The sequence below is a fragment of the Methylotuvimicrobium sp. KM1 genome (assembly GCF_044788715.1).
Lineage (GTDB): Bacteria > Pseudomonadota > Gammaproteobacteria > Methylococcales > Methylomonadaceae > Methylotuvimicrobium.
In genome coordinates, this window is record NZ_CP173170.1 from 288,358 (window position 1) to 402,977 (window position 114,620).

The following is a 114,620-nucleotide window of genomic DNA, read 5'->3' on the forward strand; positions in this document are numbered from 1 at the left end:
TCGGGGTCAGATGTAATTGAATTGGTACGCTTTTGATATTCTTAATTGTGAATTAATTTGTATCTGACTCCGATTAATTTATTAATGTTTTCTAATTTTAATAGTAAAAAGACCTAGTAGTCCTGAGACTAGCAGGATTAATGCGCTTGGAATTGGTACAGCACTTACAGAACCACTGACATTAGATTGTAAATCACCAAAATGAGTCCAGCTGCCTTGACTTGCGCCCACTCGCATTCGATCAATTGAACTATTTATAACTAAATCATAAAGCTCAGTTGTGGAGCCTGGTGATGTGAATGGGTTGGTGCCGATATTAAATTGAATGCTGAAGATATCAGCTGTAATACCATTAATTGTTGGACCACTGCCTGTAAAGTCTAAAAGAAACCAACCTGCAGAGTGAGTAGTACTTATAGAGGCATTATTGGCATTAAATACTTGTGCGCCAAAAGTACTATCTACCCAACTAAATGTTCCTGTTACATTAGTAAAATTAGATGCCTCTATTGTGCCTGAGCCTATATCAAAGCTAACATTTGATGTCACACTTGTTCCAATGGGTAATAAGCTTGTTGTTAAAGGAAGTCCGCTTGACATGTCGGCAGAAGCGCTTAGAAAAACTAAGGCTGCTTGAGAATTAGTCGTTATCAATAAAGCAAATATCCAAAATATCCTAATAGATAATTTCAATTTCATCTCCATTTTGTGTTTTAATTTCTTATGACTCTGAAGCAATCGAGTATCACCAAATGACGGAACGACATACTTTGTTCGATGACAACGAAGTCAACATAATCGGGGTCACGGGGTCAGATACAATTTAATCGAGGTTAGGCCTTGCATATGATTTAGGTGTTTTTGTTCTTGAACATAAAAGGCTGTGCCTTTCCGATTTTGTATCAAACATTTTTCACCGGCCATATTAAAGCTATTCATCATTCGTAGCTAAAAAGATGACTCGATTATTAAACAAGACAAAAAACCGGAACGCCTTGTCTTCGGATAGCCGAGTAGGTTGGGTTAGGCGGCAGCCATAACCCAACCTATATGACTTCGATCGTGAAAATAATCAAGCACCTATTACACGACGACGACCAACGCTGATCAAGCCGATCAACGCCGAACCTAACAACCAAACTGCGGCCGGTACGGGCACCGCTGTCACATTAGCAAAAGAATTAGCGGAGAAAAGAATGGTGTCGCCATCGTTCACCAGAAAAGCTAATCCAAGCGTTTTGCTTTTGCTTTCCTGATCAGCAAAACCAAACGACTCTAACTCTAAGAAAGAACTTGTGGTCATGGTTTCCAGACCATTTTGAGAAAAGATATCGGCCCAGAAGTTTACCCCCGCAAAGGCGTAATCGCCCGATTGACCGTCTATGACCGCGCTGATGTCATAGTCTGCTGTGAATAATAATAATCCGGAACCGTTAATTTCAATAGTCGCGTGTCGATCAACAGAAGCCAAGCCATAGCCATATGAAGTTTGAGTGGAAGCCAGCATTTGTGATTCGTCTGCCTGTGCATTCGACCCTCCTAGCGAGACACTGATAGGGCTTGACCAATCATTTTCAAAATCATATTGCCAATTATGGAGGGCATCAACCTCTACATCTACCTCTGTGTATTTTTCCGACAAGCGATAATCTGGTATACCTGGGCCCAGATCGATCGCGGTAATTTTAAAGGTACTCCAATCTAAGTATGCCGACGCGGCCGATGCGCTCAAAGCCACGCCTGTATTAAAAAATAATGCTAATCCGCCGACTGCGGACAAAACTGATTTTTGTAAACAAATAGTCATTGTAATACTCCAAAAATTAAACAAAAAATTAAAGATAGGGTTTTCCTTTTATTTATAACAATATCAAGTAGCCCAGAAACTTCAGCCGAGTAGGTCGGGTTAGGCGGCAGCCGTAACCCGACCTGCGTGACTATGATTCATAGCCTCATTGATAGTTATTTTTCAGCTCCATGTCTGGGTCGGTTTATCGCCCGAAACCGGAGCCTTTAACGATATCGACGCGGATTTGCTGGCCGGTGATGCCGAAATCGTCGTCATTGATCAGAATCAATTCTTTTTGGTTGGTCAATCCCAGTCCTTCCAGCTTCTCGGCGAATTGCGGTTCGGCGCCGTCAAGCGAAGAAGCAATGAAGCGGAGTTTTTTCCGGACCGGTTTAATGCCTATCGACGACAAATCCGGATATTGTTCAAGCGTTGGAATGGTCAGAGGATCGTCCCATTCGGAACCCGCGATATTGGTCGCGCCTTTCAGATCGATCTCGTACAACGCGGTCGCTTGGTCGGTACGTTCGATCACCAAAAGACGCTCTTTATCGAGCCACATCATTTCACTGATACGCAGATCGCGTACCCGATTGGCATCGGTCACACCGACATTTTGCAAGATACTGACCGGATCAAGCTGATAGACCCACTCGCCGACGACCTCGATCTTCGAACCTTTAGGATGTGCCTTCAGGCGAGCTTTGTAGAGACGAATGTTCGGCGTATCACGCACAGTTGTATTCGGGTTGTCGAGAGGACTTTGCACGATGAAATATAGAAACCTGAAATCCGGCGAAACCGCCATCGATTCGATGCCTCGATTGATGCGGCGTTTGGCCAACAACTCCGGCAACGAGCCTTCGATTGGGTAGCCGGCAGGTAAGCCTTCAACCGGATGTGTGTACTCGTTCTCGGTACCGGCCGGCACGAAACGTTTCAGAATGCGTCCGTCCGAGGCGACTTCAACAAGTCCAGTGGCGTTTTCTTCGCCGATGAAAAACCGACCGCCGAAATGAGGCAAGCGAACCACGCCTTCGGCATCGATCGCGCTTGCATCTTGATCGAGCACGTTACCGGCGCCGTCGCGCGGTATTTCGGTCGTGCCGGTGATTTGCGGGTTCAGCAAACCGCTGATCGGCGTGCCGTCAATATTGAGTAATGGAATGACTTTAAGTACTTTCAACAAACCGCTTTTTTCCATGCGCAGTTGATAGATACTGGGGGCGTAATCCGGACGTGGGTAGATACGCCCGACGCCGGCAGCGACTCCCCGCTCCGGATCGGCTGGACACGCGACTTCGGCAGTCAATCCTAAAACCGATGGTGCAGCGCCGCAAGTAAAATTTGGGCCCCGGTCGCCAACCGTCCAAATGATGTTGGGTGCATCGCCCGGTCCACGATAACTGCCGCTGCCGGCGCCGCCGAATAATGAAAGTGTGTTGCCCCCCGCCGGATGGGTGTACACCCCCAAATCGAGCGCCGGATCGTCGATCGCGGGCTCGAAAGAGGCCTTAATTTCAAGGGCCGATGCGCTGGCCACCTGAACCAGGAGGCCCGCACCGATTAATGATTGAATCATTTTTTTCATTTTATCCTCAATGGTTATGGTTGATTTGATCGGGCTGACGCTGAAAATCATGGAAACGGAGCGTCAGCGAAGTGATGATTTTTAGTCCCCGATAGCCGTAGCGCCGGGTGTTTTGCCGGAGTCTGCGCGAGTAGCGCAGGTGGAGGCAAAATACAAGGCATCGCGACACGGCGTAAAGCCATTTGTGGGAGTGCTACGGAGCCGCCGAAGGCAATAATCGCCAAGCAATTTTTCGCTGCTGAAATCGGACGGATCCCATTTCAGCTTTCGCGAAAAATCTTGGCGCGCTTGCTGCAGTCAAACTCGATCGCTCTATACAGTCAGTCGGATTTATTTCCTATTACTGAAGCGGGTTTATTTTTCTTATGTAAGAGCGAAAGTTTTTATACCAAAGGCGATAATCCGCCTGTGTTACGCAGCCATCGTTGTCGTAATCGGCTTCGCGGTTGAAGCGTGGCCTACCCTCGCATTGACCCATGACACGCCGGAAAGCGACAAAGTCTCTATGATCGACCGAACCATTATTGTCTAAATCGCCCGGCACTAAGATCTCCAGAACAATCGGGTCATGATCGGACGAACGGAACACATCCGGGTTATAGAATCGTTCGATCTGGTCTGCCGATTTGAATTCGACGTTGTAATCCAACGCGCGCGGCTCATCGGCGTTGATATGCCAAATCTGCGTATCTTTCACTTGTTCGAGTAAGGCGGAGTTCGCCAGCGCATGATCGAGATAACCGGATTCGCCCCTGAAAACATAACTGTAGGCTTTGCCTCGACCGATAAAGTGAGCCAACAAATCGGTAAACCCGGCGCTGTCGAGCGTAGCGATCGGATCCTCTTTTGCATAAGCGTTCAAATCACCGATGATGAGTTGATTCGCTGAGCCGCTACCGGTCGGGTCGGTTTTCAACCAGTCGGCCAGCGCTTCAGCAGCCTCTGTACGGGTTAAATTGCAATTGCCTTGACCGTCTCCGATGTCCGGGTCAGCGATATCGTTGCAATCAGAACCTTTCGATTTGAGATGATTAACCGAAACCGTCACGACTTTATTGGATGCTTTATCCAAAAAGGACTGCGCCAAAACCGGTCGGTTTTTACCGTCGTTGAAGCGCGGATCGATCGATGAATCCAAGATCGCCGCTGCGTTGACGGGCGTTGTCTTGGCCGGTTTATAAAGGATGCCGTTCGCGATTGCATCGTTGCCAATACGGTTGACGCCCGGATCGACATACGCATAGGTGCCAGCGCCGGCCTTTTGGTTTAATGCATCGACCAAGTCGGATATCGCACTTTCCGGGCCGAAACCATCGTTTTCTAATTCCATCAGACCGATGATGTCGGAATTGAGCCCTTCGATTGCCGCGACGATTTTGTCCGTTTGACGATTGAACTCAAGCATCGAACTGGCACCGCGTGAGGTGGGGAAACCGCCACCGAAGCCGTCGCCGTTAAAATAATTGAGCACGTTGAAGCTGGCGACTTTCAGCGAGCCGAATCCGGACATTTCAGGTGGAGTTTCAGATCTTGGATTGCTTTTTTCGAAGACGGGCAACTCGATCGGCTGCAGACGGAATGCGCCGAAATCGTAGGCCAATACACCCATCGCATCGGTTACGGTATCGCCGCTACGCAGCGTATTATCGGCACTCAAGCCGTCGGGTCCCGGATGTATCAGCGGATCGGGGTTTTGCCGGTTGCTACCGTCGTCGATGATTAACCGGTTCAATCCGTTTTGTTCGGCGTAACTGCTCGCCGCTTCGCCGGGCTTGGCTACTTGGGTCGGAATCATTAGGCGACCGCCTGACGAGACGACGGCTTCGCCGAAACGGCCTAAATTAAAGTTTTCGGTGACGGTCAATGTTTGCGGCAAATTAACGAGCATACCTTCACGCCATTCCGGATCGTTGGTTTCAGGATCAAACGGTAAGGTCAATTCGGTCAAAGCGGGCAACGGCGAACCGGTTGCACAAACGTCGACCGATGCGAGATTGACCAGGCGAGTCATATTAAATTGTTCCGAAACGGAGCCGACCAGATGAACGGTATCGCCGGTATTGACCGGAACAGTGGAGGCAACGAACAATCCTTCCGATGTTCTGATATCGTCATCATGATCTTCCTCTTGTACGAAAAAGCCGTTTAATCCACCGGTACCTTGAAACGAACCGGTTACAACCGCTTCGACATGTTGCACGGTGCCGGTCAGTGGACTAGCATCACCCGAACCTTGAATCGAACTGATTAGCGTAGCCGGTCGGCCGCATTGCGAAACCGGCGGCGGAGGCGGTTCAACCGTGCCGAATATTTGACCGTTATTGACGGCACCGAACGTTTCCTGCGCGGCATCGTTCCAGACAAAGTCTCCGTAAAACGTGCCGCTGCCGGTCAGTTGCAACGAAGTTCCCACTAGTGTCGAGCTGCCTTGCGCAACGCCGATATCGATGCTGGTCATGCCCGCCGCCGGTCCGTTACCGGCCAAGAGAACGCCCTCGTAGCTGAGAAATTGGATGACGGTATCGTTAGCGTCCACCAATGCGAATCCGTCATTGGTGCCGTTTTGCAGGCCGTTGACAGGATAGTTGATTAACACATATCCGAAACCGTTCCCCGAATCGGGTATCGTCCCGGTCAATGTTTCGTTCGCGGCTGGGGAAGTATAAACAACCCCGTTGCTCGGATTGTTACCGTTGTAACGCGCGATGCGCCAGCCGGTCAGATTGGTCCCGGCTGGTCCTGCGATTTCAATCGCTTCGCCGACATCGGTGCCGACATTGTCGTAATGAATTTCGTTGATGAAAACAGGCGTAACAGCCTGTGCGGCAAACACCGGAGCGGCGGACGCCAAAGCGGCGATGGCCGTCTTGAACGGCGTAAACGTTTTAAAGAACGGCATGCAAGAACTCCCCGAAAAAGTGGTTATGCGCACATAGCGCTTTTTATCATCGTTCGGCTTCGTTAGATTAGCCTGCAGCGGCTATTCGTAGGTTGGTGAGATTAAAATCTATCGATGCAGAATCAAGCAAAGCTTGCTCTCGAATCGTTATAAAATGATGACGGTTCGAAGGCATTTTGATGAAAAGTAATACGCAATAGATACGAGCCTTAGAAGCTTCCCGAAGGTTTTCGAAAGATGTGCGGGGATTGCACGGTTCTGAAGAAGCGGGTTATGAACACGAGAAAAAATGTACATCCCTGTACATAGGATTCCTACAGTGAGGAGAGAGTGGTTTGTTTGCTTATGGTGCGATAACCGACTGCGTTGAAAATTCGGAAGGCGCCGGAACTTTAACCGGCTCACCGCTTAGCGTTTGTTGTAAGTAGTCGATCAAGCCTTGCGCGTAATTAATGAAGGTATCGGTTACCCGGCCTTCATCACTGGCTTTTCTGAAAGTTGCGTATCCATCGCCGCCACCCGCCAGGAAGCTGTTCGTGACGACGACATAAGTCGCATTCAGATCGATTGGCAGCCAGACGCCGTCTTTTTTGATTTCGATATTGCTGAAGCGCTGGCCTCTCGGCTGAGTCAAGTCGACATCCCAGCGAATCGCCGAACCATAGGGGTAAGCGCCGTCGGAGCCATTATTATCCAAGATATTACCCAACCCCTCTTCCAAGCTGTCGACAACTTCTTGTCCGGTCAGGTCGAGTTCGACCAGCGTGTTCGAGAACGGCAGCACGGGATAAGCATCGCCGATCGTAATATTGCCCGGTGCTAATTGAATGCGAACCCCGCCGGCATTTTGCAAAGCAATATCGGCTCTGAAGGCTCTGGCGCGGAAGGCATCGGTAACGATTTGCTGAATGAAGCCGCCATTGATGGAAAGTTGCGCGCCGGAATCAGCCACCGCATCCGCCGGTACTCCTTGTCCGCACTCCGGGCTGCCGCTGCGAGGACGATTCGGCATACGACGCGCGCAGAGCCATTCGCCGGCCGCGCCGATGACATCCTTGCTAAACTCGGTAACCTGTCCGGCATAACTATCCAGAATCGCTTGCGCTTGTGGGTCCGGATCTACGATGTTTAGTTGTGGAGCCGCATCGATGATCGAGCGAATTTCGGTTGCTTCAGGTTCTGCAATCACGGTCCTGTTTACACCCGACCCTCGCGTGAAGGTATCTCCTAGCAGTAGATATGGCACGCCGCCGCAGCTGGCCAATTTACCGTCCTCAAAAGTGACGTTTAATTCGCCGACAACCCACGAATATTGCCAAGCCTGAGCGATACAAACCGGTTCTCCGTCTTTGTTCAGGGTCGAAGTCGGATAAGGACCGGACGAAGCCAGGCCAAAAGCACTAAGGTCTCCGAGTAAAGCATGCGAATCTCCGCCGATAATCGCATCGACACCCGAAATCTGATTAGCCAGATTAATATCGTTTTGATAACCGTAGTGAGTTACCAGCACGATATTCTCGATGCCTTTAGCTTTCAGTTCATCGACATAGTATTGAGCTGTTTCGACTTCATCAAGAAAGACCGTCGACTCGAAGGGTTGCGAGGAAACTTGGGTTTTTTGGGCGATATCGATACCGATAAAGCCAACTTGCTGACCATCGAACTCCTTGATCACGTAGGGTTCGATATAGTCGTTTCGAGCATTCGCCGCCAATGGTGTACCGAGGGCCGGAACAACATTTGCCGCAACCGTAGCCGTATCGCAGTTGGGGTCCGAATTCAACCAATCGAGAAATTGCGCCAAAGCGGCATCGCCGTCATCAAACTCATGATTGCCGAGTGCGAAAATATCGAAACAAGCCGTGTTTATTAAATCGGCATCAGCCTGACCTTTGAACAATGTGTAATATAACGTACCGGTGATGGCATCGCCGGCATGAACTTTCACGATATTGTCGAGTTGATTTTCGAGCGCTTTGATTTTTGCCGTCACTCGGGGGAAGCCGCCGAACGATATATCGAATGCGCCGCCAGATGTCCCCAGATTCAAACGTCCTGCATCAGGCTGTAAGTGCGAATGATGATCGTTGATGTGTAAAATATTAATGGTTAGCGGTCCGTCGTTGTCAAGCAGCGTTCCCTTTGCAATGCCTTTAACGACTTTCGCGCCCGGAGCAGAGGCGATTCTTAACTTGAACGATTTATCAGGCTCGGCTACATCATTGTCGAAAATCGGTATGTTGATAGTCGCCGATTTAGCTCCAGCAGGAATCGTGACTCTTTGAGCGCCAGGGCGAAAGTCACGGGCGGGTTTTGCGGTGCCGGGTAACGGCACGGCATTTATCTTTATGCTTTTGCTCGTCGGGCGGTTAAGTTGAATGGAAAATGAAATGACGCCTTGGTTCTCATAAGCTGATGCGTTATTAAGGGTCAATTTAGGTTGCGAGTTGTTATTGGCCCATGCGCCATGCGCGGATAATAGGCCAACTAAAACTAGCAAAAGTTGGGATTGAGGTTTGATTCGGAACATTAAAATCCTCCAAATGAAGAATGAATCGATTAGAGAGAACAGCAATTAGGATTTATCGGTCGAAAACTTGCCCGTATGCATTATTTGGAAAACTTATATAGACGCATTAACGCCAGGACTAGCATTAAGCGGTTTTGATTCAAGGGATCGGTGGTTATGCCGAATAGGATGAATGGACGATGTGCTCTGAAATCGAGCCGAAAAACCATTAGAGAATCGGCGAAATTTCGTTCAACAGCTGTTATTGCCGAAACTGCAACGGTTTTAATGTTCATGATACTTTCCTCGAGAATGCATGTAAGGCGTCCGAAATGCTATAAGGCTCATATGACAAAATCATGAATCAATGGTCATGAAATGCACGTTGCTATGTATAAGGATGGGGCTTTTTAGATGGGTAAAAATAAAACATGAAAAACAGTATAAACGGTTTATACTGTTAATGAACCTGTCTTAAGGAGGCATCATGAATACAACCAAGCCAAAATCAAAAAATTCGACAATAGAATCAATTGAAACCGAAACCGCACTTCCGGATAAAAAGGTCGCCGCCAAAAAAGCGCCTAAAAAACAGTCTACGACTAAAATAGTCGAGCCGGAAATTAACGTTAAAAAAGCTGAAAGCGAAGCTCAAAAGCCGCTTAAAAAGAAAAAAGCCGCCAAGGCCAAGGTGATCCGTGACAGTTTTTCGTTTCCTGAAGAGGATTATCAGAAAATTTCGGCTTTGAAGAAAACCTGCCTATCGGCCGGTGTTCATGTCAAAAAAAGTGAAATTCTTCGCGCCGGACTACATTTACTAACGAAATTGGACATTGAAAGTCTTAAACAGGCTTTGGAACAAATCGAAAAAGTTAAAACCGGGCGGCCAAGCGCTGCTGAATCTTAGCCGATAAAGTTAGTTAATTATTGAGTATAGAGGGAGTAATGGGTTTTAACTCAATTGTCTTTTTATCATGCTAGTGTGTTGGGATGCTGAATAAAGAACTATACCGTTGGCTGCCATGACCGGAGTTAAATTCCCTGAACTCGACCAATTAGAACGCATTATTGATCAGCTAGGCGCAAGGGCACAGGTCGACGTAGTTACGCAAATTCAATATTACGATATTGAGTTTCCTATCTATTGCATCAGTGTTGGAACGACAGAATTGGATGCACCGGTGCTTGGTTTTTTTGGCGGTGTGCATGGACTCGAGAAGATCGGTTCCGAAGTGATTTTATCTTACTTGCAAACCGTCGCACAGTTGTTGGATTGGGACAGAGAATTTTTAAATCGTCTTGAGCGAATGCGATTGGTATTCGTGCCTATCGTGAATCCGGTCGGAGTTTATCTCGGTACTCGAAGCAATGGCAACGGCGTCGATTTAATGCGCAACTCACCCGCCGAGGGCTCTGGCAAACGCCGATTATATAGCGGGCATCGAATCTCGGCCCGACTGCCTTGGTATCGAGGTAATAAAGTGGCAATGGAGCTGGAAGCGCAAGCTTTGTGTAGCGTCGTCGAGCGCCACCTTTTTAACTCGCACTTATCGATTGCGCTGGATTTGCACTCGGGGTTCGGTGTTCGGGATCGCTTGTGGTTTCCCTATGCGTCAAAAAAAACACCTTTTACTTTTATTGCAGAAACTTTGTCTTTGAAGGAACGCTACGATCGTTGCTATCCTCATCATATTTACACAATTGAGCCGACTTGCAAGGAATACGTGATTAATGGCGATTTGTGGGACTATTTATTCGATGAGTTCGTTGAACAGTTTGGTTCCGATCGGTTGTTTCTTCCGTTTACGTTGGAGATGGGGTCATGGATTTGGTTGCGCAAAAACCCGATGCATCTCTTTCTAAAACACGGCTTATTTCATCCGATCTTACCGCATCGACAGCAAAGAATTTTACGGCGGCACTTCATGTTGTTCGACTTTCTTCAACGGAGCCTATTGTATTCGGAGCAGTGGACAAAGCTCGATCAACAACAAAGACAGCTAAATATAAACAAAGCTTTGAGGCTTTGGTATGAATGAAGCGCTCGGAAAACATTGGATTCTGCTTAGGGGCTTGGCTAGGGAGTCCTCGCATTGGGGCGATTTCGTGCCGCTATTGCAAGATGCATTTCCGGCATCCCGGATCAGCTTGATCGATTTGCCGGGCACGGGTTGTTATCATCGAAAAGTCAGTCCATGCTCGATACGAGCGATAGCGGAAAGTGTGCGACATGACGCGCTTGCGAAAGGTTTGCTGGAAACGCCTGTCTCAATTCTAGGACTTTCGCTCGGAGCGATGGTTGCCTGGGAATGGTTGATTCGTCATCCTGACGACATTGCCGGTGAGGTTTTGATGAATACCAGCTTTGCCGATCTAAGTCCCTTTTATATGCGCTTGCGTCGGCAAAGTTATCGCGATTTTGCTGAATTGGCGATGACGCGCGATATTTTTCGGCGAGAATCCCGCATTGTTCGTTTGGTTAGTAATCGAAAAAATCGTTATGAAGCGATCATCGATGAATGGGCGCGGATACAAAAAGCGCGACCGATTTCCACTAAAAATGCTTTACGACAAATTGTCGCGGCAGCGACTTATAAGCCGAGCAACAGCAATCCTCAGCGTCCGATTTTGTTATTGAACGGGCAGGGTGATCGTCTAGTATCGCCCGCATGTTCTGAGGCTATTCATAAAAAATGGCGTATTGAACTGCGTGCCCATTCCTGGGCCGGCCATGATTTGACCCTCGATGACGGCGACTGGGTGGCGACGCAAATACAGGATTGGGTTGCGCAATTAATAAAGAAACGATGAAAAAGGGGTATAAAGCGTTACCCGAATTCAACTGGCCCTTACAAATACTGATTTAACAAAATGGTCATGGAAAGGACATTATTTTGAAACCCAATGCGTATAGAGTCGTTTTGCCGGAATTAATAGGCATCCCAAATGACTAAGAGGAGAGACTCAATGCGCATCATTTTAAACACAATAGCGGTGACCGCCCTACTGTCCTTATCGTTATCCTCATCGGTATTAGCCGATTCGAAAGACAAAAATCAATCATTCAACGCTAGGGGGGCGAGTGCTGCTAAGCATCATAAGATCAATACCCTGCCCATAAAACATGGAAAAAACAAAAAATTCAACGTCCAACTTGGACCGCGCCCTTATTTCTTAATCGAGGACATGGACGATGGAAAACTGAAAACCGCTTTGCAACAATGTTCAGAAGGTCCGTTTTATAAAACTGATTTCTCGATCGGTCACCGGGGGCGCGGCACTGCAATTTCCCGAGCATACCAAAGAATCCTATGAAGCGGCTGCCAGAATGGGAGCCGGTATTTTAGAATGCGACGTAACCTTTACTAAGGACAAGGAATTGGTCTGCCGCCATTCGCAATGCGATCTGCATACGACAACCAACATTCTTGCGACCGAACTCGCCGGCAATTGTTCAGTCCCACCCGACTACACCAGCGACAAACCGTTCGCTAACGTTAAGTGCTGCACCAGCGACATTACGCTCGCTGAATTCAAAACTCTCAAAGGAAAGATGGATGCCGAAAACCCGGATGCAAAAACGCTTAACGAATATCTGAATTCGACTCCTAATTGGCGCACCGACCTGTATTCCGCCAATGGAACGGTGTTGAGCCACGCCGAAAGTATCGAGCTGTTCAAAGCGCTGGGCGTCAAAATGACACCGGAATTGAAATCTCCGAGTGTGGAAATGCCCTTCAACGGATTCTCACAGCAAGACTACGCGCAAAAAATGATAGACGAATACAAAGCCGCGGGAGTTAAAGCAAAGGATGTCTATGCTCAGTCTTTTAATCTAGACGATGTGCTGTACTGGATCGACAATGAGTCGAAATTCGGTAGAAAGGCGGTTTTTCTGGAAAACCTGAATTCTGAGGCCGATTTATCGGGTGCGATCTCCCGGTTGCCGCTTTTGGTCCACGAGGGCGTCAACATTGTAGCACCGCCGCTTTGGGCGTTGGTCACTTTGAATGCTAAAAATCAAATCGTACCTTCTGATTATGCAATAAAAATCAAAGAAGCGGGCCTTGACATCATTACTTGGACTCTGGAACGATCAGGCTTGCTGAAAAACGGAGGCGGCTTTTACTATCAATCCGTTGCCGATGGTGTCGGCAAGGATGGCGACACGATGGTGATGCTGGACGTTTTAGCCAAACAAGTTGGGATTATCGGAATTTTTACCGATTGGCCCGCGACCGTCACTTATTATGCAAACTGCATGAAATTGAAATAACTGAAAAGAAGCCCGCTCCGGGAACAGCCCGAAACTTAGACTTGCTATTACAAGGTGCTGCCGATAATCGACGGATCGTCGGCAGCTTAAAATTAAATTTCTGCGGCTTACGACTGAATTGATATGAGGCAAACATAAGGAGACGCTACGGATAAGAATCTTAATAGAGCCTAGCCGAGTTGTTTCCGATCATCACTGTACCGGAAAAGCCGTCGATTATTTTAATTTTTCGACTAAGCATACATCTTGATTTTAACAAGGTAATTTTTATGAAACGTAACCGTTTTCACACTTTTTTCCACAGACAGAATTCGCCTTCGAAAAAGATAAGTCCTTGCTCAGAAACTTAGTTTAGTTACTCAATCTTTAAGGGAGAAGATAGATGTAAGATATTGATATATTTATATGTATGAACTTTGTGCATTTTTTATACAATTTGAATCAATATCAATAGTGATGCGGTATAAAGTGTTAATCAAACAAGAGGTCCACAAATTTATCCACAGAAACTGTGAATAACTTCGCATTTTTTCTTTTGTTAAATTCCACAAATTACGAACTCCGAAATTTTACTGTGAAAGTCACGCGGCAACCCATCTTGTTACTAACGACAAGGCGCAGCTGACTTTCATTTGCCGGGGTGATGGCAAGACCTTCAAGAGCGTTACTGTGAAAGTTCGAATTCCTTATCTAATTTTTCGATATGCAAAAATCTACTGTAAAAATGCCGGTTCCGAATAGGGTGCGGTTGCTCGACCTGCAGGAGTCGGTGGCAGGGAGCCGCCGTCAAACCCTGTATGATTAATTTAAATGAATTTTAGCCAGTTCCCGACGCCGTCTACCCTTTATTTCCCTTGCCAGGTGTTGAGCAAAATAGCATTGCCATAAAAACAAAAATCTAACCGCGCAAAGTATAGCTATTGACGGCTTTCTTTAAACATAAACATCAATGCCACCCTCGGCTGCGGACGTCGACTCGATCAATTTTACTACGGCTTCGCCTTCCGCTTCTTGTTGATCTTTAATTTTATTGAGTACCGCGACATTGGCATCAAGTGCGGTTTGCTGCACGGACATTCGGGTGGCTAGGTTGGCTATGCTCGAAACGGAATCTACCATGACATGACCCTCGTTTTAATTAATGGCAAATAGGGTATCGGCAAGAGCGCTCGATAGTTGAGAGGGTGTTTCCGGTTTTACGAGAACAGGAATGAATTTTACGGTTCTCATGTATTTCTTAAAAAACCGGAATAGGGTAGCGCCGCATTTTCTATCGCAAGGAGCGTTAAAAGAGGCCCCTATAGAGCGGCGCTGAAAAGGGAGAAAAACGTTGGATTGTTATCCGATATAACGATACTGCTCAGTTAAATAGTAAATAGCTATTTTTTCTGGAAATAATAAATGTCGCCATATTTACCTTTGAGCGTCATGCTTTTTTCATCTTTTTCGAGTAGCGAAAAAATATCGAAGCGATCGGAGCGACCCAACAAGGCAATTTTCAGTTTGCCGTCCTCTATTACGTATTTTACCGGCAATTGGTCATAATATGAGCCCTCTCGAGGGATATTCGTAATAGTGACTTTTCCGTTATTAAAAGCCCAAGTGTCTTCACGTTTTAGCTTTTCTTTGGCATCTATTGATTTTTTAGTATATTCCAGTTTCCACTTGCCTTGAACGTCTTGAATCGATTCGAAGGCGGCTTCAGCCCAAGCATGGCCTGTAATAACCATTAAACCTAATAAAGCTGCAAATTTTATAATTCTCATAGTTTTACCCTTGTGTTATATAAGCGACTTCATTGTACGCGTGCTGAAGTAAAGTATCTCGAAATTTTTTGCAAGTTCGTTGTTTTCGATTAAGTGTGCCATATAGCTTTCGCAGTTCAAATTTGGGGATTAAGGAACGAGCATGAAAATAACTTCGACGAATGCTGAAAGGGGTTCGGTGGCTCGATTGACAGGCGTCGGCGGCAGGGATAGCCGCCGTCGAGCCTACATGGATGTATTCACGGCGTCCTGTCAAGCGAGTCGCCGAACCTCCACAATGCCTAAAACTTGTAGAAGTAAATTTGTGCATATTCCTAACATATTGAGGCGGCGGGGCACGCCTCGCCACGCCATCCCCTGCTATCAGAAAGCAACAGCCTTATAGACTGGTCCGGCTAGTAACTGAACCCGCTAAAACTCATAGCTCCAAGAAGTAATTTTTCACGAAATCCTTATACGCTACTATTTTTAATTAATTTAACTACAATCAATTCCATGTGCGTCCTTCTTTTTCAAGTAAGAAGCCGCGGAGTAGATACCGATACAAAACGACATATTTTGGGCTATCCATGCACGGCTATGAAATTGTAAATATCTGGCTTATCGGCGGCATTATTCTCATGCTGCTGGAAATTTTGTTGCCCGGCGGCATAGTATTTTTTCTAGGACTCGGCGCCGTGCTGGTTTCCGCTTTGCTTTATGCCGGTTTGATAGAAGGCTGGTTACAAGCTTTTACCGTTTGGTTTATCGGCTCCCTAGCGTTGGTCTTCGGATTGCGTGGGGTCGCCCAAAAATTCGTTCCCGCACAAGTCGATCAGGGCAAGACCGATGAAGACCTGGACGCCTACGATGCGCTTGCTAAAGTTTGCGAACCTATACCCGCAGGCGGAGAGGGGCGCATTGCGTTTCGAGGCAGCACTTGGAAAGCAAGAAGCTATCGAAATGACCAAAATTTGGACGTTGGGGCCGAGGTGCGCATCATTTTTCGCGAAAACCTGGTGTGGGTGGTTGATGCCATCGAAAACAATAAAATTACGCACGAAACCGACTCGAATAATAACTCAATAAAATAGGAGTACGTTATGCTTACTACCCTTACGATATTCGTCATATTGGCCGGTATCATTTTTTGGAAGCTGTTGATTATCGTTCCGATGCGTCAATCTTGTGTCTTGGAGCGATTAGGCAATTTTCGATGCGTTCTGGACCCCGGTTATCATGTTGTCGTGCCCTTTTTGGACAAAGTGGCTTATCGCCATGAGATTCGCGAGCAAGTGTTCGATATTCCGGCACAAAGCTGCATCACCCGAGACAATATACAGGTTGCGGTCGACGGTATCGTCTATTTGAAAGTGATGGATGCCAAGCGGGCCAGTTACGGAATCGGCGATTATCAAATGGCCAGCGTCAATTTGGCGCAAACGACGATGCGTTCCGAAATCGGTAAGCTGACGCTTGGCGATACTTTTTATGAGCGCGATAAATTGAATGAAGCGATCGTGCGGGAAATCGACAAAGCCTCGGACCCTTGGGGAATCAAGGTCATGCGTTACGAAATCAAAAATATATCGCCTTCCGCGCAAGTGGTGCATACCTTGGAAAAGCAAATGGAGGCCGAACGCGAAAAGCGCGCGGAAATTACCTTGGCCATGGCGGAAAAAGAGTCGAAAATTTTAATATCGGAAGGCCATCGTCAGGAGGCGATTAATTTTTCCGAAGGTCAGAAACAAAAACGCATCAACGAGGCGTTAGGGCGCGCGAGTGAAATTGGCATACTGGCCGAAGCCTCCGCCGAGGGTTTGCAGAAAGTCGCCGCGGCCATCAAGAAGCCGGGCGGCGATATGGCGGTAAAAATGCGTTTGGTCGAGGATTTTATCGATCGAACAGGCGAGGTCATGAAAGGGGCCAATGTGTCGGTGTTGCCTACCGATCTTGCTCACATCAAAGGTCTGCTGTCGGCGCTTAATCAAAACCTGCCCATCGCTAAAATGGGAGCAAACAAATGAATAACGAAGTCAGTCCAATCGATTTGTTCAATTTTGCCGTATGGGGCATCATTTTTCTTGTCATTATTACTCAGCTGTTTCGTTCCATACGCATCGTTTCCACGCGCACCGCGTTGATCGTCGAGCGTTTAGGCAAGTATAAGGCTACATTGGGCCCCGGTTTTCATGTGCTGATCCCGTTTATCGATGTCGTGACCGCAATACAGGACTTGCGCGAAGAAACCATTGATGTCCCGCCGCAAGAATGTTTTTCTAAGGACGAGGTACAAGTCGAAGTCGACGGCGTCATTTATATGTCGGTTTCCGATCCTATTAAAGCGACTTATGGCGTGACTGATTATCGATTTGCCGCGATGCAGTTGGCGCAGACCACGACCCGTTCGGTGATCGGTACGTTGGAGTTGGACAAAACTTTCGAAGAGCGCGACATGATCAGTCAAGCGGTGGTGGATACGCTCAATGCCGCGGGTGAAACCTGGGGCGTGCATGTGCATCGTTACGAAATCAAGAATATCAAGCCGCCGAGCACGGTTCAGAGCGCGATGGAAAAACAAGTGACCGCCGAGCGGGAAAAGCGCGCCATTCTGGCCAGAGCCGAAGGCGACAAGCAAAGCCGGATTAACACTTCCGAGGGTACGATGCGCGAACTGATCAATTTGTCGGAAGGTGAACGCCAACGCTTGGTCAATGAGGCCGAAGGTAGGGCGTCCGAAATTTTGGCCTTGGCGACCGCGACGGCCGAATCCATCGAGAAAATCGGTAATGCAGTCGTCCAGCCGGGCGGCGAGGAAGCCATCAAACTCAATTTATCGGAAAAGTTTATCGATAATATCGCGCATTTGGCCGATGCCGAGACTTCGGTGATCTTCCCGGCCGATTTGACTAATTTGAACCAGTTGTTGGAAGCGCTCGATTTACATATTGAGCGTAAGGCAAGTGCATGATCCTAAAAAGAGCAGTTGGTATGTGTTGTAGACCGTTCGTGCTGAGCCAAGTCGAAGCATGAAGGGTCTACAACACTTTCTCCGGCTTGGTGAAGCCTCAAACTACCCCTCACCCTTCGACAGGGCTCTCCTGAGCGCAGCCGGAGAAGGGTGAGGGCGAACGGTAGTTTGAGGCACTCAACGGCTCTTTTTTTTCGGATGACGGGTTTGACTTCTTAGATGAACTTATTATTTCGTATACTCCTCTCAATCAAGTCGTTGCCAATGCTTGTCGGCGCTTGCCTGTTATTATCGCTGATTTTCGGTATAGGCGGCTTGGCGCACGGAAAAACACCGAATGATTCAGCGGCTCCCGTATACCTGGTAAACATAGATGCCGTAATCAATCCGGGCACGTCCGCCCTGCTTGAGCATGCAATCGAAACAGCAGAAGTCCATTCCGCAGCTGCGTTGATCTTACGAATCAATACCCCTGGAGGATTACTGAGCAGTACGCGAGACATGGTTCGTGCAATTTCGGAGTCTAAGGTGCCAGTCATTGGTTATGTGGGCCCTGCCGGCGCCAGTGCGACATCGGCCGGTGCATTTATTTTGCTGTCTACGCACCTTGCGGTGATGAATTCCGGTACGAATGTCGGTGCCGCATCACCGGTTGCGGGCGATGGCGGCGAGATACAAGGTACCATGGCAAAGAAAATCATGAGCGACACCCGGGCTTTCATGCGGGGTATCGCCAAGCATCACAATCGCAATGCGGATATTGCCGAACGTTTCGTTTCAGAAGCCGAAAGCCTATCCGCCGACGAAGCCTTGGAAGCCAATGTGGTCGATCTGGTGGTGTCGGGATTTTCTGATCTGATAAAAGGCGTTGACGGACGAGAAATTCAATTTCAGGGTCAATTGCTTATACTGGCTCTCTCGGATAAAGAAATTCGCCAGATTACCCCGCGGTTTATCGATCATATTTTGAGTTTAGTCGCGCATCCGCAGATAGCGCACATGCTAATTTCTGTGGGGCTACTCGCGATTTTTATCGAAATGCTCGCTCCGGGCCTAACCCTTCCCGGTATCCTCGGCACGATCGCGCTGGTTTTGGGCTTGGTCGGCATGCAAGCCTTACCCGTTAACCTTGGTTTTCTATTGCTGTTATTGTTCGGTATTGCGTTGATGATCGCCGAATATTTCGTTGCCGGCTTCGGCGTACTGGGTATCGGCGGAGCGATCGCCTTCGTGCTGGGTAGTTTGAATCTATTCGACGGCCCCATCCCGGCCGATCAGAGCAACACGATATTATCGGTGAGTATTGCAGTGAGTGCCGCAATGCTGCTCGCTACGTTGCTTATCACCGGCAGCTTTATTTTTGGTTCGCGCAATAAAAGCTTGAAAGGCAAAATCGGGGAAGCAATGGTCGATTTCGATAGCAATGGCTATGTGCTGATCGATCAACAACGATTCTCTGCCGATACGCTCGAACCGCTACGTCACGGCGATCGGATCGAGGTTGTTAAAATTGATCGGAACGACCGCTTACTGGTTAAAAAATCACGGCAAAATTTGCCTGGCACGACAGACAAATCGGTCGATGAAGCCAAGCAGACGGTCGCTGAGTCCCGTAGCATGATTCGGCGAATCGAACAGGCCGGCAATCGAATTCATAATCAAGAATTCAACAGTAGGATAGAGCGTATCTGTAGGGTTGCCGATAGTATTTTGAGCGAAATCGAAGCCGATCCGCGAGATATTCGCAAAGCTCGAAAATTTCTTAATGTTTATCTCGATGGAGCGATGCAAGTCACCGAAGGCTATGCGAAAACGCACAGTCATATCCAATCCGGTCAATTGACACAGAATTTTCGTAATGTACTCGAAACGATTGAAGCAACATTTCTGGAACAGCAACAAAAATTGTTTGAAGATGACCTATTCGATCTTGATGTCAAAATAGAAGTATTAACCGCGCAACTTAAACGGGAAGGTATTCGTTGATGCCGGAGCCTATCGTTCCCACAGAGCATTCGGCCCCTTGTGGGAACGACAATTTCCGATAGACTGAATAGTTACAATTTCGACAGCATTCATTACCCACTGGTTTTCTTTGTAACGTTCATGAAGGCTTGGCCATCGCCCCGGCAAATGAAAGTTCTCTGGTGGCGGAGGGTGCGGTCACTCGGTCGACAGGACGCCGTGAACCCAGCACCTAAATTACCTAAGATAGTCAACCATAGCCAATGAGCTATGGAATTTAGGTGCTGGGTGAATACGTCCATGTAGGCTCGACGGCGGCTGTCCTTGCCGCCGACGCCTGCCGATCGAGCAACCGCACCCTCTCCGGAACCGGCATTGTGTTGAATATAAAAAAATTAGATAAAGAGTCCGAATCTACGAACTTTCACAGTAACGATCATGAAGAAGCTGCCATCGCCCCGGCAAATGAAAGTGCGAGGGATGACTGGGTACGGTCACTCGCCCGACAGGACGCCGTGAACCCAGCACCTAAATTACCTAAGATAGTCAACCATAGCCAATGAGCTATGGAATTTAGGTGCTGGGTGAATACGTCCATGTAGGCTCGACGGCGGCTTTCCCTGCCGCCGACGCCTGCCGGTCGAGCAACCGCACCCGCTTCGGTTCGCGTACTTTCACAGTAACAGAATTCGTAAAAAGATTTTTATCATTAGTTCCTCTCATCGCCATCCAAGATAAAGTATCTTGGTCCTCTTCATCCCAAGATTGATGGGATAATTGAACGACAACAGGTTTCGGTTTATTCTGAAACCAGTAAGAGACCTTGTCGCACCATGTCAAGTATAATAATTCCACTGGTACCGCAATGGACGCTCGGCTGGTTATACCTATCGTACTTCAAATTACGACATTAACGTATGGACCTGCCATAGAGCCGACACGGATATCATTGTCTTTTGACTATGATGACAACCCTATTCGAACCTTAAAAAAAAGCACGTAGGAGCAGGCGCACGATGACTGTTGAACTTATGATTAACTTTGCGGTGCAGTTTCTTGGAACCGTGGCGGTACTATTCCTGGCCTATCGTTCCTTCCAAAAACGTCGGATTCAATTAGGTGCAGAACCGACGCTTCCGCAATATTTTATCCGCAGAACCACCTATTGGTTAGGCGTTGTGTCGTACTGCACGCTCATGGCAGCTCTTTATTTATTACTGACTTTGCAGTGGTTGCCCTTGGAGCCGTTGATAACGCTTATCGTTAAAAACCTTCGTTCTCGGGAATTGTTGGATCTTCTGAACGGCTTGGACGGAACCACGATCGTACCGTTGATTACCGCCGGGCTATTTTTATTTTTTATCGCTTGGGAAAGTAAAATTAACCCCTTGCTAATTTTGAGAGACAACATACATGATGCTTTTGCCATCCCAACTAAAGCGGTAGAGGTCTATAACGCTCTGATTGCCTCAAGATTATCGGCGGTTGACGATAAACTGAAAGAGCAAATTGCCAGTCGACTGTTGGTGTCGAGTATCGACCCCGGCGACTTCGACATGTCCAGTGCCACGGTCGAATATAAATGGGCTCATAATTGCCTGCTATTTGATCGTATACAATATTATGCGAATCAGTCGTCTTTTCGTCGATTGTTCAACGAACCATCTCTGAAATGGGGGGAAATTTGTATTTCCTATAATGCCATGTCGGAAAAAGTGGCGGTTTGGAAGGAAGCGGAGCCGCATTACACCAAGACGGTCAAGTTAATCAAGGAACTGGATCAACTCACCGGTTTGTTGTGCCGCATGCTCGCCTCTTTGATCGTGTTCGGTAGCGCCAGCGAGAACGATATTTGGGCAACCGTGAAACAACTCGGCGGGAATGTTCACGAAGCCCGATTGAAACACACCTATAAGTATATTTTGATTTTCATGGCGGCCTCCGCTATCGGAGTCATATTGGGTCGAGAAATTTCGGTTTCGTTACACAATGCTTTCCTGTTTCCGAATAAGCCTTTGGCCCACTTTAGCTATACGACGCTTCGGTGGCTCGCCTATGTCATGCCGATGTATGTTCTTCCGTTAGCGCTGGTTTTTGTTTCACGTACGCTTGCCTTCAGGCGCCAGCGGGAGCAATACGATCGCTATTACGGATTTTACATGACGATGATGATCATGGGTTTTATTGTCAGTACCACGGTATCGACACTCGTACTCGAGTTAACCTTCTATCGCCGAGAATATTTCAACTTTTTGGAAAGCTTTTTAGATCATATGCGTTGGGGAATCCTGCCTGCGCTGATATGCGGTTTTGTGGCCTATCGAATGGACACGCCAGTGACTGAATCGGAAACGCTAGGTAAATGCCTGGTAAACGCGACATTGCGATTTCTTGGGTGGGGAGCTGTCGCCGTTATTATCATGCTTTATGCGACCGACGACTTAATCATACAAGAGTCGAATCTGCGGTTTACTTTAGTCGGTACGGCTTTCTTCGTGGTTGGTCTGTTAGGAGCCACTGCCCGTTTTAAAACAGCGCGTGCTGACGATTAGGCGGCTTGCGAGAGTGAAATACGAGACTGGCACAAGATTTTTGTTCATGTGCTAGGTTCTCTGCGCCCTCACATTGCACTAGGCGAGAGGTAAACACCTCGGCGCCTCCATACGCTAATGCCGAAATTTGAAGAGCGATAGGTACAGGGCATGATTTACAACAGAGTACGTTCCACAGAATAAGGAATAAAACGATGACCGAGACTGTGATCAAAAAGTCGATCTATCAAAGAGAAGAGCCGGAGGGCTTTCTAGAGACGCTCGGCGTTCGGTATTATCGGTTTTTGGCTAAAAAAGCCGGCACTTCCGAATTGCATAATGTCAGTATCGATGACTTACAGCCCGATGCAACGCTGCAGGCATTGTCGACTAATATCACGGCATTCGCGGCTGTGATCGCCTTTGCCATAGGCGCTCTGACCACATTCGTGACCATATGGATAGAATGGACATTTCAAGCGTCAATGACAACGGCAGCCTATTATTTGCTGTATGGTTCAGTGCTGATCGTGATGTTGACGGTCGAAATGACAGTCCTGTTTTGGTTAGGGCTTAAAATTGTCTACAGCCTTGCCTGCTTAACCGGGCATAACCAAGCTACCAAAGACTTTTGTCTGCCGGGCGATGATGCCGTGCCCAATATTTTAGCGCGCGCGGCACTGGAAGTCCCTGATCCGATCATTCGTTATTTAGGTATCGATCCGCTAAAGCATTTATCCAAATCCAAATTATTTCTAGTTACGCTTTTATATAAAGCGAAAGTCATCCTCAGTAGTCTGGGGGTGAAATTTTTACTGGTCCGCTTTTTTGGAAAAGGCGATATACGCTTGACCTTTAGTTGGGTAGCTATTCCGATAACCGGTCTATGGGATGCCTTTACATTGTATAAAGTGGCAAGAGAGGCGAGATTGCGCTTATTCGGGAATAAACTGGCCGAACACATTGCGATGAATGTCATCACCGATGACGTCATCGCACAATTGAGCCTTAAAGCGCGCGAAGGTTCGGTCAGGGCGGTAGCCGTCATGATGGTATTGGCGCAACATTACCATCCGAATATGTTGGTATTACTGCATAGGCTCTGTTCCACCTTCGAAATCGATGAGACAAAAGAATACGATAACTGGGAAGATTTTTTAGCACTCTTGGATGAAGTCGCCGAACACGAGCGCTATTTTTTGCTTGATTTGCTGTGCGTGTCCGCCGCTTTCGACGGACATTTATCGCGATTGGAGCGATACCATTTGCCGGAGGCATTTAAAGAATTGACCGAAGAATACATGCAGCGTGCGGAAAAATTAAAAAATATGTTGCTTAACGGGCAGTTACATGCGGCTAAAGACTTATGCGAACTGGATTTTAATGCCGGATAATGCCGGGATTTGAAGTGTAATAGGAATAAAGCCAAGATCTCAGGTGTTCATTTCTCGGGCGGCATCCAACAGTTCTTCAATAAAATGCCGGCTGTAGGCGGGTAAATAATTCTGCCGCAAGTAGGCAATCTTGGTCATCGAGCTGGGTATGAGCTCGGACAAGTTGCGGACTACCAAATCAGTATCGGCTATCGGGTCGTATGCCATACTGGCGATCAGGCCGACACCCAATCTCAAGCGCACGTAAGTTTTGATGATATCGGTATCGGCTGCCGCGAGCACCACATCCATTTGCAATTCCCGGTCGTTAAAGGCCTTCTCGATATTGGAACGTCCGGTAAAGCCGAGCGAGTAGGTGAGAATCGGAAACGATGCCAAGCGTTCCAGCGTCAAATCCCCGCTAGCCAGCGGATGTTCCTTCGGGATGACAACGGCATGGTGCCATTCGTAACAGGGCTTGATGATCAAGGTTTCATCTTCCGCGACCTTTTCGGTACAAATGGCCAGATCGGCTTGGTCCTTATGCAGAAAGTCGATCAGGAGGTCGGGGGAGGACTGCACGATATAAACCTTGACGCCGGGATATTTAGCGCGGAAGCGTTGTATCGGCTTCGGCAAAAAATATTTGGCCTGGGTATGCGTCGTCGCGACATGCAAAATTCCACTGTCGCCATTGCGGTACTCCGAGGCGAGCGATTGGATATTTTTTTTGGCTTGTTGAATGGTTAATGCCTGCGCTAATACCTCTTGTCCCAGTTCGGTCAGACCGGTCAGTTTTTTGCCGTTTCTTGTCAATAAAGGCGAGCCCAGTTCCTCCTCGAATAAATGTAATTGCCGGCTCACCGCCGATTGCACGATATGCATGCTGTCGGCGGCCTTGGAGAGGTTGAAACCGTTTTCATGCAGGGTGCGAAGTAATTCAATCTGGTTGAGATTCATGAGGTGATGGCCTGAAGCGTTTTTAATATCTAATTTTTAGAATTATAAATCGAATTATATCGTTTTAATAATCAACCTTATTAGCAAGATGCTTCCGCTTGCCGAAGCCAAGTGTCCGAGCAGGGGCCAGTCGTAGTCGAAAAAACTAAAATATGCTGTTAACCAAGCTCCAGCTTGGGTAATCTGTTCAGGAAGCTCTAGCTTCCCGAATATCAAGGAAGATTGAATAAGCGAGTCGGGGTTGATTGCGGTTGTTCCGGTCTCTAGAAGCTAGAGCTTCTGGGGTGTATTTCCCAAGCTGGAGCTTGGGAAATAGCTGGATGCGGGTTGGCTGTTTTTAGCTTGATGCGTATACGATCGTACCCACTCATAAGAGTCTTTCCATTTTTGCCCACCGTTTTCGGAAACCACCGGCCAAATCGTTGAACGCGCCATCCATCCATATATTCGTTCAATTAAACCAATGCGCATGCTTAATATGCAGTGACACCCGGTCACCTTTGTTCAAAGCCAGTTCCCGAAATTGTTCGTTCGGCATTTCCGCAAAGATCGTCGTTGCCTTGCCGTTTACTCCGTCCTTGCTCAATTCCAGACGGATGATAGCTCCCAGGTGTTGCCAATCTTTTAGATAAACAGGGGCATTGGCGGGATCTTGCGGTTTTTCGACTTGGATGTTGTGTGGACGCACATGGGCGATGATACCTTTGGGATCGTCGATACTGATTCCGGCGCCGGCAAGCCAAGCGCTGTCGCCCTGTTCCAGCTGAAAGACATTGGTATGGCCGATGAAACGCGACACGAAATCGTTGTTCGGACTGTCGTAAATTTCGCTGGGTGAGCCTTTTTGCTCGATCTTGCCGTGATTGAGCACGACGATCTGGCTGGCGACTTCCATGGCTTCTTCCTGGTCGTGAGTCACGAAAATGCTGGTAACATTGAGTTCATGATGCAAATGCCGCAGCCACAGCCGTAAATCCTTCCGAACGCTGGCATCGAGCGCGCCGAACGGTTCATCCAGCAACAACACGGACGGTTCGACCGCCAAGGCGCGGGCCAATGCGATGCGTTGGCGTTGGCCACCGGACAGTTGATCAGGGAAACGATCGGCTAGCCAGTCCAATTGCACCAAATTGAGCAAAGCATGTACTTTTTCCTGGATTTGGGCTTCGTTAGGACGTTCCTTTTTCGGTTTGACCCTGAGACCGAAGGCAATGTTGTCAAATACCGTCATGTGCCGGAACAGCGCGTAATGTTGAAAAACAAAGCCGATTTGCCGGTTTTTGACCGGCTGGTCGGTGACATCGCTGCCGTTTAATAAAACCTGGCCTCGGTCCGCCTGTTCCAGCCCGGCGATGATGCGCAGCAAGGTGGTCTTGCCGCAGCCGGACGGTCCCAGCAAGGCGACCAGTTCGCCTTCTGGAATTTCCAGGTTGATGTTGTCCAGGGCGGCAAAATTGCCGAAGCGTTTGCTGATATTGTTTAAAGTAATGCTCATCGTGATGCTCTCGTTCAAATTTGTCTTATTTATGCTGAGGTGGATAGTATGAAATCCAACATTTAGCCTGTATGAGGCGTAGCGGAATATGGAAATGACGCGGCTTCGAACTTCCCGGATTGCGCTGCGCTCCATCCGGGCTACGCTGCAGCCATGTTATGCAGCTTTTCTATCCTGCTTTTGCCGCCATTCCAAATAGGTTTTCACAATCAATGTGACGACTGCCAAGCCGGCCAGCAGCGAGGCGCTGGCGAACGAGCCGACGAAATCGTATTCGTTGTAGGTGATTTCGACATGCAACGGCAGGGTATTGGTCAGTCCTCGAATATGGCCGGAAACGACCGACACCGCGCCGAACTCGCCCATCGCCCGGGCATTACAGAGCAGTACGCCGTACAGCAGTCCCCATTTGATATTGGGCAAGGTGACCTTGAAAAAAGTCTGCCAGCCGCTGGCACCAAGCGATAAAGCGGCCTCTTCCTCTTCGTGCCCCATTTCCTGCATCAATGGAATCAACTCGCGGGCGACGAACGGAAAGGTCACAAATAAGGTTGCCAGAATGATGCCGGGCACCGCGAAGATGATCTTGATGTCGTAGTCGGCTAACCATGGACCCAGCCAGCCCTGTGCACCGAATACCAATACATAAATCAAACCGGCGATGACCGGCGATACGGAGAACGGAAGGTCGATTAAGGTAATCAATAAACTTTTGCCGCGAAAGTCGAAACGGGCAATGGACCAGGCCGCGCAAATGCCGAAAAAAGTGGTCAGCGGCACAGTCACGGCGGCGGTCAATAGCGTCAGTCGTATTGCCGCCAGCGTGTCGGGATGAACCAGACTGTCGCTATAGGCCGACCAGCCTTTGCTGAAGGCTTCGATCAGCACGGTCGCCAGCGGCAGAATCAAAAACATTCCGATAAACGCTAAAGTCAAGCCGACCAGGCCAAAACGAACCCAATTCGGATCGTTAAGCGCGATTGTTTTAGGTTGGTATGCATGAGTTGTAGTCACTGTATTCATTTGAGCGTCTCTCACAGTTGGCCGCTGCGGCGGCGCACCCACCATTGCAGCGCGTTGACCAGTAATAACAATACAAAGGAAATGACCAGCATCGTCAGTCCGATCGCGGTCGCGCCGGCATAGTCGTATTGCTCCAGCTTCGTGATGATCAGCAGCGGTACGATTTCGGACACATAGGGCATGTTACCGGCGATGAAAATGACTGAGCCGTATTCGCCGACCCCGCGCGCGAAGGCCAGCGCGAAACCGGTCAGCGTCGCCGGCAGGATGTTGGGCAGTATGATTCGGATAAACGTTTGCAGACGATTGGCACCGAGGCTCGCGGCCGCTTCCTCCATCGCCATGTCGAATTCCTGCAACACCGGTTCGACTGTACGCACGACAAACGGTAGCCCGATAAAAATCAGCGCGAATACGATACCAAGGGGCTTATAGGCGATTTGCACGCCCAGCGTGTCCATGACGATACGGCCGATCCAGCCATTGGGTTCGTAGATCGCCGCCAGCACGATGCCGGCAACGGCGGTGGGTAGCGCGAACGGCAGATCGATCAATGCGTCGAACAAGCGTTTGCCGGGAAACGGATAGCGCACCAAGGTCCAGGCGATGATGAAGCCGAACAGCGCGGCGATACCGGCCGCTATCAGCGCCGAGTCGAAACTGACCCGAAACGAAGCCTGGACTCGGGTATTGGTCAGTATGTCCCAGTATTGATCCAGGCTGAGTTGCATGCTTTTGAACACCAGCGCGCTTAACGGAATCAGCACGATCAACGCAAGATAAAACAGTGTAAACCCGAGTGTGGGACGAAAACCCGGCATAATATGACTTTGTGGCATTTCGGTAGCCTTTAATAAATTGCAAAAAACAGCGGTGTGATATCTCTCATCCGTTTTTTATGACGATAAAGCTGTCGTTTCCTGGTCTCCACGGTCCTCCGTGGGAATCCATACTTTGGCTGCCGAGGCAAGATCGGTATGCATTCCCACATTGGAGCGTGGGAACGATATGGGATATTACGGCGCATAAATCTGATCGAAGGTGCCGCCGTCATCGAAGTGCTCGGCCTGCGCCTTGTGCCAACCACCGAAGACCTCATCCACGGAAAGCCGTTCCACTTGCGGAAAGCGCTCCAAATCTTTCGGATCGGCATGCTCCGATTGGAACGGACGGTAATAATATTTCGCCGCCAGCTTTTGCCCGACCGGTGAATACAGGTATTCCAGATAAGCCGTGGCCAGGTCGGTAGTGCCGTGTTTTTCGGCGACTTTATCGAGCACCGTGACCGGCGTTTCCGCCAGAATACTGGTCGGCGGCACGACAATGTCGAATTGATCGGGCCCTAATTGATTGACCGCCAGGAAGGCTTCGTTTTCCCAGGCTAGTAACACGTCGCCGATGCCGCGCTGAACGAAAGTGGTGGTCGAGCCGCGCGCTCCAGAATCTAAAATCGGCACGTTTTTATAAAGCTTTTTGACGAAATCCTTGGCAGCCTCCGGGCTGCCGTATTTTTTCTCGGCGAAGGCCCAAGCGGCCAGATAGTTGTAACGGGCGCCGCCGGAGGTTTTCGGGTTCGGCGTTATGACCGCCACGCCGTCCGTGATCAGATCGTCCCAATCCTTGATGCCTTTCGGGTTACCCTTGCGCACCAGAAACACGATGGTCGAGGTGTAAGGCGCGCTGTTGTTCGGCAAACGCTTTTGCCAGTCTTTGTCGAGCTTTCCGGATAGTCTGGCAATCTGGTCGATGTCGTAGGACAAGGCCAGGGTTAAGACATCGCCTTCCAGTCCGTCGATGACCGCGCGTGCCTGTTTACCGGCGCCGCCGTGTGATTGTTGTATCGTGACGGTTTCGCCGGTTTTGGCCTTCCAATCGGCGATAAATGCTTTGTTAAACGCCTGATACAGCTCCCGGGTCGGGTCGTAGGAAATATTCAAAAGTGATCGGTCAGCCTGGGCCGCGCTACCGACCAAAAGACTGAATGCCAATAATCCTGTTTTTAAAGCTGTTTTTTTATTCATTGTTATTTACCTTGCCTGTTATTGAAAAATATCCAATGCATTGAAACTCAGTTCGACATAGACGAAATCCGAGTCATCCGAACTATTGCCATTGGCCGCTTCTTGTCGGTTACGTGTGAAGTCTCCGAAGGTGAAATGGGTGTAACCGACATTGGCAGCCAAATAAGGCGTCAAGTTATAGCGTGCTCGGATGTCAAGCCCGTGTCCTAAAAAATCACCGCTGTTGCCGGTTTGGTCTCGGTTATTGGCGCCGCCTAGTAGGTTTCTGAATCGGTCGGTGTTGCTGTCCAACCAGAATGCGCTGTAGCCCCCGTCGATTTTCAACCCCTTGATCGGTTCGAATTCGATTTTAACTTTCGGCGCAATCAGGTTTTCCGGCACCATGTAATCATCGGACGACCAAGGACGGGCAAATCCGAAGAAGCGTTCGAAACGGTTATTCTTGTTGTCGTTAGGGTCTTTGTCGCCACTGACATGACCGTAAAATGCGCTAATCCGAGGTTTCCATGGATGCTGCTTGAAGGTATAACCGAGTTCGGCTGTGACCATATAGGCGTCGTGTTGTTGTCCGCCGTCACGACCGAATTGATACATGCCGCTCAAGTCGTAATTGACCCCCGTATCGCCCACCCAACCGTACAGGCGAAGTCCCGTTCCGTGAATGTCTCGTTTACGGTTGCCATTACTTGGGTCAGCGTCTTGTCTGAGCGCCATGTAATAGGGCTCGATCGTGACAATGTCGGACCACTGGCGCCAGTGGCCGATCGCCGCCGAAAACCACTGATCCTGGTTCGGCTTGTCGAAATCTGTCATCAGTCGGGTCAACGGCTGCAAAGCCAGTAAATCGAGCGCCCAATCATTGGCGTCTTGTCCTAGGCTGGCACGAAAGCCTTGAAAGTTATTGGTGGTATTGCGCCAGCGGTTAAGGCCGATCAAACGCCGATCCAGAAATTCAAATGCCATGCGCCCCGCCCGGAGATAAGCGGGTCTGGCGTTGCCGCGGTCGTCGTAACCCAGTGCGTCCTTGAAATGCAATTCCGCATAACCCTGGATCAGTTCAAATTCGTTAACTTCCCGATTGGAACGAGGAAAGTCGCTGTTATAAACACGCGCATCCTCGAATTCGACAACGGCGCGCAACGGATCGAGAATATTCTTGATGCCGAGATAGGCGCGGGTTCGCAACAGAAGAGGTTCGTCTAGGCCGCCGCTGGTCGGACGCCGCAAATCGTCGTCGCGGCGCTCGTAACGCATCCGGTAGTCCAGGCCGGCATCCAGCCAAGTGATATCCTCCGTACCTTTTATTCCGATTTTGCTCAAATTGCGGACATAGCCGGGCGGGTCGGTCTCTCGCTTGGTACCGTAACTACCCGGTTCAACATAATAGCTGGTTGCGTGTTCATCTGATTTGGCCGCAGTCGCATAGTGAGCTGGATGGATTAATAATCCACCGGCCACTAGCCACCCAGCGGTTTTTATATAAATTGACATAGTTCGTTTCCCCCTAAAAAATACAGTCACTTCCGGTATTCCGGTCAGTCAACCGCTAAATTTATATATCTATCGCCGATGGTTCGGTGGATTTAATGTTTGTTCTGTACGGCCTTGACTCGAAATTTCTCGTGCCGGTCGATTTGCACGATGCGTCCGTCGTGTATCACAATCTCAATCGAGCCGAAACGAATCGCATGCAAAATTGATACTATGTGTGCGGCGATTTCCTGGTGGTTATCCAGTTTCGATAAATCAACATCTAATGGGTTGTTCATACAATTTCCGTTCTTCACTTAAACTTTGTGTTTATGTTGTGAATTGGTGTTGTGCGAATGTTAATGAAATAGCGGAGACAAATAAAACGATATAATTAGATTTGTATATCTAATTATTAGATATTGAGGATGTGGAAACAATAGCCGTTATTAGGCGTGTTGATATTAGGTTAATGAAAGCGAAGGCGAGACAGTTGGAAAAGAGCCATCAATAAATGGAGTTAAAAAACTCTAGCGTTTTAACACCTGCTACTTTCGCGAAAGCTTATTTGAGCATCCATCTAGGCTGTCGAAAAAAGCCATTTTAGCTAATCTTTGCATTCCCGCTTTTTAATCTCAAAATATCTTGGAATTTGTTGGTGATCATAGGTTATAAAACGCTAGGTGTAGGGTGCGCATCGCGCACCTGGGTCGGGCGCCTATCGTCGGGTTCGTTGCCGTGGAACGGTGCGCGATGCGCACCCTACGGCACTATCCCTCGCACTTTCACGCTCTTTCCCAAGCTCCAGCTTGGGAAAAACACCTCGGAAGCTCCCCCTTCGACAAGGCTCTCCTGAGCGCAGCCGAAGGGCTCAGGGCAAGAACTTCCTGAGACTGACATAACCTCCGCTCACTCTCAATCAACCCCGACTCGCTCGCTCGTTCAATCTTTCTTGATTGTCGGGAAGCTAGAGCTTCCTGAACAGGTTACCCAAGCTGGAGCTTGGGTAACAGCATATTTTAGTTTTTGCGACTAAGACTGGCCCTTGCTCGGACACTTGGCTTCGGCAAGCTGAAGCATCTTGCTAATCAGGAAGCTATTTGAACCAGGAGCAAGGGGCGAAGGCAGGCGTTAAACGAATGTTATGAAAATGTTTTAGCGACACACTGCTACCGGACAAAAGAATGCGATTTAAAGCCGAAAATGTGGACGTGTGAAGTACTGCACCTCTATGCTCCTCGGAGAATATGCGGAATGACTGTTTTATCGATAGCCGTCGCCCGTACCCAATAAAGCCGCGATGATGTTTTTCTGGATTTCGGACGAGCCGGAGAATAGCTGGCTGGCGAGGGCGTCCTGGATTAGTTCGAGTTGTTGACCGCCTTCGAGCAAGCCGTAGGCGCCGAAAATATGCGCCGCGTCCAGGCTCGATTGCAGAAAGGCTTCGGCGGCGAAGAGCTTGGTCTGCGCGCTGGCCAGCGTGATGCGTTGCTTTTGATCTTTCAGGCGCGCGCATTCGTTCACCCAAAGCCGGATCGTGTCCAGCCGGGTTTTCATCTCGGCGATTGTATGGCTGATCGCCTGATTTTTGCCAAGATGCGCGCCGTTGACTCTGCGTTCGCGGCTAAACCGAATCACGCTTTCCAATTGCCGCTCCATCACGCCGCAGATGCCGGCGAAAATAAAGGCCCGCTCCAATTCCAACGCTTGCTGAATCATCATGTTGCCGGCGCCGGTCTTACCCAGTTGCCGGTCGAGAGGAATCCGGCAATCGTTAAGAAGCACATCGCCCATCGTGGCGTTTTTGCAGCCGGAGACTTGAGGCGTATCGAGAAAATCGGCGCCGGGGTCGTCGGCATGCACGATGAAGGCGGACAATTGAGTGCCAATACGGGCATAGACGACCAGAAAATCGGCGATCGGCGTATTGGTAATATAGCGTTTATGCCCGTTTAGTATAAATTCGGCGCCGGTTTGTTCTGCGGTCGTTGTCAACGCATTAAGATCGGAGCCGGCTTGCGGTTCGGTAATCGCATGGCCGCCGATACGGCTGCCGTCGAGCAGGTGCTTTAGATAAGCCGCCTGCTGTTCGGCATTTCCGTAGTTCAGCATCGGGAAAACGGCGCCCCACAGATGAGCGTTGATCGATAACAATAAGCCGGGGTCCTGGGAGGCTTTGCCGAGTTGTTCATGGGCCTGTACCAGGTCGGCAAAATGGTTGCCTTGACCGCCGTGGCTTTGCGGCACCGCATGTTTCAATAGGCCAATATCGGCGCAATGATGAAAACGTGCCCGTGCGGCTTGGTTTCCGCCGGCGGCAGGTAGATTGCCGATATCCATTCAGTATCGCTCCAGTTGGCGTTGTAAGATTTGATAATCGGTCTTGCCATTGTCTAGCAGAGGCAAAGTATCCATCACACTAAATCGGCACGGCTGCATGTAGGCCGGTAGCGCTTGTTTGACTGTTTTGACGATCGCATTCAATTGGCCGCCGGGACGCAAAACCAGAGCAGCGGCGGGGCGTTGTCCGCTGGCGCTGTCCTCGATGCCGACCACCGCGCAGTGAGCGACTTCCGGGCACTGCATGAGCAGCGCTTCGATTTCTGCCGGCTCTACCCGGTAGCCCGAACATTTGAGCATGCGGTCGAGACGACCGTGATAGCAATATTCGCCTCGTTCGTTCAGCGAGACTTTATCGCCGGTCCGGTAATAGCTGTCATCCGATAGCGCATCGATTAATCGGCCTTGCTGCCAGTAGCCCGACAGATTGTTGGCGCTTTTTACCAGCAATTCGCAGGTTTCTGTGTCGATCTTTAATTCCGAGCCGCAAGCAGGATGGCCGATCGGTATCGGTTGTTCGTTGGCGAGGCGTTTGCGATCGACCGGCCAATAACAACAGACATTGGTTTCGGTCGGGCCGTAGAGATTGTAAAAATCGGTATCGGGCAGCAATTCGCAGAGCCTTTTCAATTGAGGCGTCGGAAATACTTCGCCTGCGAACAGTATCGCATTTAGATCCGGCAACGGATGGTCGGTTAATCCACCTTTAAGCGCGATGAAACCGAGCAATGACGGTACCGTGTAAAACACGGTGATGCGCTGTTCACGCAGCCAGTCCGTCAGCCGGCTGGGCGACAAGGTCAGGCCGGCTGGTGCGAAATACACGCAGGCGCCGGCGCTCAGACTGCTGAATAGGTCGAATACGGATAAGTCGAAATGAAACGGCGCCAGCGATGCGATGCGGTCGTCGGCATTGAGCTTGAACGTGTTTGCCGCCCAATCGGCGAAATTATGCATCGCGCGATGGCTTAAGGCGACGCCTTTAGGTGTGCCGGTCGAACCCGACGTATACAGAATCGCCGCCAAGGCTTCGGGATCGATTACCGACTGCGGCTTTATAGGCGTGGCGATATCGGGCAGTTGCTCGATATCGAGCCAAAGCGTCGGCGTGTCTAGCCAATCGGGACAGCTTCCTTTTCCGATAATGCCGTGGACGCCGGCATCGTTGACGATGAAACGCAATCGTGAAGCCGGATTTTTGATGTCCAGCGGGATATAACAGGCACCGCAATGCAGAACCGACAAGATCGCGATGACCGCATCGATACCGCGGTCCAATGCCAGCGCGACGCGAGCGCCGGGCTCGATCCGCGCGGCGAGATGGGCGGCAAGGCGTTCAGTGGACTCCATGACTTCGCGGTAATTGAGTCGACGTTCGGCTTCAGTCAGCGCCGGGCGATCCGGTGTGTTTCGGCATTGCCGATCAAACGCTGTCAGTAATGGCATGATCGAGAATTAGGATTTCGTAATAAATAACGTCCTGGAACTATGAGCTTTGTTGAGGGTACGGTAACTCGCTTGGCAGGACGCCGTGTCCTTGCTTGACGGCGGCGACTGATTGCCAAGGATGGCGTGAATGCAGATTTTGCATTACGCCATGGATGGCGTGTATTAGGGCAATGCAGGAGCAATTGCCGAGGAGCAAAAATCTGCCCTGCCGCCGACACCTGCCAATCGAGCAACCGAATCCTCCCTAAAATAAGGAAGTTATTTACGACCAAATCCTTAAAACGATTCAATCCGTCTCTCCCAGAAGTTCCGCCAGCATCAATCGATGCAATTCATCGATGGTTTCGGCATTGCCTATCGGTTCGACATAGTTATAGCTCAAGGTCAAACGGTTACGGAAAATACAGTTCAGAAAAGCCAGCGATGGCGGCGACGTGACCTGGCAGGCATGAAATACGCCGGTGATTTCGGCGCCGGGGAAACTGTCCGCAGGAAGGTCCAGACGGCCGATATCGGAAAACCAAAACGAACTGCGCTCTTGGCCCGAACCGTAAGACAGTCTCAACGTCTTGCCGTATTCGGCCAGCGACAGCCAACTGCCGGCCCACATCAGGGGTAGAAAGGCATAGTCTTCTTGTTGACGAATCACCTGAGTGTTTTGTTGTTTCAAATGTTCAAACAGTTTTTGCCGGTCCTTGACGACTCCTCGAGGTGCCTGTGCGAACAGTGCGCTGAGATGATTGCCGGTTACCGGCGATAAGGCGCGCTGTTTGCGCAAATTGAATGCATAAGGCACGCAATAAGCCTCGCCCGGGCTGTCGGGGCGCCATTTGTCGAGGGCGCGCATCAGACAGCCGATGTAATAAAGGCTGGTGCCGGTCAAGCCGACCTGTTGTCTAGCCAGTTTGACGATCCGTTCTGTTTGTTCCTCGCTGAGTCTTCGAATCGCAAACTCGAGGCGTTGCGGAGGCTGTTCGTGGCGCAACGGCTGAATACTGCTCAGTCTATCCAGCCTGTCGATATAGCGTTTGCCTTTCAGCAGGAGCGAAATTTTTTGCCACCAGCGGTATTTTCGTAATTGTTCGAACACCAGCGGACCGGTTTCGGGGTGGCCGAATCGTTGGCGTTGTTCGGGACCGGCGGTACACAGATATTTGATGATCAGATCCGCGCCGCGCGCATCGCAAAAAGGATGCAGCCAGCGCATCACAAAAACGGTTTCGGACGGCCCGGTCAAGAGATGAAACTCGAGCGGCGCGATGCTCTCCCGAGGCTGTCTCTCGTTCATGATTCGGTCGACAGTAGCGCGCCGGAATTCCGCTTCATTTGCGCCGGCCGGGCAATGATGACGAAAAAACAAGTCGGGTGGATCGGATCGCTTGCACCAATAGAAACGCTTGCCGATTTGCCTCAGGCTGGCACGGGCTACCGGAAAACGTCGGCCAAATTCGTCGATCCGTTGTCGCAATGCGTCGATGTCCGGAATATTGGCGAGTTCCAGTCCGTAACACGCCAAACTGCCGGCTAAGCCGTCGCGGCGGATTTCTTCATCCATCGCCAACGTGAAACTGTCGGCCGGATTCAGCCTTTCCAAAATAGCGGACTTATCGACGCTCATGCGTTTTTATGCCTTAAGATCCAGCGTTCCAATGCATTAAAGGATTGCACATTGTCCGGTTCGATTTCGGTATCGGGTAGGGTCACACCGAATTCGTTTTCGATGTACATAATCAAGCGCATGATGCCCATGCTGTCCAGGCCCGCTTCGAGCAAATCGTCGTCGTCGCCGAATTGATTCGGCTCGGCGACGAAAACGAGCTCTTGAAAGATAAAGTCGCGCAGTTTCTTTTTCATGACTCAGGTAAGGAATATGCACAAAATAACTTCTCGAAACAGGAGGTTTTGCGGAGGTTCGGTGACTCGCCAGACAGGACGCCGTGAACCCAGCACCTAAATTATCCAAAAGACTTAATCATGGCCATTAGGCTATGGAATTTAGGTGCTGGGTGAATACGTCCATGTAGGCTTGACGGCGGCTATCCTTGCCGCCGACACCTGTCAATCGAGCCACCGAACCTCCTTCCAACATTTGAAGAAGTTATTCCATGTTCGTTTATAAGGTATAATCTGTCGGTTAAATGATAGCCGATTAGGGCAGGCATAGTCACGGAAAAGGGCGATAACCTTTAGGATTGGGCGCTGAACATCACGCGGGCGAGTGATTGATACACCGTGGGAGCGATCCCTAGATCGCCCCTCACCTAACGTTAGGTGAGGGGCGGCCGAGAATACCAGGTCACAATAAATGGGATCAAGGCCGCATTGATCAAGCAGCCCGGATTGCGCTGCGCTCCATCCGGGAAGCTCGGAGCCACGCTATTCCTGTATTACGCTATGCTGCATACGGGCTACATTCTTTAATAGCAACTTAATAGGTTAGCAATGGCAATACAGGCGGGTCCGCATGAGAGCTGAAAAAGGCAATATCGTTATTATCGGAGCGGGCCCTGCGGGCAGTATTGCCGCGGCATTGCTCAATAACAAAGGATACCGGGTCGTGATCTTGGAGCGGGAGGCTTTTCCGCGCTTCAGCATCGGCGAAAGCCTGCTGCCGCAATGCATGGAATTCATCGAACAGGCCGGCATGCTCGATGCCGTGCGTAATGCCGGTTTTCAATTGAAGGACGGCGCGGCGTTTTTATTTCAAGACAAGCACTGCGAGTTCTGGTTCGCCGACAAATTCACATCCGGTTTCGATTCGACCTATCAAGTGCAACGCGACCGCTTCGATGCGTTGCTAGCTGCGGAGGCGCAAAGTATGGGCGTGGGCATACGCTGGCGTCAGGAAGTCGTCGAGGCCGACTTCAGCGGCGAGCAAGCGGTGTTGACGGTCAAGGATAGGGACAGCGATGAGCGCTACCGCATGACCGCCGATTTCGTGCTCGATGCCAGCGGTTTCGGACGGGTGTTGCCGCGTTTGTTGGATTTGGAAAAGCCGTCCGGGTTTCCGGTGCGGCAAGCGGTGTTCACGCATATCGAAGACAGGATCGACGATCCGCGCTACGATCGCAACAAAATCCGCATCATCGTGCATCCCGAATTAACCGATGTCTGGTATTGGCTGATTCCGTTCAGCAACGGGCGCTGTAGTCTCGGCGTGGTCGGCGAAGCGAAGCTACTGAATGTTTCTGACCGCCAGCCGCAAACCGTACTGCGCCGATTCATCGATGAAGAGCCGGGCTTGTCGGCGCTGTTGCATCATGCGGTGTTCGATACGCCGGTCAACAGCATCGGCGGTTATAGCACCAACGTCAAAAGCCTTTACGGCAAAGGCTACGCGCTATTGGGCAATGCCGGCGAGTTTCTCGATCCGGTTTTTTCCTCGGGCGTCACGATCGCAATGAAATCGGCAAGTCTTGCCGCCGAGGTATTGGACCGGCAGCTCGGCGGCATGGCGGTCGATTGGCAGCAGGAATTTGCCGAACCCTTGCAAAAAGGCGTCGATACCTTCCGCACCTTCGTCAGCTCATGGTATGACGGCGGCTTGCAGGATGTGGTGCTTTATCAACAGCAACAGCCCAATATCAAAGCAATGATTTGTTCGATTCTGGCCGGCTATGTTTGGGATGAAAACAATCCGTATGTCAAAAATTCAGGCCCCCGGTTGAAGACCCTAGTCGAATTGTGCCGCGAGCCTTGAGAAAATGACCTTATATCTCAATGATCTCGGTATCCTATCGGCGGCCGGTAGCAATGGTTCCGAAATGTTGTCGAGACTGCTGGCGGGAGACCGTTCCGGCTTGATCAAGACCGATGAATACTCGCCGGGTAAGCCGTTTTATGTCGGTGAGATTCGTGCCGAACTGCCCGAAATCGAAAAACGATACAGCGTTTACGATTGCAAAAACAATCGCTTGTTACTCGCCGCCTTGAGCCAAATTCAGGTGGGCGTCGACCGCATCAAACGGAAATACCGCGCGGATCGAATCGGCGTAGTGATCGGCACCAGCACTTCCGGTGTCAGAAATACCGAGCTGGCGATTGCCGCAGTTGCCGGCGGTCTCGAAAAACCGTTCGGATTTCATTACAAGCAACAGCAATTGGCTGGCGGAGCCGATTTTTTGGCGCACCGGCTCGATTTGAAAGGACCAGCCTATTCGGTATCGACGGCTTGTTCTTCCAGCGGCCGGGCTTTCGCTTCGGCTCGAAGATTGATCGAGTTGGATATTTGCGATGCCGTCATCGTCGGCGGCGCGGATAGTCTGTGTCGCTTCACCGTGAACGGTTTCGCGGCCTTGGAGTCGGTATCGGCGGGCTTGTGCAAGCCTTTCGGCAAGCACCGGGACGGCATCAATTTATCGGAAGCCGCAGCCTTGTTCGTCTTGAGTCGGGATGAAGGCCCCGTCAGGCTCGCAGGAATCGGTGCCAGCAGCGACGCCTATCATTTTTCCGCGCCCGACCCCGGCGGCGAGGCCGTGGTCAAAGCGATGCAAACGGCATTGAACGAGGCTGGGATGACGCCTAAGCAAATAGACTATATTAATCTGCATGGCACGGCCACGCCGTTGAACGATGCGATGGAAAGCGCGGCGGTCGCCGAAGTGTTCGGCCGATTGGTCGCGGCTAGCTCGACCAAAGGCATGACCGGGCACGCCTTAGGCGCGGCCGGCGCACTCGAGCTGGGCCTGTGTTGGCTGTTGCTGAATAGCGATGATGGAGGGGGGGCGATGCCGCCGAATAGCAGTGACGACGAATTCGATGAAACCTTGCCGGCATTAAATCTGGTCAAGTCCGGCCAAAGGCTGGGCAGGCGGATCGAACATTGCCAAAGCAATTCCTTCGCCTTCGGCGGTAATAACATTTCGATCGTCGCGTCGCGCGTATGATCGCGTATTCCATAGACCAATTATTGCCGCATGCCGGCAAGATGATGTTGTTGGATTGTGTGCTAACCTACGATGACGAGTCGATGACCGCGCAAGTAACCGTGCGAGGCGACGGTCTGTTCGGCGATGATACTGGCGTTCCGGCTTGGTTGGGTATCGAATACATGGCGCAAACGGTTGCTGCGCATGGCGGCTTGATGTGCCGTCTGGCAGGAAAACCGCTCAATCCCGGATTTTTATTGGGTACGCGGCGTTATTATAGCAATGTGAGCCGGTTTGCCGCCGGAACGGTACTGGTCGTTACGGTCAAACGCCTTATACAGGATCAAGGCTTGGGCGTGTTCGATTGCCGAGTGACCGGCGACGGTGTGGAAATTTCGGCTAAACTGAGTGTTTATCAACCCGATACGGCAATCAATCGGGTCATTTACGAAATAAAGAAACAGCATGAATGAAACAGTTTTAGTGACGGGCTCAAGCCGAGGAATCGGCAAGGCAATCGCTTTGTATCTGGCGCGTAAGGGTTACGATGTGGTCGTTCATTGCCGCAGCCGCCGAAGCGAGGTCGAGCAAGTCGCGCAGGAAATCGAGGCAATCGGCCGCGCAGCCCGTATTTTGCAATTCGATCTGGCCGATCGTAAACAATGCGCCGAGGCTATCGAGCAAGATATCGACGAACACGGTGCTTATTACGGCGTGGTCTGCAATGCTGGCGTAACCTGCGACAACGCCTTTCCAGCCTTGACCGGCGAGGAGTGGGACAGTGTCGTGCATACCAATTTAGACGGTTTTTATAATGTCTTGAACCCGCTGATCATGCCGATGATTCGACGGCGCAAGCCCGGCCGCATCGTGACATTGTCGTCGGTTTCGGGCCTGATCGGCAATCGCGGTCAAGTCAATTATAGCGCCGCGAAGGCCGGAATCATAGGCGCGACTAAGGCGTTGGCATTGGAACTGGCCAAACGCAATATCACGGTCAATTGCGTCGCGCCGGGCTTGATCGATACCGAAATGCTCGACGAGTTGCCGCTCGACGAAATCAAAAAAATGATTCCGATGCGCCGGGTCGGCTCGGCCGATGAAGTCGCGGCCACGGTCGGTTTTTTATTGTCCGAGGAAGCCGCGTATATCACCCGGCAGGTGATTTCGGTTAACGGAGGGCTATGCTGATGAAACGCGTCGTGGTAACCGGCATGGCCGCGATCACGCCGATCGGCAACGATTGGTCGACGGTCGCCGATAATCTGAAAGCGCAAAAGACCGGCATTCGTCGGATGGACGACTGGGATAAATACAAGGGCTTGAACACCCGTCTCGGCGGCCCGGTCGATTTCGCGCGGCCCGCGCATTATTCGCGCAAACAAGTGCGGGGCATGGGCCGTGTCGCGATGCTGGCAACCTATGCCACCGAACTGGCCTTGCAGGATGCCGGATTAATGGATGACCCGGTTTTAAAAAGCGGTCGCACCGGCGTTTCTTACGGCAGTTCGTCCGGTAGTTTCGACGGCTTGATCGACTTTACCAAGATGCTGCTGAATTTCGACAAGGGCGGCTTGAACGCGACATCCTATATCCGAATGATGGGACATACTTGCCCGGTCAATATTAGTCTGCATTTCGGCGTCAACGGCCGCATCATTCCGACCTCGAGCGCCTGCACATCGAGTAGTCAGGGTATCGGTTATGCCTACGAAGCGATCAAACATGGCCAGCAGACCGTGATGATCGCCGGCGGCAGCGACGAATTGTCCGCCTCGCAAGCGGCGGTATTCGATACCTTGTTCGCGACCAGTCTGCGTAACGACGAACCGGATAAATCGCCACGTCCGTTCGACCGGGACCGCGACGGCCTGGTCATCGGCGAAGGCGGCGGCACCTTCATTCTAGAAGAGCGCGAGCATGCCTTAAGCCGAGGTGCGACGATCCATGCCGAGATCGTCGGTTTCGGCACTAACTGCGACGGTTTGCATGTCACGCAACCGGACAGCGCCAGCATGCAGGTCGCGATGCAATTGGCGCTTCAAGATTCGGGCCTGGATACCTCGGCAATCGGCTATGTCAGCGCGCACGGCACCGCGACCGAGCTGGGCGACATCGCCGAAAGTCATGCTACGGCGGCCGTGTTGGGTAACAAGATTCCGATCAGCTCGATGAAAAGTTATACCGGCCATACGCTCGGCGCTTGCGGCTCGATCGAAGCCTGGGCGGCGGTCCGGATGATGAACGAAGGCTGGTTCCATCCGACTGCAAATTTGGACGCTATAGACCCTAAATGCGCGGAGCTCGATTATATTCAAGGGGCTGTGCGTAGGCTCGAATGCGACTATTTGATGAGCAACAATTTCGCCTTCGGCGGCATCAATACCTCATTGATTTTCAAGCGGGTTTGAGTGGTCGTATATGGCGAAAATCATTACCGTGACCGTCAATACGGCGACCGATTTATTGCTCGAGGTCGAAAGTTTTGTGCCGGGCGAAACGCTGTCGGCCGAACGCGCCGAGGAATTCACCTGCGGCAAAGGCATTAATGTCGCGAAGGCCGTCGAGTCGCTGGGTCATGCGGTTTTATGTTTGGGCTTTGCGGGAGCACGCTCGATCGATGCGTTTCATGCCTTGCAAACCGAGCGGCTCACAACCGATTTGACCGTAGTTTCCGGCAAGACGCGCACCAACATTACCCTGCATGATTCGGCGAGCGGCCGGGAAACTCATATACGTACCGCAGGGTTTCGCGTGACGCAAGACGATTGCCGCCGCTTGCGCGAAACCGTCGAGTCTCATGCCGAGCCCGGCGCTATCGTGATCATTTCCGGCAGTTTGCCGCCTGGCGCGCCGGACGATTTCTATCGAAATCTCATCGAAGTCTGCCGTGAACACGGGATGATGTCCTTTTTGGATGCCAGCGGCCCCGGCTTGAGTCGCGGCATCGAAGCCAAGCCTGATGCAATCAAGCCGAATCAACAAGAACTCGAAGCCTTGCTCGGCAAGTCCTTGCCGGACGAACGCAGTATCGCCGAGGCCGCAAGAGAACTGGTCGGTCAAGGCATTCATCGGGTTTATGTTTCGCGAGGCGAGCACGGCTGCATAGTCGTCAGTGAGAATATGGCGGTATCGGCCTATCTGAATACAGCGCCGGAACAAATCGTCAGTCGTGTCGGCTGCGGCGATGCGTTGGTAGCCGGTTTGGCGGTCGCGGCGAGACAAGGTCTGGGTGAGGAGGCCGCATTGAAACTGGGCGTGGCTTGCGGTACGGCTAATTTATTCTCTAAGGAGCCGGGACGGTTCGATAGCGGATTGTTAGCAGGCATCGGCGACCGTGTGATGTTAAAGCCTATTCATTAACGAATTCGATCGATTTCAATAGGACTTGTTTGACGCTTGTAAGACAGATTGATATATTCCGAGATAATCAATTGATGGTGAGGCGTCACGATGACGGCTATATTGAACGCATACAATCCGGAAACTCAAGACGAATTCGATTTTTGGCGCAGAATCGGCATGCCGGCGCGGGGCGCTAAGCTTCATGACGCCCTGCATAAAGGCTTGTCGTTTAGCGTGTACGGCAAACTTGCCGAGCTCGCCGGCCTCGAGAAGAAAGAGCTGGCTAAATATGCGCTGATTGCACCCGCGACGCTGCAACGGCGCGCGAAGGCCGGGCGTTTTAACCAACAAGAGAGCGACCGTCTTTATCGTTTGGCCGAATTGCTCAAGGCGGCCGTCGATTTGTTCGAAGGCGACATCAATGCGTCGCGCGACTGGCTGAACAAGCCCGCGCTAGGTTTGGGCGGGCGGCGGCCGATCGACATGTTGGCCACGACCGCCGAAACCGAGGCGGTCTTGGATTTAATCGGCCGACTCGAACATGGAGTGGTGATTTGAGCGGCATTAAAGCCTATCGAATCGTCAAGCAAAAATGGGTGGATAGCGCTTTCGACGGTGAGTGTGCGAAACGTTACGGCGGACGCTGGAATAGCCGAGGCAAGGCCTGCGTCTATTTGGCAGGCTCTGAATCGCTCGCGATATTGGAAATACTGGTTCATCTCGACAAACAGCAATTTTTGACGCATTACGCGCTGTTCGAACTGCAATTGCCGAAACAGGACGTCGCCTATCTCGACGCCGAAAAATTGCCGCCCTGTTGGCGCGACGAACCGGCGCCTCCGGAAACCGCGTCAATCGGCGATGCGTGGTTGTCCGAAGGCTCCGGCTTGGCCTTGTTGGTGCCGAGCGTTATCGTGCCCCGCGAATGGAATTTTATCGTCAATCCCAAGCACTCGACATTCTCCGGGATTGTCAAACGAGCGCGCCGCCTCGATTTCGAACCCGACAAGCGTCTTTTTCCAATCTGATCCTTCAAAAAGCGCTCATTCGGACAGCGTGTAGCCCGGATGGAGCTTGCGGCTCGGATTATTTCGAAATCCACTACGTTACATCCAGGCTACTCGCTAATGTGATAGTTATGTTTACCAGAGAATTGACATGAACAACAAAAACCGATTTTTATCGCCCGAAGATGCCGAGATCATAAAAAATCAGGCGTTCAGCGATACCCTACCCGGCACCCTGTTGAAGGATTTTCAGGAGCTGTTGGATTTCATTGGGAGCGATGGCATCGAAGTGACCAAGACGACCCAGCATATCGGCATGAAATACTTGTTTGAACTCAATGAACGGATGACGCGGCCTGTCGAAACCGAATTGAAACGGCCTCAACAAAAGGCGTTTCCCGTCATCCATGGATTGTATTTATTGTTGCGCGTGTCCGGTTTGGGACGCTTGGTCGAACAAAAGAGTAAAACTCTAATCGTGCTCGATCAGGACATATTGACTTCTTGGCGGAGCCTCAATGCCGCGGAACGCTATTTTTCATTGTTGTTTTTTTGGGTTTCACGCGGCGAGGAAGAATTACTCGGCGAACGTTCAGTAATCTATGGTTCGAGTTTTTTGAATGCCCTTTATATTTATCGGGCAGCGAGCCAAGGAGGCCACTTCTCTCTTGTGACTGAATCTCGTTATTACGGAGCCTATAATATTGCATTGCTGGCTTTGTTCGGTTTTATTGAGGCCGTGCCGAAAAAATCGAATAAGAGTGTCGATACGGAAAACATGCAAGTTGGTTTCTCCGCGTTTGGCAAAGTAATGCTCACTTATCTTGGCGATGCTGTCTCTCGCTTCATGAATGAAACTGGAGATTATTTATCGGATGAATTGTACGATTTTTGCGCCAAGGATTTGAAACCGCTTGTTCCGGATTGGCAAAACCGCTTGCTGATAAAGGAGCGAGAGGTCTTGACGGAAGGCTATTCGGTGATCGCCGTCAAGGTGCGTGATGCGCTGCGAAAACTGGCTGTCCCTCACGATACGTTTCTCGACAATTTGGCGTCGAGTATTCTGGACGCGTTCAATTTCGATGACGATCATTTGTACGAGTTCGTTTATAAAAACGAACTGGGGATAAACGAGGCGGTCATGCATCCTTTCGGCGATGACGGCGATTTTTGGGCCGATGATATGACTCTCGGAGAAATGCCGATACACGAAGGCATGACCTTTGTTTTTCATTACGACTTCGGTGACGATTGGCGGTTTCAGTGTCAGGTCGAATCGATTGTCAAGGAAGAAGGAAAATATACGGAACCGAAAGTCATCGAGAAAAAGGGTAGAGCGCCGAAGCAGTATTACTATTAAAAAATTTGGCTTAATCAGTCCGTTGCTCCAGCCAAAGCTTTATAGTTGCCGAGATACAAGTATCCCGTGCCATGGAAGGCTAATTATTTTTCCTGCAATAGAGCCTAGGTTTCGGTAATCGTTGCCTTTTCTGCATCGTCGATCTGTTTCTGATCGAATTGCTCGACTCGATTCCTGCCGTTTTGTTTTGCTAGATATAATGCCTTGTCGGCAAAACCGAGCAAACGGGCCGAGTTTAGCGTATCTTTTGGAATGACCGTGGCAACTCCCAGGCTCAATGTCACATAATGAGACACGGGCGAATTCGGGTGTCTTAATCGTCTTTTTTCGACGGCGACTCTCAGCTTCTCAGCCAACGATAGGCTTTGCTCTGCATTACAAACCGTAACCACACAAAACTCTTCACCGCCGTAACGGCAAACGAAATCGTCCGAGCGTTTGGAAAACATTTTAAGGACTTTGGCTAATTCGATCAGGCATTGGTCGCCTGCAGGATGCCCTTCGGCATCGTTATAATTCTTGAAATAATCGATATCGAGCATGATTATCGATAAGGGATATTGATGACGCAATGCACGTTGCCATTCTTTTTGCACATACTGGTCGTAATAGCGTCGGTTCGGCAAACCGGTCAACGAATCGATATAAGCCAGGTGTAATTTGGATTTTGCTCGAATAAGCTGCTTTCTGGTGCGTCTCTCGGTGTAGTGAAAAACGATCAACAACATCACGCCAAGTGAAGCAATTACGGCATGCAGCAGATAGATATGCCTTAACTGGTTTTCGACATAAGGGATGATCTTGGCCTTGGGAATGCTGACGCTGATGCCGCCCCGGATGTCGCCGATTTGATAATTCCGATGACAGCGCAAACAAGAATCGGTAATTTTCAGCGGTTCCATGTAGCGGTAAAACGGCTCGTCATGCAAGGTTGCGATATCCATAACAACGGATTCGCCTTCTTCAAATGCCAATAGCGCATTCGTTTCCCAGTCGTCCGCCTTGTTGTCCGGGCGTTTCGGATGAAGGCTGGTTATATGGAATTGAATGCCGGATTTATCGTGTTCCAGTTCAGCCAATTGACGCGTCATATAAGCTGGGTTGATCAGCGTTAGCTGACGCCCGTCGAGAGTAACGATATCGCGTTCGGGAATATCCAGGTAAGGATTGGATGGGGTTTCTTCGGTAACCGTTACGTAGACGCCACCATGTTGCGCATTCCAATGCCGCATCGTGACGATGTGTTGAAAAAACAGCCTGCCTTGCGAGAAAGCGATTTTTTTGGCCGTTTCTTGAGCGTTGTAGACTTGAAGCAAGAGTGAAATGCTGTTTAGTCCTAGCCACAACAACACAAAAAAAATAAAAAACCTCGTTTTCATGCAAAACCAACATCAACAACTATGGCGGAATATGATAACCGAGCAGACAGATTTCGGTTGAAAAAATAGAGAGTGGAGTTATTGATTTAAACCCCGGGTTGATGCTGCAATAGGGCTTGCAGGGTTAATGCATTGAATGGCGCGGCGCACTCGGCATCATTATTGAAATAGACGTGCACGGTTCGGCCTTGTTGCAAATATTCGGCAATCGTTATTGCCCATTGCGTCAACTCGCCATGACTATAGTTGGAGACATAGGTTCTGGTATGGCCATGCAAACGGATGTAGACGTGATTACCGGCCGCATGTTTCCATAGCGGCCAGGATGCCGAATCTGAAAGGCAAGAAGCGATACCGGAAGCGGTTAAAATATCAGCGGTCTCGCTGTCGAACCAGGATTCGTGTCTGAATTCGATGACATGAGCGACTTCCGTCCATTGTTTCAATGCCTCGATGAAACCGTTCAAGCGGCTGATGTCTTTTTTTAACGATTGAGGCAATTGCCAAAGCACGGCTGCTAGTTTTTCGGCCAGGGGCAAGGTGTGTTGTTTTTCTATCAATACCGAATTTTCAGGGTCTTTGAGTTTTTTGTTATGCGTCAGGTAACGATTCGCTTTCAGTGCGAATTTGAAAGTGTCCGGTGTTTCGGTATGCCATTTTTCGAATGTCGACGCTTGTTGCAGCCGATAGAAGGTACCGTTGATTTCGACGGCGTTGAAACGTTCGGCATAGAACTTGAGCCAGGCTTTTTGTGTTGTTTTTTGATAGAAGCAGTCCCGCCAATGCTGATAACTCCAGCCGCTGGTGCCGATATAAAGCTCGGTCACGTTAGCCCTTGATGCAAATGACCGGCTCGAGGCGCGCGACTTTTTTCGCAAGACCCGCCTTGTCGGCGGCGTCGACGACCGCGTTGACGTCTTTGTAAGCGGCAGGCGCCTCTTCGGCGACGCCTCGTAATGATGGGCTGCGAATCAGAATGCCTTGTTCGGCCAATTGATCGACTAGCGATCGGCCTTGCCATTGTTTCGTCGCTTGGTGGCGACTCATCGCCCGTCCCGCGCCGTGGCAGGCCGAACTGAACGAGCGTTGCTCAGCCTGTTTTGTTCCGTACAAAATATAGGAACTCGTGCCCATCGAGCCGCCTATCAAGACCGGTTGACCAACAGCCCGGTATGCGTCCGGCAAGTCGGCATGGCCGGGACCGAACGCCCGCGTCGCGCCTTTGCGGTGAATATAGACCGTCCGCTCCTTGCCTGCGATGGTATGGCGTTCCTGTTTACAGGTGTTGTGCGAGACGTCGTATAGCAGATCGAGCGAGATGCCCGGAAAAATTTCGTTCATCGCCTGGCGCGTTAAGTGCGTGATGATTTGGCGATTTGCGAGCGCGCAATTGATGCCGGCGCGCATCGCGCCGAGATAGCGCTTGCCTAGCGGCGAATTCAGCGGCGCGCAGGCCAGTTCGCGGTCGGGCAGGTTGATATGATATTGAGACGCTGCAAGCGCCATGTCCTTCAAAAATTCGGTACCGATTTGATGGCCCAGTCCCCGTGAACCGCAATGTATGCTGATCACGATCGCATCGATCTTGAGCCGGTAGGCTTCGGCGACTTCATGATCGAAAATTTCGACGACACGTTGTACTTCGAGATAATGGTTGCCGGAGCCGAGCGTGCCCATTTCGTCTTTTTGCCGTTCGCGGGCACGCGGCGAAACATATTGCGGCTCGGCGCCGTCGATGCGGCCGCGCTCCTCGGTGAATTCGAGATCGCGTGGTTCGCCGAAGCCCTGATCGACGGCCCATTGTGCGCCGCCGGTCAGCATCGCGCGCATTTCGTCGTGGTTCAAATGAATCCGACCACGGCTGCCGACTCCGGCCGGTACGCTGCGGTAGAGTTCGTCGGCCAGTTCTTTTTTGACGTTTTGCAAGTCACTCATCAACAGGTCGGTATGCAGCGAGCGAACGCCGCAGGAAATATCGAAACCGACTCCGCCGGCAGAAATTACGCCGCCTTGGTCCGGGTCGAATGCGGCGACGCCACCGATTGGAAAACCGTAGCCCCAATGCGCATCGGGCATCGCATAGGCCGCCTCGACGATGCCGGGCAGCGTCGCGACATTGGTGATCTGTTCATAGACCTTTTGATCCATTGCTTCCAGCAATCCGGGGTCGGCATAAATAATTGCCGGTACCCGCATCGGGCCCTTCGCCGGAATTTCCCAGCAGGTCATGTCGCGTTGAATGAATTGTTTGATGTTCATCGGTTTTACCCTTTATGCAGAATGTGGTGGCGCATTGCCGAATTCATACATCCACCACGCATTGGGCCAGCCAAAGCCCATCTTCGGTTTTGCGTACGGCAATTTCGGTCAAGGTCGCGCCCTTGATTTCGACGGCGGGTTGGTGTTTTGCGGGATCGGTTGGTTCGCCGGAAGCCTTTGCGATTAGAGTGTTGCCATTGATCACGACCTGAAAACGCTTGAACAATAAGCCTTTGACAGCCATCAGATAAATCAATTCATTGATCCAATCCAAAAATAAAAACTCGATATCGTCCGCTTGACAAGATACTTCGACCGTTTGATGTTCTAGAATTAAGTCGGGATCGCAGATGACCGATGTCATCGCCAGTGCGGCTTGCTCGAAAGCTTGGGCGAGCGTTGGCGCAATACCTCGAATGCCGATATCCGCCTTGTGTTCGAAGTGTTCCCAATGCGGAATCTGAGTTTTATCGGTCACGAGAAGCCTCCCGGCTGATGATTATTTTGTGAACAATGTCGCAAAGTTATGGACATTGCGTCAAGATAGTATTCAAATTAAGTTGCCCGAATAAATTTACACGCTTGTCACGATGCTAAAGTGAAGTGTTTTTTTGGGAAAGGTTGAGAAGGATTCAAAATATATTAGACATCTCTAATATACGGACCTATAATCCGAATCAAACAGGACCGAGAAATCGGGATGATGAACGGTCCGTCGGCTAATCATGCATGCTTATCAAAGGCTTGCGATTTTTTGCTCGCTGCAGTCATGTCTTGTCGGGAAAGACGCGGACATCTTGCGATTTTTACAGCAGATGAGGGCTTATGAGCACAACAACGCAACATCACCGTATTGTCGTCGCCGGCGGCGGCCCCGGCGGATTGTCGATCGCGGCGCGGCTGGCGGCGCATGGCCTTGAGGTCGCATTGATCGAACCGTCTTCGCGGCACGTTTATCAACCTTTCTGGACCTTAGCAGGAGCCGGCATCGTCGATCACGAATTATCGATTCGGCCGATGGCGGATATGATTCCTGGCGGGGTCAAATGGCTGAAGACCTCGGTGACGGGAGTTCAACCGGAACTTAATCAATTACAAACCGAAGACGGGCAGACGCTCTCTTATGATTTCCTGGTCGTCGCGCTAGGACTTCAGATCGATTGGCATAAAATCCCGGGGTTGCCCGAGCGCTTGGGGCAACAGGGCGTCTGCAGTATCTACGATTTTTCAGGCTCCGAGCAGACTTGGGAATTGATCCGTAATTTCAAGGGCGGCCATGCTGTTTTCACGTTTCCGCCGCCGCCGATCAAATGTGCCGGCGCGCCGCAAAAAATCCTGTATCTGGCCGAGGAATATTTCCGCAAGGCCGATGTTCGAGACACAACCCAAGTCAGCTATTTTTGCGCGACGCCGACGATCTTCAGCGTCAAGAAATACGCCGATGCATTGATGCGGCAATGCGTCGAACCGCGAGGCATCGAAGCGCATTTTAATTGGCGTCTGAAATCGATCGATGCCGACAATTGCCAGGCGCTGTTCGAAAATAGCGAAAGCGGCGAGGAAAAACGGGTCGATTACGATTTGTTGCATGTCGTGCCGCCGATGAGCGCTCCCGATGTAATCAAGAACAGCGAGCTCTCGAACGCCGAGGGCTGGGTCGACGTCGATAAGGCCACGTTGCGGCACAAGCGTTTCGATAATGTATTCGCGATCGGCGATTGCGCGGGTCTGCCGACGTCGAAAACTGCCGCGGCGATTCGCGCGCAATCGCCGGTGCTGGCCGCGAACTTGCTGGCCGCCGTCAGCGGACAAGCGCCGACGGCGACTTATGACGGCTACACCGCCTGCCCGTTAGTAACCGGCTACGGTAAAGCGATACTGGCCGAGTTCGATTATGAATTACAGCCTCAAGAAACTTTTCCGTTCGATCAAAGCAAGGAAAGCCTACTGCTGTATTTGTTGAAACGCTTCGTGCTGCCACAGTTGTATTGGCGGGCTTTGATCAAGGGACGCAGGTGGCCCTGGTCGAAAGTCGGTACTTAGGAGGTGAGCATGAAAATCTCGTTGACTCGTCAATTGGCAAGCGTGCTTGCCGTCAAGTTTTTGTTGCTGTGGGGCTTGTGGTTCGCATTTTTCCGTACCGAACCCCGCCCGCAAGACCGCTCCGATTTGGCGGCTCGTCTTTACGGCGAGCGGCCATCGTCCGATTTTTCTAGTTCCGAAGGGGAGAAATAAGCCATGTTTACCGGTGAAGAGGTTGTCAATCTGTCGCGTCTGCAGTTCGGATTGACGGCCATGTATCATTTTTTATTCGTGCCGCTCACGTTGGGCTTGAGTTTCATCATCGCGATCATGGAATCAGTCTATGTGATGACGCATAAGGAAGTCTATAAGGACATGGCCAAATTCTGGGGCAAATTGTTCGGCATCAATTTCGCGATGGGCGTGACGACCGGACTGACGTTGGAATTTCAGTTCGGCACGAACTGGGCCTATTACTCGCACTATGTTGGCGACATCTTCGGTGCGATTCTCGCAAGCGAAGGTCTGATGGCGTTTTTCCTCGAATCGACATTGGTGGGTCTGTTCTTCTTCGGCTGGAATCGGTTAACGAAAGTGCAGCATTTGTCCGTGACTTGGCTGATGGCATTCGGTACGAACTTGTCGGCATTGTGGATTTTGATCGCGAACGGTTGGATGCAATACCCGGTCGGCGCCGAATTCAATTACGAAACCTTGCGTATGGAATTGACCAGTTTCTCCGACGTGTTCTTCAACCCAGTCGCACAGGTCAAATTCGTGCATACCGTCGCGGCCGGTTACGTGACCGGCTCTATGTTTGTGCTTGGTATCAGCGCTTGGTATATGCGTAAGCGGCGCGATTTAGGTTTTGCACGCCGTTCTTTCGCGGTTGCGACCTCATTCGGCCTGGCATCGGTTCTGTCGGTGATCGTGCTCGGCGATGAAAGCGGCTACAGCGCTGGCGAGACGCAAAAGGTCAAATTGGCTGCAGTCGAGGCGGAATGGGAAACGCACGAAGCGCCCGCGGGCTTTACCGTGATTGGTTTTCCGGATCAAGAAGCTGAAGAAACACACTTCGCCGTCAAAATTCCTTATGTGCTCGGCTTGATTGCCACGCGATCGGTCGATGAAGAAGTCAAAGGCTTGACTGAGTTGCGCACCGAAAACATCGACAAGATTCGCAACGGCATGATCGCCTACCGCGAATTGGAAAAAATGCGTGGCGGCGATCAAACCCCGGAAACGCGCGCATTGTTCGAAGAGCATAAAAACAATCTCGGTCATGCCTTATTGCTGAAACGCTATATCGACGATGTCAGTCAGGCCGACGAGGCAATGATTCAGCAGGCCGCGAAAGACAGTTTGCCGAGAGTCGCTCCGTTGTTTTGGGCATTCCGCGTAATGGTTGCAAGCGGCTTTTTGATGCTGTTTATCTTTGCTGCATCGTTTTATTACTGCGCGACGAGACGCGCCGGACAGCAGGTTTGGTTGTTGCGCATGGCGACCTGGAGTATCCCGCTGCCGTGGATCGCTTCGGAAATGGGTTGGTTCGTCGCCGAAAACGGCCGGCAACCGTGGACGATCAGCGGCGTGTTGCCAACCTTCCTGAGCGCTTCCGAAATCAGTCCAAGCGACGTATATTTAAGCCTGATAGGATTCGCGGTGTTCTATACCGCATTGCTGGTCGTCGAGTTGTTTTTGATGTTTAAATTCATTCGCTTAGGACCCAGCAGCCTGCATACCGGTAAATATCATTTCGAATCGGCCGAAACGCCGGCAACCGCGCACTGAGGAGATAGCTATGTTCGATTATGAAACGTTAAGAGTCATTTGGTGGCTGTTCATGGGGGTGCTGATTTGCGGTTTTATTTTAAGCGGTGGATTTGATCTAGGTGTCGGCATTTTATTACCGTTTTTCGGACGCGACGACATGCAGCGCCGCGTGATGCTGAACACGATCGGGCCGACCTGGGAAGGTAATCAGGTGTGGCTGGTCACGTTGGGCGGTGCGATGTTTGCGGTGTGGCCGCTGGTCTACGCGACGCTGTTTTCGGGGCTTTATCTGGCAATGATTTTGGTGTTGTTCACGCTGTTTCTGAGACCGCCGGCATTCGATTATCGCGGCAAGCTGGAATCGCCCAAATGGCGTTCGACCTGGGATTGGGTGTTGTTTACCGGCAGCGCGGTACCGACCCTATTGCTCGGTGTGTTGGTCGGCAATCTGATACGCGGCGTGCCGTTTCATTTGAATCATGAACTGCGCTCTTTTTACGATGGCAGTTTTTTCGACTTGCTCAATCCGTTCTCTTTATTGTGCGGCGTGCTGGCGGTATTGTTATTGATGCTGCATGGCGCAATTTATCTGCAATGGCGTACCGAGGGTGAGCTTTATTTTCGCGCCCGGGCCTTTATATCGAAGTTCGGCGTCATTATTTTAGGCGCGTTGACCTTGCTCGCGATTTGGGTATTGTTGAGCATGGAGGTCTATCGCTTGCCAAATGACGCCTTATTCAATGCCGCATCCAATCCGTTGGCAAAAACGGTTGAAAAACAAAGCGGCGGCTGGCTTGCGCATTTTTTCCTGCATCCGTGGATGCTGTTCGCACCGATCATGGCCTATGCCGGTTTGTGGACCGCTTATCTTCTTGCCCGTGAACATACCTGCAGAGCGGCCTTTATCTCCAGTTGTTTAGGCTTGATTGGGGTCTTATTCACAGTCGGATTCGGCATGTTTCCTTTTTTGTTGATATCCAGCACGGACCCCGGCAGCAGTTTGACCATTTGGGACGCCAGCGCAAGCCATTTGACGCTGAAAATCACATTTTGGATTACGATCGTATTTCTACCTATTGTGCTGATGTATACCCGCTGGGCCTATAAGGTCATGTGGGGCCCGGTGACCGATAAAATGATCAGCCAAGACAAACATGGTTGGTATTAAAAAGGCGCAAGGTGCAAGAGGAAAGAGGAAAGCTTAGTAGGGTACGCTGCGCGTACCATGGTAACCCTTTGATGTTACGGTAAGTAGGTGCGCTTAGAGGCCTACAACTGACAAACTCTCGCAGGTTCAAAGTCATGTGGAGTCCGGGGATCGAGAAAATGATCTACGAAGATAAGCGTGATTGGTATTAAAAAGGTGCAAGGGGAAAGATGAAAGAGGAAAGCCTTGTAGGGTACGCATTGCGTACCTTTTGCGGGGCGCATCGGATGTGACAGACAAACGGTGCTTGCTTTAAAACCGAATCGAGGAATTAACTATGTGGTATTTCAGTTGGATATTGGGCGTCAGCTTTGCCTGCGCGTTCGGTATTATCAACGCAATGTGGCTCGAAGCCGAATGCGATTTCGATCATTGCGACATGGACAAAGCGATGCCGGGCGAAAAATGTGACGAGAGTTAGGCGTAGGTCGGGTTAGGCAATAGCCATAACCCGACATATCCCGTAAAAAATCGGGTGATTCTATCGCTGACCCGATTAGAATTCTAATGTTCGCGATGCCAAATCAAATCGCCGTTGCGGAAGATCGCCTTGACGCGGTGATAGGGCACCGAATGCAGTTCTCCGTCGCGGTCGATAACCTCGAAGGTAAAATGATCGCCCTTCGGAAAACGGATCTCGTTGAATGCGACGACGATCAGTCTGTGTTCGATACGGTCGTAATAACCGATCTTGAATTCGTCGCCCGTCCAATGTTCGTCCCATCGGATACGGTTCAATATGTCTTGTACCGGTTGCATGATTTAAATCCGCATTGAAAACTTGTCGAAATGCTACACTAAATTGGATCTCGACGACTACTGAGGTGCAAGCCGTGAACTCGATAGGATTGATCCCGATGGTACTTATTTCTCAAGCGATGGCTTTTGACGAAACGATACGTCTGCCGCAAGCGAAAGTTGCCGGATCGATGTCGCTGGAACAAAGCATCGCCGCACGACGCTCAATACGGGCGTTTGCGGCAAAAACGTTATCGATCGAGAAGATCGGGCAATTGCTTTGGGCGGCGCAAGGTATTACCGATACAAAAAGCGGCTTGCGTGCGGCGCCTTCGGCCGGTGCGTTGTATCCGCTAGAAACTTATGTCGTGCTGCCGGCCGGAATTTATCGCTATGACCCTCGGAATCACGAACTCAAACGCACCGTTGAAAGCGATCGTCGCCTTGAGCTGCAAAAAGCCTCGCTAGACCAAGATGCAGTCGGCTCGGCGCCGGCCGTTTTTGTCTTTACAGCAGTTTTCGAAAGAACCGCCATCAAATATCGAGAGCGCGCGAATCTTTATGTCCCGATCGAAGTCGGGCATGCAGCACAGAATCTATTGCTGCAAGCAACTGCTCAAGGGCTGGCCGGCGTGCCGATTGGTGCGTTCAACGATAAGCGTGTAGCGGAAGCCCTTAAACTGCCCAAAGATCAACGCCCGTTGTATTTGCTGCCGTTGGGTTATCCGGTTCAATAACGCAGATGTAAAAAAGAATTTCGGCGACCGGCAATTTTTCATGATTCTTCCGATACGGACTGGCGTTCCTAGGCAGTTTTACTCCGTGCTGATACCTTTGTCGATATGTGATGACGGCGTTTTTGATGAAAGCAATACCAACGGTTCACGAAGGGAACAATGACAATATCGCAGAAAAACAAGCAATTTAAGTTTTCCATCAAAATCACTGTTGTCAGCCTGTTTTTATTGATGACATCGTTGACCGTGATTGTCGCCATTAGTTTGCAATTTTATTTTACGAGCTCATTGGCGGTCGAATCGACTCTGATTACCTATCGTCAATCTGCTACGAGTACCAGTGAATATTTGACGGCCATGGATCGACGCGCGCTTGATGCCACGCGCATACTGGCCGGTAATCCGGAGATTCTGGGTGAAGGCCGGGTTACGGAGCGAACCCGCGACATCTTTGCTGAAGTACTCGATGAGAATCCTTTGTTCTATGCCGCTTATATCGGGTTTGGCGATGGCGATTTTTACGAGCTGATCAACCTGAATACGAGCGAAGCCGTACGCATGCAATTACAGGCATTGCCGCAGGACAGGTGGGTCGTTATCACGGTCTTGGGTAAAGGCGATCAGCGGATTCGGGCATTTCACTATTATGACGAACAATTTAATCTCCGAACCAGCCGAACAGAGCGGAGCGACTATTTAGCCAACAAGCGCCCGTGGTATATACAAGCCAAATTAGGCAAGGTTCATAAAACCGCTCCTTATCAATTTCAACACCTTCAAGCGCCTGGTCAAACTTATTCGATGCGGATCGCCGGTCAGGATGCGGTTCTGGCGATCGATGTTGCGTTGTCTACTTTGTCCGATAAGCTCAATGAACAAATATTGAGCGAAGAGAGTCGTATTTATCTTTATCAGAGCAATGGCGAAATCATTGCCTCTAGTGAAAATCGAATACCGCCGGCTGTGATGCCGAAAGTCGAGCCCCTTGTACTTAGCGACCAACAACGACAGTTGATAGAGAAAAATCCCATATTGACGGTATCGAACGAGCTCGATTGGCCGCCGTTCGATTTTGTCATCGCCGGTGAACCATTCGGCTATGCTATCGACCTATTATCGATAATCGAGCAAATGACCGGCTTGCAGTTCGACTATGTCAACGGTTATAGCTGGCCTCAGCTGGTCGCGATGTATCGTGCCGGTCAGATCGATATTTTACAGCCGGTGGTCGGTACCGAACAAAACGCCGCCTTAGGTATATTGAGCAAGGCCTTTGCCGAGCCACCGGATGGTATTCTGATGCGCAAGGATCAAACGCCGGTTACATCAATCCGGCAATTGCAGGGAAAACGGGTTGCAATACCGGCCGGTTGGTCCATCATCGCTCCTTTCAAGCAAATGTTTCCGGACGTCGACATTATCGAAGTCGATGGCGTACGAGGGTTGTTCGATGCGGTGCGGCGAGGTGAGGTCGATGCCGGTCTCGATACTGCCGCTATTCTGCATTACACGGCGCGGCAGTTTTTCTTCGATGATGTCGCGATCTATGAGGAGCTGGACTGGGAAGAATCTAAAATTCCCAATAGTTTGCACTTTGTAGTGCGACCGCAACGGAAAGAAATTATCGAGCTGATTAACTTGGCTCTGGATAATTTAACCGAACAACAGCTAGGTTGGTTAAAGTCGCGCTGGCTTATCGATGCGGAAAGGGGCTCTACTCAGGATGTTATGGTTCCATACCAAGCGCTTATCAGCTTGGCTTCGAAATCTTCCGAACTCAACAGGCTACATAAAATGGAGTTCGATGGCGAGCCGCACTTCGTCTATGTGCAGGCCATTGGCGAAAACCATCGGGCGGCCGATTTTTTTGCCGTGATCACGCCGGCATCCACCGTGCTGGCTCCTGCCGTTGCTCAGGTCAATACCGTGATATTGATTACCGGTGGCTGTTTATTATTATTGTTGCCGCTTGCTTTTTGGCTGGCTTCGTTGATTGTTAGGCCGATCAAGCATCTCGCTCTGGAAAACGAAAAGATTCAACGGCGTCGATACGGCGAACTCGACCCGATGGACAGCCATATTATCGAAATCGATGAGCTATCGGGTTCGATGATGACCATGGCTCACTCGATACAGCAGCATGCCAAAGAACGGGAAGAGTTGATGGAGTCGTTCATCCAGTTGATCGCCCAAGCCATCGATGACAAGTCAGCCTACACGGCGAAGCACTGCGCGAGGGTTCCGGAGTTGGCTATCTTGTTGGCGCAAAAAGCTGAAGAGAGTCATCGGCCGCCATTCGATACATTCGGTTTCGGTAACGAAGATGCCTGGCGCGAATTCCGTATCGGAGCCTGGCTGCACGACTGCGGTAAAATTACGACACCGGAGCACATCATCGATAAAAGCACCAAGCTGGAGACGATTTATAACCGCATTCACGAAATCCGCATGCGCTTCGAAGTGCTGTGGCGTGATGCCGAAATCGACTATTGGAAGCAATGTTTGGTCGCGCCGAATGACGAGGAACGGTGTCACCTCGAATTACAGCGGAGCCAGCAACGACTCCAGGAGGACTTTGCCTTCGTAGCCGAATGCAATTTAGGTGGTGAAAGCATGAGCGAGGCCGATATCGATAGGTTGAATGACTTGGCGCGTATCACTTGGCAGCGGCATTTCGACGACCGGTTAGGTTTGTCTCCGACCGAGCTTGCGCGCTATCCGGAGGCGCAAACACCGCTGCCGGCCACGGAGCCACTTTTGGCGGACAAGTCTTGGCATATCATCAAGCGCCTGCGAAACAACATTCATGATGAGCGCTTGGGCATCAAAATGGCGATACCGGAACATCTTTACAATTTAGGCGAATTGCACAATCTGACCGTCCCACGGGGTACCTTGACCGAAGAAGATCGTTTTAAGATTAACGAGCACATGATCAGCACGATCAAAATGCTCGACAAACTGCCGCTGCCCGATGATCTGCTCCAGGTGCCGCGCTATGCTTCCACGCATCATGAAACACTAGATGGGCGCGGTTATCCGCGCCGACTAACCGCCAAAGACCTTTCGATTCCGGAACGTATCATGGTGCTGGCCGACATTTTCGAAGCATTGACGGCGGCCGACCGACCGTATAAAGATGCAAAGCCGATCAGTGCCGCGCTCGATATACTCTATCGTATGGTGCAAGAACAGCATGTGGACCGTGATGTTTTCGAGCTTTTCCTGCGTAGCGGCGCCTATTTGGAATATGCGAAACGTTACCTGCGCCCCGAGCAGGTCGATGAAGTGGATATTCGGCGCTATCTCGGCTAATGAGCCATTGGACATTCCGGTCATTGCTCGCTTATGGCTGGTTCAACTCGTGTGATAGCATGACTGCAACTTGAGTCGGCTAAGGAGCCTACAATGAAAACAGTATTGATCGGCGGAACGGCCAACGGCCAACTATTGATGGATGCCGCGATGGCGAATCGTCACGGCGTTATTTCCGGAGCGACCGGGACGGGCAAGACCATTACTCTGCAAATTCTGGCGGAAGGTTTTTCGAGACTGGGGGTACCGGTATTCTTGGCCGATATCAAGGGGGACTTGTCGGGAATCGCGACGGCGGGGCAAGCGCACGAAAAAGTCGACGAACGCGTGACGGGAATCGGTATCGCCGACTTTCAATTCCGAGGAAATCCTTCGGTCTTTTGGGATTTGTTCGGCCGAAACGGACATCCGGTGCGCACTACGATGTCCGATTTAGGTCCTTTGTTGCTCAGCAATCTTTTGGAATTGAACGACACGCAAACCGGCGTGATTTATAGTTGTTTTAAAATCGCCGATGACGAAGGTTTGTTGCTATTGGATTTGAAGGATTTGAGGGCTATGTTGAATTGGATGGGCGAAAATTCGGCGGCACTGTCCAGGCAATACGGCAACATCACATCGGCAAGTATCGGCGCGATACAGCGGCGTCTGTTGGTGCTCGAAGAGCAAGGTGCGGAGTATTTTTTTGCCGAGCCTGCGATCGAGCTTGATGATTTTTGCCGGAGCGATTTTTCCGGCAATGGCGTGATCAGCATTCTCGATGCGACCGAATTGACGACGAAATCGCCGCGGCTGTATGCGACCTTTCTGCTATGGATGTTGTCGGAACTTTACGAAACCTTACCCGAAGTGGGCGATAGCGATAGACCGAAGCTGGTGCTGTTTTTCGACGAAGCACATTTGCTGTTCAATCAGGCGCCGAAAGTCTTAATCGACAAGATCGAACAAATCGTCCGCTTGATTCGTTCCAAAGGCGTCGGCGTCTATTTTATCAGCCAAAGTCCCTTGGATATTCCAGCGCCTATTCTCGGCCAGATGGGGCTAAAAATCCAGCATGCGCTACGCGCGTTCACGCCGGCCGACCGCAAGGTACTGAAAAGTGTCGCGCAAACGTTCAGAGCCAATCCTGGCTTCAATACCGAAACCGTGTTGCAAGAATTGAAGACCGGCGAAGCGCTGGTTTCGGTGCTTAACAAGGACGGCAGTCCGACACAGGTCGAACGTACGTTGATTCGGCCGCCCGAGTCGAAAATAGGCCCGCTAAGTGAAGAGCAACGTAGCGAACTGATCGGTCGCTCGCCGTTCAAAGGGCGCTATGATCAGATGGTCGACCGCGAATCGGCCTATGAAATGTTGAAGCACAAAGCCGAACAGCAGGCCTTCCAGGCGCAAACAGCACGTGATCTCAAGGCTTCGACAACGAAACGGTCCGGCGCTTCGAATCGGCAAAGCGTCGGCGAAGCGCTGATCAAGAGCACCGCGAGAACCATCGGCTCGCAGCTCGGCCGTCAAATCGTGCGCGGCATCATGGGCTCCTTGCTCGGCGGCAAACGCTGAGGGTGGTCGCGCGATGCGTCGCTCCTGCCATGACTTTCACAGTGTTTTTAAATCACAAGGGGGTGATCGATCCATCGAAGCTAAAGCAGGCCCCTTTTTTGCAATCGGCGATTGACTTGCCGATGATACGGATTGGCCAAAAATGGCCGAATCAGCGACAAGCTGATCAACCAAGCCGAAGGCTTCAACAACGGGACTTTGTTCATCAATAGCATGTAGGCATCGAGTTCCGAAACGACACGGCCTTTCGCGTCGCTGACATGCTACTCCATTAAGGCTTTTTGTGGGTCGATGCCCACTTCGTGTAGGCGGCTTTCTTGGCCGGTGATATCGAACCAATAAACGTCTTTTCCATGACGTCCCGCCAGTTTTTCATATTGGCGCCGGTCGCGGATGCATTTCGGACAGGCGTCGTCGTAATAGACGACCAGTTTCGTCGGGTGAGGGGCGATTTCTTTGCTTGGTTTGTAATTCTCAGGCGTTGCCACCTCATTTTATTCGTCAGGCATTAAAGACTCGAATCGCGCCCTCCAGTCTGCAAAACGGAGTTAAGCCTTACATCCATGCTTCCTTTTCCGCCTGTTTCATTGCGCCATACGCTAGAGCTTAGCTCACATCAAATTATTCGCCAACAGAAAAAAGGCATTGTAGCGATTAGTCATCGCTAACCAAACTTAAACAATGTGCATCTATACGCATGAGTATCAATGATCGATGCAAGACCCCGAAGACCACAGGCCCTTCTCGTTCAAGAACAAAAAGATCTAAATGTCAAATACAAGGTCTGACCCTGGGGTACTGGGGTATCCTGGGGTATCTGAACCTGAGGTATCCCCACAAAACGCTCGTTCCCATGCTCTGCGCTCATCGTTATACATAAGTCAAAAATTACCGTTTTGCAATCTTAGCTAATGAGTCTTCGATACCATTTATTGTTACTTAACATTTTCGACCTCGAGAGATCGCGATCAGGGGATCGCTCCCACAGAGCATCCGCCCCCCTTGTGGGAGCGACGCCTTCGTCGCGATTTCGAAGCCACTGATGTTCAATATCCGCAGATTTATCAAACAGCACCGTTTCCAGGTATACGACGAACTCTGTTTAGCAAGTTTACCGATACTTGTGTATAACGGCGAGTGCTCAGCGTGGGAATGCCGCTTTAGACGCTCTGCGTCGACTGCGGCGGGCAATCGGATTAAGAAACTGTAGAGAATGTATCGTTGCTCTTGTCGGGATTATCGACCTCTGGGGACGCAGAGCGTCCCGGGATGCATTCCCACGCAGAGCGTAGGAACGATGAAAATAATCAATATATTTATCAATTTTCAGCCATAGCAATTTGTTTTATTTGGCTATTTCGTGGGGATACCTCAGGGTCTGACCTCGATCTTTTACAAGCTGTTGCATAACAGTACTTACGCGTATTGGTAATCCAATCATCTTAGTCGATTAGTATAGTGTAGTTCATTGGAGCTACAATATTGCCTTAACCACAGAGGAGCAAGAATATGGCCGCCACCGCTTATGTACGAGCAAGAATCGACGAAAAACTTAAAGAAGAAGCTACCGCTGTGCTGGCGGATATGGGGCTTACCGTATCCGACGTGGTGCGTATTGTTTTGACCAAGGTTGCCAAGGAAAAAGCACTGCCTTTCGAGATGCGCGTTCCCAATAAACTGACTGCTGAAACGCTCGCCAAGAATGAACGCGGTGAAGATATTCATCATGCTAAAGATGCTAGTGACCTCTTTGAACAGCTTGACATCTGATGCGTCAGCCCGACTCCTCCAGCCAGTTTAAGCGTGATGTGAAGCAATCTCAAAAGCGAGGTAAAGACATGAGTAAGCTCAAGACATTATTAGGCTTACTGATTGAAGCGAAGCCGTTGCCAGCAAACTTATCTTGCCCCCATCCACTGAAAGGCGACTGGAAAGGGTTTAGAGATGCCCACATTGAGCCGGATTGGTTGCTGATATACAAAATCATAGGCGATGTAGTGCGCTTTGAGCGTACAGCTAGACATGTGGACTTGTTCGATGAATACTAAGCGCACTTTATCATGTAAATAACCGCCCTGGACATTGATGCCCCGTCGATTTAAAAAAAAGCGCCCATCTTTCATTACACTGCCTCGGCATAAACGCAGCAATGAGGTCATCCGTCTCAAAGGACGAATTAGGCGCGACTCTGACGAATATGGTGGGATGTTCACAAGCCACTTGGTTCTCGATGAACCTGGCAGACCGGATTTATACAATCAGTGGTTTGACTTCTATTTCCCCGGCCAAGATCGGTTTACAATCTGGAATGCGGAAATCGTGACAGCACGCAAGGCATTTTGGGATGCGGCCCATGAGCTTGCTTACCAACGCACGACGGCAATGTTGACGCTAGAAGAACACGCTGCTGAGTCCAATATAGAGTTTGAGCCCGCGGATTTTTCCAGAACCGGTAAAGTCTTGAGTTACAAACTTATTGAGCGTAAGAAGATGCAGTACGAGAAATTCAGTGGACTGACTTTTTACGAGCAGTGGGAAAAACTGGAATCCGAGATAGTCCGTGAAACGCCACCAACTATTTATGAGTCTTTCCGGGTTGATCGTAGCTATGCCTACGGTATAGGGCTATTCATCATTCTTGATGTAGACGTAATCGACCGTGCAGCGATTGAGCAAGCCATCACTGAATTTCGATTAATTAATGAAACCGATTGGAAGGCTGCTATTCCAGTACCGCGTGAGCGACTTCCCGTCGTGAGCGAAAAAGAAGCCTTGGCCGCTATTTAGGATTAGTTAAAACGAAATGGAGTGTTAAAAAATCGTTTTCCGAACCTATTCAGAAAACAACAGCTTGACGGAGCCAGTGGCAGACAGGTCACGGCCAAAACAGACCGTTGGAAATTCAATGAAAATTAGAAATTTATCTCAAAAGCAGACGTCCAATCCGTCATTGTTTACAATTTCGAAAACAGGCAATGTCAGGAGTTTTTACATTCTCAGAAGCCCAGGAAGCGATCAAAAAATCTTGCCACGAAGGCCAGCTTGGAGTGGCGTTTTCGCCAGGATAGGTTCGAAAATGCCTTTAAATTTCCTATATTTTTGGCCTTCGCTCATTCGTTGCCCTGCACCTGTTGGCCCTTGTGCGCATTGATCAGCATGTGGCATTCTAAGCAGGATCGCTCGAGCCTAAGCGCTGCCTCCTTGGTCAGTTCTGCATCGCTTTGTGCAGTTGCTCGTTTCAGGTCGTGTATGGCTTCATTGAAGGACTTGCCATGCTTCTCGTAGACGTCTGTGGACAGATAGCCATCAATCGTGGCGGCGTACCTTTCCATGTCCACGGCTGCGGCATTGACACGGTTGAGTCTGCCCCGAACGATCGCATCGAGGACATCTTGCATCGAGTCTGACTTTCGACGCATCAATTGGTTCTTCAAGTTGCGATGAGACGGATTCTTATCATATTCGCCGGCATAGCGCCAAACCTCGCCAAAGAGCCAAACGCCTAGAGCGACAAACAAAGCGCCACTTAAGAGCGCAACCCTCCACTGCAAGCGATTTCTTTGACTCATACTTTTCTCCTAGCAGAAAACGAAGTAAAGGCCCCGCGTTTTTGGCGATGGCAAACGATTCGGACTACTGGTATTAAGAGGTTCCTGGGCTTGTTGAGTGGATAAACCATCTCTGTCGACCCGCAAGTCTTCCAATACCTGCTTGATATACAAGGAATGCCAGTTTCTTAGTTCTTGAAATACGGCTTTTTTGTCATGATTTCTTGAAGTTCAATGGTAAAGATTGGTTCTTATTCCCATTCCAGCTCAAGCACTTTAACAAAAGTACCTTACTATTCACTGACACAAAGCAAGATTTGAATGCGGTTCTAAGCCAGGGCTAATTAGGTCGAAGCAACATATTTTCTGTTTATATGATTTAGCTTTACAGTTTTGTGAATGTCTTCTTAGCGGAAAGCTCCATTATAAAGCAGCGAAAGGGGTCACTCATTAGCCTGTCGTCGTCAATAAGCCAAACTAATCCCTTAAGCAAATTTTGGCTTTTTTTCGAATTAACTGTCTTTTAAGATCAATCTTTTCAACCTGGTATTGAACCGGTGGGTTTCGTGGTCGCGAGGTCCAAGAGTGTGGTTAAGTTGTGGGCAGCAGGGACGCTGTCCATGACTTAGGATTCGGTCATAAATAACTTCTCTATTTTATGTAGGGCTCGGTTGCTCGATTGACAGGTGTCGGCGAATTAAAGACGAGCCGGTCGATGCACTCATGTTCGCCGATAAGAAAATGCGAGAGGTCGGAAGTCGAGCCAAGGAGCTGGGGAATTTTAACGATTATGTGCTTTTGACAGAACCGGAACAATAAACGAGCCAATTTGGTGGTCTGATTCCGACCCATTTTTGCCTGTCGCGTTTCTCCAAACCGGCCAGTCAGCAAAATCCAGAGCGTGCGGGTTGGAGGTCTACAAAGCGGCCTTTGGCGACCCGACCCAACCGGCCAGAACCCGCCGTTGGCGATGTCTGCGTAATTTTTCGTCCCTATCCTCAACGAATGGCAGCTTTTTGGCGAGCAACCTTGAGTAGTCTTTGGCTCGACCCGGCCAAAAGCGGACCGCTAGATTGCCACAGCGAATGCCCCCACTTGAATGAATTCCAGACGGTCAGGTTAGCATAGATATTTTAGTACCCCTTTTTACTGTATGCTGGATCGGCAAAGAGGTTGAGGTCGCCTCGGGTTGATCAGCGTGACGTTGACCGACTGCTTGGCTGCAATGCCCTGAGTTAAGGGGGTTCGGATTTGGGCTTTCATCCCGAATGTAAAGAATGCGAAGAGCCCCTGGACAACCACAGTGACACTTATCCCATATGCTGTTGTCCGCTGCTTTCCAGCTATCATCACGGGAATCTCTCGGATTGCGTACCTGAGCATGCTGTATGCCGTTAGACAGCGTGGACATTCCTCTCATCCAGGACAGTACTCATCAGTATTCGCTATGGGTTGCAAGGTACGTAGTTCATTATTTACGGTTTCAAGTACCTCCAGGCGTTCACGAAGCGGCCGAATAGCCTCGGCAATCTCTTGCTCAGTGAAGCGGGGGGTAATGTGTTGTGGACAATTCCAGTCGTAATTTTCAAGCCGCATGCGGAAGATGCGTTCAATCTTGGCTTTATAGCTCGGTACGGTAACCAGCCGTGTTAGTGCCGGGTCGGTATCGAGCGCAATGATTTCAACATGCACGTACATCTTCAAGCGGGCACGGCGCGCATAATCCATGAGCAACAGACAAGCGCGATTTTCGGCCTTTGCGTTGCCGACGCTGATGTATTGCCGGTTGCCGCGGTAATCGGCGAAGGCAAGCGTGCGGTCATCGACCAGTTTGAGGAAGCCGCGTGGACCTCCCCGATGTTGGACGTAAGGCCAGCCGGTTTCGGATACCGTGGCAAGAAAAAAGCTATCGCGATCCGCTATGAATGCAGCCTCGTTCTCTGTGAAACGGTCAAAGGCGCGATGCCCTTTAAAGTTTGACCACAGAGCGTCAGCACCCGATTCCCTTTGCACAGCCCGGACACTGGGTGTCATTGCAATGTCGAGAAAACCATAGGACATGATGAGCCTCCTGTAAAATCGTTGAAACGGCTCGGGACATCTGTCCCGAGCCAGTTACCATCAAGCTGCTTCGAAAGCCCTGACCTCTGGAAAATCGATATCGGTCTTGGCGACCTCGTTGAGGTAGTTGGTAAAACTGTTTTCAGCAACCAGACCGATGATCTCCACGATTTGGGCGTCAGTGAAACCGGCAATCCGCACTTGTGCAATGTCTGCGTTGCTTACATGGCCCCGGTTGCGTGCGACTTTGGATGCAAAGCTCACCGCAGCATGTGCCTTTGCATCGGTCGACGCGCCTTTGCGGTTCAGCGCGATTTCTTCTGAGCTGATTTTGGCCAGATTCAAGCCCAGATAGGTATGGGCGGACAAGCAATAGTCGCAGCCGTTCACCTGCGCAACCGCCAGCGCGATGCGTTCACGCGTCTTGACGTCGAGACTCCTGGAAAGGGCACTTTGGAAGCTGGTGTACGCAGTTAGCGTTGCCGGACTGATTGCAATCAGACGAAACAGGTTTGGGACTGTGCCGAGTTGTTTGTGAACAGCATCGAGTGTGGCTTTTGATGCTTCAGGGACATTGTCGAGGGTTGGAATAGAAATACGTGACATGGTTTTTCTCCTTTATCAATGACCGCCTGTTTGAGGCGGGATTAGTGATTTCCGCTAGCCACCCGGCCAGCGGAGGTAACCGCCGGTTTTCGGCGGCTATTCGGTCGTACGTTTGCTTTATTACAAGTGCTGTGCCAGATTTATTTTTAATAAAAACAATGGGATATAAAAAACAAACACCTTAAAAATTTGCGGAACATAAAAAGTTACGGTTCGATACTCAAAAAATTGAGGAACCGACCGGCTAGTCACAGACCTAATTCGGTAAGGCCTTGGTGCCCGTCGGGGCGACGACCCAGCGGCCAGTGAAACAGGCGATGTGATTCACTGATCGGCAGGTCATTGATGCTGGCGATGCGCAGGCGCATCAGACCACTATCATCAAACTCCCAGTTCTCGTTGCCGTAAGAGCGAAACCAGTTGCCCGCGTCGTCGTGCCACTCGTAGGCAAAGCGGACGGCGATACGGTTGCCTGTGAACGCCCACAGCTCTTTAATCAGTCGATAGTCCAGTTCTCTTGCCCATTTGCGGCGCAGAAACCCGACTATTTCTTTGCGACCGGTAACGCGTTCTGCGCGATTGCGCCACTTGCTGTCGGGCGTATAGGCCAAGCTAACCTTTTCTGGGTCTCGGCTATTCCAGGCATCTTCGGCCAGGCGAACCTTCTGCGCTGCCGTTTCGGCGCGATAAGGGGGTAGTGGTGGTCTTGTTTCGTTCATGGTTTTCACCTCTTGGCTAAACTTCGCTCAAAGGCTGATGCCTTTGGAATAGCCTCAGCCTAAGGATTGGGGGCTTGCTCTCAATCAATTACATTGACTGACTTCTAATCGCTTGGATAAGTCGAGCTTGGAAAGATCGTCAAATCCGCCGATGTGTTTGCCGTCGATAAATATCTGTGGCACCGTGCGGCGGCCCGAACGTTCGATCATCTCGATTGCACGAGCTTGATTCGAGGTGATGTTAATCTCCTGGAAGTCGAGTCCTTTGGAACTCAATAGCGCCTTTGCTTGCTTGCACCAGGGGCATATATCCGTTGAGTAAATTTCGATTTTGTTCATTTGCGTGTCCTCTAGCAGATTTATTACAGGTTTTTTAAAACATTGTTGGATGCTTATTCGCTTACTTGGCCCGCATGGCTTTGACGGCTTGTTCGGTGGTCCACACCATGTTGGCCATGTAGCGGAAGTTCACTAGAGCTGCTGCGTAACCATCGCCTTCCTCGACCTGGGCCGCCGCCGTCGCGTCCGACACGACGGCCACCTCGAACCCCTGCTCGAGCAGTTCCCGCATGTGCGATTCGGTGCACAAGTTGGCGGACATGCCGGCCAGCACCACCTTGTCAATACCTTGCTTACGTAGCTGCAATACCAGATCGTTCGTCTCCGGGCCGTAGACCTTGTGTGGGCTAGTCACCGTGGTATGGCCGTCGTTGATGTAGGGTTTGTAACGCTCCAGCCAATCAGCGCCGGAGCCACTAAAGCCTTCGATCGTCAGCGGGCCCTTGCGATTGAACATGCCAATTTTGTGCATTAGGGCCTCAAGCGCGCCTTCGAACTTCCAACCGTGGTCGTGCGGGTAATAGTAGTGTGGCGAAACGAACACTGGGATGCCTTCAGTCTTCGCTGTCTTGAATAAGGCCTCGATGTTCTCCACGGTATGGTTGGCTTCGACGTTTTTGCCCACCACGCCCCAGGTAACACCTTTAGGACTGAGGAAATCGTTCTGCGGATCGGTCACAACCAGCGCAGTGTTTCCCTTTTCGATTTGCATGCCGGGATTGGGTAAGTCGGCAAGTGCGATTGAGATAGCCGCTGCCAGGGATGCTGCCGCACCTAGTGTTTTAATAATGGTTTTCATGGTTTTCTCCTGTTGTGGCTTCCGCCACAGGTCGAGTAACATAAAAAGCTAACATTTAGGGTGATTAGCGAGTTGAAGGCTGTCATTCGTATACCGCGTCTAAGATAAGGTCGAAGATTGGTATCCGATGGATGCCAATACAGCGGCGCTATTTAGCGCTCATCTCGGAATCTCCTGTCTTGCACATGTTCTATGGCAAAGTGTGTGCCATGATGAATTTCTATTAAAAACAAAGAGATAAAAAATCCAGGCCACCTCAACAAATTGCGGAACTCAAAAAGTTGTGGCCTAATCCTGAAAAAACTGAGGAGATCTTCATGATTGAATGGCTGATGCAACACGCACCTGCGCTATTGGCTGTGCTGGATGAAAACTTGGTTTGCCGTCACCTCAGCCGGGGTTGGCGTGCCAGGTTTGGTCTGTTAAGCACTGATGACAGTAATAACTTTTCAATTTCAGATCTGTTTAGTGAAGCTTCCTCGTTGGAAGAAAAACTACGGAGATCGCTCCTTGAAAGCAGCTCGCTACAGGACGTCCCCGTGTCTCTGCTGAGCGAAAGCGGCATTACTCAGGGCTTTCTATCGGCTTGGCCAATGCAGTTTGAGTCAGGATCGACGGGGCTTGGCCTGGCAGCCACTTGCAATACGGATCTGAATCGGGCGCTTGATGAACTTCGTCGCTTGCGTACCATGCACGAGTTGATACTCAAAGCCGCAGGCGAAGGGATTTATGGGCTCGATAGCAAGGGCAAAGCGACATTCGGTAATGCCGCAACCAAGGGAATTCTGGGCTGGAATCCGGAGGAAGTCATCGGAAAGCGGGTGCATGATATTCATCACCATTCGTATCCGGATGGTTCGCCTTATGTACACACTGAATGTCCAATCTACGCAGCATTACAGGACGGCGAAGTGCATAGAGTGGATGACGAAGTGTTCTGGCATATCGACGGTTCCGCCGTGCCTGTCGAGTACACCAGTACGCCGATCCGCCGGGATGGCTCCATAGAAGGTGCGGTGGTGGTTTTTCGGGATATTTCGAAACGCAAGGAGATCGAGCGGCAGCGCGAAGCGGCGTTTCAGGAGATCAAACAGCTAAAAGAACAACTGGAGCAGGAACGCGATTATTTGCGCGACGAGATAAAAACCGTGTCGGATTTTGGCGACATCATTGGCAATAGCCCGACACTGCAACGTACCATGGCCCAGATCGATGCCGTCGCCGCAACGCCGGCCAATGTGCTGATTCTGGGAGAATCAGGTGTCGGTAAAGAAATGATTGCACGCGCCATCCATGATAGGAGTGAGCGGGCCGGCAAACCACTGGTTAAAGTCAACTGTGCCTCCATTCCGAAGGACTTGTTCGAGAGCGAATTTTTCGGTCATGTGAAAGGTTCCTTTACCGGGGCGCATCGTGACCGTGCCGGTCGCTTGCAGTTGGCCGACGGCGGTACGGTGTTTCTTGACGAGGTCGGCGAAATTCCATTGAGCCTGCAAAGCAAGCTGTTGCGTGCCCTGCAAGAAAAGGAGTTCGAGAGAGTCGGTGATGAGCGGACGATCAAGGTGGATGTACGGGTTGTTGCGGCTACCAATCGAGATTTGGAAGCCGAAGTAAAGGCCGGGCGATTTCGAGAAGATTTGTATTATCGCTTAGGTGTATTTCCGATCCTGGTTCCACCATTGCGGCATCGCCGTGAAGATATAGGACTTCTGGCCGAGCATTTCCTGGAACGTACCTGTACGGAGCTTGGCCGCGACCCGATGTCTTTATCAAATCAGCAGGTGCAGCGACTCATGGCGCATAGCTGGCCGGGTAATATCCGGGAACTCAGAAACATCATCGAACGCGCAGTGATCCTGAGCACCGGCAATCGGGCGCGTTTCGACCTGGCGATGCCGGATGCAGCCGACATAACGTCAGACATAACGACAAACCCGGAACCGTCGGATGAAGCCGATTTTGTCACAGAGGCCGAGATGCGGGAACGAGAAAAGGCTAATCTGATCGCTGCACTGCGACACGCCGATTGGCGGGTGTGGGGGCCGGATGGTGCCGCTGAATTACTGGGGATTAAGCCGTCAACGCTAAAGTATCGCATGACGGTTCTGGGTATCAGCAAGCCTGGTTAAGGCCTTGGCGTTACAGCCGAATATCTTGTAGAAAATCGATTAACGCCCGATGTTTCGGATTATCCAGCAAAGGTTAGCGGACCGCCGCCGCGAGGAATGAACAGAACGGGGCTCAACATTGAATCAGCGCTCATACCAATTGCCCATTTCTATAGTCGCTCAGTGCTTGATCGATTTCGTCTCGTGTATTCATGACGAATGGCCCATATTGCTCCACCGGTTCTCGTAATGGCCGGCCTGCAAGCACTAGAAAAGCGGCTGGTTGTTCGGTTGTCCGAATCTCGATGCGATCGCCGCCAGACAATACGCCTGCCATCTGCGATGCCAACGAGCGAGACTGATCGGCAGTACCGATTTCAATCTGTCCTTCATAGGGATAAACAAAGGCATTGTGCTCCTTAGTGATGGCTTGGACAAACCGGCTGTGTGCCGGTAGTCTCATATCCAAAAACACCGCTTGGGTCGTCAAGCCCTGGATTGGGCCGCTAACGGTAGCGCCATCGAGTTCTACGTAACCCGCAATGACTTTGACTTCACCGTCGTCCGGCAATACAAGAACCGGAATTTCATCGGGCTGAATATCCTGATAACGCGCCGGCTTCATTTTTTCCTTGGCCGGCAAGTTGATCCAAAGCTGGAATCCGCGCATGCGTCCGCTTTCTTGTTGCGGCATTTCCGAGTGAATAATACCGCGTCCCGCCGTCATCCATTGAGCGCCGCCGCTTTTCAAATCGCCTTTATTGCCCAGATGGTCTTCATGCAGCATATGGCCGTCCAGCATGTAGGTCACTGTTTCGAATCCCCGATGCGGATGACTGGGGAATCCGGCGATATAGTCGTCGGCATTGTTGGAAGAAAATTCATCGAGCATTAGAAACGGATCGACCCGTAAGCTCTGGTTTTGTCCCAAACTACGGCGCAGCTTGACGCCGCCGCCATCCGAGGTAGCGATCGACGGAATGATTTGTTGAAGAATACGTGTCTTCATATGAACTCCTTTAGGAAAATCGCGACACTGTATGCGCATTATCGATTCCGAAGGTTTGCGGCGTTTACGCGGCCAGTGCAGCCAATTTCACTTTGGCTTCCACCAAGGCTTTTTCTTTGACATCGGCGCTCATGTTCAGACCTTCGGCGTAAATGAATTCAACATCGGTAATCCCCAGAAAACTAAGAAAATCCCTGACATAAGCAGTTTGCGTATCCAGCGCGGTTCCGGCGTACTGACCGCCACGCGTTGCAAAGATATAGGCTTTTTTGCCCGCCAATAAACCTTCCGGACCATGTTCCGTATAACGAAACGTCACGCCGGCGCGGGCAATGTGATCGAAGTAAGCTTTGAGCGTCGATGGAATGCCGAAGTTATACATGGGTACACCGATGACGAGAATGTCCGACTGTTTGAGTTCATTGATTAAGTTATCCGATAGCTTGACTAATTGTTGCTGCATCGCTGTTCGGCTTTCCTCTGGCGCTAAAAAGGCGGTAACGCGTTCCGCATCCAGATGCGGTAATGGCGATAAGGCCAGATCGCGCACTTTGATTTGGCTATCAGGCTGATTGCGCTGCCAAGCGGAGACAAAGGCATTGCTCAGTTGGCTCGATTGTCCGTCCGTTGAAAACAAGCTGGATTGGATTTGCAGTAAGGTGGTCATGGCATTTTTCCTCTTTGATTAATTTAAAAAAATCAGTTGAAGTGCGTGGAATCCGTTCGTATTGAGCTTGTCGAAGCATGTACGGATTTCACGGGCCACCCATTGGGTGAGCATTCTAAATCCCAATCACCCTTCGACTGGGCTCAGGGTGAACGGAATTTAGAATGCTCAACTGATTTTTTTTGGGATTAACGGTGGCCTTATTTAACTCGTTAATAGATCGATAAAAAAGTATAATTATTGGTTAATAATGATTCATTTATTCGATAGGTTTCTGTGAGTCCTTACATTTCTCTGGAACAATGGCGCGCCCTGATCGAAGTGGTCGATGCGGGCGGTTACGCCCAAGCGGCTGAAAAGCTCAATAAAAGCCAGTCAGCGGTCACTTATGCCGTGCAAAAAATTGAAACTCTGCTGAACGTCAAAGCTTTCGAGATTCAAGGGCGGAAATCCGTGCTGACGCCAACCGGACAGATGCTCTATCGGCGCGCCTTGGCGTTGGTGAACGAAGCCAATGAACTAGAGCAAGCGGCGCATAAGTTGTCCGCTGGTTGGGAAGCCACCATCACGCTGGCCGTTGAAATTCTGTTTCCATCGGCTACGTTATTGGCTTGTTTGGACCGGTTTGGCAGGGAGAGTCCCGGTACACGAGTCGAACTGATCGAATCGGTATTGGGCGGCACCGCGGATGCACTATTGAGCGGACAGGTTGATCTGGCAATTTCGCCGCAGGTGCCACCGGGCTTTTTGGGGGATGTGCTGACACAGGTTAAGTTAGTAGCCGTGGCCCACGTTGATCATCCCTTACACCAGCAATCGCATGCCTTAACTTATCGCGACCTACGGAAATTCCGGCATATTGTGGTGCGCGATTCCGGCAGCAAACGCGATCAACGGGCGGTGACGGTTGAGGTTGATCAGCGTTGGACGGTCAGCCAAATCGCCACGTCGATCGAGGCCGTGGCAAACGGTTATGGTTTCGCTTGGTTACCGGAAACTCATATTCGCCAAGAAATGGCAGCAGGATTACTCAAACCCTTGCCATTACAGGAAGGCTCGATCCGAGAAGTACCTTTGTATTTGATTGTAACCCGCACGGATTTTGCCGGACCGGGCGTACAACGCTTCGCTGCGTTATTAAGAGAAGTAACGGATTGAGATGCGCGGTCTCTTTCTTTGTTTAAGAAATAGCCTGCGCTAAAGGGGATACAAGCATTCAGCGGGACAATCTTGGCCGCACGTCAATACGCACGGCCAACCTTTGTTAAGTACGAAAAACTTATTCACCTAAGCACCCATTCGCATTGGAGCTGACCAGGGATTAGTACCAGTACAGAATAAGATTTTATTGCAACTTGAGCTTCTGCAATGGTGGTTCGAATATGCCGCCAGTTTTCGGCAGGATAATTATAAAATGCCGACAGCGAGTCTTTATCTTTGGCTAAACATTCCATAACTTTGGGATATTTTGGGCTAAATCGTTTAACGCAATGCTCGAATGCTTGACCGGTTTCTTTCCTTGTCTCAGCCCGCCAAACGTTGTGCAAGGCCTCTTTCACTTTGGGTTGCATGGCTTTCGGTAACTTTTCCAGACGTTAGCCTCAGCTTTTCGGCCAATACAGAAGCGAGTTCATTGGCTTTAGACTCGGCCATTTGCAATGATTTTTCATGCCTATGATCTGCAAACTCCTGATATTCTGACCCTATCTCGTAAATTTCTGTCACGCCTAAGTACTTGCTCAAAGTGCGTAAATGCGGCACTAAATGACTGGATGCTTCGTTTATTCCGCCTTTTTCAAAACCAAACTCACCACTTGAAGTAATAATCAATAATGTCTTACCAAACAATATAGGAGCCAGAGGCTTATCGCCGCGCGCCAAATCAAAATCAAAGGTTTTGTTGATGCGTATGATTTGATCAAACCAAGCTTTTAACTGCGCAGGCATTCCGTAGTTATACATTGGTGATGAAATAACGATGAAATTAGCTTTTTCGACCTCAGCAATAAGCTCATCTGACTGCGCCAAAATCTGCTGTTGCTGAGAAGTTCTTTTCGATTCCGGGGTAAATACTGCGCCTATCCAATCTTGAGTAATAAACTGAGGCGGATTTGCGCCGACATCACGATAAATATACTCATCTATGTTAACTCCCTCTTTCAATCGTGAAATAAACTTTTTTGCCAGCTTTTTAGAAATGGAGCCGCCGTGCTCTTGGTTTGCATTCGAAATGGCTCTAACACTAGAATCCACATGTAAAATAACATTCATTTTTGATACCTCTTCTTGTTAAATCTGACTGTTATTTTTCTGCTTCATAGGACTAATCACAAACGAGTAAAAAACACTTAAAGATGAGTAAAATTCATCTATTATTTATTTTTGCTGATTAAGGAGAAGAAATCATGCAAGTTTCTTTGCCCGCGCTCAAGGCGTTCGAATCAGCTGCCAGACTGGGGAGTTTTAAAGCAGCAGCCGCTGAATTATCCATTTCACCCACAGCTGTTTCTCATCACATTAATAAACTTGAGCAGCGATTAAGCGTTACCTTATTCATGCGTACAGCAAGAAAGGTGGCACTCACTGAACTTGGTAAAGAACTGGCAGCCGCTACTAGCCAAGGTTTTCAAACTATTGAAACGGCGATCGAAAAAATTGCTGTAAAAGATAAACAAATTAATGTCGCAACCACGTCGTCATTTGCCGCTTTGGTGCTCATTCCCGCTCTTCAAGAATTTTATACTCAATATCCTGAGAGCAACGTGAATATCACGAGCGGTGAGAGCATTGAAGCAAACAACTTCACCTTACCCATTCGACTCGGTGAAATTGACAAACAATCAAGCGCCGACGTAATCAAACTCGAACAATTTAATTTATTTTGCTCAGCTCACACTGCCGCACAATTTAATCAGACAGAGCAAATGACTATTTACACCACCGATTGGAAAAATAGCAGCTTACCAAGCGTGCCATTGCAAGCATGGCTGCAACTCAACGGCTTACAAAATAAGCAAATTAAAGTTAGACGTTTTGATCAAGAGTTATTTGGTATTCAACAATCTTTGCTAGAAAACGCCTATGTATTCTGTTCGAGAACGCTTACTCAAGGCTATGTAAAAGCAGGCGTGTTAATCGAGTTGAACACCCAAGCCATCAATTCTCAGCTCTGTTACTACATAGCAAATAAAGAAAAACACTTTTCTCGACATAACTTTATGTTTATAGAATGGTTAGACAAGTTACTTACAGAGAGGTAAATCCCCAGCAATCAAGACAAAGCTCGGTAGATGCGGTGAGGTACGAACCGCATCCTAGTGTGCCCAGCATGGGCTAAAACTTGTTATCTGAAAGGAGATAACCGGAGAGAGTAACGACAACCGTAGCGAAACTGCAAGGGGGAAGCCGTGAGGCCTGCCTGAAAGAAGCGGATAGCAAAAGCACGACCGTAGGAACACGAATAAGCAGTGAGGCCGGGTGTGGGCGATGAGTGTGCTAGGGAACACGAAATCCAACCGTTACCGAAAGACGCATCAGGTAGAGCTTGGCGGCACGGGCAGAAAGTTTTAGCGCCTTACCCGGGGAGATCTCCCGAATGAGAGTTAGGGAGAAGTCAGCAGAGGCCATATTAGCGAAGAAGGCTTGGAAATAGGCCGGAGCGAAGGGCCGAAGGAATCGAGATACGACGAAAGGACTTCTGTGAAAACACGTGAAGTTACTTGAAACCGGACGGAGTAGCCGCGAGCGGCAAACTACCTGACGGCCACGTTAAGCTGGGCTTGGTGGATTCCTAACATGGGCGAAACTGGAGGTAGCGAGTGTAGTAACAGGGCGTTGACCACGTAAGATGTATAGACAAGGAGCAAAACCTTGAGCGGTGAAGGCCGTTGATTCCAACCGCCGGATGCGGAAAACTGCATGTCCGGTGGTGTGGCAGAGGTGATGGGCGCAATCCCGTCACCCCGAGCCGATCCGCTGTCTGGCGTTGTTACTCATTAAGTTCATCATGGGGAGCGCCTCCGATAGTTTTTGATTATAAATTGGCTGTTAAAACCAAGACGATGATATAGAGAAATTCCCGCTTGCGAAGCCTGTAACACCGCATTTTTTCCGCCCCACTGAATGCAAATCCCTAAGATTTCATGCATTAATCGCGAAGCAAGTCCCTTGCCTTGGAACGCTTTTCTAACGCCAACTTGATGTATTCCAATGGTATGGTCAGTTTTATATAGCAGTGCAGCCGCCACCGCTTGATCATCTATATCGCCCAACATTATCCGTATATCCTTATCGCCGATTAAGGGCTCCAGCACTAATGCTTCGATGTCATAATCAAAGGCATCTTCACAAACGTCAATCGTAAGCGTCCAACGCCACCATCTAAAAATCCCTCGCAGCCACTGTTATCCTCAGGATTTTTCCACGAGGAGAGCACATGGCATTATCGGACAAACAGAAACATCACATCGAAGCCTGGCAAGCCAGCGGATTGACGAAATCAGCGTATTGCCGTCAGACGGGTTTGAACGTCAAAACCTTTGGCCGCTGGTGCCGATTGGCTCGGCAAGCGGTTGACGCCGATGCGCCGACATTGATACCGGTCCGGCTGCAACCGGAGCCGGCGGTCTCGGGTTCGTTGTCGTTACGTTGGCCGCAAGGCCACGTTTTAGAGCTGCCGGTCAGTGTATCGCCGCATTGGCTCGGGGAGTTGCTGCAATGTCTGGTTTGATTGAGAGTCCGGCGCAAATCTGGCTGGCGGTCGAGCCGGTCGATATGAGGCGGGGCATCGATGGCTTGTCGGCGATTGTCCAACAGCGCTTAGGACATGCGCCATGCGCCGGGGCAGCGTTTATTTTTCGCAATCGCGCCGGTAATCGTTTGAAAGTGTTGCTGTGGGACGGCAATGGCGTTTGGTTGTGTCAACGCCGTCTGCATCGAGGCTCGTTTACCTGGCCCAAGGCCTCCGAAACCGTATTTGCCCTGAGTCAGGCGCAGTGGCAATGGTTGATTGCCGGGGTCGATTGGCAGCGCTTATCGGCGTCATCGTCAGCCGATTGGCAAGTCTAAAAGGCCTGAAAAAAACACGTAAAAATTCGTAGAAACCCAGTTGAATCAAGTGCTTCAGAGGGCTTGATAGGGTATAATAAGCCCCATGAATCCACTGGCCGAACTCGATCAATTGAACCTGGAGCCCGCCGCGAAAAACCATGTCGCGGCGTTGCTGCAGGCGCTTCTTGATCAAGCTGCTCAGGACGCCAAAACCATTGAGGCTAAAGAAGCTGACATCCAGGCTAAAGACCTCAAAATCGGCGCCCTGACCTACGAATTGGCCTACTACAAGCGTATCCGCTTCAGCACCAAGAGCGAAGCGCTGGCACCACTGCAACGCGACGTGTTCGAGGAAACTCTCGATGCCGACATTGCCGCTATCGAAGCCGAGGTCGAGCAGCTTCAAGACGGCCCGGCGTGTGATACTGTGGTTCGCCCCAAACGTCCGCGCGCCGGCCGCCAGCCCTTACCGGATCATTTGCCCCGCATCGAGCACCGTCACGACCCCGAATCCTGCACTTGCGGTCAGTGCGGCAAGGACTTGGTCAAGATCGGCGAAGACGTCACCGAACAACTGGACGTCGAGCCGGCTAAATTCTTTGTCCATCGTCATATCCGCCCGCAATATGCCTGCCGAGCCTGTGAAACCGTCACGGCGGCGCCGATTCCTCCAGCCGTGATCGACGGCGGTATGGCGGCAGTCGGCTTGCTGACCTGGGTGCTGATCGGCAAATTCCTCGATCACTTGCCGTTGTACCGATTGGAACAGATCGCCGCCCGTAGCGGTGTGATCTTGTCCCGCTCGACACTGGCCGATTGGGTCGGACGCCTCGGCGTCGCCCTGGAGCCCTTGGCCGATCGTTTAACCTGGCACTTATTGCATCGCGATAGCTTGCATGCCGACGAAACCCCGGTTTCGCAACTGGATCCCGGCAACGGCAAAACCAAGAAAGCCTATTTATGGGCTTATCGCAGCAACGATTTGCAACCCGGCCCCAAGATCCTCGTCTTCGACTACCAAGCCGGCCGGAGTGGCCGGCATGCGCAGCAATTTCTACAAGGCTGGCACGGTCACCTGCTGGTCGATGACTACAGTGGCTACAAAGCCCTGTTTGCGACGGCGCGTGCGCATCCCGAATCATCTTGCCTACTCGAACCGTGTGTCGAATTGGCGTGCTGGGCGCATGTGCGCCGAAAATTCTTCGATCTGTATCAGGCCAATCAGAGCCCGATCGCGCAGGAGGCGTTAAATCGTATCGCGGTCTTATATGTGGTAGAAGCCGACGCGCGGGAACTGACATCCCGAGAGCGCCAAACCCTTCGGGCCGAAAAAAGCCTGCCGGCACTCACGGACTTACACGACTGGCTGCACCAAACCCGGTTGCGCACCGCACCGAATACCGCGACCGCCAAAGCCATCGATCACGCGTTAAAACGCTGGCCAGCCCTGACACGATATGCCGAAACTGGCGATTTACCCATAGACAACAACCCGGTAGAAAACGCCATCCGGCCCATTGCCCTGGGCAAAAAAAACTGGCTGTTCGCCGGATCCGAGCGTGCCGGTCAACGGGCCGCCGTCATCCAAACCCTGCTCGGCACTGCCAAACTCAATGGCCTCGATCCCGCCGCTTGGTTAAATGAAACCCTGGAAAAACTCCCTACCTGGCCCAATAGCCGGATCGACGAGCTGTTGCCTTTCGACCATCTGGATTAAATCATGCTCAGTTGAGTACGAATAGGTGGCTCGGCTGGACGCTTACCGTCAATCCATAGTGCCAGCTCTTCGTATGAGGTTACGATCCGTATTGGAAATTCAAGGTTTACCGAAGGTGCGATGGTCGTTTCATCTGGCAACTCTAGGTACATCGCGGTTTGCTCGAAATGGCAAGTCCATTTTTGCGCGATTAATTCCTTTTGGAGAAAATCATGCTCTGCCTGAAAAGGCAGTAGATTAGTAGGCCTACTGCTCACTAAGGGCCATATCGGAATAATCGCCGCTTGTGGGATTCCGGTAAGAAGAGCCTCGTAATTGATCGGTTGCAAAGGATTATCTCTTTGATCATCAACGAACGGTGGACTCTCGTACCAGCAACGATAAGGCCACCTGGGATTGATCAACATGGTTGGCCCAGTTTGGTCTTTAATGACATCAAAGCCGTATTTTTTCCACAATCCAGTGAGGTTATTAAGATTTGCTTGGTCAATGTGCATGGGGTGAATCCCAATTAATCAGATATACGCCTATGATAAGAGCAGCCATACCAACCACTTTAAGTGTATTTATTGGATTTTCGGCTAAACCAAACCACTGGTAATGCCCTGCGATCATGGCAATCAGGATTTGCCCCGACGATGCAAATGATGTCATGGAGCCGGCACCCATCTTCGGGATCAAATAATAAAACGTAGCCACACTGAACGCGCTGAATACCGACCCGGTAAACCACAAATAAATAGGCACCGCTCTAATCTGTGCAATCTGCGGATAGTGTTTGGTCGATGCTGCCACCGCTATCGCAGTCAACAAAAAGCTAAACAAAAATGCGATGCCCGATGCCAACAGCGGACTATTCAGCAATACGCCAAGCCGGGCATTCATCGTCGCTTGACAGGCAATGGCCACGCCGGCAAGCATGGCGAGAAAAGATAGCTGGCCCACATCAGACCTCCAGTACTAATGCGTCATAATCAAAACGCACCTTCGGTCTGCACGCTTGTTGATCGTCGGGATGGCGACGCCCAATCGGACAAATCACTGAGGAGGTCAAACCTTTTTCAGCTAGTCGCAACACACTGTCGTATCCATTTTGGTCAAAGCCACTCATCGGGCAGCAATCAATCTTCATCAGTGCAGCGCAAGTCAAAAAGTTGCCGAGCGCAATATAGGCTTGTTGATGAGCCCATTGCTGGCGTTGCTCATTTGTCATCCAGGCCAATGCCGACTTCATATGCGCGGAAAAGCCGGAAAGCTCGCTAGCCGATTGCTTGGTCATTTGCGCATATTTGTCGATATAGCGATCAACTGTGTTGTCGCCAAGTTCCGAATGGGCGGCAAATACGATGAGATGCGAACTCTCGGCAATTTTGTCCTGCCCGTATGAATAGGGTAATAACTGCTGACGCACATCTGCCGACTCCACCACAATCAAAGCATAAGGTTGCAAGCCGTATGCAGACGGACTAAGCCGCGTCATGTTAAGAAGGTCTTTCAGCTGCGAGGCGGGGATTTTGTCATTGGTGAATTTCTTTACCGCATAACGCCAATTCAATGCTTCTACTGGATTCATTTTCTTCTGCTCCTATTACGATTGATTAAACAAAAGCTTTCGATTAGAGGTTGAGTAGAAGAATACAAATAAAAATTTATTGATTCATTTACATAGGTTGATGAGTTATAACTTTTTTCGAATTCGGCTGAGTTGGGTCGGCGTTACGCCAAGGTGTGAAGCGACATGGTATTGAGGGAGGCGGTCAACGAGATTGGGATACTCTTCAATAAAACGTAAGTAACGCGTAGTCGCGTCTTCCTGGACGATTTCAATTTCACGCGCGTCTTTGGCGAGCAGCCAGTTTTTTTCCAGATAACGAATTTGAAATAATTTCAAATCTTCATTTTCCAGCAACAACTGTCGATAGCAGGCAAAATCGATCTCGATGATTAAGGACTCTTCCAAGGCCTCGAATGTCAGCAAAGAAGGGCTCGAGGTCAGTAATGCCGTCATCGCTCCCGGAAATGTGCCTTCGGCAAAAAAGATTTTATTGTATTCATTGCCATTTTCATCGCAGACAAAACACCTGATCAAGCCCTTATAAACATAGGCATAAGAACGCGGAATTTCACCGGCCCGGTAAAGCATTGTTTTCTTCTGCAACAATCTGAAAGCCGTCATTCCTTGGAAGGCTTGCCAAGTTTCATCGCTGATAGGCGAATACGAAACCAAAGACTGCTTCAACGCGATAAAAGCTTTATGTTCGTCATACACCAAAATGATTCCTACATGCCTATCTTGGATTGGAAATGAGGTTGCTGGCTTCCTTATCCTTGGCCCATCGCAACCGCGGACGGAGTTAGCCTGCCGACAATCGCAGGCGCTTTGTGTATAAGATTATCATTAAGCAGTGCTTCAACCATGAATAAAGCGAAATCGATACGGTGTGTTAGGTTACTTTTAAGAATAGCATCACCGACATGCTCACTCCAGCAAGGCAAGCCTTGACTCGCCCCTTCCGTAAGATCGCTTCCACGAACAACCGTCCATTTTTTATTGCTGGCGAAAATTCGGCGGCAGGCTTCCACCTGGTCGCTGATATCGGCAAATCGTAGCGCTTTAACTATCCAGCTAAAAATCTTGACTAATACTTTCAGTTTCCATGAATAAACGTCTTTTCCATCCATAGAAATATGCCAGCCGCAAGAAAACACTAATCGCGCATCCCGAGGAGAAAAATCCAGTACTGCTTGCGCCGTGCCCGTTGAATAATGATTCACTCCCCAGGGTACTAAAACGGTCAACACGCCATCACATCCATCCACCGCCCTTTGAATAACTGACCGATCATTTGATAACCCTGGAATGATGGAAATACGCTCTTTAAATTCGTCTAACTTGTGGACACTACTTTCACGGCAAACGCCAACGACCTGATAACCTTTATCCAAAGCCAGCCGAACCATATACCTCCCTAACTTTCCTGATGCACCGACAATACAAACCTTCTTTCTATTCATCCTATTAGCTTCTTGGGAATGCAAAATCATCGTGGTTGTTTTCCTGTTCCGATTTTTCAAATCTGATGTTTGAGTAGCAACATTATTCTTGCCGAAGTTCACAAAGAAACTTTCTTATTTCATTCGGCGACTTCAAATGATGAACTTGTTTTGATTCTATAGATTCAGCGACCAGTTTCCGATAAGCCGGCGTTAGTTTTTTATGGCATAGCCAAAGCACTCGGTAACTATTTAATGTCCCTTTGAAAATCGGGCTGTTTTCAGGCCAGCCTTCGGGGTTTACAAATAAGCCTTTTAGTAATCTCTTTGTCACCCACATACCGTGGGTTAGTAAAGGCAGATCAATATAAATTAGCGTATCCGCAACTGAAAAACGCTCCCAGGCTGATGAAACACTGCCAAAACCATCAATAATCCACTTATCTTGGCTTATTAGCCTGGCATGTAGTTTCAGATACTCGTCATGTGAAATTTCTTTACCGCCTTCCCGATACTTTACTTTGTCTAATGAGTATAGCGGAAGGTTAGAAGCTTCAGCCAATTGCTTCGCCAGCGTGGATTTTCCACCCCCGGCATTACCGAATATTGCTACTTTTTTCATAGTGCCTCCTATGGTCTTATCTAAAACCCAAGAAGCTAGAAATAAAAACCCGCCTCTTGGGCGGGTTTTCAATACTATCTACGCAACAAAACCCACCATACCTATGGAATGATGGAAATAATTCGAAAAAATTGCTGCGAAAATTCTGTATTCATCTGTTTATATCATGGCTAATTAATAAAGGAATGTAAACTCAATGCCAATTGCAAAACAGTTTACATTGCGTTGATTATCATGGCAATAACGGGTATGTGACCACCTGTGTCCTGCTCAATTATGCTCACCGCCCACTAGCGGTATATCCGCCATTTGAAAGTCCATAGCCCCGGCTGACTTAGCCTTTTCTCTGTCTTTGTTCTGGAGCCCAAAGGCGATACCGATAAAATATAGTTCCAGAGACCTCCACCTGATCCTCGGCTTGAAACCCTAACCGAAGCATTCCATCAGCGCGAACTCTGCTGGGAGGAAGAAGAGCTGTAACAGACTCAAACCCCATTTCCTTGAAGGCTACCTCGATAATTTTCCGGTAGATGGCTCTTCCGCATCCCCAAAATTCAGGTGACAAAACTAATGCTAGATCAACATCGCCCATTTCAAGCTGAAACCCACCCCAACCTGCGAACACTCCGTTGATCAAAAATCCCCAAGGTCCATAGCCGTTGACTTCCCACTGAGTTTCTTTGCTCTCCACCCATCTCGCACACTCGAATTCGTCGAAATTTCCATCTGCGAGAGGCAAATGGCGCAAAACCCTAGGATCGTTGTGTAACACTATGATGTCCGTCAACTCAATTTCGCTCAAACGAACCAAGTTCAAGCCCATTGTCGTTCGTTCTATACCTAATTCCATACAACGTAAGGAAGCTTCAGTTTCACGTTTACCCATCGCAGCTTGTGTCAACCTCATCCTTTCAACGTTTAATCGACAGCGAATAAAGCCGTTCTGCGGTTCGATTTGGAAAGATGAATCCCGATCCCAATACGGCTAAGCCCAAACCTAAATGCAACCAATGGTCAGTGTCGTTGAGATGGATAATGCCCAACATCAAATTACCGACAATAAATGCGCAGCCTAAACCGATGTGTATGGTGTTGGTTTGGAAAAAACCGATGGCCGATATGATGGGATTCGAAATAAAACCCAGGATACCGATCAAAATAAATACCACGCCATAAATTAAACAGATATTTCGTGCGTTCATGGCTTTCTCTCCACCTATATATTTCGATGAGAATGGCTTCCCTGCCCAAAAATTCCGTGCCCGGTTAAATAAAGATCACTACCGGCCAGTTCCTGCCTGGCCTTTCCCGGCCGCAGCTCGCAATACCGGATAAAACTGGGTAAAAACCTGATCTTTGGCTGCATGCTTTTGGTGGCAAGCTTGGCAGTTTTCCCCTGGCTGCGCCTTAGCGGAACTATGCAGCAAAGGACTGTCTTCAATCGTGAAGCGAAAGAACCCCCAGTTCCCGGGTGCTTTCGGGAATTGCCGCCCGCTTTTCACCATTGCTTCCAGACCAATATATTCGCCTTGAAAATAACCATTTCCGCTGGGTGCTTGCTTGCTGCCGACGCTTACCAGTTCTTTAACGATAATCGTGCCGTCCGGAAATTCGCCGAGCTTCTTCCAGTGCGCCCAACTAGCCGGATCGATGTAGACATTATGAAACTCCGGGAACGCCGCTTTGCCATCGTTCATATCGTTTGGAGTGAGCGGCGTGCCTATGAAGATCCATTCCCGATAACCGGTCGGCCTGATCAATTGGCCGGATTGATCAAATCGCGCATAGTTTTGGGATGCCTGCATACCATCGTCAGCAAACGAAGGTGCCGATATCGTGATGCTTGAAAAACAGATCAAGGCGATTAGTTTTTGTTTGGTGATAATGTTGTGAGATGCCATGACACTTCTCCTTCTATTGAATTTTCTGAAATACGGCTGCTTGTCAGCGCACCACTAGACCGGTAAACCCAGCCGGTAGCTGATCGATGCTTTGCAGCTTTTGTAATTTGCCTTTAGCTAACACTTGGTAAACGCCGATGGTATTGCTGCCTCCGTTCAGGATGTATACGTTCCTTCCATCATCGGAAATAGCCATATCTCTAGGACCGTCTTCCTGCGCCGCCATCGTTTCCAGCAGCGTTAAATTCCCGGCTGGGTCTATCGCGAATGACGATATGCTGTCGGCAGGTGTATTGGCGGTAAACGCGATACGCCCATTAGGCGTCGTCGTCAGCCAACACGCAGCCGTTTGGCCAACTGCAACCGCACCGTCTAACAGGCGGACAGTCCCATCTTCCATGATTTCATAGGACGATACCGTCGAAGCGTTCGCACTGCCGCCGGCGGCTTCGGCAACGAAAAACTGGTCGCGTTTGCCGAAGGAAAATCCGAAAGGCGTGACGCCTGCCGAATCTAAGATATGGCGAGTAACCGGCAAACCGTTATCGTCCAAAGCAAAGGTCGTGATCTTATTGGTGGCTTTTTCGGTAATCACGAGCGCATTACCTTCATGACTAAAGCTGATTTGCGCAGGCGCTGAGCCGGGGGGACTTAAGGCACGATAGGATTCCGGCAAAGAGTGCAATTGACCGCTACGCTGATCGAATTGGAAACCAAAAATGGAATCGTCCCCGGCATTCACCACATACACCAAGTTGTGGTCGACAGTTACGCTTACCGGTTCATCGCCGGTAACCTGTGCTTTGTCTAGTAACTCCAGTCCGGACGTTGAAACCCTGAAAACGGAAACCTCATCGCTTCCAGCATTGACCGCGAATAGATAACGTTCGTTCTTGCTCAAGGCCAACGCGCCCTGATTTCCCAATCCTCCGCCTGTTCCCGTTCCCCCGGTATCGAATTGTCCGGCCGCATGCAGATATCCGTTGTTATCGAGGTCGAAAGCCAACACGGCGTTATGGTTTGCGTCGTTGGATAAGGTATACACGGTTTCTTTCGCCTTGTTTTTTGCCTGACAAACGCCAGATGCCAATGCAGAAACTAAGACTCCCAAAACCATCAGTCTTGCTCGATTTTTCATGACCAAACTCCATCAGTTGGTAAACAACACTAGTGTGCAAGGGGAACTAACCACTTACACCGCACAAAGTAAACAGATTTGTTTACTTGGGTTCGAATGTATACCGATCTGTTTACCATGTCAACTATTTTGTAAACAAATCTGTTTACTTATACCAGCTTGTTGTTATGCTATTTAGACATTAATAATGGGATTTTATGACTATGGATAAGCGGGAAATTATTGTTGAAGCGGCATACAAACTGTTTAAATCAAACGGGTTCTTCGCGACCGGCGTGGACTTGATCATGCGGGAAGCCGGGGTGTCCAAACGAACCATGTACAAATACTTTCCGACTAAAAACGAACTCATCGTGGCGGTACTGGCTTATTACCGAACCAGTTACCAAAGGCATATCGACGATTTGCTAAGCGATGAAACGCAAAGCCCACGAGAAAAAATTAAAGTGATTTTCGACGATGCGGCCGCCTGGTTTGGTGACATCAACTTTCACGGTTGCCTTGCCGTCAATGCGATGAGCGAGTTTGCGGGTAAAGATAAAGCGGTAGAAGAGGCTTGTTTGCAATTTAAGCAATGGGAACGCAGTGTTATAGAGCAATTGTGTATCTCGCTCGGCGCCCGCCAGCCAAGGATTTTGGCTTATAAATTGTTTGTGCTGCTGGAGGGGATGTCGTCCATTGCATTGATCGATAAATCTAAAGCGTTCGTAAACATTACGCCAGTTGCCGAGCAACTGATCGATGCTCATACGGCAGCCTCCTGTGCCAATATGACCTGAGACACCGACCCCTCGGAAATTAGAGTATAAAGGTAGGCCAGAATCATGAGCAAATCAAAAGCAGAGACCATGGAATCACCACAATTAACTGCGCCGGAGGTCGCGTTGGAAGACGCCCGTAGGGCGGCTGGAAACGCGACCTCCGGCGCGCGGCCCGATCCGGAGGTGGTTGCCACCGCCCAGCGCCGACAATTTACCAGCAGCGACAAGCGCCGCATCCTGGATGCCGCTGATTGCTGTACTCAGCCGGGTGAGATTGGCGCCCTATTACGCAAAGAAGGGATTTACTCATCCCAATTAGCCACTTGGCGCAAACAGCGTGCTGCCGATCAGCGTGCCGCGCTGGCGCCGCAAAAGCGCGGGCGCAAGACCGAGCCGGCTCAGGCCGAGGACCGTCGTGTGCGCCAACTTACCCAGGATAATGAGCGCCTGCGTCGTAGACTCGCTCAGGCCAATGCCATTATTGATGTCCAAAAAAAACTTTGCGTCTTGTTCGGACTGCCGACGGACGAGACGCCGAGCGAGTCCAGCTGATGCAAGCCCTTAACCAGTTGGCCCCGGAGGTCGGCCTGGCTCCGGCTTGTGCAGCCCTGAATTTGAACCGCAGTTCGGTCTATCGCGAGGATGCCCGTCGGCGCCACCTGGCGCCTGTGTCGGTAACGCGGGTGCCCCGTCCGTCCGCCCCGCTGGCTTTCTCGACTAATGAGCGGCAGCAACTCCTGGAGGTGCTTAACAGCGAACGCTTCGCCGACTGCTCACCGTATTTTGTTTATGCTACTCTGCTGGACGAGGGGCGCTACATCGGCTCGGTGCGCACCTTGTATCGTGCTCTGGAAGCGGACGGCCAGTCAGCGGAGCGTAGGCGCCAACGGACGCACCCGATCTACACCAAGCCGGAACTCTTGGCCACCTCGCCTAACCAGGTCTGGAGCTGGGATATCACGAAACTCAAAGGCCCGGCTAAATGGACCTGTTTCCACTTGTATGTGATCCTGGATATTTTTAGCCGCTATGTCGTTGGCTGGATGGTCGCCCCGCGGGAAACCGCCGAACTGGCCGAGCAACTGATCGCCGAGACGGTGGCCAAGCACAACATCCCGCCGAATACACTGACGCTGCATGCCGATCGCGGTTCCAGCATGCGCAGCAAGCCCGTGGCTGCCTTACTGGTCGATCTGGATGTCGCCAAGACCCATAGCCGGCCTTATGTCTCGGATGACAATCCCTATTCCGAGGCCCAGTTCAAAACCCTGAAATATCGGCCTGATTTCCCCGTCCGCTTCGGATGCCTTGAGGATGCCCGCAGCCATTGCCAACGCTTCTTCCCGTGGTACAACCAGTCCCATTGCCACTCGGGCATCGGTTACATGACCCCGGCCACCGTCCATTTCGACCAAGCGGCTACGGTATACCAAGCACGCGCAAAAACCCTGGAGATTGCCTTCCTCGCCAATCCAAAGCGATTCAAAGGAAAGTGCCCTTTGCCGCCCAGCTTGCCTAACGCCGTTTGGATTAATCCGCCTATAAACACAAAGGAGAACCTCGACCCATAAATACACAACAATTAGACACTAAATAAATCAACTTGGTGTCTCAAAGTCATTGACACATTCCGCAGAGGCTTAACTTTCTAAAATACTTGGCAACATGGCCTGATGTCAGTTGTAACTAGACCAAGAGTGTTTTCCTGTCCGAACGAATAAGGTGTTGCAATCATACATGGTAATAGTATTCTAAAGGTCGGGTAATGGTTCCGTACCCGACACTCAAAACGAGGATTCATTAGTCGGCTTAGGGTCGGTTGGACACAGTGACGAACGGCCGCTTTCAGGTATTGAAATTCAATGACAGCTTTCCGGCGATGAATCTGAAGAGCGGACGGTCGCCAGGCGACCCTTTCCGGTCCGTCACGTTTCTCCAAAGCGGCCAGTCGGACAAAACTAGATTCTGGAAACTAGCGGACTACAAAGCAGTCGTTGGCGACCTCACCCAATCGGCCAAAAGCGGACGCAAGCTTAGCCGGGTCAATGGCAGCTAACGGATAGTCGCGACGTTTTATCGTAGCCGCGATTGGCGTCTGCGGAATCGCGGAAATAAGTCGACTCCAACCAAATTTCAAGCAAAATATTAATGCTTCTAGCACCCTTTTTGAAGGTCAATTACCTGCCAAAAAGACTGTAATTCTCTGGCCGCGCGTTGTCTGCCGATGATCGTAAATTCGCAAAATCACCAATATCGGCTTGGAGAACCAAGGTAGTGGCGGCGGTGATCATAGCGAATGTGCTCCGATCTCAAATCCCAATTGGCCTGAAATGAAATATGCTCGCACTACTTTATACACACTATCGGGCATCACTCGCGATATTTGTTCGGCTTTTGATTTATGCAGCAAGACCCAGACTGTCCTTAATAACTGTTTTAAACAGCCATTCTTCAACAATCTGATGGTGATGGCGGTTGCGCAATTTGCAGCAATTTAACCATTTCACTATCAGTGTCGGCACCTGAAACAATTGGTCTTACATGGCCAAAGTATTTTCTTTGGCGACTATTGTCGACATATCCTACAGCAGCTGCTATTTCAAAAAATCTTGCCTGGCATATTCGGCTGCCAACCACAAGCTCTACAGGGCTATTACCATGATTGAACAACTCTAAGGGAACACACCCTCTAAAGCCTGGCTGCACCATTGTATTGAGAGGGATTCCCAGTCGGGTGTAGCTACTTCTCGAAAGAATGTCAGCATATACATTTTGTGGCAAGGAAACATACTCCAAGGTTGTACATAAAACGACTTGATGAGGGTAAAGAACAAATTTTTCCCCCAAATCCCTGCGAGTTTCTTGGAAATATGATCCTATCGCCCGATGTTGGCTTTCAGGAGCTGTACTTGTTCCTATATATGGTTTTCTGGTAAGAATTGAAACTAAGAAATCATAACCAAGCCGTAAATCGACTGTCACAGACCCAATCTGCGAATCTTCTAGTAGAGGATCGATAAATAAGCTGTTGCGCTCGGTAGAAGCAAGCATCTGCTGAATCCGTTCTTTGTCCAAGAGATTCATAGCGTCTTCCATTTTTCCATAACCATACGATTTCTAATAGACTTTTCTACAAGATCGTTTATCGCTCGTTCGGTATTGCTTTCACCGGCTTCAATCCAAGGAGTTATAGGATTCGCCTTGACATATTTGAGGTAGCTAGCACCTGCTTCAAAAATACCATGAAGCTCAGCCTCATTTTGAATGGCATAAGGGCGAGCATTAGTAAAAGAATCGAAAACATCTGGCACTGAAAAAGCTATTTCAAGTTTTTGCAAGCCCAAGCTTGAAAGTGATAATTGAAACAGATCGATAATTTCAGATTGCGATCCCGAAAGAAATGTATCAATCAGACAAAGCCGGTCTTCAGTGGCAGGGTGTGTTTGACATACTTGATTGTTTGCAGCGAACTCAGCTAAAAAATCTCGATATGCGTTTCCGGCATAGCTTGCTGCAAAAAGATCAGCAAAATATTCTTGTCTGTGGCTCGTTACTATGAAGTTTGTTAGGTCAGGCGACAAAACGCTGAAATCAATCTTTGGCAAGGGCAACTTGTCACTATGCACCAATAGCAATGACTGATTAACGATACCTTGATGCCTATCTAAAAAGTGACCCAACTCATGATAGAGAGCCACGCTCAGTAACGGCCTATGCTGATAGAGCTTTGGAAAAGCAATTTGAACCAATTCACTCTCAAATTCAACACCGGAATACGCTTTTGCAAGAATGTAAAAATCTTGCAACACTCCCTGAAAGTAAAAACTGTAAGCTTTATCTTGGGTAAGGGCCGTGGTTATAAGTGCTTTTTTATGCGCCCAGTTTTCAAGTGCAACCTTTAGGCAATGCGCAATTTCATATGGTATTTTTTTTGAGGTACTGCCTGATAAAAATTTAGAAGCAGTCCAAATTTGATCAGTCATAAAATCCGCAACATTTGGCGGAATTTTGGAGAAATTGGATGTGATATTTTCCGTTACTGCCGTTATCTGCTTCAGATAAACATTTAACTCGTGGCTAAAATATGGCGTTTCGGCAATTCTGGCCAATTGATTGGCCAGCAACTGAAGATTTGTTTTAGTAAGCAGAAGAGGGCCTCATTCGCTCAAGAACTTTACTAGCGATCACAGCGTTAATGCTTTCAAATGTCGTAATTTCATCGACCGAAGCGGAAAGCTCTGAATTAGAAGACATTTCAAGAGCCAATGCTATAGCTTCAGGATTGATATGTGTAGAGACATGCTTCGGATCAGCAAGCAAAGCTTTGGCTTCAGCAATAACCATAGCAAGGTGGGCTTTTAAATCTTCCGGCACTTCCTGCGTCGGACTAGCGGCCAATGACAAAATCAGCCGAACGAGACCTAGCGACGTATCTCTGTGGGGGGCTGCTGCAATCATTGGCGTTCTCCTATTTTATGTTTTTCTATTTTTCAACTATTCAGCGCTCGACCTTTGTCTAAATAGATTTGCTTTGCAGATGTGACAGGATCAGCTCGTTATCATTCGCGCTAACTACCTTAAACCGTTCTGAAGCACAATTCCTACAGCCACAGAAATTTTTTCTAAGTATGGCACTGAATGAAGTTCTAGTAAACTGGTTGTATTCAGGTTCTGAACCACAAGACAGCAAAACAGCAATTTGGTTACGATTGTATCGTTGTGAACAACAATAAATGTTGTCAACCAACCTAATAATTTATCTTAAAAGTCGGACTATCTTCTGGCCGCATTTTGCGATGATCATAAATTCGTGTAGTGGAGATGTTGGCATGCCCCAACCATTCTTGCACCTTAGCAATATCTGCTTGGTGATCCAGCACGTAGGATGGGTAGAGGCGATAGCCGAAACCCATCTTTTTAAGCTGGCAATTGATGGGTATCGCGATGCTCCACCCATCCTACTGTCGGCTATCTTACCGATTTTTGTCATTCGTAAATCTTCGGTAATCGTCCCTTTTGGGTCGGTTGAACTCAGTGACGACTGGCCGCTTTCAGGTGTCGAAATTTCATTGACCGCTTTCCGGCGATGAATCTGAAAAGAAGACGGTCGCCTGGCGACCCAAACTTGACTCTCGCGCTTCTCCAAAGCGGCCAGTTAGGCAAATCCGGAATCTACAAACTGGATGACCAGAAAGCTGCCGTTGGCGACTTCAACCGAACGGCCAAAACCGGACTTTTGTGATTGATGCTGAAACCGTAAATTTCTGATCAAATGCCTTCATCCGCTGATCTATTCAATGCATAGTGGTCGATATCACTATTCGGCCATTTTGTATTTTCATCCGAATTGGATTGCTGATTGACTCTCTCCAGGGTATTGGCAATGTATTACCGGAGGAGGATACTTAGGATGACCCTTTTCCAAAATAGGCACAAATCATGACCACTACTAAAAAGCTCAAATGGCTTTTATCGCTAGTGCTAATTTTCGGTGGATTTACGATTTATAAGTTATTTGAGGGGCTGGTCCATAATCCTGCCTATCAAGAATATGAATGGATATTCAAAATCATTTCGGAATTTGGCCTGTTCGTATCCGTCGTCGTTTCGGTTGGTTACTTTCATCACTGGTTTATCGCTGCTGAAGAGCACAAGGAATCCGAAATAAATTTGCGTGAAACTCTTTCTACGTACGTCGATAGTATTTTGCTGAATTCCGTTAAAAGAGGATTTTCCGGTATCACCAATAAAGAATTCGATTTCAGCCAAATTATGCAAGGATTAAAACCGGGGGATTATGTATATTGGCTGATCACCTTCGACCCTCGCTTCAAAAACAAATCGCGGGAACTGGAGAATGGGATAAAAAATGGCGTGCATTTCAGGATGTTGATTTTAAAAGCCGATTGCCGCATCGGCGAATTGCGCGCAACGGAAACGACCGGCTTTAACCCGCACGAATTCAACGAATACTCCAAATTATTCAAAGTTACACTAGAAGATGTGATCAATCGTATAGGAAATAAGATAACAGGATCGTTAGGCGTTTTTGTTTACGACGGCCTGCCCTGCATTCCCCTGTTTATCATCATACGCAAAGAGTCCAGAAAAGTTGAAGTTTATAACAGCTATTATTTAACCGAGCCGGTTTCGAAAATGCCTTATCTGCATTGGGAAACGGGGCTTAATTTCAGCGAGCAGACTTCGTTCGAATCGGAGTGCTGGAATATGGCAGAGCTGTTTCTCGAGTATTTCAAGACACGCTGGGAGATGGAAAAAGAAAAACTTTATGGCACTACAGAAAAAGAAGTCGCCGAAAATAAAGATTTTATTTTTGCTCCAGCCTCCGCCAGAGAAAAATGTATTGAGCTTTTTATTGAATAAAAAAACCGTCCCAAATTTTAGCCAACTTAACTGGGACGGAACAAATCCGGCAATTATTCTGGGAAACGCATAGCAATAGATAAAATCATGTCTAAAGTGAACTCAGTACCCGCCGAATGTCTCTTTTGGGTCGCCAAGCGACCGTCTTCTCTTCAGATTCATCGCCGGAAAGCGGTCAATGAAATTCCGATTCCCGAAAGCTGCCAGTCGTCACTGATTGCAACCGACCCAAAAGCGACGATCGCCTTTTTCAAAGCTTGTGTCTGCTGTAATTCGTTTAACCGACATTCGAAGATGAAGAGGTTAGAACGGTGAGTGATATTGATCACAACTATACATAGTTAGGTTCTATGTATGGAGGGCGGTAAAAATATATAACCCGAAAGCCGACATTGGAAGATCAACAGTACAATATACCGTCAAAACCGCACAACTGATGCAATCCCTATTAACACAATGGGCAACATAAGGCATCGTTGCAACCCTGCTTGATGATGCCACATCACGTTGATTTATCTGGTGGCCTGCCTCCACCGCAGGATGACGAGCAAATCATTCAACACCGGATTATTCGCGAATTCTCGTGACAATTAACATTGCTAATAAGGCAAACGCGCCCGAGCAAAGAAATGCCAAGTGGTAATTGCTAAATACGCTGTGCAGATAACCGGCAAAATAGGCGGCTGCGGCTGCGCCGATTTGATGCGCACAGCAAATCCAGCCAAACACCACGCCCACGTTACGCCTGCCGAACAAATCAGCGGTTAAAGTCGAAGTGACAGGCACTGTGGAAAGCCAGTTCAAACCGTAGATCACTGAAAACAGCATCAGCTGTTCGGTAGACGCGACATAAGGCAAGCCGATCAATGACAAGCCGCGTAACGCATAATAAAAGGCCAGCAGTTTGCGATGGTTGAAACGGTCACATAGCCAGCCGGAGAAAAGCGTTCCAACAATGTCGGTCGCTCCCATTAACCCAAGCGACATCGCCATCGTCATTTCGGTAAAGCCGTGCTCGATACCATGCGGTATCAGATGGGTTTGAAACAGACCCGACGTCGTAAAGCCACAGATCGCAAAGCTTATAGCAAGCAGCCAAAACTGGCCTCGAACGACGACATCACGCATGGCACTCACTTCATCCGACGAGTTGCTATGTTCTAAGGATTGAGCACCCAATGCACATAGGCCTTTTTGCTCCGGTTCATCCGTCAATAACCATGCCGCCAGCGGCAGCACAAGTATCGCCAACAGCCCAGCCAAAATCAGCAAAGCCGGCCGCCAGCCGAAATCGGTGTTGATCTGCATCACCAAGGGCGTAAAGATCAACTGTCCGGAAGAAAATGCGGCACCCAGGATGCCTAGCGCCAAGCCGCGTCTTTCCCGAAACCAGCGGTTTATCAATGCCGAACCGAGCACGATGGACGTACCGCCGGAACCTATCCCGGCGATCAAGCCCCATAAGCAATAGAACTGCCAGAGTTGGTCCATCAATGCACAAGCACCGGCGGCCAAGGCTAATAGCGCAATGCTGATGACGCAAACATGCTTCGGGCCGTAGAGATCCATCCATCGCCCCAGCCACGGCCCGGAAAACCCAAACACGAGTAAATTGACCGATACCGCGCCGCTGATCGCCGGCCGACTCCAACCGAATTCCTGTTCGAGTCCCAGCATCAAGATGCCAGGTAAGGCACGGAGCGCGGCGGCGACAAACAAACACAGGAATGTCACCGCCAACACGATCCAGGCATAATGTACACGGCGGGGTGCGCTACGCGTCATGGAAATACTCATGGTGAACTTATTCGGCGTCTTCGATTTTGTCCAGCAGTTCAATCAACCGGGTAACACCTTGCAGCAGGATGCCGCCGACGCCCAAGGCAAACCACACGCCGATCACAAAGCCCCAATGAATCGGTGCCGCGAAAAATTCCTCGCGAAACCAAAAGGTATGTCCCCACTCATTGAAACCGACGCTGACCAAAATCATGAACGGCCCGAACACTGCCAAGGTCAACGGTAGCGAAATGCCTTTGGCATACAAGGGCAAGCGGGTTCTGGCATATAGCCAGGCGCAGCCGCCCAGGATCACGTAGAGCGGGAAATTAAAGTAAAACTCGATGATGTGATTGGCTGTAAACGGCGTATCGCGGATTGCCACCTGGTGCCAGGAATTGTCCTGTTCGGCAAAATAACTGCCCGCCCAGTACACGGCAAAAGTGTAAATGCTGATCCACATCGTCAACGTGAAATAGCGGCGAATTTCTTCCTTGGGTTCCAGTTGATCCAAATTCCGGTCGCGCGATAGCCATAAGTAGCCCCAGAAGCCACTGGCAACGGCGGCGATGACGACCAGTTCGATATAAAACAGCCGCATCCAGTATTGCTCGAACGCAGGTTCGGTGGAATCCAGGCCATGCTCAATGGCAAAAGCGCCTTGATAGAGCCGTAAACTAACGTAAATTACGGTTAATAGAGCAAAGCCCTTTAAATATTTTGGGACATCGATCAAATACCAAGGCAGGGAGGAGGTGTTTTCTTGGGTTGAGATAATGTCTTCGCTAGTAGTAGCCATGTTCTGCTCCTGAATTAAATGAATTTGGGAATGACAGCGGCGGAAATGCTGGAGATATAACGTTTGCCCAGCATGTCGTCGTAAAGAAACAGCAAGCCACCCACACGGGAATCGGCATCGCGAATCAGACCATCTAATTTCTCCGACTCCCAGGCGGCATCGCGTACTTCAATAGTAACGGTGCGTTGTTCGCCGGGCGCTATGGGTGAAGCGTTATCCAGGCTCAAGCCGTTGTTGCTGACGTCATCCTTGCCGGGGATGTAACCGACATTGGACACATCGGCATTCATGAAATGCACGTTAGAGCTGGAAAATTCGCCAATCCGCACCGCACCTTGACTACGATTGTCGACCTTGACCTGGAACACCATGGCGCGCTGGGCAACGTTGTATTCTGCTTTTAGGGTGTCCACATTCACAGTCCCGGCATTGACTTGCGCCGGTAACGGCAAAACTTGATCCAATCCGGCTTGCAGCGGGATGGCATCCGGATAACGATTAGCCGTGACGGTGTTCAGCACCAACACCAAGACCGGTACGCCGACCAACACCCCCTTGGCAATCCACTTATCCAGCGGGGTAATCAGTTCGTGTTCCAAACCCGCATCCAGCATTCGGTAGCGGCTGATAAACAAAGGCCGGCGTACCCACCATAACAGCCAGGCGGCCGCCAACGCGCCCCAAAATAGGTGCCATAACACGCCATTGGCAAAGCCGAAGCTTTCCATATCGATCATTTCACCGCGTAAAGTTTTAATCGTATTGCTAAAATCATTAGGATTACCGCCGATTTCCAGCCAAGCACCGGGACCCATAACCTGTCCAGCGTCTTTCAGATTAAAAAACGGGTGGATGTGATAACGCCCCGGCAAACGGCCTTTCATGACCACCTTAAATTCGTAATCGCCGCCCAGCTGCAAGGCTACCGAGTTGGTCCAGGGTTTGCCGTTCAGATACCGCTCGGTGCGAATCAAAACCGGTCCGGGGGTGGAAATATTTAAAAATGCCGCTTCCGGCTTGGGTACACTGATCGGCCAATCCTCGGCGACATGAAACTTGCCGCTGACGCTGACTTCATCATTGACGTTGAATTTTTGTGTAGACCACTGCACGTCGTACCACTGAATGGTCCGCATCCTGATGAACGGCTCCAAGGCTTTCTCGCCGTGGGCCTGGGCGGACGGCATCGATAAACCGGACAATACAGTGAGAGCGATCAAGGCTAACAGCCCAGTTTTAAAATGAGTTTTCATGAGGGCTGCTCCTTAAATTTTGGTCAGGTAACGGGTACTGGCAAACCACTTGCCGATATGCCACCACAGCGGATACATCAGTGAACACAGCAGCGCCGAACAGAATGCAGACAGCGGCGTCGCATACTGACCATAGGTTCGTAAAGTGCCGCGCTCGATGATGCGCAGGTATTCCGGCATGCCGGTACGGATATATTGGAAACCGAACAAATCGGCAATCGTGAGCTGACTATTGGCTACTTCGACCGGTTGATGGAACATGCCGAAGATCGGCCAGTTGGTGGGGTAAAACAACAGCGCAAAGGCCGATCCACCAAAGATGGAAGTGATGGTCAAACTATTGGTTAACATCAACAGCGCGTCGAGCACTAATGCACCGGGCACCATGGTCGCCGGCAATACCATGTTGATGGGGAAATAGTTCCAGTAGTGATAGGCAAATACGCGGGTGACCCAGGTGCCGATCAATAATGCCGCGACACATAAGGTAGCGCCGAAAGGCAGACGAAACTTACTCCACAACACGGCTTGAACGGCGGCTGGAAAGGTAATACCCATAAGCGGCGTCACCAACGGCCACCATTGCCTATCCTTCCAATCGACCCAGAAGTCCCAGTCGCCGACGGTCAGGGCAAAATGCAAGTGAAACGAACCTATGAATAAAAATAGGGCCAAAACCAGGATCAGATAATCGTAGGCCCTGGCCAACCGGGCTTTCTCGCCTCGGTAGGGTTTAAACGTTGAAATTGGAATTTGTGCGGACATGGTAGACTCTCCCATGATGTCTTGTAGTGAGCGACAGGCGTCGCATGATGATTTGGGCGCGTCGTCAACCTGGGGCAAACCCTTGGGGAATTCAAACCTTAATGGCTGGACGACGCGCTCGGGATATAAGGTAGGGGAAAAGCGCCCGATTGTTAAATGTATAAGGTTCATCCCACTATCAAGACTGTTCATGTCGGAAATTCAGGATTTTGGTTACTATAAAGTCTGTTTTTTTCGGTAAGGATTCGTTATGTTCAGTCTCCGCAACTTCGATCTGAACCTATTGTTGGCTTTCGATGTATTGATGCAGGAACGCAATGTCACCCGTGCTGCCGAACGCATGTTCATCACGCAGTCGGCTATGAGTCATACCCTGCATCGTTTACGCCAGCAACTGGACGATCCGCTGCTGATCAAAACCCCAAGCGGCATGCAGCCAACCGATCGGGCATTGGCTTTAGTGACTCCGGTGCGTAGCCTGCTGCTGGAAATGGAAAGACTACTGGAACCGCCGCAAGCCTTCGATCCGGCAACCAGCCAGCGGCGCTTTACGATTGCCGCCACCGATTACATGGAATTCTTACTGCTACCTGATTTATCTCGTTTGATCGAGCAAGTCGCTCCCGGCATCGACATCCATGTCAAGCGCACCGAACCGGCATTTCCGTTGACGCAATTGGAAAATGGCAGTTTGGATGTGGTGTTAGGTTTCTCTTCGGTATTGGAGCCGCCAGCCCAATTAAATTGCGAGCATTTGTTTGTCGATCTCATGGCCTGCGTGGTCCGTGAAGACCATCCTAGCATCCGTCATGCGCCTTCATTGGCGGAATATTTGGCGGCAGCCCACATGCTGATTTCTCGTACCGGCAGTCAGGTTGGGGTGATCGATGAGAAACTAGCCGAGTTGGGGCTGGAACGACGCATCAATTTGATCGTGCCGCATTTTTTATCGGCGCCGTTGATCGTGGCGGAAACCGATATGATTTTGTCCTTACCCTATCGCTTGGCTGCGCAATTTCGGAAACTGGTGGCACTGAAGATCTTGCCGGTGCCACTCGACCTGCCGAGCTACGATTTGGCGATGATTTGGCATCCGTTGCGGGAAAAGGACCCGGCCCATTGCTGGCTGCGCGAGCAGATCAAGGCAATAGGCCGCAGCATTGATGCCACAGCCATTGAACTTTAGCGGCCCGGCATCCCTGCCGCCAAGGCTTTAACTTGCAACAGAAAGTAAGGCGGCTTGGACTGCGCATCGCCGCCATTGAGTGTTGCCGAACGATGCAGGCGATTGACCACGGCATACAGTCCGTCAGGGCCGAAGCTAAAGGAATCAACCCAAGACAGCCTCGGACATTGCGCCAGTTGCCGGTATTTGCGATCCGTACCGATCACTCCGATGGCATTGTTGGCCAGATCGCCCAGATAGATATTGTTATTTTTATCGATGCTGATACCGTCCGAGATCGGTTTATCGCTATAGCGTTCCACCCTGCTGGCGAGTTGTTGAGCCGTTAACGACTCGTTGACCAAATCGGCGGCTTTAACCCGATATAGACTCAAGCCATGCATCGGTCCGAAGTAAACCCATTCATTAGCCAAATCCTCAGTGATGGGATTGACGCCGATATGCGGCCTGGCCAATTCGCCGGATGCTGTTTTAACCTGAATGGGCACGTTGTCGATGATCAGGTCGACGTTTTCCGGTAGCACGCTGGCATGCCCTTCCAACACTCTTCGCGCGGCGCCGGTATATAAATTGACCACAATCAATGCCGCATTGCCACCCCCTGCCGGATCACTGATGAAGGCATGATTATGCACGTCATCCAGCGCAAAATCGTTGACGAAGGCATCCTTGGGCGCAACCGGCGTTGGCAGGTAAATCAGCCGGTGTAACTTATCGGTCTTGGTATTCCAGCCGACCAGTTTGGGCGTCACGCCGCTACGCATGCCGTTATCCAGCATCCACACCGTGCCGTTGGCGTCCGAGCGTATGCCCAGCACCGAGTCGAGCTTCAACGGTGCCGTCGAATCGGCCGCCGACCATTCGCGATTGGGAAACGGGATTAATTTGTGATCTTTGTATTCGACGACGGCGTATTGCGGTTGATAAAACTGATGCTGGCTCATCACAATCCGGCCATTGGCGGTCGCTGTGACATTGCCCGGCCCGGTATCCAATTCGGCCAATACATCAATGTGTGAGTTGCTATCCGCAAAGGCTTTCGAACTCGCCAACAGCATAATAGCGATACTTAGTTTTTTAAGCGTTTTCATAGTCGTCCCCAAAAGTTTATTGACTGGAGACACCATACTGAAAGCCTGGGGCGGCGTGAAATGAAGTTTATTAATGGCGCCATTGACAGAATTGATGAAATACCTCGAGCTCGGATATCAATAAGGAAACCGGTTTACTTTTGCAAACTGCATGGCATCATGGTGCCATCGTCGCCCGTAGATTGTTAAGCAAGCCATAGGACTAACGGACTACATTCATACATCACTGTATCCGTGAAACCGAGATGTGACAACATCATGGTTTTATAGACACGGCAAATCTGAATTAGGGATGCGAAAGGTGTAAGTCCGCTAAATTCCACAAAGAAGACACTTATTGATGTGTTTTTTGGACAATGACAGTCCGTTCATGGCCGGGTCGAGCCAAAGAGACAGCAAGGTTGCTTACCATAAAGCTGTCATTCGCTGAACTTAGGTATCGAAAATTTCGCCGGCTTGCTCAACGGCTGCTAATGGCCGACTGCCGGAGACCACGAAAGGCTGCTTCGTAGAAGCGAAACCAAAAAAATGATACTTGGGCATGCGTCCGCTTTGGAGAAAGGTGTATGGCGGCTTAGGGTCGGTTGAACTCAGTGACGACTGGCCGCTTTCAGGTGTCGAAATTTCATTGACCGCTTTCCGGCATGAATCTGAAAAGAAGACGGTCGCCTGGCGACCCGTTGCGGCCTATCGCCCAATCTGATCCAATGACAGCAATTTGATTAATACCAGCCAAGATCAGGTGCGCTTCAAACAGGCTAACAATCCAATATTGCGTCAGTTTACTCCAACACAAATCGTGCGTTCAACTCCCTCAGAAATTGGAAGGTGTTTAGACAAGGCACGTCGAATTGCAGACAAATATTGGGAACTTTCACTTTTTTGGTATTTGGTAGCAGCAAGGATTCGTGGGTTACCACAGTCGCTCCCAGGGTTTTAGCTTTGGCGATAATCCATGGATCGGCTTTGGCTAAGAAGTTGTCGCGGTTACCGGCATTGTAGTCACCAGCGACGACACTTTGCACAATTTCACTAAACACCGCTTGGGTTTCGGTATCGTCATTGTCTATAAAATGTTCTGGACGGGCTTTGGCCCATTCGGCAAGTTCGTCGTTACCGTCCTTGAGTTCGTTGCCTATCATCTGAATACTGGCAACTAGTCCCAATTGAAATTGCCAGTCCAGCCAATCCCAATAGGCGGGACAGATGTCCATACCGTAATAGAAATTCTTGGCTTGGATGTAGGTATTGGAATCCAGCAGATATCTCAAATGCCCAACTCCTTGGCAAAAGTGGTGATTTTGTCGGGTTTAATTCCACCCAGTAACTGACTGGCCTCGCGGAGTAATAATTGGCCACTCAGTGCTTCGCTGACAACTGCACGGGAAAATCGCTGACTGATTTGGGCTTTTTTGGTGCGGTAATAGCTGGGACCGCCACTGTCTTCGCGGGACCGATAGGAGGCTTGTTGGTTACTAATGTAGCGCTGGTATTCGTCCAGCGTTATTAAATTCAGCGTTAGTGCGCGACGCGCTAACGCCCAGGTGCTGACGTGAAAATGCGCTTCCAAAACAGGCAAATTGGCCTGCCAATTTTCAACGTCTTGCCTCCACATAGCTTGAAATTCAGTAGCTGGTACTAAAAATTCGGCAGCGACAGCATTACAAAGTATTTCTTCTTCACGGTGCGTCTGAGTACTGGCATCGGAAATACCGGACTGGCCAATCCAGATATGACAGAGTTCGTGGATCAAGGTGAACAACCGTGCCCCCAAAGCGTCGGCATGGTTCACGAATATGATAGGTGCATAATTGTCAGCAAGTGCAAATCCTCGAAATTCATCGACTCGCAACGGTCGAGTGTAATGACCCACATCGCTTTGCCGCATCACCAAAATACCGATAGACTCAATGCGGTTGACCAGATCACGGTAATAGTCTTCCCAACTGCCGCGTTGAGGATGGTTGCCGACGCCGAGTGCATTACGCATGTCTTGAACAATGGCGTTCACACCGTCATTAACAGAAAAGCGACCAACAATAGCATTTGGACCAACGAGCTGTTGCTGCAAATAGTCTTTGTACCATTCTTGGCGTTGTTGCATTAGTTTGATCAAATCGAGTAATTCTAAGCTGAGTTTGCGATTGGCTTGGCCTTCTACGGTTCGTAAGTCAGGAATGGGTAATTCTTCAACCGGCGGCTGAACTAGGAACAAATAGCCGAACGGGATATGCGCTTTTTCGGCGTAAGTCAGAGCCTGCTTAAAGGTCAAAGGCCGACGGCCAGATTCCCATTCGCTGAGCTTATCTACGCTGACACCGCATTTCCGAGCAAAATCAGACACGTCGATGCCTGTGCGCTCGCGCGCCCAAGTCAGCATAGTCGTATTGATGTTGGCGGTGGTCATAAGCCTATTTTTTATTTAAAGTTATGGAATAAAAAACATTTCTAATAAATTATCAACGCAGTGCACTGCATTCCATTTTTGAACAGATGGCAAACGTCGACACTAAAAGGTCGGTAAGCCAGATTATCCACAATATTTTAATCCATGTGTATAAATATCAGTCGGTTTGTTATTTTTTTATAGTGAGCTTGTCAGGGCTGTGCTTGTTTCACTGATACGCATTTAGCTTTTGCTCGAACGTTATAGGTTTCGAACCAGACATACAGAAAGCAAGTCCAACAGTCCGGTATTGGCCGTTGTGATCCGGTCATAATGTCGATTTTCTTGCCGAATACCTGACATTCGGCTGAGTCACTGGATACCTGGATTATTGAAATTGGATTGTGAGCTCGAAGGTCGGTTTATGGCCGATTGGATGAGGTCGCCAACGGCTGCTTTGTAATCCGCCAGTTTTCAGAATCTAGCTTTGTCCGACTGGCCGCTTTGGAGAAACACGAGTGGCAAAAACGGGTCGACAGCCGATATTTATGTTATTTGCCTAATCGTCCTGCACTGCGGAAACCCGCTGCAACCCCAAAACTGCTTGCCCTGATTATTGCCGTTTCGGGCCGTTCTCAGCACCATCGGCTTGCTGCATTTAGGGCATGAGTTGTCATCAACCGGGCGCTGTTTTTCCTCGACGATCGTTTTAACGTGCCTCACATGCTCCCGGTGCGTTTTGATCGTTGGCTTTAACCGGCCGGATTCAATCTTGGCGCAAATATCCAAAACTTTACTATCGCTTAGGATAGTCTGCGTTTTGCTTTTGATGAACCGGATATAATCGCCGGCGTAAACCACATTGTCCGGCATCGGCGTTTTGAATGTGCTGTCGCCGACAAAGACAACCAGCGAAAACACTTTTCCAGAATCGAGTTCCAGAGCCGATTGCAGCTTCTGGGTGTGTTTGTAATTCTGATGCAAAGGATTCTGGAATTTACTGTTATGCCGGTAAATCTTTTGGGTCCAGAATTTTTGCTCAGGACTCCCGAATATCCAGCCTTTCATGTTCTTGGTTTCGATGACGAACACGCCATGCCGGGATACGATGATATGATCGATCTGCGTGGTGCCGTCTTCGGTCGGCAGCGTTACGTTTTTGAACAGCCGGTAGACATTTTTGTCGAGAAAGAATTTGGCCGCCAGATTGACCTGGAATTCACCTAAAACACCTTTCATGAATGGCGATTTCAGGAAGGCAAGAAGGAAGAGCAGAGGAATCAGCCACCAATAAGCGCTTATTAATGAGGCAAAAGCTTGTATCATAATTTGAGTTACATCCATATCGGGATAATCCACCAAAAAGGGCAGTTATTTCTCTGCCTTAGCCAATAAAACGTAATCGCTAAAATTCTGTAGTTCCTTGACGCGATTGCCGACAAACTTCGCTCGTTTTTCCATCAGTTTACGAGATTTGCTGCTCGAAACATAAGAATGATTAGTTTCGGCCCAAACCGCTTTAATCCCAGTTCAAAGTCAACATGGAAACCATTGAAATCGGCTAACACAATGAATGGGTCATGATCCTCAGAGAACACGTCCCGGATAATTACTGTGAAAGTTCGTAGATTTGGACTCTTTATCTAATTTTTTCGATAAACGAAGCTCGGCAGAGAAAATGCCGGCTCCGAAGAGGGGCGGTTGCTCGACCGACAGGCGACGGCGGCAGGGACAGCCGCCGTCGAGCCTACATGGACGTATTCACGGCGTCCTGTCGGGCGAGTGGCCGCACCCTCCACCACCAAGAACTTTCATTTGCCGGGGCGATGGCCAGGCCTTCATGACCGGTATAGTATGGTTATCACATGGGTGACTGCGTAGAAGGCCACCCTATCGACATTTTATTGTCGACAACATCGGCGTAGTTTTTAGAGCCCGACACCCAAATTTCATTCGAAAGAGTTCCGGAGTCCGCTATTCTTAGGCTCGACACAAGCGAAATCGCGATCAGGAGTGATTATGAAAACACAAGACAAGCCCTTGGCAGAATTCATCAAGGCCGTGGCCTTTGCCGCCGACAAGCACCGACATCAACGGCGCAAGGATGCGGGGGCCTCGCCTTATATCAATCATCCGATTGAACTGGCCAATGTGCTGTGTCACGAGGGCGGCGTCGAACGGATCGTCGTTTTATGCGCGGCAGTCCTGCACGACACGATTGAGGACACACAAACCACCGCAGCCGAACTCGAAGCCGTGTTCGGTCCACAGGTCGCCTCGGTAGTCTTGGAGGTCACGGACGATAAAACGCTGAACAAAACGGTGCGTAAACAACTTCAGATTGACCATACGCCGGAGCTGTCCGAAGCAGCCAAATTGGTGAAGTTGGCCGACAAGATTTGTAATCTGCGCGATATTCTGACGGCGCCGCCCGCAGGTTGGACGCGCGAACGCAAACGGGAGTATTTCGACTGGGCCAACGATGTGATCGACGGTTTGCGCGGTATTCATCCTCAGTTGGAAGCCATTTTCGATGCGTTATATGTCCGTCAAAATGAACTCGAATAAGGACGCCCGGCACTGCCGTTAAGATAAGGTTTGCCGCGGCAAATCCGCTTGCCTGCCCCATTGCGCCCATGAACCGTCGAACATCGGGATATCCGTCAGACCGATCCGATACAGCGCCAACAGTAGCAGTGCCGCCGAAACACCCGAGCCGCAACTGGTGACGATGGGCTTGGTTAAATCCACTCCGGCGTCGAAAAAGATCCGCCGCAACCGCTCGTCCGGCAATAGCGTGAAGTCATCCGGTGCAAATAACCTTCTATAAGGAATAGTGAGGCTGCCCGGAATATGACCCGGCAGAAGACCGGCATCGTGTAGCGGCCGCCGACCGTTGAAACTGTCCTCGGAGCGGGCATCCAGAATTTGTTTGCTGCCTCGTTGTTGGATAAGCTTCATTTGATCTAAATCCGCAAACAGTTCGGGACGAAACACCGCGTCGAAGCGTTTTGGCGACGGCCGGCTGAAGTCCGACGTAACCGGAAACCGAAGCTGTTGCCACCGGGTCAGGCCGCCGTTCAAGACACTGACCTTATCGTGCCCGAACACTCGAAACATCCACCAGGCCCGGGCGGACGCAAAAAAATGATTGTTGTCGTAAACGATCACCCACGTATCATTGCCGATTCCCAATTGCCCCGCTTGTTCGGCAAACTGAACGGCATCGGGCAGCGTATGGGGCAGGGGACAGGTCGAATCGGCGATGTTATCGATGTCGAAAAATTGCGCGCCTGGGATATGCGCAACATCGAATTCCTTTGGGGCATTGCGTTGCTGACGGGGCAAAAAGTAGGTGGCATCCAGGATGATTCGATCGGAAACATCCGGATTCTGTTGTAACCATTCGCAACTGATCAATGCATCGTTCATAGTGAGACCAGGGATTGCCGGAAGTGAGTCGGGCTGATTGTAACCTATCGGCGTTTGGCTGGGAAAACATCTGAAAACCGATTCCGTCAGAATCGAATTGACAGTGTCGGCGTTCGCCGCGCAAAAGGTAAAAAGGCCGAAAAGCGCATCGGTCGCGATCGATGCGGTACACGTTGTTTACATCATCCTACGCGCTGGTATTATCTATTGGCCGCCGATGCATGCCATGTTCGGCGTCGCCCCGATCGGTTGGCAAGAGTGGGGGTTGATCGATCTATCGAAGCTAAAGCAAGCCTCTTTTTTGCAATCGGCGATTGACTTGCCGATGATACAGATTGGCAAGAAATGGCCGAATCAGCGGCAAGCTAATCAGCCAGGCCACAGGCTTCAACAGCGGAACCTTCTTCATCAATAGAATGTAGGCATCGAGTTCCGAAACGACCCGACCGTTTGCATCGCTGACATGTAATTCCATTAAAGCTTTTTCCGGGTCGATGCCCAATTCCTGTAAACGTTTTTCTTGTCCGGTGATATCGAACCAATAAACGTTGTTTGCATGGCGTCCTGCTAGCTTTTCATAATTGCGGCGGTCGCGGATGCATTTCGGACAAGCGCCGTCGTAATAGACGACCAGTTTCGTCGGTCGATGGCCGATTTCTTTGCTTGGTTCGTAATTCTCAGGCATTGCCGGCCTCATTCGGTCCGTTTCGATATCAAAGACTCGAATCGCGCCAGCCAGTCTGAGAAGTTTGCGACATAGTTATAGCCGCAGACGGTTTCTAAATGTCTGGCTTTGACGACTTCATGAATGCGCTGGGCTCGTGTCCGGGTTTCCAGCTCTGGCCCGAACGGATTGAAACGCATTCCCGACTCGGTCAAAAACACATAGTCGCAGACGAACAGCACGTCCCGGTAAATGTAGAGGGTAAATCCGGGCGTGTGCCCGCCAATGTGGAAGGCTTCAATACCATAGGCGAAATAGTCGCCGGTAAAGCGCTTGTCGACATCGAACGAGGACGACAACGTATGCTGTGCATCCAAGTCGTGCAAGCGTACTTCGGCCCTCCAGAGCTTTCGGTATTGATTCGATGCGCCCATGAAATGATGATGGGTGAACAAGATGGCTTGCATCGGCGTCAAGTCCCGATTGAAAGCCGAAGGCGAATCGATCCAAGCCGCGCCTTGCTCGGTTTCGATTCGATAAGCGGCATGTTCCAGGCCCAATTTCGGCACCGAAAGCAATTGGCTGACATAATCGTTGACCGGGCGTGCGATCACTCGATAAGTTTTCTCGGCCTCGTCCCACGATAAAAAGCGATCATGCCGAGCACCGCAAAACGGACATATATCGGGCATCTCGCCGATCATGTTGTAACCGCATTCGAGGCAAACCCACTGCGGCGTGTCGTCGAAGAGTTTTGATTCGTTAGGCATGGAATTATTTGCCGATACTTTTTTACAATCGATGTACAGCGAAGGTCAGGGTGGGAGCAGCGCACTCATCGCGACGAAGGCGTTGCTCCCACAAGAGATTGCCGTTCATGTTTCGTGGTGATGCACAGGTTTCATGAACGTTAGTTTCAGGTCCGCCAGGGATGCGACGGTAAATCGGCGAGGCCGATCACATCGACGCCGGCTTTGGCGACCTGATGATCGTTCTCCACCGAACTGCCACTGACGCCGATCGCGCCGATCAAAACACCGTCTTCATCGACAATCGGGACGCCGCCTGGAAAGGTGATCAAGCCATCGTTGGAGTGTTCGATTCCGAAAAGCGGTCCGCCCGGTTGCGATAGCTGACCGATTTGACCGGTGTTCATGCCGAAGAAGCAGGCGGTCTTGGCTTTCTTGATGGCAATGTCGATGCTGCCGACCCAGGCGCCGTTCATTCGTGTGAACGCTTTCAAATCGGCGCCGGAATCGACCACGGCGATACACATTTGCGTGCCGATTTTGTTGGCCTCAGCGACGGCTGAAGCAATCGCTTTTTCTGCTTGTTCATGGCTTACGTGCATGGTTTTTCTCCTCGCTTGTTATCGTTATTAAACCGGATGGCTTATTTTGGCTTGATCATTCGTTCCGGCCGGACGATGGCGTCGAATTGTTCGGCACTCACCAGGCCGCCGGCAATGGCCTCTTCGCGAAGCGTCGTGCCGTTTTGCAAAGCCGTTTTGGCAATTTGGGCAGCCTTATCGTAGCCGATCAGCGGAACCAGCGCGGTGACCAGCATCAGCGATTGTTCCATCAATTCTGCTATCCGTTCGGTATTCGGTTCGATGCCCGCCACGCAATGTTCGGTAAAACTATGCGTGGCATCGCCGAGAAGGCGTATTGATTGCAGCACGTTATATATGATCACCGGCTTGAAGGTATTGAGTTCCAGCTGGCCTTGCGCGCCGGCCAGGGTTACTGTGGTGTGATTGCCGATGACCTGGGCGCAAGCCATCGTCAATGCCTCGCACTGGGTCGGATTGATTTTGCCCGGCATGATTGACGAGCCGGGCTCGTTAGCCGGCAAAATCAGTTCACCGAGTCCGGAGCGCGGACCGGAACTCAGTAGGCGAATATCGTTAGCAATTTTATTGAGGCTGACCGCGCTGCAATTCAATACGCCGGATAGTTCTACCAGTGCGTCGTGCGCGGCCATCGCTTCGAACTTGTTGGCTGCCGATGTGAAAGGATACCCGGTGAATTTGGCAACTTCATCGGCGAATAGTTCGGCAAAACCTGTGTTCGAGTTCAAGCCCGTCCCGACTGCGGTCCCGCCTTGCGCGAGAGGATACAGGCGTTTGAGACTGTCTTGTAGCCGTTCGATGCTGAGTTGTACCTGTGCCGCATAACCGGAAAACTCTTGGCCCAACGACAGCGGTGTCGCATCCTGTAGATGCGTGCGTCCAATCTTGATGATATCGGCCCATTCTTCGGATTTCTCATACAGCGTTTGCTGTAAGCCTTGCAATGATGGGATCAGCAGGAAATGGATTTGCTCGACCGCGGCGATATGCATCGCGCTGGGAAAGACATCGTTTGAAGACTGGCTGAGGTTGCAGTGATCGTTGGGATGCGCCGGTGATTTCGAGCCGAGCGCGCCGCCCAGGCGTTCGTTGACCCGATTGGCGATCACTTCGTTGGCATTCATATTGGACTGCGTGCCGGAGCCGGTTTGCCAGATCACGAGCGGAAAGTGTTCATCCAATGCGCCGTCGATGACCTCCTGTGCCGCATCGACTATCGCGCGGCCGAGCTTTTCATCGAGTCTGTTTTGGCCGATATTGCTTAAGGCCGCACAACGTTTGACGATCCCGAGCGCACGGATGAGCGGGCGGGGCAGGCGTTCGTCGCCAATCGCGAAATACTGCAACGAACGCTGCGTTTGCGCGCCCCAGTATTTATCGGCGGGGACTTCAACGGAACCCAATGCGTCGCTTTCAATCCGCCCGGGCAAACTTCCGGTTGCCATACTTACTATGCAAATACGCTAACAGTAAGCGATGGGCTATTCGGCTGGTTTATTGAGCATTTTTCGCACTTCACCCAAATGGATCTCTTCCTGGGCGATCATTCGGCGCGCATATTCTTCGAGTAGAACGCTACGGCCGTCGACCAACTCCAATAAGCGATGGTATTCGGCCAATGCCGATGCTTCATGATCCAATGATTCCCGGAGAATGGCTCCGATATCGTGACGGTGCGTTTCCAGCAACGGACCGATTCCCAAAGAGGGATGGCCGCCCAAATGGGTAATCATTTCGCCGGCTTCGTTGGCATGGAGTAACGATTCATTCGCTTGACCGCGCATCCAAGAAACGATGGGGATTCGGTTGTAGCCGACAACCATCAAGGCATAATGCGTATAACGAACCACGCCCGCCAGTTCCGCTTCCAGAATGTTATTCAGCACTTTGATCACGGCGTCATTATCGATTTCTGTGTTTGTCATGAGTATCTCCTGAAGTCAGAGTGGGTGATTCTGACTATAGCGCTTTTTTGATCGTTGAGGTAGTAAACTTTAATCCTAGACAAAGCATTTCACCATGAAGATCATGAAGGATAATAATTTAATTCAATAGCTTGCTGTGCATTTGTATAAGGCTTTCGTCTACTTCGGCGCCTAATTTTGATCTAGGATGGGTATATTTATGACCAAATTCTTAATAACGTGACGGTAAACGAGCGACCGGATTTAATTTCCAGGGTTTCGGATTGATGGCTGCTTCTAATTTATCCTCCAATGGGTCGTCCAACTCATGAAAAAAGTCCAAGCCGGTTAATTTTTCGATAGTGTCCACGGAGACGATAAAGTCGGTCAGAGGCTCATTGCCTCGCACCGTTTGCGGGACCAGGAAGGCCAACATTTTGATTCCGGATCCGGTTTCCGCAGCATAAATTTTATAAAAAGCCTCCGGTACTTCCACTTTCCAGCTGCTCTTCAATCGATTCAAAGGATTCGAAAATACGGGGCCGGTTATTACCCAGACGTGTCGATGCAATTTGGTAAAAAAGTCGACTTCAACGGCTTCCAATCGCTGCCACACTTTTTGATTTAGATTCGATCTTTGAGGGGTAATGTTGGTCATTAAAAACGTATCCATCTGCGCTTGTTTGCCATAGAGCCGGCTTATGGCATAGTTAGGCGCCATGTGGCCTCGGTCGAAACCGCTACGGGTATAGTCTTGATGGCTGATACGCGTCAGGCTTCGCCAATCGGTGCTGAATGTTTGCGGCCGTTTATGGGGCGTCGCATTGTCCTTAATCGCGGTGACTTGGTAGATTACCCAGAGCGGATTGCCACGAATGTCCGAGTATCCGACCATGAATCCATCATTGCGAAATACTCTCGACCAAGTCAGCGGTTGATACCACACTTGGCTTTGCGGAACGCCTAGAAATGCCATGTCCGGCCTAGCCAACAGCACTTCATAGCTGTATCCACCAACCAAGGGGAGTAAGGTCAGCACACTTACACGCGGATATTTTTTACCGATTCTAAAAAAAGTGACGAATGTAAAGAGTAAAAAATGCTTTTTCTTGCGTCTTCTTCTTGCCATGTCGGTTAGAGAATGATTTTCATAATCTTAAAAAGAGCAGTTGAGAGCCTCAAACTACCGTTCGCCCTGATCCTGTTCAAAGGTGAAGGGTAGTTTGAAGGGCCGGTGAAAGTGCTGTAGACCGGCCATGCTTCGACTTGGCTCAGCCGGAATGTGTCAAATAGGTTTTTGCAAAACTGTTATTAAGTTATATTTGTAAGATTATGATTATACGATAATTAATCGGGTATTTGTTGGTCGGAATAGATTAAAAGCCGATGGGCAACTAAGGCGTTCAGATTATTAGATGTTTTTTCGCTCGCAAATAGGAGTAAGAGCGCGCTCCTAAAGTTGGAGCCAAGATTGAATTGAAGGCTGAGGTGCGTGCTTTATACCCATCGTAGATCGAAATTCGGCACCGGGGGCCCGTCAAAGGACGCCGTGTATACGTCCATGTAGCCTCTTTGCCAGGCACCCCGGTGCTTTCTTAGGCACTGCCGAAATTTGAAGTGCGAAAGGTATATAATCGACCCCCGATGATGACGTATTTTTTCGACATGATAACTTTTTCCGGCTCAAGATTTTACTATGCGCAAGATTGACGAATTGATTACGAAGTTGAGCTTCGGCTTTTCAATACCGGGCTTATTTCTGGCGACGCTTTTTTTCGCATTTTCTCTTACACCAAGTCTAGTGCCTCGTCCTTTTTCGTTTCAAGGGGTGATTTCCGGTTTGTCTTTTACGGTGGGATACGCGCTTGGCGTTTTCGGTCGATGGTTCTGGGATTATGTCGAATTGCCGTTGCCTGGCCTCGATGCGACCAGGATTTTTAGGATCGTTACGTCGGGGGTTTGTTCGATCGTCGCAATCGCCTTTCTTTGGCAGGCCTCGCAATGGCAAGACGATTTGCGGTCCATGATGGGCATGGAGCCCGAAGGCGCGATGCCTTCTTATGGCATTGCCTTGATGACCGCGCTCGTTTTCGGCGCTTTGATACAGTTTGCTCGATTGTTTCGGCGTACGTTTCAATTTTTGTCTCTAAGGCTGGCGCGATACATATCCGATCATGTCGCGCATGCGATAAGTATATTGGCCGCGGGGATATTGTTTTGGTCGGTTATCGATGGTGTAGTGGTTTCTTTGTTCTTACGTGCGACGAATAATTCTTATCAACAATTGGATGCCTTGATTCAAGATGATTTGGAACGTCCCGACGATCCAATGAAGACCGGTAGCGAAGCTTCCTTGATTGCTTGGTCGGACTTGGGGAGGCAAGGTCGTATATTTATGTCGTCAGGCCCTACAGAGAAGGCGTTGAACGATTTTTTCGGTGAGCCGGTGCTTGAGCCCGTGCGCATCTATGTCGGGCTGAATGCGGCGGATACGCCGGAAGAAAGAGCCGAATTGGCTTTGCAAGAGCTAAAACGCGTCAAGGCCTTCGACCGTTCGGTTTTGTTGTTGGTGACGCCTACGGGTACCGGTTGGATAGACCCGTCCGCACTGGATACCGTCGAATATTTACATCGAGGCGACATCGCGACGGTTGCCGCGCAATATTCGTATTTGCCTAGCGCCTTGTCCTTGATAACCGAGGGGGAATACGGTGCGGAAATGGCTAGAGCGCTGTTCGAAAAAGTTTATGTCTATTGGACGAACTTGCCTCGCGATCATCGACCGAAATTGTATTTACACGGGCTGAGCTTGGGCGCGCTAAATTCCGATCGTTCTTTCGATGTGTACGACATCATTCAAGACCCATTCGACGGAGCGCTATGGAGCGGCCCGCCATTCCGTAGCGAAACCTGGCGCAAAGTGACGCAAGAAAGGAAACCCGAATCTCCGGTATGGCTACCTCGTTTTCGCGATGGCACCGTGGTTAGATTCATGAATCAATATACGGGGTTGAATGACGATAATACGCCGTGGGGGACTTTTAGAATCGCTTATCTGCAATATGCCAGCGACCCGATAACGTTTTTCGATAGCCATGCGTTCTTTCGGGAGCCGGAATGGATGCAAGCTCCCAGAGGGCCGGACGTCTCGCCGCATCTAAGATGGTATCCGGTTGTCACGATGCTGCAATTGGCGGCCGACATGGCGGTCGGGTCTACGCCGCCGGGGTTCGGTCATGTTTTTGCCGCTAAACATTACATCGATGTATGGCTGGCCTTGACCGAACCTAAAGGCTGGAGCGAAGAGCAACTAAAACGTCTGCGGGCTTTGTTCGAAGGACGATAAGGCACCGAATAATATTACAAATGTGAAGGCCTATCGATTTGTCGTTCAATGGTTCGAATTATGAATATCGCACATCAAATTTCGGCATTTTTGTACCTTCTTCCTCCGGGAGAAGGCTAGGAAGAGAGAATAAAAAACGAAATTTGATGTGCGAATACTATAAATTCGATGAACACGCTCAGGCTTTGTATTACTCCCTTTTGATCGAAAACCGTCTCAGAATAAAAGGAGTGGGATGTGTCTACCGAGGGTTCAGCCCCTAAATTATCGAAATTTGATCCAGCAACTAAATCGTTTGGAATTTAGGGGCTGGATGAACCCATCCATGGGGGGCTTGACGGCAGTTCCCTGCTGCCGAAACCCTCGCTAGCCACGCCCCATTCCTTCATAATCCCGAGGGGTACGCATGGCGCTTAATAGCTTATGAACACTAACAATTCAAAAAATATTTCAGTTTAAAAAGTGGGAGCATAGCAATAAGCTAAAAATGGTTTTTTTCGACAGCCTACATAGCATCTCTTAAAGGTCAACGAGATAGCCGAGCAGAATGGCTCCGATTTGCCATGAAGTAGATTCGCTTGCTGTGTTGCCGTCGTTCCGCCGGAAGCAGGGTAGGGTGGTAATTCGTCTACGACGATATTGCATTGCCGGTCTTCGGTAAATTGTCAATACTCGCGATTGACTAACGTCATTCGCACGGTAACCTTATCGTTATACCTTTCGTACTCCAATTGATTTTTTAGGTTGATTGACCATTGAGGACGGATCATGCGTAAAATTTTGATCATAGGTGCTAGTAGTGGTATCGGCGCAGCTCTTACCCGCTTGGCTCAGGGGCAATTCCAAACTTATTCCATCAGTCGTTCAGACGCAGAACCGGGTTTGTCGGAGCATTTTAACTGCGATGTCTTAACCGACCCCTTACCAGCTTTGGACGAGCCCTTGGCCGGCTTGGTTTATTGTCCCGGCAGTATCAACTTAAAACCCTTCGCAACGATCAAGCTCGATCAGTTTCGGCAGGATTTGGAACTCAATCTGCTGGGTGCGGTGCGCTGCTTGCAGCATTATCAGCGTAATCTTCAGGCGGCGGAGACGGCCTCGGTCGTGCTTTTTAGCACCGTAGCGGTGAATACCGGTTTTACATACCATGCCACAGTCGCAGCCACTAAAGGCGCGGTGGAAGGTTTGACCCGCTCCTTGGCTGCGGAATGGGCTCCGAAGATACGCGTCAATGCGATTGCTCCTTCATTAACTAACACCCCGTTAGCCGAACGTTTGATACGCGAAGACGCTAAAAAACAGGCTGCCGCCGCGCGCCATGCGCTGAATCGCGTCGGTGAAGCCGAGGACATCGCCCAGATGGCGTTGTTTTTATTGTCCGACAAAGCCAGTTGGATTACCGGTCAAATCATGCGTGTCGACGGTGGATTATCGTCCGTCAGGACTTAGTCGTTTGGAATTCGCCTCAGCCTTACGTTTGCAGGTTCATTGGTTCACTTTTTGGAAAAGGAGAAGGCGGTCATGATTAAAAAGTACCATACGGTTGTGATCGGCGGCGGTTGTCTGGGCGCTGCCTGTGCTTTTTCGATAAGGCGCAAGCTCGGCAACAAAGCAGGAAAGGTGGCTATTGTAGAGAAAAAAGTATTGGGGGCGGGTTTGAGTTCCCGCCATAGCGCGATTGTCCGCTCCGCCAATGCGTCGCCAATGGCGGCAAGGATGGCCAAAATAGCCACACAGTATTGGAAAAATTTGCAACCGATTTGGGGTGTCGATATCCCTTTTGAACAGTCAGGGGCTATTTGGATCGCCGAGAGTCATTCCGGAAAGGCCTCAAAAAATTGGATGGACTTAGAGCAAACAATGCAAAAAGAAAACATCGACTTTACGATGATTTCTCATCAAGATGTGACCGAACTCACTCGAAATGCGGTTAAAACCGTCCCCGAGGAGATTTACTATTACGAGCCTGACGTCCTGCAGTTGGATTCCCCGCAAATCCTGAATGCAATGCAGACCGCCGCTCAAAAAAATAACATCGACATTTTAGAGCATTGCGAGGTCTTCGATTTTGAGCAAGATACTCGACATAATATTTCCGCCTTGCACACCAGCCAAGGAAAAATCCTGGCGAAGCATGTGGTCAATGCCGCGGGCGGTTGGAGTTCGGAATTGTTTGCCGGCATCGGTTTGCGCATTCCCGTGGCATTGGAGCCCGTGTACGCGGCTAATTTTTTGGTGAGTGTCAGCGATATTCCGGAATCCATGCCG

Annotated in this window: 112 protein-coding genes and 1 pseudogene (1 of these 113 running past the window's edge); 47 read left to right on the forward strand and 66 right to left on the reverse strand. The window is 50.0% G+C overall.

Annotation, left to right across the window (positions count from 1 at the left end; all coding sequences use genetic code 11):
- Positions 1-81: 81 nt before the first annotated feature.
- The 6 genes from ACINK7_RS01300 to ACINK7_RS01325 form a co-directional block, all read right to left on the reverse strand.
- A complete protein-coding gene (locus ACINK7_RS01300) occupies positions 82-699 on the reverse strand; it encodes a hypothetical protein (protein WP_404359315.1) in 618 nt (205 codons plus the stop codon).
- 373 nt (positions 700-1,072) lie between these two features.
- Complete coding sequence (locus ACINK7_RS01305) at positions 1,073-1,807, reverse strand: VPLPA-CTERM sorting domain-containing protein (RefSeq protein WP_404359317.1); 735 nt, start codon at positions 1,805-1,807, stop codon at positions 1,073-1,075.
- A gap of 184 nt (positions 1,808-1,991) precedes the next feature.
- Positions 1,992-3,380 (reverse strand): esterase-like activity of phytase family protein, encoded by a 1,389-nt coding sequence (locus ACINK7_RS01310; protein ID WP_404359318.1) that lies wholly within the window; start codon positions 3,378-3,380, stop codon positions 1,992-1,994.
- Between the two features lie 340 nt (positions 3,381-3,720).
- Positions 3,721-6,279: an ExeM/NucH family extracellular endonuclease gene (locus ACINK7_RS01315; RefSeq protein WP_404359320.1), complete on the reverse strand. Its 2,559-nt coding sequence runs from the start codon at positions 6,277-6,279 to the stop codon at positions 3,721-3,723.
- A gap of 343 nt (positions 6,280-6,622) precedes the next feature.
- On the reverse strand, positions 6,623-8,809 hold the full coding sequence (locus tag ACINK7_RS01320; protein ID WP_404359322.1) for a 5'-nucleotidase C-terminal domain-containing protein: 2,187 nt from the start codon (positions 8,807-8,809) through the stop codon (positions 6,623-6,625).
- An 80-nt stretch (positions 8,810-8,889) separates the two neighbouring features.
- On the reverse strand, positions 8,890-9,084 hold the full coding sequence (locus ACINK7_RS01325) for a hypothetical protein (protein WP_404359324.1): 195 nt from the start codon (positions 9,082-9,084) through the stop codon (positions 8,890-8,892).
- A 191-nt stretch (positions 9,085-9,275) separates the two neighbouring features.
- Here ACINK7_RS01325 and ACINK7_RS01330 point away from each other — a divergent pair, with 191 nt between their 5' ends.
- From ACINK7_RS01330 to ACINK7_RS01350, 5 genes are all read left to right on the forward strand, one after another.
- Complete coding sequence (locus ACINK7_RS01330) at positions 9,276-9,695, forward strand: hypothetical protein (protein WP_404359326.1); 420 nt, start codon at positions 9,276-9,278, stop codon at positions 9,693-9,695.
- A 115-nt stretch (positions 9,696-9,810) separates the two neighbouring features.
- The gene (locus tag ACINK7_RS01335) at positions 9,811-10,827 is read left to right on the forward strand and encodes a M14 family zinc carboxypeptidase (protein WP_404359327.1); all 1,017 of its coding nucleotides are present in this window, start codon (positions 9,811-9,813) and stop codon (positions 10,825-10,827) included.
- Complete coding sequence (locus ACINK7_RS01340) at positions 10,820-11,599, forward strand: alpha/beta fold hydrolase (RefSeq protein WP_404359329.1); 780 nt, start codon at positions 10,820-10,822, stop codon at positions 11,597-11,599. The genes ACINK7_RS01335 and ACINK7_RS01340 overlap by 8 nt, the downstream gene beginning before the upstream one ends.
- 156 nt (positions 11,600-11,755) lie before the next feature.
- Positions 11,756-12,103, forward strand: a complete 348-nt coding sequence (locus ACINK7_RS01345; RefSeq protein WP_404359331.1) for a hypothetical protein — start codon at positions 11,756-11,758, stop codon at positions 12,101-12,103.
- Positions 12,104-12,116: 13 nt separating this feature from the next.
- Entirely contained in the window at positions 12,117-13,064 is a 948-nt protein-coding gene (locus ACINK7_RS01350; protein WP_404359332.1) for a glycerophosphodiester phosphodiesterase family protein, read from the forward strand.
- Between the two features lie 933 nt (positions 13,065-13,997).
- Here ACINK7_RS01350 and ACINK7_RS01355 read toward each other — a convergent pair.
- A complete protein-coding gene (locus ACINK7_RS01355; protein WP_404359334.1) occupies positions 13,998-14,183 on the reverse strand; it encodes a YjfB family protein in 186 nt (61 codons plus the stop codon).
- A 260-nt stretch (positions 14,184-14,443) separates the two neighbouring features.
- Positions 14,444-14,830, reverse strand: a complete 387-nt coding sequence (locus ACINK7_RS01360) for a hypothetical protein (protein WP_404359336.1) — start codon at positions 14,828-14,830, stop codon at positions 14,444-14,446.
- A gap of 569 nt (positions 14,831-15,399) precedes the next feature.
- Between ACINK7_RS01360 and ACINK7_RS01365 the strand changes: the two genes are divergently transcribed.
- From ACINK7_RS01365 to ACINK7_RS01390, 6 genes are all read left to right on the forward strand, one after another.
- Positions 15,400-15,903 (forward strand): NfeD family protein, encoded by a 504-nt coding sequence (locus ACINK7_RS01365; protein ID WP_404359338.1) that lies wholly within the window; start codon positions 15,400-15,402, stop codon positions 15,901-15,903.
- A gap of 9 nt (positions 15,904-15,912) precedes the next feature.
- Positions 15,913-16,836 (forward strand): SPFH domain-containing protein, encoded by a 924-nt coding sequence (locus ACINK7_RS01370; RefSeq protein ID WP_404359340.1) that lies wholly within the window; start codon positions 15,913-15,915, stop codon positions 16,834-16,836.
- The gene (locus tag ACINK7_RS01375) at positions 16,833-17,780 is read left to right on the forward strand and encodes an SPFH domain-containing protein (RefSeq protein ID WP_404359342.1); all 948 of its coding nucleotides are present in this window, start codon (positions 16,833-16,835) and stop codon (positions 17,778-17,780) included. The genes ACINK7_RS01370 and ACINK7_RS01375 overlap by 4 nt, the downstream gene beginning before the upstream one ends.
- Before the next feature lie 219 nt (positions 17,781-17,999).
- Positions 18,000-19,766, forward strand: coding sequence for a 5-bromo-4-chloroindolyl phosphate hydrolysis family protein (locus ACINK7_RS01380; RefSeq protein ID WP_404359344.1), 1,767 nt, complete (start codon positions 18,000-18,002; stop codon positions 19,764-19,766).
- Between the two features lie 995 nt (positions 19,767-20,761).
- A complete protein-coding gene (locus ACINK7_RS01385; RefSeq protein ID WP_404359346.1) occupies positions 20,762-22,297 on the forward strand; it encodes a hypothetical protein in 1,536 nt (511 codons plus the stop codon).
- A gap of 194 nt (positions 22,298-22,491) precedes the next feature.
- Positions 22,492-23,670, forward strand: coding sequence for a hypothetical protein (locus ACINK7_RS01390; RefSeq protein ID WP_404359348.1), 1,179 nt, complete (start codon positions 22,492-22,494; stop codon positions 23,668-23,670).
- Positions 23,671-23,709: 39 nt separating this feature from the next.
- Here the strand turns inward: ACINK7_RS01390 and ACINK7_RS01395 are convergent, their stop codons facing one another.
- The 11 genes from ACINK7_RS01395 to ACINK7_RS01445 form a co-directional block, all read right to left on the reverse strand.
- Positions 23,710-24,609: a LysR substrate-binding domain-containing protein gene (locus tag ACINK7_RS01395; protein WP_404359350.1), complete on the reverse strand. Its 900-nt coding sequence runs from the start codon at positions 24,607-24,609 to the stop codon at positions 23,710-23,712.
- A 451-nt stretch (positions 24,610-25,060) separates the two neighbouring features.
- Positions 25,061-26,104, reverse strand: a complete 1,044-nt coding sequence (locus ACINK7_RS01400; RefSeq protein ID WP_404359352.1) for a sulfate/molybdate ABC transporter ATP-binding protein — start codon at positions 26,102-26,104, stop codon at positions 25,061-25,063.
- 156 nt (positions 26,105-26,260) lie between these two features.
- The gene (gene cysW, locus ACINK7_RS01405) at positions 26,261-27,127 is read right to left on the reverse strand and encodes a sulfate ABC transporter permease subunit CysW (RefSeq protein ID WP_404359354.1); all 867 of its coding nucleotides are present in this window, start codon (positions 27,125-27,127) and stop codon (positions 26,261-26,263) included.
- A gap of 11 nt (positions 27,128-27,138) precedes the next feature.
- Complete coding sequence (cysT, locus tag ACINK7_RS01410; protein ID WP_404359356.1) at positions 27,139-27,966, reverse strand: sulfate ABC transporter permease subunit CysT; 828 nt, start codon at positions 27,964-27,966, stop codon at positions 27,139-27,141.
- 177 nt (positions 27,967-28,143) lie between these two features.
- Positions 28,144-29,148 (reverse strand): sulfate ABC transporter substrate-binding protein, encoded by a 1,005-nt coding sequence (locus ACINK7_RS01415; RefSeq protein ID WP_404359358.1) that lies wholly within the window; start codon positions 29,146-29,148, stop codon positions 28,144-28,146.
- 18 nt (positions 29,149-29,166) lie between these two features.
- Entirely contained in the window at positions 29,167-30,639 is a 1,473-nt protein-coding gene (locus ACINK7_RS01420; RefSeq protein ID WP_404359360.1) for an alginate export family protein, read from the reverse strand.
- Between the two features lie 92 nt (positions 30,640-30,731).
- The gene (locus tag ACINK7_RS01425) at positions 30,732-30,917 is read right to left on the reverse strand and encodes a YezD family protein (RefSeq protein ID WP_404359362.1); all 186 of its coding nucleotides are present in this window, start codon (positions 30,915-30,917) and stop codon (positions 30,732-30,734) included.
- A gap of 964 nt (positions 30,918-31,881) precedes the next feature.
- The gene (locus ACINK7_RS01430) at positions 31,882-32,958 is read right to left on the reverse strand and encodes an acyl-CoA dehydrogenase family protein (protein ID WP_404359363.1); all 1,077 of its coding nucleotides are present in this window, start codon (positions 32,956-32,958) and stop codon (positions 31,882-31,884) included.
- Positions 32,959-34,404, reverse strand: coding sequence for an amino acid adenylation domain-containing protein (locus tag ACINK7_RS01435; protein ID WP_404359365.1), 1,446 nt, complete (start codon positions 34,402-34,404; stop codon positions 32,959-32,961).
- Positions 34,405-34,693: 289 nt separating this feature from the next.
- Entirely contained in the window at positions 34,694-36,025 is a 1,332-nt protein-coding gene (locus tag ACINK7_RS01440) for a hypothetical protein (RefSeq protein ID WP_404359367.1), read from the reverse strand.
- Positions 36,022-36,261, reverse strand: coding sequence for an acyl carrier protein (locus ACINK7_RS01445; protein ID WP_017841169.1), 240 nt, complete (start codon positions 36,259-36,261; stop codon positions 36,022-36,024). Before ACINK7_RS01445 ends, ACINK7_RS01440 begins: the two co-directional genes overlap by 4 nt.
- Positions 36,262-36,871: 610 nt before the next feature.
- Between ACINK7_RS01445 and ACINK7_RS01450 the strand changes: the two genes are divergently transcribed.
- The 9 genes from ACINK7_RS01450 (at position 36,872) to ACINK7_RS01490 (ending at position 44,987) form a co-directional block, all read left to right on the forward strand.
- A complete protein-coding gene (locus ACINK7_RS01450; RefSeq protein WP_404359369.1) occupies positions 36,872-38,107 on the forward strand; it encodes an NAD(P)/FAD-dependent oxidoreductase in 1,236 nt (411 codons plus the stop codon).
- Between the two features lie 4 nt (positions 38,108-38,111).
- Positions 38,112-39,293: a beta-ketoacyl-ACP synthase gene (locus ACINK7_RS01455; protein ID WP_404359371.1), complete on the forward strand. Its 1,182-nt coding sequence runs from the start codon at positions 38,112-38,114 to the stop codon at positions 39,291-39,293.
- Complete coding sequence (locus ACINK7_RS01460) at positions 39,290-39,748, forward strand: 3-hydroxylacyl-ACP dehydratase (RefSeq protein ID WP_404359372.1); 459 nt, start codon at positions 39,290-39,292, stop codon at positions 39,746-39,748. The genes ACINK7_RS01455 and ACINK7_RS01460 overlap by 4 nt, the downstream gene beginning before the upstream one ends.
- Positions 39,741-40,466 (forward strand): 3-oxoacyl-ACP reductase FabG, encoded by a 726-nt coding sequence (gene fabG, locus ACINK7_RS01465; RefSeq protein ID WP_404359374.1) that lies wholly within the window; start codon positions 39,741-39,743, stop codon positions 40,464-40,466. Before ACINK7_RS01460 ends, fabG begins: the two co-directional genes overlap by 8 nt.
- Complete coding sequence (locus ACINK7_RS01470; RefSeq protein WP_404359375.1) at positions 40,460-41,686, forward strand: beta-ketoacyl-ACP synthase; 1,227 nt, start codon at positions 40,460-40,462, stop codon at positions 41,684-41,686. Before fabG ends, ACINK7_RS01470 begins: the two co-directional genes overlap by 7 nt.
- Positions 41,687-41,696: 10 nt before the next feature.
- On the forward strand, positions 41,697-42,638 hold the full coding sequence (locus ACINK7_RS01475; RefSeq protein WP_404359377.1) for a 1-phosphofructokinase family hexose kinase: 942 nt from the start codon (positions 41,697-41,699) through the stop codon (positions 42,636-42,638).
- Between the two features lie 90 nt (positions 42,639-42,728).
- Positions 42,729-43,178, forward strand: a complete 450-nt coding sequence (locus ACINK7_RS01480; RefSeq protein WP_404359378.1) for an antitoxin Xre/MbcA/ParS toxin-binding domain-containing protein — start codon at positions 42,729-42,731, stop codon at positions 43,176-43,178.
- Positions 43,175-43,648, forward strand: coding sequence for an RES family NAD+ phosphorylase (locus ACINK7_RS01485; RefSeq protein ID WP_404359380.1), 474 nt, complete (start codon positions 43,175-43,177; stop codon positions 43,646-43,648). Before ACINK7_RS01480 ends, ACINK7_RS01485 begins: the two co-directional genes overlap by 4 nt.
- A 130-nt stretch (positions 43,649-43,778) precedes the next feature.
- Positions 43,779-44,987: a hypothetical protein gene (locus tag ACINK7_RS01490; protein ID WP_404359381.1), complete on the forward strand. Its 1,209-nt coding sequence runs from the start codon at positions 43,779-43,781 to the stop codon at positions 44,985-44,987.
- Positions 44,988-45,091: 104 nt separating this feature from the next.
- Here ACINK7_RS01490 and ACINK7_RS01495 read toward each other — a convergent pair whose 3' ends face one another.
- From ACINK7_RS01495 to ACINK7_RS01510, 4 genes are all read right to left on the reverse strand, one after another.
- Positions 45,092-46,366: a diguanylate cyclase gene (locus tag ACINK7_RS01495; protein WP_404359382.1), complete on the reverse strand. Its 1,275-nt coding sequence runs from the start codon at positions 46,364-46,366 to the stop codon at positions 45,092-45,094.
- 86 nt (positions 46,367-46,452) lie between these two features.
- On the reverse strand, positions 46,453-47,193 hold the full coding sequence (locus ACINK7_RS01500; protein ID WP_404359383.1) for a DUF72 domain-containing protein: 741 nt from the start codon (positions 47,191-47,193) through the stop codon (positions 46,453-46,455).
- A 1-nt stretch (position 47,194) separates the two neighbouring features.
- Positions 47,195-48,625, reverse strand: coding sequence for an RtcB family protein (locus ACINK7_RS01505; protein ID WP_404359385.1), 1,431 nt, complete (start codon positions 48,623-48,625; stop codon positions 47,195-47,197).
- A gap of 43 nt (positions 48,626-48,668) precedes the next feature.
- Positions 48,669-49,103 (reverse strand): archease, encoded by a 435-nt coding sequence (locus ACINK7_RS01510; protein ID WP_404359386.1) that lies wholly within the window; start codon positions 49,101-49,103, stop codon positions 48,669-48,671.
- Positions 49,104-49,450: 347 nt separating this feature from the next.
- Here ACINK7_RS01510 and ACINK7_RS01515 point away from each other — a divergent pair, with 347 nt between their 5' ends.
- From ACINK7_RS01515 to cydX, 5 genes are all read left to right on the forward strand, one after another.
- Entirely contained in the window at positions 49,451-50,668 is a 1,218-nt protein-coding gene (locus ACINK7_RS01515; RefSeq protein WP_404359388.1) for an NAD(P)/FAD-dependent oxidoreductase, read from the forward strand.
- A gap of 9 nt (positions 50,669-50,677) precedes the next feature.
- Entirely contained in the window at positions 50,678-50,860 is a 183-nt protein-coding gene (gene cydP / locus ACINK7_RS01520; protein ID WP_404359390.1) for a cytochrome oxidase putative small subunit CydP, read from the forward strand.
- Positions 50,861-50,863: 3 nt separating this feature from the next.
- Positions 50,864-52,438, forward strand: coding sequence for a cytochrome ubiquinol oxidase subunit I (locus ACINK7_RS01525; RefSeq protein ID WP_404359392.1), 1,575 nt, complete (start codon positions 50,864-50,866; stop codon positions 52,436-52,438).
- 10 nt (positions 52,439-52,448) lie between these two features.
- The gene (cydB, locus tag ACINK7_RS01530) at positions 52,449-53,588 is read left to right on the forward strand and encodes a cytochrome d ubiquinol oxidase subunit II (RefSeq protein ID WP_404359394.1); all 1,140 of its coding nucleotides are present in this window, start codon (positions 52,449-52,451) and stop codon (positions 53,586-53,588) included.
- A 316-nt stretch (positions 53,589-53,904) separates the two neighbouring features.
- Positions 53,905-54,048: a cytochrome bd-I oxidase subunit CydX gene (cydX, locus tag ACINK7_RS01535; RefSeq protein ID WP_125217353.1), complete on the forward strand. Its 144-nt coding sequence runs from the start codon at positions 53,905-53,907 to the stop codon at positions 54,046-54,048.
- Positions 54,049-54,131: 83 nt separating this feature from the next.
- On the opposite strand, the gene ACINK7_RS01540 is transcribed toward cydX, so the two are convergent.
- The gene (locus tag ACINK7_RS01540; RefSeq protein ID WP_404359396.1) at positions 54,132-54,386 is read right to left on the reverse strand and encodes a DUF504 domain-containing protein; all 255 of its coding nucleotides are present in this window, start codon (positions 54,384-54,386) and stop codon (positions 54,132-54,134) included.
- 98 nt (positions 54,387-54,484) lie between these two features.
- Between ACINK7_RS01540 and ACINK7_RS01545 the strand changes: the two genes are divergently transcribed.
- The 3 genes from ACINK7_RS01545 (at position 54,485) to ACINK7_RS01555 (ending at position 59,974) form a co-directional block, all read left to right on the forward strand.
- Positions 54,485-55,102 carry a SagB/ThcOx family dehydrogenase gene (locus ACINK7_RS01545; RefSeq protein ID WP_404359398.1) on the forward strand — a complete coding sequence of 206 codons (618 nt, stop codon included), beginning with the start codon at positions 54,485-54,487 and terminating at the stop codon, positions 55,100-55,102.
- Between the two features lie 159 nt (positions 55,103-55,261).
- Positions 55,262-58,417, forward strand: a complete 3,156-nt coding sequence (locus ACINK7_RS01550) for an HD domain-containing phosphohydrolase (protein WP_404359399.1) — start codon at positions 55,262-55,264, stop codon at positions 58,415-58,417.
- Between the two features lie 93 nt (positions 58,418-58,510).
- Entirely contained in the window at positions 58,511-59,974 is a 1,464-nt protein-coding gene (locus ACINK7_RS01555) for a helicase HerA-like domain-containing protein (protein WP_404359401.1), read from the forward strand.
- Between the two features lie 263 nt (positions 59,975-60,237).
- Here ACINK7_RS01555 and ACINK7_RS01560 read toward each other — a convergent pair whose 3' ends face one another.
- Entirely contained in the window at positions 60,238-60,462 is a 225-nt protein-coding gene (locus tag ACINK7_RS01560; protein WP_404359403.1) for a hypothetical protein, read from the reverse strand.
- Positions 60,463-61,483: 1,021 nt separating this feature from the next.
- Here ACINK7_RS01560 and ACINK7_RS01565 point away from each other — a divergent pair.
- Genes ACINK7_RS01565 through ACINK7_RS01575 form a run of 3 tightly spaced genes read left to right on the forward strand, consistent with a single transcriptional unit; the run spans position 61,484 to position 62,761 of the window.
- Positions 61,484-61,744: a type II toxin-antitoxin system RelB/DinJ family antitoxin gene (locus ACINK7_RS01565; RefSeq protein ID WP_404359405.1), complete on the forward strand. Its 261-nt coding sequence runs from the start codon at positions 61,484-61,486 to the stop codon at positions 61,742-61,744.
- Positions 61,744-62,022, forward strand: a complete 279-nt coding sequence (locus ACINK7_RS01570; protein ID WP_404359407.1) for a type II toxin-antitoxin system YafQ family toxin — start codon at positions 61,744-61,746, stop codon at positions 62,020-62,022. Before ACINK7_RS01565 ends, ACINK7_RS01570 begins: the two co-directional genes overlap by 1 nt.
- A gap of 37 nt (positions 62,023-62,059) precedes the next feature.
- Positions 62,060-62,761 carry a hypothetical protein gene (locus tag ACINK7_RS01575; protein WP_404359409.1) on the forward strand — a complete coding sequence of 234 codons (702 nt, stop codon included), beginning with the start codon at positions 62,060-62,062 and terminating at the stop codon, positions 62,759-62,761.
- A gap of 323 nt (positions 62,762-63,084) precedes the next feature.
- Here ACINK7_RS01575 and ACINK7_RS01580 read toward each other — a convergent pair whose 3' ends face one another.
- From ACINK7_RS01580 to ACINK7_RS01610, 7 genes are all read right to left on the reverse strand, one after another.
- Entirely contained in the window at positions 63,085-63,543 is a 459-nt protein-coding gene (locus ACINK7_RS01580) for a hypothetical protein (RefSeq protein ID WP_404359411.1), read from the reverse strand.
- A 9-nt stretch (positions 63,544-63,552) separates the two neighbouring features.
- Positions 63,553-63,696: a cation-transporting P-type ATPase gene (locus ACINK7_RS01585; RefSeq protein WP_404359413.1), complete on the reverse strand. Its 144-nt coding sequence runs from the start codon at positions 63,694-63,696 to the stop codon at positions 63,553-63,555.
- Between the two features lie 1,242 nt (positions 63,697-64,938).
- Positions 64,939-65,583, reverse strand: a complete 645-nt coding sequence (locus ACINK7_RS01590; RefSeq protein WP_404359414.1) for a pyridoxamine 5'-phosphate oxidase family protein — start codon at positions 65,581-65,583, stop codon at positions 64,939-64,941.
- A gap of 60 nt (positions 65,584-65,643) precedes the next feature.
- Positions 65,644-66,189: a carboxymuconolactone decarboxylase family protein gene (locus tag ACINK7_RS01595; RefSeq protein ID WP_404359416.1), complete on the reverse strand. Its 546-nt coding sequence runs from the start codon at positions 66,187-66,189 to the stop codon at positions 65,644-65,646.
- Positions 66,190-66,437: 248 nt separating this feature from the next.
- Positions 66,438-66,908, reverse strand: a complete 471-nt coding sequence (locus ACINK7_RS01600) for a DUF1348 family protein (RefSeq protein ID WP_404359418.1) — start codon at positions 66,906-66,908, stop codon at positions 66,438-66,440.
- Positions 66,909-66,992: 84 nt separating this feature from the next.
- On the reverse strand, positions 66,993-67,247 hold the full coding sequence (gene grxC / locus ACINK7_RS01605) for a glutaredoxin 3 (RefSeq protein WP_404359419.1): 255 nt from the start codon (positions 67,245-67,247) through the stop codon (positions 66,993-66,995).
- Between the two features lie 61 nt (positions 67,248-67,308).
- Positions 67,309-68,046, reverse strand: a complete 738-nt coding sequence (locus tag ACINK7_RS01610) for a cysteine hydrolase (protein WP_404359421.1) — start codon at positions 68,044-68,046, stop codon at positions 67,309-67,311.
- Positions 68,047-68,363: 317 nt separating this feature from the next.
- Between ACINK7_RS01610 and ACINK7_RS01615 the strand changes: the two genes are divergently transcribed.
- Entirely contained in the window at positions 68,364-70,175 is a 1,812-nt protein-coding gene (locus ACINK7_RS01615; protein ID WP_404359423.1) for a sigma-54 interaction domain-containing protein, read from the forward strand.
- A gap of 130 nt (positions 70,176-70,305) precedes the next feature.
- Here ACINK7_RS01615 and ACINK7_RS01620 read toward each other — a convergent pair whose 3' ends face one another.
- Together ACINK7_RS01620 and ACINK7_RS01625 are read right to left on the reverse strand one after the other, a co-directional pair.
- The gene (locus ACINK7_RS01620) at positions 70,306-71,163 is read right to left on the reverse strand and encodes a pirin family protein (RefSeq protein ID WP_404359425.1); all 858 of its coding nucleotides are present in this window, start codon (positions 71,161-71,163) and stop codon (positions 70,306-70,308) included.
- A gap of 64 nt (positions 71,164-71,227) precedes the next feature.
- Entirely contained in the window at positions 71,228-71,830 is a 603-nt protein-coding gene (locus tag ACINK7_RS01625) for an FMN-dependent NADH-azoreductase (protein ID WP_404359427.1), read from the reverse strand.
- Positions 71,831-72,106: 276 nt separating this feature from the next.
- Between ACINK7_RS01625 and ACINK7_RS01630 the strand changes: the two genes are divergently transcribed.
- Positions 72,107-72,988, forward strand: a complete 882-nt coding sequence (locus ACINK7_RS01630) for a LysR family transcriptional regulator (RefSeq protein ID WP_404359429.1) — start codon at positions 72,107-72,109, stop codon at positions 72,986-72,988.
- A gap of 212 nt (positions 72,989-73,200) precedes the next feature.
- Here the strand turns inward: ACINK7_RS01630 and ACINK7_RS01635 are convergent.
- Together ACINK7_RS01635 and ACINK7_RS01640 are read right to left on the reverse strand one after the other, a co-directional pair.
- A pseudogene (locus ACINK7_RS01635) lies at positions 73,201-73,422 on the reverse strand (transposase); the annotation flags it as partial.
- Positions 73,355-74,101 (reverse strand): FMN-dependent NADH-azoreductase, encoded by a 747-nt coding sequence (locus ACINK7_RS01640; RefSeq protein WP_404359431.1) that lies wholly within the window; start codon positions 74,099-74,101, stop codon positions 73,355-73,357. The gene ACINK7_RS01640 and the pseudogene ACINK7_RS01635, both read right to left, overlap by 68 nt.
- Positions 74,102-74,235: 134 nt before the next feature.
- Here ACINK7_RS01640 and ACINK7_RS01645 point away from each other — a divergent pair, with 134 nt between their 5' ends.
- Entirely contained in the window at positions 74,236-75,090 is an 855-nt protein-coding gene (locus tag ACINK7_RS01645; RefSeq protein WP_404359433.1) for a LysR family transcriptional regulator, read from the forward strand.
- Positions 75,091-75,834: 744 nt separating this feature from the next.
- Here the strand turns inward: ACINK7_RS01645 and ACINK7_RS01650 are convergent.
- Positions 75,835-76,227: a GNAT family N-acetyltransferase gene (locus ACINK7_RS01650; protein WP_404361399.1), complete on the reverse strand. Its 393-nt coding sequence runs from the start codon at positions 76,225-76,227 to the stop codon at positions 75,835-75,837.
- A 38-nt stretch (positions 76,228-76,265) separates the two neighbouring features.
- On the opposite strand from ACINK7_RS01650, the gene tnpA reads away from it, so the two are divergent.
- The 3 genes from tnpA (at position 76,266) to tnpC (ending at position 78,596) form a co-directional block, all read left to right on the forward strand.
- On the forward strand, positions 76,266-76,559 hold the full coding sequence (gene tnpA / locus ACINK7_RS01655) for an IS66 family insertion sequence element accessory protein TnpA (RefSeq protein WP_404355498.1): 294 nt from the start codon (positions 76,266-76,268) through the stop codon (positions 76,557-76,559).
- On the forward strand, positions 76,547-76,897 hold the full coding sequence (gene tnpB, locus ACINK7_RS01660) for an IS66 family insertion sequence element accessory protein TnpB (RefSeq protein WP_404355496.1): 351 nt from the start codon (positions 76,547-76,549) through the stop codon (positions 76,895-76,897). Before tnpA ends, tnpB begins: the two co-directional genes overlap by 13 nt.
- 85 nt (positions 76,898-76,982) lie before the next feature.
- Positions 76,983-78,596, forward strand: coding sequence for an IS66 family transposase (tnpC, locus tag ACINK7_RS01665; RefSeq protein ID WP_404355494.1), 1,614 nt, complete (start codon positions 76,983-76,985; stop codon positions 78,594-78,596).
- Here tnpC and ACINK7_RS01670 read toward each other — a convergent pair.
- The 10 genes from ACINK7_RS01670 to ACINK7_RS01715 all read right to left on the reverse strand — a co-directional run bounded on the left by ACINK7_RS01670 (position 78,593) and on the right by ACINK7_RS01715 (position 85,251).
- Entirely contained in the window at positions 78,593-79,093 is a 501-nt protein-coding gene (locus ACINK7_RS01670; protein WP_404359435.1) for a hypothetical protein, read from the reverse strand. The genes tnpC and ACINK7_RS01670 overlap by 4 nt on opposite strands.
- The gene (locus tag ACINK7_RS01675) at positions 79,083-79,541 is read right to left on the reverse strand and encodes a DMT family transporter (protein ID WP_404359437.1); all 459 of its coding nucleotides are present in this window, start codon (positions 79,539-79,541) and stop codon (positions 79,083-79,085) included. The genes ACINK7_RS01670 and ACINK7_RS01675 overlap by 11 nt, the downstream gene beginning before the upstream one ends.
- 1 nt (position 79,542) lies before the next feature.
- Positions 79,543-80,169, reverse strand: coding sequence for an NAD(P)H-dependent oxidoreductase (locus tag ACINK7_RS01680; RefSeq protein ID WP_404359439.1), 627 nt, complete (start codon positions 80,167-80,169; stop codon positions 79,543-79,545).
- A gap of 105 nt (positions 80,170-80,274) precedes the next feature.
- Positions 80,275-80,865: a Crp/Fnr family transcriptional regulator gene (locus ACINK7_RS01685; protein WP_404359440.1), complete on the reverse strand. Its 591-nt coding sequence runs from the start codon at positions 80,863-80,865 to the stop codon at positions 80,275-80,277.
- Between the two features lie 53 nt (positions 80,866-80,918).
- Complete coding sequence (locus tag ACINK7_RS01690) at positions 80,919-81,713, reverse strand: NAD(P)-dependent oxidoreductase (RefSeq protein ID WP_404359442.1); 795 nt, start codon at positions 81,711-81,713, stop codon at positions 80,919-80,921.
- A complete protein-coding gene (locus ACINK7_RS01695; protein ID WP_404359444.1) occupies positions 81,694-82,212 on the reverse strand; it encodes an adenylate kinase in 519 nt (172 codons plus the stop codon). Before ACINK7_RS01695 ends, ACINK7_RS01690 begins: the two co-directional genes overlap by 20 nt.
- 334 nt (positions 82,213-82,546) lie before the next feature.
- Positions 82,547-83,098: a GNAT family N-acetyltransferase gene (locus ACINK7_RS01700; protein ID WP_404359446.1), complete on the reverse strand. Its 552-nt coding sequence runs from the start codon at positions 83,096-83,098 to the stop codon at positions 82,547-82,549.
- Positions 83,099-83,123: 25 nt separating this feature from the next.
- Positions 83,124-83,414: a hypothetical protein gene (locus tag ACINK7_RS01705; RefSeq protein ID WP_404359448.1), complete on the reverse strand. Its 291-nt coding sequence runs from the start codon at positions 83,412-83,414 to the stop codon at positions 83,124-83,126.
- A 78-nt stretch (positions 83,415-83,492) separates the two neighbouring features.
- The gene (locus ACINK7_RS01710) at positions 83,493-84,113 is read right to left on the reverse strand and encodes a cytochrome P460 family protein (RefSeq protein WP_404359450.1); all 621 of its coding nucleotides are present in this window, start codon (positions 84,111-84,113) and stop codon (positions 83,493-83,495) included.
- 43 nt (positions 84,114-84,156) lie between these two features.
- A complete protein-coding gene (locus ACINK7_RS01715) occupies positions 84,157-85,251 on the reverse strand; it encodes a lactonase family protein (protein ID WP_404359452.1) in 1,095 nt (364 codons plus the stop codon).
- A gap of 197 nt (positions 85,252-85,448) precedes the next feature.
- Here ACINK7_RS01715 and ACINK7_RS01720 point away from each other — a divergent pair, with 197 nt between their 5' ends.
- From ACINK7_RS01720 to ACINK7_RS01730, 3 genes are all read left to right on the forward strand, one after another.
- Positions 85,449-86,030, forward strand: a complete 582-nt coding sequence (locus ACINK7_RS01720) for a TetR/AcrR family transcriptional regulator (protein WP_404359453.1) — start codon at positions 85,449-85,451, stop codon at positions 86,028-86,030.
- 69 nt (positions 86,031-86,099) lie between these two features.
- A protein-coding gene (locus ACINK7_RS01725; RefSeq protein WP_404361400.1) for an IS3 family transposase occupies positions 86,100-87,583 on the forward strand; the annotation gives its coding sequence in 2 pieces (ribosomal slippage) (positions 86,100-86,529 and positions 86,529-87,583; 1,485 coding nt in all).
- Positions 87,584-87,840: 257 nt separating this feature from the next.
- A complete protein-coding gene (locus tag ACINK7_RS01730) occupies positions 87,841-88,068 on the forward strand; it encodes a hypothetical protein (protein WP_404359455.1) in 228 nt (75 codons plus the stop codon).
- A 395-nt stretch (positions 88,069-88,463) separates the two neighbouring features.
- Here the strand turns inward: ACINK7_RS01730 and dcd are convergent, their stop codons facing one another.
- The 4 genes from dcd to ACINK7_RS01750 all read right to left on the reverse strand — a co-directional run bounded on the left by dcd (position 88,464) and on the right by ACINK7_RS01750 (position 90,925).
- Positions 88,464-89,096 carry a dCTP deaminase gene (gene dcd, locus ACINK7_RS01735; RefSeq protein ID WP_404359456.1) on the reverse strand — a complete coding sequence of 211 codons (633 nt, stop codon included), beginning with the start codon at positions 89,094-89,096 and terminating at the stop codon, positions 88,464-88,466.
- Positions 89,093-90,136, reverse strand: coding sequence for a M48 family metalloprotease (locus tag ACINK7_RS01740; protein WP_404359458.1), 1,044 nt, complete (start codon positions 90,134-90,136; stop codon positions 89,093-89,095). Before ACINK7_RS01740 ends, dcd begins: the two co-directional genes overlap by 4 nt.
- A gap of 13 nt (positions 90,137-90,149) precedes the next feature.
- Positions 90,150-90,470 carry a hypothetical protein gene (locus tag ACINK7_RS01745; RefSeq protein ID WP_404359460.1) on the reverse strand — a complete coding sequence of 107 codons (321 nt, stop codon included), beginning with the start codon at positions 90,468-90,470 and terminating at the stop codon, positions 90,150-90,152.
- A gap of 290 nt (positions 90,471-90,760) precedes the next feature.
- Positions 90,761-90,925, reverse strand: a complete 165-nt coding sequence (locus ACINK7_RS01750) for a tyrosine-type recombinase/integrase (RefSeq protein ID WP_404359461.1) — start codon at positions 90,923-90,925, stop codon at positions 90,761-90,763.
- Between the two features lie 173 nt (positions 90,926-91,098).
- On the opposite strand from ACINK7_RS01750, the gene ACINK7_RS01755 reads away from it, so the two are divergent.
- Both ACINK7_RS01755 and ACINK7_RS01760 read left to right on the forward strand, forming a co-directional pair.
- Positions 91,099-91,254 (forward strand): hypothetical protein, encoded by a 156-nt coding sequence (locus ACINK7_RS01755; RefSeq protein WP_404359463.1) that lies wholly within the window; start codon positions 91,099-91,101, stop codon positions 91,252-91,254.
- 197 nt (positions 91,255-91,451) lie between these two features.
- A complete protein-coding gene (locus ACINK7_RS01760; protein ID WP_404359465.1) occupies positions 91,452-92,396 on the forward strand; it encodes a hypothetical protein in 945 nt (314 codons plus the stop codon).
- A 567-nt stretch (positions 92,397-92,963) separates the two neighbouring features.
- Here the strand turns inward: ACINK7_RS01760 and ACINK7_RS01765 are convergent.
- Genes ACINK7_RS01765 through amoA form a run of 4 tightly spaced genes read right to left on the reverse strand, consistent with a single transcriptional unit; the run spans position 92,964 to position 96,992 of the window.
- Positions 92,964-94,181 carry an MFS transporter gene (locus ACINK7_RS01765; protein ID WP_404359467.1) on the reverse strand — a complete coding sequence of 406 codons (1,218 nt, stop codon included), beginning with the start codon at positions 94,179-94,181 and terminating at the stop codon, positions 92,964-92,966.
- Between the two features lie 19 nt (positions 94,182-94,200).
- Positions 94,201-94,974 carry a bacterial ammonia monooxygenase, subunit AmoC gene (gene amoC, locus ACINK7_RS01770; RefSeq protein WP_404359469.1) on the reverse strand — a complete coding sequence of 258 codons (774 nt, stop codon included), beginning with the start codon at positions 94,972-94,974 and terminating at the stop codon, positions 94,201-94,203.
- Between the two features lie 14 nt (positions 94,975-94,988).
- A complete protein-coding gene (amoB, locus tag ACINK7_RS01775) occupies positions 94,989-96,227 on the reverse strand; it encodes a bacterial ammonia monooxygenase, subunit AmoB (protein ID WP_404359471.1) in 1,239 nt (412 codons plus the stop codon).
- A 12-nt stretch (positions 96,228-96,239) separates the two neighbouring features.
- Positions 96,240-96,992, reverse strand: coding sequence for a bacterial ammonia monooxygenase, subunit AmoA (gene amoA, locus ACINK7_RS01780; protein ID WP_404359472.1), 753 nt, complete (start codon positions 96,990-96,992; stop codon positions 96,240-96,242).
- 250 nt (positions 96,993-97,242) lie between these two features.
- On the opposite strand from amoA, the gene ACINK7_RS01785 reads away from it, so the two are divergent.
- Positions 97,243-98,178 (forward strand): LysR family transcriptional regulator, encoded by a 936-nt coding sequence (locus ACINK7_RS01785; RefSeq protein WP_404359474.1) that lies wholly within the window; start codon positions 97,243-97,245, stop codon positions 98,176-98,178.
- Here ACINK7_RS01785 and ACINK7_RS01790 read toward each other — a convergent pair.
- From ACINK7_RS01790 to ACINK7_RS01805, 4 genes are all read right to left on the reverse strand, one after another.
- The gene (locus tag ACINK7_RS01790; RefSeq protein WP_404359475.1) at positions 98,175-99,269 is read right to left on the reverse strand and encodes an L-dopachrome tautomerase-related protein; all 1,095 of its coding nucleotides are present in this window, start codon (positions 99,267-99,269) and stop codon (positions 98,175-98,177) included. The two genes, ACINK7_RS01785 and ACINK7_RS01790, sit on opposite strands and share 4 nt — an antisense overlap.
- A gap of 782 nt (positions 99,270-100,051) precedes the next feature.
- Positions 100,052-100,540 (reverse strand): DUF4411 family protein, encoded by a 489-nt coding sequence (locus ACINK7_RS01795; protein WP_404359477.1) that lies wholly within the window; start codon positions 100,538-100,540, stop codon positions 100,052-100,054.
- Positions 100,537-101,676: an ImmA/IrrE family metallo-endopeptidase gene (locus tag ACINK7_RS01800; RefSeq protein ID WP_404359479.1), complete on the reverse strand. Its 1,140-nt coding sequence runs from the start codon at positions 101,674-101,676 to the stop codon at positions 100,537-100,539. The genes ACINK7_RS01795 and ACINK7_RS01800 overlap by 4 nt, the downstream gene beginning before the upstream one ends.
- Positions 101,677-102,201: 525 nt before the next feature.
- Positions 102,202-102,999, reverse strand: coding sequence for an NERD domain-containing protein (locus tag ACINK7_RS01805; protein ID WP_404359481.1), 798 nt, complete (start codon positions 102,997-102,999; stop codon positions 102,202-102,204).
- A 675-nt stretch (positions 103,000-103,674) separates the two neighbouring features.
- Between ACINK7_RS01805 and ACINK7_RS01810 the strand changes: the two genes are divergently transcribed.
- Positions 103,675-104,223, forward strand: coding sequence for an HD domain-containing protein (locus ACINK7_RS01810; protein ID WP_404359483.1), 549 nt, complete (start codon positions 103,675-103,677; stop codon positions 104,221-104,223).
- 18 nt (positions 104,224-104,241) lie between these two features.
- Here ACINK7_RS01810 and sseA read toward each other — a convergent pair whose 3' ends face one another.
- The 7 genes from sseA to ACINK7_RS01845 form a co-directional block, all read right to left on the reverse strand.
- Complete coding sequence (sseA, locus tag ACINK7_RS01815) at positions 104,242-105,087, reverse strand: 3-mercaptopyruvate sulfurtransferase (RefSeq protein ID WP_404359486.1); 846 nt, start codon at positions 105,085-105,087, stop codon at positions 104,242-104,244.
- A 283-nt stretch (positions 105,088-105,370) separates the two neighbouring features.
- Entirely contained in the window at positions 105,371-105,772 is a 402-nt protein-coding gene (locus tag ACINK7_RS01820) for a thiol-disulfide oxidoreductase DCC family protein (RefSeq protein WP_404359488.1), read from the reverse strand.
- 8 nt (positions 105,773-105,780) lie between these two features.
- A complete protein-coding gene (locus ACINK7_RS01825) occupies positions 105,781-106,521 on the reverse strand; it encodes a rubredoxin-like domain-containing protein (RefSeq protein WP_404359490.1) in 741 nt (246 codons plus the stop codon).
- A gap of 146 nt (positions 106,522-106,667) precedes the next feature.
- The gene (locus ACINK7_RS01830; protein WP_404359492.1) at positions 106,668-107,102 is read right to left on the reverse strand and encodes a heme-binding protein; all 435 of its coding nucleotides are present in this window, start codon (positions 107,100-107,102) and stop codon (positions 106,668-106,670) included.
- A 41-nt stretch (positions 107,103-107,143) separates the two neighbouring features.
- Positions 107,144-108,547, reverse strand: a complete 1,404-nt coding sequence (fumC, locus tag ACINK7_RS01835; protein WP_404359494.1) for a class II fumarate hydratase — start codon at positions 108,545-108,547, stop codon at positions 107,144-107,146.
- A 36-nt stretch (positions 108,548-108,583) separates the two neighbouring features.
- The gene (locus ACINK7_RS01840) at positions 108,584-109,027 is read right to left on the reverse strand and encodes a bacterioferritin (RefSeq protein ID WP_404359496.1); all 444 of its coding nucleotides are present in this window, start codon (positions 109,025-109,027) and stop codon (positions 108,584-108,586) included.
- Between the two features lie 211 nt (positions 109,028-109,238).
- Positions 109,239-110,135, reverse strand: coding sequence for a DNA/RNA non-specific endonuclease (locus ACINK7_RS01845; protein ID WP_404359498.1), 897 nt, complete (start codon positions 110,133-110,135; stop codon positions 109,239-109,241).
- A 567-nt stretch (positions 110,136-110,702) separates the two neighbouring features.
- Between ACINK7_RS01845 and ACINK7_RS01850 the strand changes: the two genes are divergently transcribed.
- From ACINK7_RS01850 to ACINK7_RS01860, 3 genes are all read left to right on the forward strand, one after another.
- Positions 110,703-112,352, forward strand: coding sequence for an alpha/beta hydrolase (locus ACINK7_RS01850; RefSeq protein WP_404359500.1), 1,650 nt, complete (start codon positions 110,703-110,705; stop codon positions 112,350-112,352).
- A gap of 768 nt (positions 112,353-113,120) precedes the next feature.
- On the forward strand, positions 113,121-113,801 hold the full coding sequence (locus tag ACINK7_RS01855) for an SDR family NAD(P)-dependent oxidoreductase (RefSeq protein WP_404359502.1): 681 nt from the start codon (positions 113,121-113,123) through the stop codon (positions 113,799-113,801).
- 72 nt (positions 113,802-113,873) lie between these two features.
- Positions 113,874-114,620 carry the 5' portion of an NAD(P)/FAD-dependent oxidoreductase gene (locus ACINK7_RS01860; RefSeq protein WP_404359504.1) on the forward strand. The gene runs 516 nt beyond the window's last position, so the window shows 747 of its 1,263 coding nt (coding positions 1-747); it begins with the start codon at positions 113,874-113,876; the stop codon falls past the right edge of the window.

What these genes read in the sequence shown, in the direction of transcription:
- ACINK7_RS01755 (WP_404359463.1), top strand. Translation starts at nt 91,099, where the DNA reads ATGAATCTGAAAAGAAGACGGTCGCCTGGCGACCCAAACTTGACTCTC.
- ACINK7_RS01425 (WP_404359362.1), bottom strand. Translation starts at nt 30,917, where the DNA reads ATGAACAACCCATTAGATGTTGATTTATCGAAACTGGATAACCACCAG.
- ACINK7_RS01705 (WP_404359448.1), bottom strand. Translation starts at nt 83,414, where the DNA reads ATGAACGCACGAAATATCTGTTTAATTTATGGCGTGGTATTTATTTTG.
- ACINK7_RS01440 (WP_404359367.1), bottom strand. Translation starts at nt 36,025, where the DNA reads ATGAGCGTCGATAAGTCCGCTATTTTGGAAAGGCTGAATCCGGCCGAC.
- ACINK7_RS01460 (WP_404359372.1), top strand. Translation starts at nt 39,290, where the DNA reads ATGATCGCGTATTCCATAGACCAATTATTGCCGCATGCCGGCAAGATG.
- ACINK7_RS01700 (WP_404359446.1), bottom strand. Translation starts at nt 83,098, where the DNA reads ATGGGTAAACGTGAAACTGAAGCTTCCTTACGTTGTATGGAATTAGGT.
- cysT (WP_404359356.1), bottom strand. Translation starts at nt 27,966, where the DNA reads ATGCCACAAAGTCATATTATGCCGGGTTTTCGTCCCACACTCGGGTTT.
- ACINK7_RS01420 (WP_404359360.1), bottom strand. Translation starts at nt 30,639, where the DNA reads ATGTCAATTTATATAAAAACCGCTGGGTGGCTAGTGGCCGGTGGATTA.
- ACINK7_RS01855 (WP_404359502.1), top strand. Translation starts at nt 113,121, where the DNA reads ATGCGTAAAATTTTGATCATAGGTGCTAGTAGTGGTATCGGCGCAGCT.
- ACINK7_RS01800 (WP_404359479.1), bottom strand. Translation starts at nt 101,676, where the DNA reads ATGACCACCGCCAACATCAATACGACTATGCTGACTTGGGCGCGCGAG.
- cysW (WP_404359354.1), bottom strand. Translation starts at nt 27,127, where the DNA reads ATGAATACAGTGACTACAACTCATGCATACCAACCTAAAACAATCGCG.
- ACINK7_RS01810 (WP_404359483.1), top strand. Translation starts at nt 103,675, where the DNA reads ATGAAAACACAAGACAAGCCCTTGGCAGAATTCATCAAGGCCGTGGCC.
- ACINK7_RS01470 (WP_404359375.1), top strand. Translation starts at nt 40,460, where the DNA reads ATGCTGATGAAACGCGTCGTGGTAACCGGCATGGCCGCGATCACGCCG.
- ACINK7_RS01300 (WP_404359315.1), bottom strand. Translation starts at nt 699, where the DNA reads ATGAAATTGAAATTATCTATTAGGATATTTTGGATATTTGCTTTATTG.
- ACINK7_RS01580 (WP_404359411.1), bottom strand. Translation starts at nt 63,543, where the DNA reads ATGAGTCAAAGAAATCGCTTGCAGTGGAGGGTTGCGCTCTTAAGTGGC.
- ACINK7_RS01305 (WP_404359317.1), bottom strand. Translation starts at nt 1,807, where the DNA reads ATGACTATTTGTTTACAAAAATCAGTTTTGTCCGCAGTCGGCGGATTA.
- ACINK7_RS01365 (WP_404359338.1), top strand. Translation starts at nt 15,400, where the DNA reads ATGCACGGCTATGAAATTGTAAATATCTGGCTTATCGGCGGCATTATT.
- sseA (WP_404359486.1), bottom strand. Translation starts at nt 105,087, where the DNA reads ATGAACGATGCATTGATCAGTTGCGAATGGTTACAACAGAATCCGGAT.
- ACINK7_RS01695 (WP_404359444.1), bottom strand. Translation starts at nt 82,212, where the DNA reads ATGAAAAAAGTAGCAATATTCGGTAATGCCGGGGGTGGAAAATCCACG.
- ACINK7_RS01325 (WP_404359324.1), bottom strand. Translation starts at nt 9,084, where the DNA reads ATGAACATTAAAACCGTTGCAGTTTCGGCAATAACAGCTGTTGAACGA.
- ACINK7_RS01320 (WP_404359322.1), bottom strand. Translation starts at nt 8,809, where the DNA reads ATGTTCCGAATCAAACCTCAATCCCAACTTTTGCTAGTTTTAGTTGGC.
- amoC (WP_404359469.1), bottom strand. Translation starts at nt 94,974, where the DNA reads ATGGCTACTACTAGCGAAGACATTATCTCAACCCAAGAAAACACCTCC.
- tnpA (WP_404355498.1), top strand. Translation starts at nt 76,266, where the DNA reads ATGGCATTATCGGACAAACAGAAACATCACATCGAAGCCTGGCAAGCC.
- ACINK7_RS01710 (WP_404359450.1), bottom strand. Translation starts at nt 84,113, where the DNA reads ATGGCATCTCACAACATTATCACCAAACAAAAACTAATCGCCTTGATC.
- ACINK7_RS01475 (WP_404359377.1), top strand. Translation starts at nt 41,697, where the DNA reads ATGGCGAAAATCATTACCGTGACCGTCAATACGGCGACCGATTTATTG.
- ACINK7_RS01715 (WP_404359452.1), bottom strand. Translation starts at nt 85,251, where the DNA reads ATGAAAAATCGAGCAAGACTGATGGTTTTGGGAGTCTTAGTTTCTGCA.
- ACINK7_RS01400 (WP_404359352.1), bottom strand. Translation starts at nt 26,104, where the DNA reads ATGAGCATTACTTTAAACAATATCAGCAAACGCTTCGGCAATTTTGCC.
- tnpC (WP_404355494.1), top strand. Translation starts at nt 76,983, where the DNA reads ATGAATCCACTGGCCGAACTCGATCAATTGAACCTGGAGCCCGCCGCG.
- ACINK7_RS01640 (WP_404359431.1), bottom strand. Translation starts at nt 74,101, where the DNA reads ATGAATGTTATTTTACATGTGGATTCTAGTGTTAGAGCCATTTCGAAT.
- ACINK7_RS01600 (WP_404359418.1), bottom strand. Translation starts at nt 66,908, where the DNA reads ATGAACGAAACAAGACCACCACTACCCCCTTATCGCGCCGAAACGGCA.
- ACINK7_RS01830 (WP_404359492.1), bottom strand. Translation starts at nt 107,102, where the DNA reads ATGCACGTAAGCCATGAACAAGCAGAAAAAGCGATTGCTTCAGCCGTC.
- ACINK7_RS01540 (WP_404359396.1), bottom strand. Translation starts at nt 54,386, where the DNA reads ATGCAACCGGTACAAGACATATTGAACCGTATCCGATGGGACGAACAT.
- ACINK7_RS01380 (WP_404359344.1), top strand. Translation starts at nt 18,000, where the DNA reads ATGAACTTATTATTTCGTATACTCCTCTCAATCAAGTCGTTGCCAATG.
- ACINK7_RS01750 (WP_404359461.1), bottom strand. Translation starts at nt 90,925, where the DNA reads ATGGGTTTCGGCTATCGCCTCTACCCATCCTACGTGCTGGATCACCAA.
- ACINK7_RS01670 (WP_404359435.1), bottom strand. Translation starts at nt 79,093, where the DNA reads ATGCACATTGACCAAGCAAATCTTAATAACCTCACTGGATTGTGGAAA.
- ACINK7_RS01625 (WP_404359427.1), bottom strand. Translation starts at nt 71,830, where the DNA reads ATGACCACCTTACTGCAAATCCAATCCAGCTTGTTTTCAACGGACGGA.
- ACINK7_RS01450 (WP_404359369.1), top strand. Translation starts at nt 36,872, where the DNA reads ATGAGAGCTGAAAAAGGCAATATCGTTATTATCGGAGCGGGCCCTGCG.
- ACINK7_RS01335 (WP_404359327.1), top strand. Translation starts at nt 9,811, where the DNA reads ATGACCGGAGTTAAATTCCCTGAACTCGACCAATTAGAACGCATTATT.
- fabG (WP_404359374.1), top strand. Translation starts at nt 39,741, where the DNA reads ATGAATGAAACAGTTTTAGTGACGGGCTCAAGCCGAGGAATCGGCAAG.
- ACINK7_RS01455 (WP_404359371.1), top strand. Translation starts at nt 38,112, where the DNA reads ATGACCTTATATCTCAATGATCTCGGTATCCTATCGGCGGCCGGTAGC.
- ACINK7_RS01790 (WP_404359475.1), bottom strand. Translation starts at nt 99,269, where the DNA reads ATGAAAACGCTTAAAAAACTAAGTATCGCTATTATGCTGTTGGCGAGT.
- ACINK7_RS01350 (WP_404359332.1), top strand. Translation starts at nt 12,117, where the DNA reads ATGGGAGCCGGTATTTTAGAATGCGACGTAACCTTTACTAAGGACAAG.
- ACINK7_RS01575 (WP_404359409.1), top strand. Translation starts at nt 62,060, where the DNA reads ATGCCCCGTCGATTTAAAAAAAAGCGCCCATCTTTCATTACACTGCCT.
- fumC (WP_404359494.1), bottom strand. Translation starts at nt 108,547, where the DNA reads ATGGCAACCGGAAGTTTGCCCGGGCGGATTGAAAGCGACGCATTGGGT.
- ACINK7_RS01435 (WP_404359365.1), bottom strand. Translation starts at nt 34,404, where the DNA reads ATGCCATTACTGACAGCGTTTGATCGGCAATGCCGAAACACACCGGAT.
- ACINK7_RS01495 (WP_404359382.1), bottom strand. Translation starts at nt 46,366, where the DNA reads ATGAAAACGAGGTTTTTTATTTTTTTTGTGTTGTTGTGGCTAGGACTA.
- ACINK7_RS01415 (WP_404359358.1), bottom strand. Translation starts at nt 29,148, where the DNA reads ATGAATAAAAAAACAGCTTTAAAAACAGGATTATTGGCATTCAGTCTT.
- ACINK7_RS01645 (WP_404359433.1), top strand. Translation starts at nt 74,236, where the DNA reads ATGCAAGTTTCTTTGCCCGCGCTCAAGGCGTTCGAATCAGCTGCCAGA.
- ACINK7_RS01840 (WP_404359496.1), bottom strand. Translation starts at nt 109,027, where the DNA reads ATGACAAACACAGAAATCGATAATGACGCCGTGATCAAAGTGCTGAAT.
- amoB (WP_404359471.1), bottom strand. Translation starts at nt 96,227, where the DNA reads ATGAAAACTCATTTTAAAACTGGGCTGTTAGCCTTGATCGCTCTCACT.
- cydX (WP_125217353.1), top strand. Translation starts at nt 53,905, where the DNA reads ATGTGGTATTTCAGTTGGATATTGGGCGTCAGCTTTGCCTGCGCGTTC.
- ACINK7_RS01825 (WP_404359490.1), bottom strand. Translation starts at nt 106,521, where the DNA reads ATGCCTAACGAATCAAAACTCTTCGACGACACGCCGCAGTGGGTTTGC.
- cydB (WP_404359394.1), top strand. Translation starts at nt 52,449, where the DNA reads ATGTTCGATTATGAAACGTTAAGAGTCATTTGGTGGCTGTTCATGGGG.
- ACINK7_RS01345 (WP_404359331.1), top strand. Translation starts at nt 11,756, where the DNA reads ATGCGCATCATTTTAAACACAATAGCGGTGACCGCCCTACTGTCCTTA.
- ACINK7_RS01445 (WP_017841169.1), bottom strand. Translation starts at nt 36,261, where the DNA reads ATGAAAAAGAAACTGCGCGACTTTATCTTTCAAGAGCTCGTTTTCGTC.
- ACINK7_RS01745 (WP_404359460.1), bottom strand. Translation starts at nt 90,470, where the DNA reads ATGATTGCAGCAGCCCCCCACAGAGATACGTCGCTAGGTCTCGTTCGG.
- ACINK7_RS01360 (WP_404359336.1), bottom strand. Translation starts at nt 14,830, where the DNA reads ATGAGAATTATAAAATTTGCAGCTTTATTAGGTTTAATGGTTATTACA.
- ACINK7_RS01375 (WP_404359342.1), top strand. Translation starts at nt 16,833, where the DNA reads ATGAATAACGAAGTCAGTCCAATCGATTTGTTCAATTTTGCCGTATGG.
- ACINK7_RS01490 (WP_404359381.1), top strand. Translation starts at nt 43,779, where the DNA reads ATGAACAACAAAAACCGATTTTTATCGCCCGAAGATGCCGAGATCATA.
- ACINK7_RS01545 (WP_404359398.1), top strand. Translation starts at nt 54,485, where the DNA reads ATGGTACTTATTTCTCAAGCGATGGCTTTTGACGAAACGATACGTCTG.
- ACINK7_RS01720 (WP_404359453.1), top strand. Translation starts at nt 85,449, where the DNA reads ATGACTATGGATAAGCGGGAAATTATTGTTGAAGCGGCATACAAACTG.
- ACINK7_RS01430 (WP_404359363.1), bottom strand. Translation starts at nt 32,958, where the DNA reads ATGGATATCGGCAATCTACCTGCCGCCGGCGGAAACCAAGCCGCACGG.
- ACINK7_RS01680 (WP_404359439.1), bottom strand. Translation starts at nt 80,169, where the DNA reads ATGAATCCAGTAGAAGCATTGAATTGGCGTTATGCGGTAAAGAAATTC.
- ACINK7_RS01315 (WP_404359320.1), bottom strand. Translation starts at nt 6,279, where the DNA reads ATGCCGTTCTTTAAAACGTTTACGCCGTTCAAGACGGCCATCGCCGCT.
- ACINK7_RS01590 (WP_404359414.1), bottom strand. Translation starts at nt 65,583, where the DNA reads ATGTCCTATGGTTTTCTCGACATTGCAATGACACCCAGTGTCCGGGCT.
- ACINK7_RS01570 (WP_404359407.1), top strand. Translation starts at nt 61,744, where the DNA reads ATGCGTCAGCCCGACTCCTCCAGCCAGTTTAAGCGTGATGTGAAGCAA.
- ACINK7_RS01610 (WP_404359421.1), bottom strand. Translation starts at nt 68,046, where the DNA reads ATGAAAACCATTATTAAAACACTAGGTGCGGCAGCATCCCTGGCAGCG.
- ACINK7_RS01615 (WP_404359423.1), top strand. Translation starts at nt 68,364, where the DNA reads ATGATTGAATGGCTGATGCAACACGCACCTGCGCTATTGGCTGTGCTG.
- ACINK7_RS01480 (WP_404359378.1), top strand. Translation starts at nt 42,729, where the DNA reads ATGACGGCTATATTGAACGCATACAATCCGGAAACTCAAGACGAATTC.
- ACINK7_RS01340 (WP_404359329.1), top strand. Translation starts at nt 10,820, where the DNA reads ATGAATGAAGCGCTCGGAAAACATTGGATTCTGCTTAGGGGCTTGGCT.
- ACINK7_RS01595 (WP_404359416.1), bottom strand. Translation starts at nt 66,189, where the DNA reads ATGTCACGTATTTCTATTCCAACCCTCGACAATGTCCCTGAAGCATCA.
- dcd (WP_404359456.1), bottom strand. Translation starts at nt 89,096, where the DNA reads ATGAATCTCTTGGACAAAGAACGGATTCAGCAGATGCTTGCTTCTACC.
- ACINK7_RS01550 (WP_404359399.1), top strand. Translation starts at nt 55,262, where the DNA reads ATGACAATATCGCAGAAAAACAAGCAATTTAAGTTTTCCATCAAAATC.
- ACINK7_RS01760 (WP_404359465.1), top strand. Translation starts at nt 91,452, where the DNA reads ATGACCACTACTAAAAAGCTCAAATGGCTTTTATCGCTAGTGCTAATT.
- ACINK7_RS01525 (WP_404359392.1), top strand. Translation starts at nt 50,864, where the DNA reads ATGTTTACCGGTGAAGAGGTTGTCAATCTGTCGCGTCTGCAGTTCGGA.
- cydP (WP_404359390.1), top strand. Translation starts at nt 50,678, where the DNA reads ATGAAAATCTCGTTGACTCGTCAATTGGCAAGCGTGCTTGCCGTCAAG.
- grxC (WP_404359419.1), bottom strand. Translation starts at nt 67,247, where the DNA reads ATGAACAAAATCGAAATTTACTCAACGGATATATGCCCCTGGTGCAAG.
- ACINK7_RS01395 (WP_404359350.1), bottom strand. Translation starts at nt 24,609, where the DNA reads ATGAATCTCAACCAGATTGAATTACTTCGCACCCTGCATGAAAACGGT.
- ACINK7_RS01390 (WP_404359348.1), top strand. Translation starts at nt 22,492, where the DNA reads ATGACCGAGACTGTGATCAAAAAGTCGATCTATCAAAGAGAAGAGCCG.
- ACINK7_RS01820 (WP_404359488.1), bottom strand. Translation starts at nt 105,772, where the DNA reads ATGCCTGAGAATTACGAACCAAGCAAAGAAATCGGCCATCGACCGACG.
- amoA (WP_404359472.1), bottom strand. Translation starts at nt 96,992, where the DNA reads ATGTCCGCACAAATTCCAATTTCAACGTTTAAACCCTACCGAGGCGAG.
- ACINK7_RS01555 (WP_404359401.1), top strand. Translation starts at nt 58,511, where the DNA reads ATGAAAACAGTATTGATCGGCGGAACGGCCAACGGCCAACTATTGATG.
- ACINK7_RS01515 (WP_404359388.1), top strand. Translation starts at nt 49,451, where the DNA reads ATGAGCACAACAACGCAACATCACCGTATTGTCGTCGCCGGCGGCGGC.
- ACINK7_RS01845 (WP_404359498.1), bottom strand. Translation starts at nt 110,135, where the DNA reads ATGGCAAGAAGAAGACGCAAGAAAAAGCATTTTTTACTCTTTACATTC.
- ACINK7_RS01385 (WP_404359346.1), top strand. Translation starts at nt 20,762, where the DNA reads ATGACTGTTGAACTTATGATTAACTTTGCGGTGCAGTTTCTTGGAACC.
- ACINK7_RS01620 (WP_404359425.1), bottom strand. Translation starts at nt 71,163, where the DNA reads ATGAAGACACGTATTCTTCAACAAATCATTCCGTCGATCGCTACCTCG.
- ACINK7_RS01565 (WP_404359405.1), top strand. Translation starts at nt 61,484, where the DNA reads ATGGCCGCCACCGCTTATGTACGAGCAAGAATCGACGAAAAACTTAAA.
- ACINK7_RS01765 (WP_404359467.1), bottom strand. Translation starts at nt 94,181, where the DNA reads ATGACGCGTAGCGCACCCCGCCGTGTACATTATGCCTGGATCGTGTTG.
- ACINK7_RS01370 (WP_404359340.1), top strand. Translation starts at nt 15,913, where the DNA reads ATGCTTACTACCCTTACGATATTCGTCATATTGGCCGGTATCATTTTT.
- ACINK7_RS01330 (WP_404359326.1), top strand. Translation starts at nt 9,276, where the DNA reads ATGAATACAACCAAGCCAAAATCAAAAAATTCGACAATAGAATCAATT.
- tnpB (WP_404355496.1), top strand. Translation starts at nt 76,547, where the DNA reads ATGTCTGGTTTGATTGAGAGTCCGGCGCAAATCTGGCTGGCGGTCGAG.
- ACINK7_RS01355 (WP_404359334.1), bottom strand. Translation starts at nt 14,183, where the DNA reads ATGGTAGATTCCGTTTCGAGCATAGCCAACCTAGCCACCCGAATGTCC.
- ACINK7_RS01310 (WP_404359318.1), bottom strand. Translation starts at nt 3,380, where the DNA reads ATGAAAAAAATGATTCAATCATTAATCGGTGCGGGCCTCCTGGTTCAG.
- ACINK7_RS01850 (WP_404359500.1), top strand. Translation starts at nt 110,703, where the DNA reads ATGCGCAAGATTGACGAATTGATTACGAAGTTGAGCTTCGGCTTTTCA.
- ACINK7_RS01805 (WP_404359481.1), bottom strand. Translation starts at nt 102,999, where the DNA reads ATGGATGTAACTCAAATTATGATACAAGCTTTTGCCTCATTAATAAGC.
- ACINK7_RS01505 (WP_404359385.1), bottom strand. Translation starts at nt 48,625, where the DNA reads ATGAACATCAAACAATTCATTCAACGCGACATGACCTGCTGGGAAATT.
- ACINK7_RS01785 (WP_404359474.1), top strand. Translation starts at nt 97,243, where the DNA reads ATGTTCAGTCTCCGCAACTTCGATCTGAACCTATTGTTGGCTTTCGAT.